Origin of the sequence: Micromonospora sp. CP22, assembly GCF_009712475.1 — a bacterium.
Classification (GTDB): Bacteria; Actinomycetota; Actinomycetes; order Mycobacteriales; family Micromonosporaceae; genus Micromonospora.
On the sequence record NZ_VCJO01000004.1, the window covers coordinates 1 to 115,343 of the forward strand.

At 71.7% G+C, this 115,343-nt stretch carries 105 protein-coding genes, 1 tRNA gene, 2 pseudogenes and 2 riboswitches (1 of these 110 running past the window's edge); of the genes and pseudogenes, 55 read left to right on the forward strand and 53 right to left on the reverse strand.

Annotation, left to right across the window (positions count from 1 at the left end):
- Positions 1–487: 487 nt before the first annotated feature.
- From fdh to FF096_RS08575, 8 genes are all read left to right on the forward strand, one after another.
- Positions 488–3,754 (forward strand): formate dehydrogenase, encoded by a 3,267-nt coding sequence (fdh, locus tag FF096_RS08540; protein ID WP_255456610.1) that lies wholly within the window; start codon positions 488–490, stop codon positions 3,752–3,754.
- Entirely contained in the window at positions 3,754–4,788 is a 1,035-nt protein-coding gene (locus FF096_RS08545) for a 4Fe-4S dicluster domain-containing protein (protein ID WP_155216210.1), read from the forward strand. The genes fdh and FF096_RS08545 overlap by 1 nt, the downstream gene beginning before the upstream one ends.
- Positions 4,785–5,804, forward strand: a complete 1,020-nt coding sequence (gene nrfD, locus FF096_RS08550; protein WP_309222932.1) for an NrfD/PsrC family molybdoenzyme membrane anchor subunit — start codon at positions 4,785–4,787, stop codon at positions 5,802–5,804. Before FF096_RS08545 ends, nrfD begins: the two co-directional genes overlap by 4 nt.
- A gap of 55 nt (positions 5,805–5,859) precedes the next feature.
- Positions 5,860–5,955 (forward strand) — tRNA-Sec (locus FF096_RS08555).
- A 20-nt stretch (positions 5,956–5,975) separates the two neighbouring features.
- Positions 5,976–7,280, forward strand: coding sequence for an L-seryl-tRNA(Sec) selenium transferase (selA, locus tag FF096_RS08560; RefSeq protein WP_155216212.1), 1,305 nt, complete (start codon positions 5,976–5,978; stop codon positions 7,278–7,280).
- Between the two features lie 2 nt (positions 7,281–7,282).
- Positions 7,283–9,037 (forward strand): selenocysteine-specific translation elongation factor, encoded by a 1,755-nt coding sequence (selB, locus tag FF096_RS08565; RefSeq protein ID WP_155216214.1) that lies wholly within the window; start codon positions 7,283–7,285, stop codon positions 9,035–9,037.
- A 45-nt stretch (positions 9,038–9,082) separates the two neighbouring features.
- Positions 9,083–9,280 (forward strand): hypothetical protein, encoded by a 198-nt coding sequence (locus FF096_RS08570; RefSeq protein ID WP_155216216.1) that lies wholly within the window; start codon positions 9,083–9,085, stop codon positions 9,278–9,280.
- A gap of 82 nt (positions 9,281–9,362) precedes the next feature.
- Positions 9,363–9,548: a hypothetical protein gene (locus FF096_RS08575; RefSeq protein ID WP_155216218.1), complete on the forward strand. Its 186-nt coding sequence runs from the start codon at positions 9,363–9,365 to the stop codon at positions 9,546–9,548.
- 6 nt (positions 9,549–9,554) lie between these two features.
- Here FF096_RS08575 and FF096_RS08580 read toward each other — a convergent pair whose 3' ends face one another.
- On the reverse strand, positions 9,555–10,202 hold the full coding sequence (locus FF096_RS08580) for a hypothetical protein (RefSeq protein ID WP_155216220.1): 648 nt from the start codon (positions 10,200–10,202) through the stop codon (positions 9,555–9,557).
- A 128-nt stretch (positions 10,203–10,330) separates the two neighbouring features.
- Between FF096_RS08580 and FF096_RS08585 the strand changes: the two genes are divergently transcribed.
- Positions 10,331–10,531, forward strand: coding sequence for a hypothetical protein (locus FF096_RS08585; protein WP_230462423.1), 201 nt, complete (start codon positions 10,331–10,333; stop codon positions 10,529–10,531).
- Positions 10,532–10,537: 6 nt separating this feature from the next.
- Here the strand turns inward: FF096_RS08585 and FF096_RS08590 are convergent, their stop codons facing one another.
- The gene (locus tag FF096_RS08590) at positions 10,538–11,002 is read right to left on the reverse strand and encodes a hypothetical protein (RefSeq protein WP_309222933.1); all 465 of its coding nucleotides are present in this window, start codon (positions 11,000–11,002) and stop codon (positions 10,538–10,540) included.
- Positions 10,999–11,211, reverse strand: a complete 213-nt coding sequence (locus FF096_RS08595; protein WP_155216222.1) for a phosphatidylethanolamine-binding protein — start codon at positions 11,209–11,211, stop codon at positions 10,999–11,001. The genes FF096_RS08590 and FF096_RS08595 overlap by 4 nt, the downstream gene beginning before the upstream one ends.
- Positions 11,212–11,440: 229 nt before the next feature.
- On the opposite strand from FF096_RS08595, the gene FF096_RS08600 reads away from it, so the two are divergent.
- The 12 genes from FF096_RS08600 to gcvP all read left to right on the forward strand — a co-directional run bounded on the left by FF096_RS08600 (position 11,441) and on the right by gcvP (position 22,315).
- Positions 11,441–11,863, forward strand: coding sequence for an SAM-dependent methyltransferase (locus FF096_RS08600; RefSeq protein WP_155216224.1), 423 nt, complete (start codon positions 11,441–11,443; stop codon positions 11,861–11,863).
- A 262-nt stretch (positions 11,864–12,125) separates the two neighbouring features.
- On the forward strand, positions 12,126–12,791 hold the full coding sequence (locus FF096_RS08605; protein ID WP_155216226.1) for a CDP-alcohol phosphatidyltransferase family protein: 666 nt from the start codon (positions 12,126–12,128) through the stop codon (positions 12,789–12,791).
- Positions 12,788–13,708 carry a DUF881 domain-containing protein gene (locus FF096_RS08610; RefSeq protein WP_155216228.1) on the forward strand — a complete coding sequence of 307 codons (921 nt, stop codon included), beginning with the start codon at positions 12,788–12,790 and terminating at the stop codon, positions 13,706–13,708. Before FF096_RS08605 ends, FF096_RS08610 begins: the two co-directional genes overlap by 4 nt.
- A complete protein-coding gene (locus FF096_RS08615; RefSeq protein WP_093402419.1) occupies positions 13,705–14,037 on the forward strand; it encodes a small basic family protein in 333 nt (110 codons plus the stop codon). Before FF096_RS08610 ends, FF096_RS08615 begins: the two co-directional genes overlap by 4 nt.
- 9 nt (positions 14,038–14,046) lie before the next feature.
- Positions 14,047–14,982 carry a DUF881 domain-containing protein gene (locus FF096_RS08620; protein WP_309222934.1) on the forward strand — a complete coding sequence of 312 codons (936 nt, stop codon included), beginning with the start codon at positions 14,047–14,049 and terminating at the stop codon, positions 14,980–14,982.
- A gap of 55 nt (positions 14,983–15,037) precedes the next feature.
- Positions 15,038–15,418 (forward strand): glycine cleavage system protein GcvH, encoded by a 381-nt coding sequence (gene gcvH / locus FF096_RS08625; RefSeq protein ID WP_309222935.1) that lies wholly within the window; start codon positions 15,038–15,040, stop codon positions 15,416–15,418.
- Positions 15,419–15,636: 218 nt separating this feature from the next.
- Positions 15,637–16,089, forward strand: a complete 453-nt coding sequence (locus tag FF096_RS08630; RefSeq protein WP_093402417.1) for an FHA domain-containing protein — start codon at positions 15,637–15,639, stop codon at positions 16,087–16,089.
- Positions 16,090–16,139: 50 nt separating this feature from the next.
- Positions 16,140–16,844 (forward strand): MerR family transcriptional regulator, encoded by a 705-nt coding sequence (locus FF096_RS08635; RefSeq protein ID WP_155216232.1) that lies wholly within the window; start codon positions 16,140–16,142, stop codon positions 16,842–16,844.
- Positions 16,845–17,017: 173 nt separating this feature from the next.
- A complete protein-coding gene (locus tag FF096_RS08640) occupies positions 17,018–17,482 on the forward strand; it encodes a bifunctional nuclease family protein (RefSeq protein ID WP_309222936.1) in 465 nt (154 codons plus the stop codon).
- A 204-nt stretch (positions 17,483–17,686) separates the two neighbouring features.
- Positions 17,687–18,277, forward strand: coding sequence for a MerR family transcriptional regulator (locus FF096_RS08645; protein WP_155216234.1), 591 nt, complete (start codon positions 17,687–17,689; stop codon positions 18,275–18,277).
- A gap of 127 nt (positions 18,278–18,404) precedes the next feature.
- Entirely contained in the window at positions 18,405–19,265 is an 861-nt protein-coding gene (locus FF096_RS08650; protein ID WP_375335314.1) for an NAD-dependent protein deacetylase, read from the forward strand.
- 54 nt (positions 19,266–19,319) lie between these two features.
- A riboswitch (glycine riboswitch) is annotated at positions 19,320–19,415 on the forward strand.
- A gap of 77 nt (positions 19,416–19,492) precedes the next feature.
- Positions 19,493–22,315 (forward strand): aminomethyl-transferring glycine dehydrogenase, encoded by a 2,823-nt coding sequence (gene gcvP / locus FF096_RS08655; RefSeq protein ID WP_155216236.1) that lies wholly within the window; start codon positions 19,493–19,495, stop codon positions 22,313–22,315.
- A gap of 99 nt (positions 22,316–22,414) precedes the next feature.
- Here the strand turns inward: gcvP and FF096_RS08660 are convergent, their stop codons facing one another.
- Positions 22,415–22,615: a DUF5999 family protein gene (locus FF096_RS08660; RefSeq protein WP_093402410.1), complete on the reverse strand. Its 201-nt coding sequence runs from the start codon at positions 22,613–22,615 to the stop codon at positions 22,415–22,417.
- A gap of 96 nt (positions 22,616–22,711) precedes the next feature.
- On the opposite strand from FF096_RS08660, the gene FF096_RS08665 reads away from it, so the two are divergent.
- Both FF096_RS08665 and def read left to right on the forward strand, forming a co-directional pair.
- On the forward strand, positions 22,712–23,920 hold the full coding sequence (locus tag FF096_RS08665) for a chorismate-binding protein (protein ID WP_309222937.1): 1,209 nt from the start codon (positions 22,712–22,714) through the stop codon (positions 23,918–23,920).
- Positions 23,921–23,973: 53 nt separating this feature from the next.
- Positions 23,974–24,480: a peptide deformylase gene (gene def / locus FF096_RS08670; protein ID WP_155216240.1), complete on the forward strand. Its 507-nt coding sequence runs from the start codon at positions 23,974–23,976 to the stop codon at positions 24,478–24,480.
- On the opposite strand, the gene FF096_RS08675 is transcribed toward def, so the two are convergent.
- The 3 genes from FF096_RS08675 to FF096_RS08685 are packed head-to-tail and all read right to left on the reverse strand — an operon-like array spanning position 24,463 to position 26,669.
- Positions 24,463–25,032 carry a GNAT family N-acetyltransferase gene (locus FF096_RS08675; RefSeq protein WP_155216242.1) on the reverse strand — a complete coding sequence of 190 codons (570 nt, stop codon included), beginning with the start codon at positions 25,030–25,032 and terminating at the stop codon, positions 24,463–24,465. The genes def and FF096_RS08675 overlap by 18 nt on opposite strands.
- Before the next feature lie 47 nt (positions 25,033–25,079).
- Complete coding sequence (locus FF096_RS08680; protein ID WP_155216244.1) at positions 25,080–25,856, reverse strand: GNAT family N-acetyltransferase; 777 nt, start codon at positions 25,854–25,856, stop codon at positions 25,080–25,082.
- A gap of 33 nt (positions 25,857–25,889) precedes the next feature.
- Positions 25,890–26,669, reverse strand: a complete 780-nt coding sequence (locus FF096_RS08685) for a TSUP family transporter (RefSeq protein WP_309222938.1) — start codon at positions 26,667–26,669, stop codon at positions 25,890–25,892.
- 177 nt (positions 26,670–26,846) lie between these two features.
- Here FF096_RS08685 and FF096_RS08690 point away from each other — a divergent pair, with 177 nt between their 5' ends.
- A complete protein-coding gene (locus FF096_RS08690; RefSeq protein WP_309222939.1) occupies positions 26,847–27,626 on the forward strand; it encodes an endonuclease/exonuclease/phosphatase family protein in 780 nt (259 codons plus the stop codon).
- On the opposite strand, the gene FF096_RS08695 is transcribed toward FF096_RS08690, so the two are convergent.
- Positions 27,610–28,473: a bifunctional 5,10-methylenetetrahydrofolate dehydrogenase/5,10-methenyltetrahydrofolate cyclohydrolase gene (locus FF096_RS08695; protein ID WP_155216816.1), complete on the reverse strand. Its 864-nt coding sequence runs from the start codon at positions 28,471–28,473 to the stop codon at positions 27,610–27,612. The genes FF096_RS08690 and FF096_RS08695 overlap by 17 nt on opposite strands.
- Before the next feature lie 23 nt (positions 28,474–28,496).
- A riboswitch (ZMP/ZTP riboswitch) is annotated at positions 28,497–28,582 on the reverse strand.
- A 50-nt stretch (positions 28,583–28,632) separates the two neighbouring features.
- A complete protein-coding gene (locus FF096_RS08700) occupies positions 28,633–29,631 on the reverse strand; it encodes a tyrosine-type recombinase/integrase (protein WP_155216246.1) in 999 nt (332 codons plus the stop codon).
- A 727-nt stretch (positions 29,632–30,358) separates the two neighbouring features.
- Between FF096_RS08700 and FF096_RS08705 the strand changes: the two genes are divergently transcribed.
- Positions 30,359–30,775, forward strand: coding sequence for a hypothetical protein (locus FF096_RS08705; RefSeq protein WP_155216247.1), 417 nt, complete (start codon positions 30,359–30,361; stop codon positions 30,773–30,775).
- A gap of 77 nt (positions 30,776–30,852) precedes the next feature.
- On the opposite strand, the gene FF096_RS08710 is transcribed toward FF096_RS08705, so the two are convergent.
- The gene (locus tag FF096_RS08710) at positions 30,853–32,166 is read right to left on the reverse strand and encodes an FAD-dependent oxidoreductase (protein ID WP_155216249.1); all 1,314 of its coding nucleotides are present in this window, start codon (positions 32,164–32,166) and stop codon (positions 30,853–30,855) included.
- Between the two features lie 74 nt (positions 32,167–32,240).
- Here FF096_RS08710 and FF096_RS08715 point away from each other — a divergent pair, with 74 nt between their 5' ends.
- The gene (locus FF096_RS08715; RefSeq protein WP_155216251.1) at positions 32,241–32,609 is read left to right on the forward strand and encodes a metalloregulator ArsR/SmtB family transcription factor; all 369 of its coding nucleotides are present in this window, start codon (positions 32,241–32,243) and stop codon (positions 32,607–32,609) included.
- A gap of 123 nt (positions 32,610–32,732) precedes the next feature.
- Positions 32,733–33,485 (forward strand): FadR/GntR family transcriptional regulator, encoded by a 753-nt coding sequence (locus tag FF096_RS08720; RefSeq protein ID WP_155216253.1) that lies wholly within the window; start codon positions 32,733–32,735, stop codon positions 33,483–33,485.
- A gap of 7 nt (positions 33,486–33,492) precedes the next feature.
- Here the strand turns inward: FF096_RS08720 and FF096_RS08725 are convergent, their stop codons facing one another.
- The 16 genes from FF096_RS08725 to FF096_RS08800 all read right to left on the reverse strand — a co-directional run bounded on the left by FF096_RS08725 (position 33,493) and on the right by FF096_RS08800 (position 50,961).
- Positions 33,493–34,704, reverse strand: coding sequence for an LLM class flavin-dependent oxidoreductase (locus FF096_RS08725; protein ID WP_155216255.1), 1,212 nt, complete (start codon positions 34,702–34,704; stop codon positions 33,493–33,495).
- The gene (locus FF096_RS08730; protein WP_155216257.1) at positions 34,701–35,435 is read right to left on the reverse strand and encodes an alpha/beta fold hydrolase; all 735 of its coding nucleotides are present in this window, start codon (positions 35,433–35,435) and stop codon (positions 34,701–34,703) included. Before FF096_RS08730 ends, FF096_RS08725 begins: the two co-directional genes overlap by 4 nt.
- A complete protein-coding gene (locus tag FF096_RS08735) occupies positions 35,432–36,274 on the reverse strand; it encodes an alpha/beta fold hydrolase (RefSeq protein ID WP_155216259.1) in 843 nt (280 codons plus the stop codon). The genes FF096_RS08730 and FF096_RS08735 overlap by 4 nt, the downstream gene beginning before the upstream one ends.
- Positions 36,275–36,302: 28 nt before the next feature.
- Positions 36,303–36,818 carry a flavin reductase family protein gene (locus FF096_RS08740; RefSeq protein ID WP_155216261.1) on the reverse strand — a complete coding sequence of 172 codons (516 nt, stop codon included), beginning with the start codon at positions 36,816–36,818 and terminating at the stop codon, positions 36,303–36,305.
- Complete coding sequence (locus FF096_RS08745) at positions 36,815–37,660, reverse strand: FAD:protein FMN transferase (RefSeq protein WP_155216264.1); 846 nt, start codon at positions 37,658–37,660, stop codon at positions 36,815–36,817. The genes FF096_RS08740 and FF096_RS08745 overlap by 4 nt, the downstream gene beginning before the upstream one ends.
- Positions 37,661–37,737: 77 nt before the next feature.
- Positions 37,738–38,604, reverse strand: coding sequence for a CoA ester lyase (locus FF096_RS08750; protein ID WP_309222941.1), 867 nt, complete (start codon positions 38,602–38,604; stop codon positions 37,738–37,740).
- On the reverse strand, positions 38,601–40,067 hold the full coding sequence (locus FF096_RS08755) for a dihydroorotase family protein (RefSeq protein ID WP_155216266.1): 1,467 nt from the start codon (positions 40,065–40,067) through the stop codon (positions 38,601–38,603). The genes FF096_RS08750 and FF096_RS08755 overlap by 4 nt, the downstream gene beginning before the upstream one ends.
- Before the next feature lie 41 nt (positions 40,068–40,108).
- Positions 40,109–41,533, reverse strand: a complete 1,425-nt coding sequence (locus tag FF096_RS08760) for an MmgE/PrpD family protein (protein WP_155216268.1) — start codon at positions 41,531–41,533, stop codon at positions 40,109–40,111.
- Complete coding sequence (locus FF096_RS08765) at positions 41,526–42,377, reverse strand: cyclase family protein (protein WP_155216818.1); 852 nt, start codon at positions 42,375–42,377, stop codon at positions 41,526–41,528. The genes FF096_RS08760 and FF096_RS08765 overlap by 8 nt, the downstream gene beginning before the upstream one ends.
- Positions 42,378–42,416: 39 nt before the next feature.
- Positions 42,417–43,628 (reverse strand): CaiB/BaiF CoA-transferase family protein, encoded by a 1,212-nt coding sequence (locus tag FF096_RS08770; protein WP_155216271.1) that lies wholly within the window; start codon positions 43,626–43,628, stop codon positions 42,417–42,419.
- 86 nt (positions 43,629–43,714) lie between these two features.
- The gene (locus FF096_RS08775; protein WP_155216273.1) at positions 43,715–44,959 is read right to left on the reverse strand and encodes an MFS transporter; all 1,245 of its coding nucleotides are present in this window, start codon (positions 44,957–44,959) and stop codon (positions 43,715–43,717) included.
- The gene (locus FF096_RS08780; RefSeq protein WP_155216275.1) at positions 44,946–46,370 is read right to left on the reverse strand and encodes an aldehyde dehydrogenase family protein; all 1,425 of its coding nucleotides are present in this window, start codon (positions 46,368–46,370) and stop codon (positions 44,946–44,948) included. The genes FF096_RS08775 and FF096_RS08780 overlap by 14 nt, the downstream gene beginning before the upstream one ends.
- Positions 46,363–48,093, reverse strand: a complete 1,731-nt coding sequence (locus tag FF096_RS08785) for a thiamine pyrophosphate-dependent enzyme (RefSeq protein WP_155216277.1) — start codon at positions 48,091–48,093, stop codon at positions 46,363–46,365. The genes FF096_RS08780 and FF096_RS08785 overlap by 8 nt, the downstream gene beginning before the upstream one ends.
- Positions 48,090–49,163 (reverse strand): ABC transporter substrate-binding protein, encoded by a 1,074-nt coding sequence (locus FF096_RS08790; protein WP_155216279.1) that lies wholly within the window; start codon positions 49,161–49,163, stop codon positions 48,090–48,092. The genes FF096_RS08785 and FF096_RS08790 overlap by 4 nt, the downstream gene beginning before the upstream one ends.
- Positions 49,164–49,280: 117 nt before the next feature.
- On the reverse strand, positions 49,281–50,153 hold the full coding sequence (locus tag FF096_RS08795; protein WP_309222942.1) for an ABC transporter permease: 873 nt from the start codon (positions 50,151–50,153) through the stop codon (positions 49,281–49,283).
- Between the two features lie 22 nt (positions 50,154–50,175).
- A complete protein-coding gene (locus FF096_RS08800; RefSeq protein ID WP_155216281.1) occupies positions 50,176–50,961 on the reverse strand; it encodes an ABC transporter ATP-binding protein in 786 nt (261 codons plus the stop codon).
- A 172-nt stretch (positions 50,962–51,133) separates the two neighbouring features.
- Here FF096_RS08800 and FF096_RS08805 point away from each other — a divergent pair, with 172 nt between their 5' ends.
- The gene (locus FF096_RS08805; RefSeq protein WP_155216283.1) at positions 51,134–51,754 is read left to right on the forward strand and encodes a cysteine hydrolase family protein; all 621 of its coding nucleotides are present in this window, start codon (positions 51,134–51,136) and stop codon (positions 51,752–51,754) included.
- Here FF096_RS08805 and FF096_RS08810 read toward each other — a convergent pair.
- From FF096_RS08810 to FF096_RS08825, 4 genes are all read right to left on the reverse strand, one after another.
- Entirely contained in the window at positions 51,685–52,605 is a 921-nt protein-coding gene (locus tag FF096_RS08810; RefSeq protein WP_309222943.1) for an IclR family transcriptional regulator, read from the reverse strand. The genes FF096_RS08805 and FF096_RS08810 overlap by 70 nt on opposite strands.
- Positions 52,606–52,688: 83 nt before the next feature.
- Complete coding sequence (locus tag FF096_RS08815) at positions 52,689–53,888, reverse strand: NAD(P)/FAD-dependent oxidoreductase (protein WP_155216286.1); 1,200 nt, start codon at positions 53,886–53,888, stop codon at positions 52,689–52,691.
- A 2-nt stretch (positions 53,889–53,890) separates the two neighbouring features.
- Entirely contained in the window at positions 53,891–54,679 is a 789-nt protein-coding gene (locus FF096_RS08820) for a hypothetical protein (protein WP_155216288.1), read from the reverse strand.
- Positions 54,680–54,820: 141 nt separating this feature from the next.
- Positions 54,821–55,549, reverse strand: coding sequence for an SDR family NAD(P)-dependent oxidoreductase (locus FF096_RS08825; protein WP_155216290.1), 729 nt, complete (start codon positions 55,547–55,549; stop codon positions 54,821–54,823).
- 143 nt (positions 55,550–55,692) lie between these two features.
- Here FF096_RS08825 and FF096_RS08830 point away from each other — a divergent pair, with 143 nt between their 5' ends.
- Complete coding sequence (locus FF096_RS08830; protein ID WP_155216292.1) at positions 55,693–56,154, forward strand: peroxiredoxin; 462 nt, start codon at positions 55,693–55,695, stop codon at positions 56,152–56,154.
- Between the two features lie 72 nt (positions 56,155–56,226).
- Complete coding sequence (locus FF096_RS08835; protein ID WP_155216294.1) at positions 56,227–56,937, forward strand: hypothetical protein; 711 nt, start codon at positions 56,227–56,229, stop codon at positions 56,935–56,937.
- 40 nt (positions 56,938–56,977) lie between these two features.
- On the opposite strand, the gene eis is transcribed toward FF096_RS08835, so the two are convergent.
- The 4 genes from eis to FF096_RS08855 all read right to left on the reverse strand — a co-directional run bounded on the left by eis (position 56,978) and on the right by FF096_RS08855 (position 61,162).
- Positions 56,978–58,144 (reverse strand): GNAT family N-acetyltransferase, encoded by a 1,167-nt coding sequence (eis, locus tag FF096_RS08840; protein WP_309222944.1) that lies wholly within the window; start codon positions 58,142–58,144, stop codon positions 56,978–56,980.
- A 53-nt stretch (positions 58,145–58,197) separates the two neighbouring features.
- Positions 58,198–58,665 carry an OsmC family protein gene (locus tag FF096_RS08845; RefSeq protein ID WP_155216296.1) on the reverse strand — a complete coding sequence of 156 codons (468 nt, stop codon included), beginning with the start codon at positions 58,663–58,665 and terminating at the stop codon, positions 58,198–58,200.
- A 79-nt stretch (positions 58,666–58,744) separates the two neighbouring features.
- The gene (gene cydB, locus FF096_RS08850) at positions 58,745–59,743 is read right to left on the reverse strand and encodes a cytochrome d ubiquinol oxidase subunit II (RefSeq protein ID WP_309222945.1); all 999 of its coding nucleotides are present in this window, start codon (positions 59,741–59,743) and stop codon (positions 58,745–58,747) included.
- 15 nt (positions 59,744–59,758) lie between these two features.
- Positions 59,759–61,162 carry a cytochrome ubiquinol oxidase subunit I gene (locus FF096_RS08855; protein ID WP_309222946.1) on the reverse strand — a complete coding sequence of 468 codons (1,404 nt, stop codon included), beginning with the start codon at positions 61,160–61,162 and terminating at the stop codon, positions 59,759–59,761.
- 176 nt (positions 61,163–61,338) lie between these two features.
- Here FF096_RS08855 and FF096_RS08860 point away from each other — a divergent pair, with 176 nt between their 5' ends.
- The 8 genes from FF096_RS08860 to FF096_RS08895 all read left to right on the forward strand — a co-directional run bounded on the left by FF096_RS08860 (position 61,339) and on the right by FF096_RS08895 (position 72,880).
- Positions 61,339–62,118 (forward strand): 1-acyl-sn-glycerol-3-phosphate acyltransferase, encoded by a 780-nt coding sequence (locus tag FF096_RS08860; RefSeq protein ID WP_155216298.1) that lies wholly within the window; start codon positions 61,339–61,341, stop codon positions 62,116–62,118.
- Positions 62,119–62,162: 44 nt separating this feature from the next.
- Positions 62,163–62,933 (forward strand): glycerophosphodiester phosphodiesterase, encoded by a 771-nt coding sequence (locus FF096_RS08865; RefSeq protein WP_309222947.1) that lies wholly within the window; start codon positions 62,163–62,165, stop codon positions 62,931–62,933.
- Positions 62,934–62,953: 20 nt separating this feature from the next.
- Positions 62,954–64,348 (forward strand): MFS transporter, encoded by a 1,395-nt coding sequence (locus tag FF096_RS08870; RefSeq protein WP_155216302.1) that lies wholly within the window; start codon positions 62,954–62,956, stop codon positions 64,346–64,348.
- 122 nt (positions 64,349–64,470) lie between these two features.
- A complete protein-coding gene (locus FF096_RS08875; protein ID WP_375335321.1) occupies positions 64,471–65,181 on the forward strand; it encodes a thymidine kinase in 711 nt (236 codons plus the stop codon).
- Between the two features lie 107 nt (positions 65,182–65,288).
- Complete coding sequence (locus FF096_RS08880; RefSeq protein ID WP_196222495.1) at positions 65,289–68,486, forward strand: ABC transporter permease; 3,198 nt, start codon at positions 65,289–65,291, stop codon at positions 68,484–68,486.
- Between the two features lie 49 nt (positions 68,487–68,535).
- Positions 68,536–71,217 (forward strand): ABC transporter permease, encoded by a 2,682-nt coding sequence (locus tag FF096_RS27015; protein ID WP_155216306.1) that lies wholly within the window; start codon positions 68,536–68,538, stop codon positions 71,215–71,217.
- Entirely contained in the window at positions 71,214–72,182 is a 969-nt protein-coding gene (locus tag FF096_RS08890) for an ABC transporter ATP-binding protein (protein ID WP_155216308.1), read from the forward strand. The genes FF096_RS27015 and FF096_RS08890 overlap by 4 nt, the downstream gene beginning before the upstream one ends.
- On the forward strand, positions 72,179–72,880 hold the full coding sequence (locus FF096_RS08895; RefSeq protein WP_309222948.1) for an ABC transporter ATP-binding protein: 702 nt from the start codon (positions 72,179–72,181) through the stop codon (positions 72,878–72,880). Before FF096_RS08890 ends, FF096_RS08895 begins: the two co-directional genes overlap by 4 nt.
- A gap of 6 nt (positions 72,881–72,886) precedes the next feature.
- Here the strand turns inward: FF096_RS08895 and FF096_RS08900 are convergent, their stop codons facing one another.
- Together FF096_RS08900 and FF096_RS08905 are read right to left on the reverse strand one after the other, a co-directional pair.
- On the reverse strand, positions 72,887–73,345 hold the full coding sequence (locus tag FF096_RS08900) for a hypothetical protein (RefSeq protein WP_309222949.1): 459 nt from the start codon (positions 73,343–73,345) through the stop codon (positions 72,887–72,889).
- 100 nt (positions 73,346–73,445) lie between these two features.
- A complete protein-coding gene (locus tag FF096_RS08905; RefSeq protein ID WP_155216312.1) occupies positions 73,446–73,871 on the reverse strand; it encodes an Hsp20/alpha crystallin family protein in 426 nt (141 codons plus the stop codon).
- 160 nt (positions 73,872–74,031) lie between these two features.
- Here FF096_RS08905 and FF096_RS08910 point away from each other — a divergent pair, with 160 nt between their 5' ends.
- Both FF096_RS08910 and FF096_RS08915 read left to right on the forward strand, forming a co-directional pair.
- Positions 74,032–75,564, forward strand: coding sequence for a glycosyltransferase family 39 protein (locus FF096_RS08910; protein ID WP_309222950.1), 1,533 nt, complete (start codon positions 74,032–74,034; stop codon positions 75,562–75,564).
- Between the two features lie 55 nt (positions 75,565–75,619).
- Positions 75,620–76,402 (forward strand): FkbM family methyltransferase, encoded by a 783-nt coding sequence (locus FF096_RS08915; RefSeq protein WP_155216314.1) that lies wholly within the window; start codon positions 75,620–75,622, stop codon positions 76,400–76,402.
- A 5-nt stretch (positions 76,403–76,407) separates the two neighbouring features.
- Here the strand turns inward: FF096_RS08915 and FF096_RS08920 are convergent, their stop codons facing one another.
- Positions 76,408–77,406 (reverse strand): tyrosine-type recombinase/integrase, encoded by a 999-nt coding sequence (locus FF096_RS08920; RefSeq protein WP_155216316.1) that lies wholly within the window; start codon positions 77,404–77,406, stop codon positions 76,408–76,410.
- Positions 77,407–77,510: 104 nt separating this feature from the next.
- Between FF096_RS08920 and FF096_RS08925 the strand changes: the two genes are divergently transcribed.
- The gene (locus FF096_RS08925; protein ID WP_309222951.1) at positions 77,511–77,972 is read left to right on the forward strand and encodes an HNH endonuclease; all 462 of its coding nucleotides are present in this window, start codon (positions 77,511–77,513) and stop codon (positions 77,970–77,972) included.
- Positions 77,973–78,011: 39 nt separating this feature from the next.
- Here FF096_RS08925 and FF096_RS08930 read toward each other — a convergent pair whose 3' ends face one another.
- The 4 genes from FF096_RS08930 to FF096_RS08945 all read right to left on the reverse strand — a co-directional run bounded on the left by FF096_RS08930 (position 78,012) and on the right by FF096_RS08945 (position 84,039).
- Entirely contained in the window at positions 78,012–78,752 is a 741-nt protein-coding gene (locus FF096_RS08930; RefSeq protein ID WP_155216318.1) for a VOC family protein, read from the reverse strand.
- Positions 78,753–79,117: 365 nt separating this feature from the next.
- Positions 79,118–80,167 (reverse strand): S66 peptidase family protein, encoded by a 1,050-nt coding sequence (locus tag FF096_RS08935; RefSeq protein WP_155216320.1) that lies wholly within the window; start codon positions 80,165–80,167, stop codon positions 79,118–79,120.
- Between the two features lie 134 nt (positions 80,168–80,301).
- Positions 80,302–83,100: a BTAD domain-containing putative transcriptional regulator gene (locus FF096_RS08940; RefSeq protein ID WP_155216322.1), complete on the reverse strand. Its 2,799-nt coding sequence runs from the start codon at positions 83,098–83,100 to the stop codon at positions 80,302–80,304.
- A 417-nt stretch (positions 83,101–83,517) separates the two neighbouring features.
- Entirely contained in the window at positions 83,518–84,039 is a 522-nt protein-coding gene (locus FF096_RS08945) for a DUF1992 domain-containing protein (RefSeq protein WP_309222952.1), read from the reverse strand.
- 63 nt (positions 84,040–84,102) lie between these two features.
- Here FF096_RS08945 and FF096_RS08950 point away from each other — a divergent pair, with 63 nt between their 5' ends.
- Positions 84,103–84,753 carry a LysE family translocator gene (locus FF096_RS08950; RefSeq protein WP_155216324.1) on the forward strand — a complete coding sequence of 217 codons (651 nt, stop codon included), beginning with the start codon at positions 84,103–84,105 and terminating at the stop codon, positions 84,751–84,753.
- Positions 84,754–84,780: 27 nt separating this feature from the next.
- Here FF096_RS08950 and FF096_RS08955 read toward each other — a convergent pair whose 3' ends face one another.
- A complete protein-coding gene (locus tag FF096_RS08955; RefSeq protein WP_155216837.1) occupies positions 84,781–86,793 on the reverse strand; it encodes a beta-galactosidase in 2,013 nt (670 codons plus the stop codon).
- A gap of 164 nt (positions 86,794–86,957) precedes the next feature.
- Between FF096_RS08955 and FF096_RS08960 the strand changes: the two genes are divergently transcribed.
- A complete protein-coding gene (locus tag FF096_RS08960; RefSeq protein WP_155216326.1) occupies positions 86,958–89,306 on the forward strand; it encodes a TIM-barrel domain-containing protein in 2,349 nt (782 codons plus the stop codon).
- A 67-nt stretch (positions 89,307–89,373) separates the two neighbouring features.
- Here FF096_RS08960 and FF096_RS08965 read toward each other — a convergent pair whose 3' ends face one another.
- Genes FF096_RS08965 through FF096_RS08975 form a run of 3 tightly spaced genes read right to left on the reverse strand, consistent with a single transcriptional unit; the run spans position 89,374 to position 93,069 of the window.
- Complete coding sequence (locus FF096_RS08965) at positions 89,374–90,357, reverse strand: carbohydrate ABC transporter permease (RefSeq protein ID WP_155216328.1); 984 nt, start codon at positions 90,355–90,357, stop codon at positions 89,374–89,376.
- Complete coding sequence (locus FF096_RS08970) at positions 90,354–91,361, reverse strand: sugar ABC transporter permease (protein ID WP_155216330.1); 1,008 nt, start codon at positions 91,359–91,361, stop codon at positions 90,354–90,356. Before FF096_RS08970 ends, FF096_RS08965 begins: the two co-directional genes overlap by 4 nt.
- Before the next feature lie 40 nt (positions 91,362–91,401).
- A complete protein-coding gene (locus FF096_RS08975; RefSeq protein WP_309222953.1) occupies positions 91,402–93,069 on the reverse strand; it encodes an extracellular solute-binding protein in 1,668 nt (555 codons plus the stop codon).
- Positions 93,070–93,265: 196 nt separating this feature from the next.
- Here FF096_RS08975 and FF096_RS08980 point away from each other — a divergent pair, with 196 nt between their 5' ends.
- The 10 genes and pseudogenes from FF096_RS08980 (at position 93,266) to FF096_RS09025 (ending at position 104,175) form a co-directional block, all read left to right on the forward strand.
- Positions 93,266–94,483 carry an ROK family transcriptional regulator gene (locus FF096_RS08980; protein WP_309222954.1) on the forward strand — a complete coding sequence of 406 codons (1,218 nt, stop codon included), beginning with the start codon at positions 93,266–93,268 and terminating at the stop codon, positions 94,481–94,483.
- Positions 94,484–94,739: 256 nt separating this feature from the next.
- On the forward strand, positions 94,740–97,190 hold the full coding sequence (locus FF096_RS08985) for a glycoside hydrolase family 3 C-terminal domain-containing protein (protein ID WP_155216334.1): 2,451 nt from the start codon (positions 94,740–94,742) through the stop codon (positions 97,188–97,190).
- On the forward strand, positions 97,187–98,245 hold the full coding sequence (locus FF096_RS08990) for a LacI family DNA-binding transcriptional regulator (RefSeq protein WP_309222955.1): 1,059 nt from the start codon (positions 97,187–97,189) through the stop codon (positions 98,243–98,245). The genes FF096_RS08985 and FF096_RS08990 overlap by 4 nt, the downstream gene beginning before the upstream one ends.
- Positions 98,246–98,324: 79 nt before the next feature.
- Complete coding sequence (locus FF096_RS08995) at positions 98,325–99,482, forward strand: hypothetical protein (protein WP_155216335.1); 1,158 nt, start codon at positions 98,325–98,327, stop codon at positions 99,480–99,482.
- A 43-nt stretch (positions 99,483–99,525) separates the two neighbouring features.
- Positions 99,526–99,666 (forward strand): annotated as a pseudogene (locus tag FF096_RS09000) (pyridoxamine 5'-phosphate oxidase family protein); the annotation flags it as partial.
- A 394-nt stretch (positions 99,667–100,060) separates the two neighbouring features.
- Entirely contained in the window at positions 100,061–100,813 is a 753-nt protein-coding gene (locus FF096_RS09005) for a recombinase family protein (RefSeq protein WP_375335315.1), read from the forward strand.
- 345 nt (positions 100,814–101,158) lie between these two features.
- Positions 101,159–101,518: a hypothetical protein gene (locus FF096_RS09010; RefSeq protein WP_230462425.1), complete on the forward strand. Its 360-nt coding sequence runs from the start codon at positions 101,159–101,161 to the stop codon at positions 101,516–101,518.
- 25 nt (positions 101,519–101,543) lie between these two features.
- The gene (locus FF096_RS09015; protein WP_155216339.1) at positions 101,544–102,299 is read left to right on the forward strand and encodes an ATP-binding cassette domain-containing protein; all 756 of its coding nucleotides are present in this window, start codon (positions 101,544–101,546) and stop codon (positions 102,297–102,299) included.
- Positions 102,296–103,558 (forward strand): hypothetical protein, encoded by a 1,263-nt coding sequence (locus FF096_RS09020; RefSeq protein ID WP_155216341.1) that lies wholly within the window; start codon positions 102,296–102,298, stop codon positions 103,556–103,558. The genes FF096_RS09015 and FF096_RS09020 overlap by 4 nt, the downstream gene beginning before the upstream one ends.
- Positions 103,555–104,175, forward strand: coding sequence for a hypothetical protein (locus FF096_RS09025; RefSeq protein WP_155216343.1), 621 nt, complete (start codon positions 103,555–103,557; stop codon positions 104,173–104,175). Before FF096_RS09020 ends, FF096_RS09025 begins: the two co-directional genes overlap by 4 nt.
- Positions 104,176–104,266: 91 nt before the next feature.
- Here FF096_RS09025 and FF096_RS09030 read toward each other — a convergent pair.
- A pseudogene (locus FF096_RS09030) lies at positions 104,267–107,289 on the reverse strand (Tn3 family transposase).
- 69 nt (positions 107,290–107,358) lie between these two features.
- On the opposite strand from FF096_RS09030, the gene FF096_RS09035 reads away from it, so the two are divergent.
- Together FF096_RS09035 and FF096_RS09040 are read left to right on the forward strand one after the other, a co-directional pair.
- Positions 107,359–107,880: a pyridoxamine 5'-phosphate oxidase family protein gene (locus tag FF096_RS09035; RefSeq protein WP_230462427.1), complete on the forward strand. Its 522-nt coding sequence runs from the start codon at positions 107,359–107,361 to the stop codon at positions 107,878–107,880.
- A gap of 266 nt (positions 107,881–108,146) precedes the next feature.
- Positions 108,147–108,488 (forward strand): RNA polymerase-binding protein RbpA, encoded by a 342-nt coding sequence (locus FF096_RS09040; protein WP_046564157.1) that lies wholly within the window; start codon positions 108,147–108,149, stop codon positions 108,486–108,488.
- A gap of 60 nt (positions 108,489–108,548) precedes the next feature.
- On the opposite strand, the gene FF096_RS09045 is transcribed toward FF096_RS09040, so the two are convergent.
- The 7 genes from FF096_RS09045 to FF096_RS09075 all read right to left on the reverse strand — a co-directional run.
- Complete coding sequence (locus tag FF096_RS09045; RefSeq protein WP_155216345.1) at positions 108,549–109,076, reverse strand: FxsA family protein; 528 nt, start codon at positions 109,074–109,076, stop codon at positions 108,549–108,551.
- A gap of 88 nt (positions 109,077–109,164) precedes the next feature.
- On the reverse strand, positions 109,165–109,974 hold the full coding sequence (locus tag FF096_RS09050) for a polyprenol monophosphomannose synthase (RefSeq protein WP_309222956.1): 810 nt from the start codon (positions 109,972–109,974) through the stop codon (positions 109,165–109,167).
- 40 nt (positions 109,975–110,014) lie between these two features.
- Positions 110,015–111,607 (reverse strand): apolipoprotein N-acyltransferase, encoded by a 1,593-nt coding sequence (gene lnt / locus FF096_RS09055; RefSeq protein WP_375335322.1) that lies wholly within the window; start codon positions 111,605–111,607, stop codon positions 110,015–110,017.
- 559 nt (positions 111,608–112,166) lie between these two features.
- On the reverse strand, positions 112,167–113,498 hold the full coding sequence (locus tag FF096_RS09060) for a glutamate mutase L (protein WP_309222957.1): 1,332 nt from the start codon (positions 113,496–113,498) through the stop codon (positions 112,167–112,169).
- On the reverse strand, positions 113,495–113,887 hold the full coding sequence (locus tag FF096_RS09065) for a hotdog domain-containing protein (protein ID WP_155216347.1): 393 nt from the start codon (positions 113,885–113,887) through the stop codon (positions 113,495–113,497). The genes FF096_RS09060 and FF096_RS09065 overlap by 4 nt, the downstream gene beginning before the upstream one ends.
- A complete protein-coding gene (locus FF096_RS09070; RefSeq protein WP_309222958.1) occupies positions 113,884–114,639 on the reverse strand; it encodes an OAM dimerization domain-containing protein in 756 nt (251 codons plus the stop codon). The genes FF096_RS09065 and FF096_RS09070 overlap by 4 nt, the downstream gene beginning before the upstream one ends.
- Positions 114,636–115,343, reverse strand: partial view of a lysine 5,6-aminomutase subunit alpha TIM-barrel domain-containing protein gene (locus tag FF096_RS09075; protein WP_309222959.1) — the 3' portion only. The gene runs 852 nt beyond the window's last position; the window shows 708 of its 1,560 coding nt (coding positions 853–1,560); its start codon lies beyond the right edge, outside the window; the stop codon is at positions 114,636–114,638. The genes FF096_RS09070 and FF096_RS09075 overlap by 4 nt, the downstream gene beginning before the upstream one ends.

Consider the following 115,343-nt stretch of genomic DNA (forward strand, 5'->3'; position numbering starts at 1 on the left):
TGCAGGTGTCGGCCTACCCGGACCACTACGCCCAGTGGGAACAGCAGGCCGCCGACCTGGTCGCCGAGCACTGGAACGCCTGATCCCTGCTCTGAACAATCGAAGACTTTCCTCGACAGGGGGAACAAACCGCTGGCCGGCACCCGACCCAGGGTGCCGGCCAGCGGCATACCCACCCGGCCGCGACTGTGGCGGCGATCACGACAGGGGTAGGAAGAAGCGAAGCGGGTAACCTGTTGACTCGGGTGTCGGTGTGATCCAGTGTCCCCGGGCCTCACCTAAATTGCCTTCGCGGAATACCGTTCGGCTGGAGCCGCGTCGCGCCACTCGCCGAGAGGCGACCTGCACACCGGCACCCTCGCCGCCCCCGGCCCGATCTCGGGCCGGGGGCGGCGTCATGTGCGGTTCCGGTAGGCGGGTCGCCGATCCCGGCGCGCTGTCCTAAGGTCGACATCGGGAGGTGTCGAGCGTGGGACTGCGGGACGTGATGCTGGGCTGGCCGGTCTACCGGCAACTCACCGGCACCGACCCGCTGGGCCGGGGCGCGGCGGCACGCTCGACCCGCAGTGCCGAGCTGACCCCCCGCACGGAGGACGCCGACCGGGTCGCCAGGTCCGTCTGCCCCTACTGTGCGGTCGGCTGCGGGCAGCGGGTCTTCGTCACCGACGGCCAGGTCACGCAGATCGAGGGCGACCCGGACAGCCCCATCTCGCGAGGGCGGCTCTGCCCAAAGGGCGCCGCCAGTCGGAGCCTGGTCACCAGCCCGCTGCGGCAGACCAAGGTCCGCTACCGGCGGCCGTACGGCACCGAGTGGGAGGACCTGGACCTCGACACCGCGCTCGACATGATCGCCGACCGGGTGCTCGCCGCCCGGGACGAGACGTGGGAGGACGTCGATGCCGAGGGTCGGCCCCTGAACCGCACGCTGGGGATCGCCAGCCTGGGCGGGGCCACCCTGGACAACGAGGAGAACTACCTCATCAAGAAGCTGTTCACCGCGATGGGGGCGCTTCAGATCGAGAACCAGGCCCGTATTTGACACTCCGCCACCGTCCCCGGTCTGGGGGCCAGCTTCGGTCGCGGTGGCGCGACGGACTTTCAGCAGGACGTGGCGAACGCCGACGTCATCGTCATCCAGGGCTCCAACATGGCCGAGGCTCATCCGGTGGGCTTCCAGTGGGTGATGGAGGCGAAACGGCGCGGGGCCAAGGTCTTCCACATCGATCCGCGCTTCACGCGTACCAGCGCGGTCGCTGACGCGCACCTGCCGATCCGGGCGGGCACCGACATCGCGTTGCTGGGCGCGGTGGTGAACTACATCCTCACCAACGAGTTGGACTTCCGGGAGTACGTGCTGGCGTACACCAACGCCGCGACCATCATCAGCGAGGACTTCGTCGACGCCGAGGAGAGCGACGGGTTCTTCTCCGGTTTCGACCCGGCCACCGCCAGCTACGTGCAGGACAGTTGGCAGTACGCGGGCCACGAGCGGGACTCCGGCGGTGGCTCCACGGTCGAGGAGCGCGACGCTGCGGCCGGGCTGCGGCACGAGTCGCACGGCGCTCCGATCGACGGCCATCCGCTGCGGGACGAGACGCTGCGGCATCCGCGTTGCGTGTACCAGATCCTCAAGCGGCACTTCGCCCGCTACACGCCGGAGATGGTGGAACGCGTCTGCGGCGTGCCGCAGGAGAAGTTCCTGGAGCTGGCGCGCGCCTGGACGGAGAACTCCGGGCGGGAACGGACCGGCTGCCTGATCTACTCGGTCGGGTGGACCCAGCACACCGTCGGGGTGCAGTACATCCGCACCGGGGCGATCATCCAACTGCTGCTGGGCAACATGGGTCGCCCCGGCGGTGGGGTGATGGCGTTGCGCGGGCACGCCAGCATCCAGGGCTCCACCGACATTCCGACCCTGTTCAACCTGCTGCCCGGCTATCTGCCGATGCCGCACCACGCCAAGCATCCCGACTTCGACGCCTGGGTGGACCGCATCCGGCATCCCGGCCAGAAGGGGTTCTGGGGCGACGCCCGCGCCTACGCCGCCAGCCTGCTGAAGGCGTACTGGGGTGACGCGGCGACCGAGGAGAACGACTTCTGCTACGGCCACCTACCCCGGATGACCGGCGACCACGGCACCTACCAGCAGGTGCTGAACATGATCGACGGCAAGGTGAAGGGTTACTTCCTGCTCGGGCAGAACCCGGCGGTCGGTTCGGCGCATGGCCGGGCCCAGCGGTTGGGCATGGCCAACCTCGACTGGCTGGTGGTACGCGACCTCTTCATGATCGAAAGTGCGACGTTCTGGCAGCGTGGCCCCGAGGTCGCCACCGGGGAGATCCTGCCGCAGGAGTGCGCCACCGAGGTGTTCTTCCTGCCGGCCGCCTCCCACGTGGAGAAGGAGGGCACGTTCACCCAGACCCAGCGGTTGGTGCAGTGGCGGGAGAAGGCCGTGGAGCCGCCCGGCGACGCCCGCTCCGAGCTGTGGTTCTTCTACCACCTGGGGCGCCGGCTGCGGGAGAAGCTGGCCGGCTCGACCCGCCCACGTGACCGCGCGTTGCTGGATCTGACCTGGGACTATCCCACGCACGGCCGACACGCCGAGCCGGATGCCGAGGCGGTGCTGCGGGAGATCAACGGGTTCGACACGACCAGCGGTGCCCCGTTGTCGACGTTCACCCAGGCCCGCGACGACGGCACGACCGCGATCGGTTGCTGGATCTACACCGGGGTGTACGCCGACGGGGTGAACCAGGCGGCCCGCCGTCGGCCCGGTCACGAGCAGGACTGGGTCGCCGCCGAGTGGGGCTGGGCCTGGCCGGCGAACCGGCGGATGCTCTACAACCGGGCCTCCGCCGACCCGCAGGGCCGCCCGTGGAGTGAGCGCAAACGCTACGTCTGGTGGGACGCCGAGGCCGGCCGGTGGACCGGTCACGACGTGCCGGACTTCGAGGTGACGAAACCGCCGTCGTACCGGCCACCGGAGGGTGCCACCGGTCCGGCCGCGCTGGCCGGGGACGACCCGTTCATCATGCAGGCAGACGGCAAGGGCTGGCTGTACGCGCCCAGCGGGGTGTTGGACGGCCCGCTGCCGACGCACTACGAGCCGGCCGAGTCGCCGGTGCGTAACCCGCTCTACGGGCAGCAGGCCAACCCGACCCGCAAGATGTACGCCGACCCGGTGAACTCGACGAATCCGAGCCCGCCGCAGCAGCACGACCAGGTCTTCCCGTACGTGTTCACGGTCAGCCGGCTCACCGAGCACCACACCGCGGGCGCGATGAGCCGCACCGTCGCGCCGTTGGCGGAGTTGCAGCCGGAGATGTTCGTGGAGGTATCCCCGGACCTGGCGGCGCTGGCCGGGTTGACCCACCTCGGGTGGGCGCACCTGATCAGCGCCCGCGCGGCGATCGAGGCCCGGGTGCTGGTCACCGATCGGCTGGTGCCGCTGACGGTGGACGGTCGGGTGATCCACCAGGTGTGGTTGCCGTACCACTTCGGCTTCGAGGGGCTGGTCACCGGGGACTCGGCCAACGACCTGTTCGGCATCACCCTGGACCCGAACGTCCTGATCCAGGAGAGCAAGGTCGGCACCTGTGACGTGCGGCCGGGGCGTCGGCCCACCGGCGCGGCGCTGCGTGATCTCGTGCAGGATTACCGCACCCGGGCCGGCATCGTGCCGGGTGTCCTGCCGCCGGCGGTCACCCCCGGCGTGCCGGTCGAGTCCACCGGCGACGCAGAGAGGAACAGCTGATGGTCGATTCGCGCGGCCGGCCCGCCGTCCCCGCGCCGTCGACGGCCGGGGCGGCTGATCCGGCGACCGCCGCCGGCTGGGTCGACGCGCCGCCGAGGATGGGTTTCTTCACCGACACCAGCGTCTGCATCGGCTGTAAGGCGTGCGAGGTCGCCTGCAAGGAGTGGAACGGGGTGCCTACCTCCGGGCTGGACCTGCTCGGCATGTCCTACGACAACACCGGCGCGTTGACGGCGAACTCCTGGCGGCACGTCGCCTTCGTCGAACAGCACCGCCCCGCCGGTGACGGCTCGTCCCCGGTCGCGGAACACCCGACCGGCACGTCCTGCGCCGCCGGCACCACCACGGCGACCGGCACCGAGCCGGGCCTGCTGCCCGGTCGCCCGGACGCCGCCCGGGCGCCCGAGTTCCTCGGCATGCCGGCGGCCGGGCCACCCGGGCGCACCGGCAGCGCCGAGGGGCGCGGTGACTTCCGCTGGCTGATGATGTCGGACGTGTGTAAGCACTGCACCCGGGCCGGTTGCCTCGACGTCTGCCCGACCGGGGCGCTGTTCCGCACCGAGTTCGGCACCGTGGTGGTGCAGGAGGACATCTGCAACGGCTGCGGTTACTGCGTGTCGGCCTGCCCGTACGGGGTGATCGACCGGCGGGTCGGGGACGGGCGGGCGTGGAAGTGCACGCTCTGCTACGACCGGATCGGCGCCGGGCTGACCCCGGCGTGCGCCCAGGCGTGCCCGACCGAGTCCATCCAGTACGGCCCCCTCGACGAGCTGCGGGAACGGGCCGCCGCGCGGGTCGACACGTTGCGGGCGCGGGGGGAGTCGCAGGCCCGGCTCTACGGCCACGACCCGAACGACGGTGTCGGCGGTGACGGCGCGTTCTTCCTGCTGCTCGACGAGCCGGAGGTGTACGGCCTGCCACCGGATCCGCAGGTCACCACCACGGATCTGCCGGCGATGTGGCGGCGGGCGGGGCTGGCCGCGTTGGCCATGACGGCGGCGGCGGTCGGTGCGTTCCTCGGCGGTCGGCGGTGAACCCGGACCGGGCGGCCGTCGGGGACCGGTTCCGCCGTTTCCGAGCCGGGCGTCGCGGCGGTGAGGAACTGGCCGTGCCACCGGCGGAGTTCACCTCCTACTACGGCCGACCGATCCTGAAGCCGCCGGTGTGGACCTGGGAGATCGCCGCCTACCTGTTCACCGGTGGGGTGGCCGCCGGTTCGTCGTTGCTGGCGGCGGGCGGGCAGGTCACCGGGCGGCCCCGGGTCCGCCGTGCCGGGCGGGTCGCCGCGCTGGCCGCGATCACCGCCAGCGCCGGGCTGCTGGTCAAGGACCTGGGGCGGCCGGAGCGGTTCCACCACATGTTGCGGGTGGCGAAACCGACCTCGCCGATGTCGATGGGCACCTGGGTCCTCACCGCGTACGGTCCGGCCGCCGGGTTGGCCGCGGTGGCCGAGGCGGCGTCGCTGCTGCCCACTAGGGGCCCGCTCGGGCTGGCCCGCCGGGTGTTGCCGCCGACGGGGCGGGCCGCCGGGCTGACCGCCGCGGCGCTCGCACCGGCCCTGGGCACGTACACGGCGGTGCTGCTGGCCGACACCGCCGTGCCCTCCTGGCACGAGGCGTACGCCGACCTGCCGTTCGTCTTCGCGGGCAGCGCGTTGGCCAGCGGCGCGGGAGTCGGCCTGCTCGCCGTGCCGGCGGCCGAGGCGGGACCGGCGCGGCGGATGGCGGTGGCCGGTGCCGGGCTGGAACTGTTCGGCGCGCACCGGTTGGAGAACCGCCTCGGCCTGCTGAGCGAGCCCTACCGGAGTGGTCGGGCCGGTGCTCTGCTGCGGGCCGGGCGGGCACTGACCGTCGCCGGGGTGGCCGGGGCGGTGCTGGGTCGGCGGAGCCGACTGGTGTCGGCGCTCTCCGGTGCCGCGTTGCTGGCCGCGTCGGTCGCGACCCGCTTCGGTGTCTTCCAGGCCGGGGTCGCCTCGGCCCGCGATCCGAAGTACACGGTGGTGCCGCAGCGGGAACGCCTCGACCGGCGGGCGGCCGAGTCCGACCGGTAGCCGGGGTGTCGGCTCGGCCGCACACCCGCCGCCCGACTGTGATCCAATGGCCGGTGGAGGCGTTCAGGCGGCTGGTGCCCCTCCCGGTCTTCAAAACCGGTGTGGTCCGGGATCCGGGCCAGGCGGGTTCGATTCCCGTCCGTCTCCGCCAGGCTACGAGGAGATGACCTGATGAGCGACGGCGGCGCGGACCCGCGACGCCGGGTGCCGCGTACCGACGTGCTGTTGGCCGAGCCGCCGCTGGTCGCGGCCGCCGCCGCCGTCGGCCGTGACCGGGTGCGCAGCGCGGTACGCCAGGCCCAGGAACGGGCCCGTCGGGGTGAGATCGACCCCGCCGAGGTACGCGACGCCGCGTTGGCCGCGTTGCCGTCGCCGGTGCCCCGGGTCGTGCTCAACGCCACCGGGGTGGTGCTGCACACCAACCTGGGGCGGGCCGCACTCTCCCCGGCGGCGCTGGCCGCGGTGACCGCCGCCGCCGGGTACACCGACGTCGAGTTGGATCTGGGCACCGGGCGGCGGGCCCGCCGTGGGCGTGACGCGTTGGATGCCCTGGCCGCCGCCGTACCGGACGCCGAGGCGGTGCACGTGGTCAACAACGGGGCCGCCGCGCTGGTGCTGGCGGCCACCGCGCTCGCCGCCGACGCGGAGATCGTGGTCAGTCGGGGCGAGTTGGTGGAGATCGGTGACGGGTTCCGGCTGCCCGATCTGCTCACCAGCACCGGTGCCCGGCTGCGGGAGGTCGGCACCACCAACCGGACCACCCTCGCCGACTACGCCGCGGCGGTCGGGCCGCGTACCGGCTTCGTGTTGAAGGTGCACCCGTCCAACTTCCGGGTCACCGGCTTCACCTCGGCGGTGCCGGTGCGGCGGCTGGCCGGGCTCGGTGTGCCGGTCGTCGCCGACATCGGTTCCGGGCTGCTGGCTCCCGATCCGCTGCTGCCGGACGAACCGGATGCCGCCAGCACGCTGCGGGCCGGGGCGGCGCTGGTCACCGCCAGCGGCGACAAGCTGCTCGGTGGCCCGCAGGCCGGGCTGCTGCTCGGCACCGCCGACCTGGTCCAGCGGCTGCGCCGACACCCGCTCGCGCGGGCGCTGCGGGTGGACAAGCTGACCCTGGCCGCCCTGGCGGGGACGCTCGCTGATCCGGCCACGCCCACCCGCCGGGCGTTGCACGCCGACGGGGCGGTGCTGCGCGAGCGGACCGAACGGCTGCGGGAGGCGCTGACCGCCGACGGCCGCAAGGTCGAGGTGGTGCCGTCCGTGGCGGTGGTCGGTGGTGGCGGCGCGCCCGGGGTCGAGCTGGACTCGTGGGCGTTGAGCCTGCCCGAACGGTACGCGGGTCCGCTGCGCGTCGGTGACCCGCCGGTGCTGGGGCGGGTGGTTCGGGGCCGGCTGCTGCTCGACCTGCGTTGCGTGCCGGAACAAGCCGACGATCTCGTACGCCTCGCGGTGCTGGCCGTGCCGGAGGACGACTGACCATGCTGGTGGTGGCCACGGCCGGGCACGTCGACCACGGCAAGTCCACGCTGGTGCGGGCGCTGACCGGGATGGAACCGGACCGCTGGGCGGAGGAACACCGCCGGGGCATGACCATCGACCTCGGGTTCGCCTGGACGGCGCTGCCGTCAGGTCGTACCGTCGCGTTCGTCGACGTGCCCGGGCACGAGCGGTTCGTGTCGAACATGCTGGCCGGGGTGGGCCCGGTCCCGGCCGCGGTCATGGTGGTGGCGGCCGACGCGGGCTGGATGCCGCAGTCGGCCGAGCATCTCGCCGCCCTGGACGCGCTCGGCGTCGGGTACGGCCTGCTGGTGGTGACCCGCGCGGACCTGGCTGATCCGGCGGAGGCCCTGGCCGAGGCGCGCGCGGAGCTGGCGGCGACCCCGCTGCGTGACGTGGAGGCGGTGACGGTCAGCGCCGTCACCGGCGCGGGCCTGCCGCAGTTGCGGGCCGCGTTGGACCGGTTGGCCGACCGGATGCCCGCCCCGGCGCCAGACGGCGCGGTCCGGTTCTGGATCGACAGGTGTTTCACGGTCCGGGGCAGCGGCACCGTGGTCACCGGCACCCTCGGTGCCGGTCGGCTGCGGGTCGGCGACGAACTGGAGCTGGCCGGCAGCGACGAGCCGGTGCGGATCCGGGGCCTGCACCGGCTCGGTGTCGGGTGCGGCGAGGCGGTGCCGGTGGCCCGGGTGGCGGTGAACCTGCGCGGTGTGGCCCGGGAGCGGATCGGTCGTGGTGACGCCCTGCTCACCCCCGGCCGGTTCCGTGTCACCGACGTGGTCGACGTGCGACTGACCGGGGTGCCGGTGGCCGAGCTGCCGCTGACGTTGACGCTGCACATCGGTTCGGCCGCGGTGCCGGTGCGGGTCCGCCCACTGGGCGCGGACACCGCCCGGCTCCGGCTGGGCCGGGCGTTACCGCTGCTGGTGGGGGACCGGGCGGTGCTGCGCGATCCGGGCCGCCGCTACGTCGCCGGTGGGGTGACCGTGCTGGACGTGGTGCCGCCGCCGCTGACCCGTCGGGGCGCCGCTGCGGCCCGGGCGGCGGTGCTGGCCACCCTGGACGGTCGCCCCGACGCCGCCGGTGAGCTGCGCCGTCGAGGGTTGGCCCGGGTCACCGACCTGGTCACGGCGGGCGTGCCGGTGACGGTCGACCCGGTGGCCGGGGAGTGGCTGGCCGACCCGCACCACTGGCAGCGGCTCGGCGACCGGCTCACCCGCGCCGTCACCGAGTACGCCCGCACGAATCCGCTGGCGGCGGGCGCTCCGGTCGAGCACCTGCGCCGCCAGCTGGACCTGCCCGACCGGGCCCTGGTCGAGGCCCTGGTCCGACCACCGTTGCGGCTGGTCGCCGGTCGGGTCGTGGCCCCCGGCACGGCGGCGTTGCCCGAGCCGGTGGCCCGCGCGCTGGCCCTGGTGAGTGAGGACTTCGCGGCGCATCCGTTCCGTGCCCCCGACGCCGACCGGCTCGCGGCCGTCGGGCTCGGCACCCGCGAGATCGGTGCGGCGGTGCGGGCCGGGGCGTTGCTGCGGCTGACCGGGAACGTGGTGCTGCTGCCGGGCGCGCCGCAGCAGGCGGTGCGGGTGCTGACCGGGCTGCCGCAGCCGTTCACGCTCAGTGCCGCCCGGCAGGCGTTGGACACCACCCGCCGGGTGGCGGTGCCGCTGTTGGAACTGCTGGACCAGCGCGGACTCACCCGTCGCCTACCCGACGACGCGCGGGTGGTGGTGGATTGAGCACATCGCCGCCCGGCGGCCACGCCGGGCACCTACCGTGACGGCATGGATCCCTCCGCGATCTGGCGGGACCGGCAGCACAGGTGGCGGATCGAGGCGTACCGTGCGCCGGATCTGCGGTTCGCCGTCTACGCGACCAACGGCACCACCGAGTCCGCGCCGTTGTGGCTGTTCGGCATGGCGGCGCTGGCCCGGTGGCTGATGAGTCACAAGATCTCCCTCGACGACCTGGAAGTCGACTGAGCGGGCGGCTGAGGTCACCCGATCGAGGGGACGCGGACCGGTAACCGCGGGCCGGCACCGTCGCCGTCCGTACGGTGCCCCTGTGAAGGACCGAGGTACCCGGAAGGTGGTGGCGGCGCTGGCCGGCCTCGCCGTGATCTACTTCGGCACCACCGGCCGTTCCGCGGAGGAGGGGCGCGGCCTCTCCGGCGGGCTGGTGGTGTTGGCGCTGCTGGCGGCGCTGCTGGTGTGGCACCTGACCAAACCCGGTGGTGACGCGGCGAAGTGACCACCCTCAGCGGGCGGCCACGGCACGGCTGATCTGCCCGGCCGACTCCTCGCCGAGGGCGACCCGGACCAGCGTGGAGGCGAGTCGGCCGAAGTCGGCGTCGTCGACGAGTTCGGCCAGCCGGTCCGTCGTGGTGGGCAGCCCGAGTCGCCGCGCGCCGGCCACCGCCCGCTGGTCGACGTACGGGCGCACGTCCGGCCAGACCTGCTGCACCTCCCGCAGGAAGATGTCCGCGCCGGTCGGTCCGATCCCGGGGAACGCGGTGAGCAGCCGACGCAGCTGACCCGGATCGCCGTCCGCCTCCCGGTGCAGCCGACGCAGGTCGCCGTGCCAGCGGTCCAGGCAGAGTCGGGCACCGGAGCCGAGCATCGTCGCGGTCCGCTCGTCGTAGCGGCGGTAGTGGCCACGCCCCAACGCGTCGACCCGTTCCTGCCAGCTCGCCGCCTCCATGGCCTGCGGGGTACGCAGCCCGGCCGCGAAGAGTTCCCGGGCCGCCGCCACGGCCACCGACGCGCGGATCCGGGTGCTGAGCAGGGTGGCCAGCACCAGCAACTGGTACAGCGGAGCCGGTCGGTCGGCCAGCGTGATGCCGGCCTCCTCGGCGTACGTGCGGCGGGTCAGCAGGGTCCGCGCCAGCGTCCGTTGGTCACCCATCCTCGGGGAGTACCCAGCAGCGGCCCGGATAGCCCTCGCCGTGGGTGACTCGGAATGCCGGCGACGGCGGCGGGTAAGCCGCAGGTTGAGCGCGGTGTCGTGCCGCGTACCGGCGAAGGGAGAGGACTGTGACGAACCCGCAGCAGCAGGAGTTCCGGCGCAACGCCCTCGGCGGGACCAGCCAGGACAACAAGGGCCCCGATCCGGCGGGCCATCCCGGCCACCGTGGCTCGTCGCGGGGCGACGCCGGGCGTCCGGTGCCGCACGGGCAGGTGTCACCGTACGGTCCCAGCGGTCGACCGGTGGCCGAGGACGACAGCGACTCCTGACCGGCCCTAATCCGGCTGCCGCAGCCAGTTCCAGGTGGCTGCGGCAGCCAACCCGTAGGCGAGGTGCGGGACGATGTCGGCGATCCAGTCGGCGCGCCGCCAGGTGCGCGGGTCGGTGACCCCGAGCAGGGTCAGCGACCCGTCCGCCAGGGTCATCAGACCGCCACCGAGCAGCATCGAAGCCCGCAGCACCGGCTGTCGGCGGCCTCGGGCCAGCAGCGCGAAACCGACCGTGGCCGCAGCGCCGAGCCCGTAGCCCATCAGGGCGCCCAGGCCGGAGCGTCGGTTGTCCGCCTGCTCCGGTGGCCCCAGGGACACGTGGCCGACCTGGGCCAGTCTTCCGGCGCTGCGCTCCGGTGTCTGGCTGGCCGGCCTGGCCCGAGCCGTCATGTCCAGATAGGTGACCACGTTCAGCGCGGTCGTGCCGACGGCCCCGGCGATGAGGCCGTCGGCCAGGTCGGCCGCCCTCACTTCGGATCTCCGGGCTCGCGGTTGCCCTTCGGGCCGTAGGTGCGGTCGCCCCGCACGATGCCGCGTCGGCCCTGTTCCTCCTGCAGAATCCGGTTGGCCGCGTCGTCGGCCTTCTGGTCCGGTGTGCGTCGGCCCGAGCCGTCGATGGCGTTGCGCAGGCGGGCGCGTTGCTTGTCGTAGGCGTTACTGCCGGGGCGAGGTCCTGGCATCGTGGTCTCCTCCTGGTCGTCGCCGGTGGCGTCGGTACCCCTCCTGGTGTTCGCCGGTGGCGTCGGTACCCGTCTTTGGTCATCACCGGTGGCGTACGCGGCCCGTCTACCCGCCTGGACCGCCGTCAACCGCGCCGACCGGTCACCGGCCGCCGTGACCGGCGGGGTGATACCGCCCAGCCGGTCCCATCGCTACCCTTTCGGAGAGCGCCTGGGAGGAACGTCGCCGATGGTGGAGCCTGAGCAGCCGAGTACCGCCCGGATGATCGACTTCTGGCTCGGCGGGGCGCACCACCATCCGGTGGACGTGGCCGCCGCCCACGCCTTCGAGCAGGCGTACGGCCCGTGCGCTCCGGTCTTCCGGGAGCTGCGCGCCTTTCTCGGCCGTGCCGTACGCGCGATCGCCGCCACCGGGGTGGACGGGTTCCTGGTGTTCGGCGCCGGGGTGCCGACGATGGGCAACGTGCACGAGGTGGCGATGATGGGCCCGACGTTTCGGATGCGACCGCCCGCCGCGTTCGCCCCGTTGCTCGGTCGGTGGACGCCCACCCCGGACGGGATCGTGCCGGTGACCCACTGGCGGCCCGAGGGCGAGCCGACGCAGGTGCCGGACGCCTTCCACGGTGCGGTGGCGGTGCGTTCGGCCGGGTGAGCACGGAGCCCCTTCAACCGACCCAACCCCACACCATTATCCTAGGATGCCCTACACGTGGTGACGCCCGTCACAGACGCACTGACCGACATCCGCCACGAGCCCGCTGGGCAGCGAAAGCACGAAAGCGACCCGTTATAGTGGCAGCGCGTTCGACCCGGCCCGTGATCATCGACGATGGACGACGGGTCAGGGGATCGCTCCCGCAGGGGAGCACAGGGGGTGCCGGCGTCAGCCGGCTGGACAACGCGTACGACGCCACATGGCGGATGGGGGCTGCGGCGCCCGAGCGCGTCGCGGAGGAGGTTCGGTGTCGGGTCGGGCGGAGCAACCGCAGGCCCGTGCGGGTGACGGCCGGGTGCTCACCTGGCCGAACCTGATCAGCTTCCTCCGTCTACTCGGTGTCCCGCTCTTCCTCTACCTGCTCCTGGTGGCCCGTGCCGACGTCGCCGCGATCGTGGTGTTGACCGTCGGTGGCACCAGCGACTGGGTGGACGGCTGGATCGCCCGGCGGCTGGGACAGGTCAGTCGGCTGGGCGAGTTGCTCGACCCCCTCGCCGACCGGCTCTACATCCTCGCCACCCTCGTCGCGTTCACCGCCCGTGAGGTGGTGCCCTGGCAGTTCACCGCCGCGCTGCTGGCCCGGGAACTGCTGCTGCTGGGCTCGCTCGGGGTGCTGCGACGGCACGGATACGGGCCGCCGCCGGTGCACTACGTCGGCAAGACGGCGACCTTCCTGCTGTTGGCCGCCTTCCCGATCCTGTTGCTGGCCACGGTGGTGCCGTCGGCAACGGCGGTGGCCGGCGCGATGGGCTGGGCGCTGGCCTGGTGGGGGCTGGCGCTCTACTGGGTCGCCGGCGCGCTGTACGTGGTCCAGGCCCGGCAGCTGGTGCAAGCGGTGCGCGGTCGGCAAGGAGCGGCGGCATGAGCGACGATCCCGGTCAGGGCCGGCGCGTGGGGCGTGGCTTCACCCCGGACTTCCTCACCGAGCTGTTCAGCAATCCGTTGGATCCGGGTTATGCCGACGCGGCGGCCCGGCGGGCGAAGACCGGCCAGCCGGCCCGCTCCGGCTGGTCGGTGGGGCCGGTCGGCCTGGTGGTCATCGTGCTGCTCGGCTTCCTGTTCGCGGTGGCCTATCGGCAGACGGTGGCCGAGGAGCCGGGGCGGGCGCAGGCCCGGTCGGGGCTGGTGGCGCAGATCAAGCAGCGGCAGGGTGAGACCGACGCCTTGTCGGCGCGGGCCGACGAGTTGCGCGAGGAGGTCAACCGGCAGCGGGAGGCCGCGTTGGGTGGTTCCCGCGCGGCCCGGTTGCGGGAGTTGGAGGCGAGCACCGGGCTGGGGCGGGTGCACGGTGACGGTGTGGTGGTGGAGTTGGCGGACGGCCCGGGTGGGCAGGGTTCGCTCAACGGTGGTGATGTCGGCCCGGCGCAGGTGATCTACCTCGATCTGCAGAGCGTGGCCAACGATCTGTGGGGTGCCGGTGCGGAGGCGATCGCGATCAACGGGCAGCGGTTGACGTCGACGTCGACGATCCGGTCCGCGGGTAAGGCGATCCTGGTGGATTTCCGTCCGGTGACCGGGCCGTACGAGGTGGCCGCGATCGGGCCGCGTGGGATGCGCAAGCGCTACGAGTCGAGCTACAGCGCGTTGACGATGCGGAAGGTGGCGAAGGTGAACGGGTTGTCGTTCGCGGTGCGTGACGCCGATGACCTCACCCTGCCTGCTGCTCCGGAGCCGCGGCTACGCTACGCGGAAGCCGCGGTGAGTCCGAGTGTGTCGCCGTCGGGCGGTGGTGAGTCGTCCGGCTCGGGTACGTCCCCCAGTCCCTCCGGAGGTGGTCGATGATCGCGGTGCTGGCCCTGTTGGCCGGGGTGCTGCTCGGGCTGTGGCTGGATCCCACGGTGCCGGCGGCGTTGCAGCCGTATCTGCCGATCGCGGTGGTGGCCGCGTTGGACGCGGTGTTCGGTGGGGTCCGGGCGAAGCTGGACCGCATCTTCGACGACAAGCAGTTCGTGGTGTCGTTCATCTCGAACGTGCTGGTCGCCGCGCTGATCGTGTATCTGGGTGACCAGTTGGGGGTGGGCGGTCAGTTGTCCACCGGTGTGGTGGTCGTGTTGGGTGTTCGCATCTTCGGGAACGTGGCGGCGATCCGTCGGCACCTGTTCCGGGCGTAGGTTTGTGCCGTGAGTGACGAGCACACGCAGACGGGTACGGGTTGGCCGCAGCCGGCGGGTCCGGCGCGGCCGGACGGCCCTGCGGGGGAGCCGGATCCTCGTCCGGACGCGCCTGATCCGGACGAGTTGAGTCCGTTGTCGCCGCAGGGGAGTCCGCCGGGTCCGGACGAGGACGAGGCTGCGTCGGGGGAGCCCGCTGAGGGGGTCGCCGCGGTGGCGCAGCCGGCGGCGACGGTGTCGCCGTGGCGGCGGCTCAGTTCGGCCACGGTGATGATCGGCGTGCTGCTGGGTCTGTTGGGTTTCACCCTGGTGGTGCAGTTGAAGACGACGTCGACGGATTCGTCGTTGACGGCGGCGCGGCAGGAGGACCTGGTCCGGATCCTGTATGACCTGGAGGCGCGGGAGATCCGGTTGCGGCAGGACATCGCGGCGCTGGAGGAGAGCCAGCGGCAGTTGCGTTCGGGTGAGCAGGGGCGTCAGGCGGCGTTGGAGGAGGCGACCCGGCGGGCGGACGAGTTGGGGATCCTGGCGGGGACGTTGCCGGCGCGTGGTCCGGGTTTGACGGTGCGGTTCGAGGCGGGTGCGGCGAAGCCGATCTCGGCGATGCGGGTGCTGGACGCGGTGCAGGAGTTGCGGGGTGCCGGGGCCGAGGCGATGCAGATCTCCGGTGGTGATCGGGCGACGGTGCGGATCGTGGCGTCGACGTACTTCCTGGACGGGGAGAACGGGTCGTTGGTGGTGGACGGGCGGCGGTTGACGGGTCCGTACACGATCACGGTGTTGGGTGATCCGGCGACGATGCGTACGGCGCTGAACATTCCTGGTGGGGTGGTCGCGTCGGTGGCCGGCGACGGCGGTAACGTGATCGTTGAGGATCGTGAGGTTGCCGAGGTCTCGGCGCTGCACAAGCCCCGCCCGCTGGAACATGCCCGTCCGGTCTCCTGAAGGTCGGTGGGCCGGCACCGGTCGTCCGGTGTCGCGATGGATGAGGACGCTGCTGGTGATTCCTGAGGACCTGCGTTACACCGCCGAGCATGAGTGGGTGGCCGCTGCGGACGGTGGGGCCGTCCGGGTGGGGGTGACCCATTTCGCGCAGGATGCTCTCGGCGACATCGTGTATGTGCAGTTGCCGGAGGTGGGTGCGACGGTGGCGGCCGGTGAGTCGTTGGGTGAGATCGAGTCGACCAAGAGTGTGTCGGAGCTCTACGCCCCGGTGGCGGGTACGGTGTCGGCGCGCAATGAGGCGCTGGTCGACACCCCTGAGGTGATCAATGGTGATCCGTACGGGGCGGGTTGGTTGGTGGAGCTCACCGTGTCGGATCCGGCGGCGGTGGACGGGTTGTTGAGTGCGGACGCGTACCGCGAGTTGACCGAGAGCTGATCGTTTTGCTGTGTGGGCGTGGCGGTGTCTGCCGCGCGTCCGGTTGCCCTGCTTTTCGGCGCTGGCTAGGCTCGCCCAGTCGACCGAGAACCCATTAGTTGAGCGTCGCGGACAGCCTTCAGGGGCACGGAGAGCCAGCCGCCGGGTGGATGAGAGCCCGGCGGCCAGACCCGCCGTCTCCCGACGCCGACCGAAACAGATTCCGTGAGGTGGTCCCCATGACTCGCCCAGGCGACGAGTTCCCCCCGCTCGACGTCACGTCGACGCTCAATCTCGGTTCGCTCGAGGAAGCGCTGGAGGGCCCGGACACCGATGTGGTGCCGAGCCGGATGTCTGGTTCGCTGCCGCCGGGGATGGCGCTGCTGGTGGTCCGGCGGGGGCCGAACGCGGGTGCCCGGTTCCTGTTGGATCATGATGTGACGACCAGTGGGCGGCATCCGGACAGTGACATCTTCCTTGATGATGTGACGGTGTCGCGGCGGCACGCGGAGTTCCACCGGGATGGTGGGACGTTCACGGTGCGGGACGTGGGCAGTTTGAACGGCACGTACGTGAACCGGGAGCGGGTCGAGGCGGCGACGTTGAGCAACGGTGACGAGGTGCAGATCGGCAAGTTCCGGGTGGTGTTCATCGCCGGTCCGCGCCCGGAGGGTGAGGCCGGCCGGGGGTGAACGAGCCTGCGGCCTCCAGGCCGTCCGGGGCGGGTGGCGCCCAGCCGTTGATGAGTATCGGCGAGGTGCTGGCTCAGCTGCGGGCGGATTTTCCCGACGTGACGATTTCGAAGTTGCGGTTTCTCGAGGCCGAGGGCCTGGTGGAGCCGCAACGTACGGCGGCGGGTTACCGGAAGTACAGCTGGGATGATGTGGCGCGGTTGCGGTTTGTGCTGACCGCGCAGCGGGACCAGTATCTGCCGTTGCGGGTGATCCGGGAGCAGTTGGCGCGGTGGGACGCCGATGACGGTGCGGCGCCGGAGTGGTCGCGGCCGGCGTTGGTGGCGGTGGGGCCCGATGGTGAGGTGCCGGGTCGTGACGCGGTGTCGTCGGGTGAGTCGGCGCAGGTCCGGTTGGATCGCACCGAGCTGGTGGCGCGCAGCGGGTTGGACGAGTCGACGTTGGGCGAGTTGGAGCGGCTCGGGTTGGTGGTGTCGGATCCGCCGGGGTGGTATGACGGCGATGCGTTGATCATCGCGCGGGCGGTGGCGGGTCTGGCGGCGTACGGGTTCCAGCCGCGTCATCTGCGGGGTTACCGGACGGCGGCGGATCGTGAGGTCGGCTTGTTCGAGCAGTTGGTGGCGCCGTTGGCGCGGCAGAGTGATCCGGCGGCGCGGGCGCGGGCGGCGGAGACGGCGCGGGAGTTGGTGGCGTTGTCGCAGCAGTTGCACGCGGCGTTGGTGCGGGTGGGTTTGCGCTCGACGTTGGGGCGGTGAGGTGCGGTTGCGTGCTGATCGGCGTCGTGGTGAGTGGCGTAGGCTTGCGGGGGTAACCCCTCTTCTGGCGCGGGCGTGGGTGCGTGTAGCGCGTGAGACGGCCGTGTCGCGGTCCGTGTACCGTGCAGAGAAGGGCGCGGTGCGGCGTAGGTGACAACGACACGGAGGCGGCGGTGCGCGAGCTGAGCGTGGTCGGGGTTCGGGTGGAGTTGCCGAGCAACCAGCCGATCGTCCTGCTCAGGGAGGTCGAGGGTGACCGCTATCTGCCGATTTGGATCGGCGCGGTCGAGGCGACGGCGATCGCTTACGAGCAGCAGGGTGTCAAGCCGGCGCGTCCGTTGACCCATGATCTTCTGCGGGATGTGTTGTCGGCCTTGAAGGCGCCGTTGCAGGCGGTGGAGATCACCGAGTTGAAGGAGAACGTGTTCTTCGCTGATCTGTTGATCGGCGATGGGGTGCGGGTCTCGGCTCGGCCGAGTGATTCGATCGCTTTGGCGTTGCGGGTTGGTGCGCCGATTCGTTGTGCGGAGCAGGTCCTCAGTGAGGCGGGGATCGTGATTCCCGACGAGCAGGAGGACGAGGTGGAGAAGTTCCGGGAGTTCTTGGAGCAGGTGCGCCCGGAGGATTTCGCCGGCTGAGTGCCGGCTGTGCCGGTGTCGGTGGTGTTTCTGCCGCCGCGCGGGCGGTGACTGTCGGTGATGGTGACGGTCATCGCTGTCGTTGCGCGGCGTGTCGCGACGGTTTCTCCGTGGTAACTCCTGGCGGTCGCTATAGGGTTGCCGTGTCGAGGGGTGCGCGTTCCGGAAACGGGGTGTCACCGCACGGACGGGGAGGTTGTCCGGATGTACGAGCCGCGAAATTCCGATGCGGTGTCGGGTGAGCCGGGTGGGATGCCCGGGTCGGCAACTGACAGTGACGGTGCGGTGGGGTACCGGGGTGTGACGGCCTGCCACGCGGTGGGGATCAGCTACCGCCAGTTGGATTACTGGGCGCGTACGTCGCTGGTGGTGCCGAGTGTGCGTGACGCGTCGGGTTCCGGTACGCAGCGGTTGTACTCGTTTCGCGACCTGGTGGTGTTGAAGGTGGTGAAGCGGCTGCTGGACGCCGGGGTGTCGTTGCAGAACATCCGGAAGGCGATCGAGGCGTTGCGGTCGCGTGGGGTGGACGATCTGGCCGGCATCACGTTGATCTCCGATGGGACGACGGTGTACGAGTGTCGTTCGCCGGAGGAGGTGGTCGACCTGTTGCAGGGCGGCCAGGGGGTGTTCGGCATCGCGATCGGTGGCGCGTTCAAGGAGATCCAGGGTTCGTTGTCGCATCTTCCGGCGGAGCCGGCGGCGGTGTCGGCCGAGCAGGGGTCGCCGGAGGTTGTCGAGGGTGGCGCGGTGGCCGACGAGTTGGCGGCGCGGCGGGCCCGGCGGCGGGCGGGTTGAGCTGTTCCACTGTGGCGCTCCGGTGAGGTCACGCGTCCGTTGAGGTGCCCCGGCACCCGCCGGTGGTGGGGTGGGTCACCGCCAAGGGCGGTCGTCGTCGACGGTGGGGCTGGGGCACGATGGGTGGGTGCAGGAGCTGGTCGAGCCGTTGGCGGGCCTGGTGGCCGCCGGTGAGGTGGTGGTCCTCAGCGGCGCCGGGTTGTCCACCGAGTCGGGCATTCCCGACTATCGCGGGCCGAGTGGGGTCGCTCGCCGGCACACGCCGATGACGTACCAGATGTTCGTGGCGGACCCGGTGGCGCGTCGACGCTACTGGGCGCGTAGTCATCTGGGGTGGCGGTTGATCGCTCGGGCGACGCCCAACTCGGGGCATCACGCGGTGGCGCGCCTGCAGCAGGCGGGGCTGGTCAGCGGGATCATCACGCAGAACGTCGACGGGTTGCACTCGGCTGCGGGTAGCCGGGCGGTGACGGAGCTGCACGGGCGGCTCGACGTGGTGGTGTGCCTGGGGTGTGGGGGTCGCACGTCTCGGGCGGAGTTGGACGGGCGGCTGCGGGCGGCCAATCCCGGGTTCGGTGGGCAGGCGGTCGCGGTCAACCCGGACGGTGACGTGGCGTTGGCGGAGGAGCAGGTCGCGGCGTTCCGTACGGTCGACTGCCTGGCTTGCGGCGGGTTACTCAAGCCCGATGTGGTGTTCTTCGGTGAGACGGTGCCGGCGGCGCGGGTGCAGTCGTGCTTCGCGATGGTGGAGCGGGCCCGGTTGCTGCTGGTGTTGGGGTCGTCGTTGACGGTGATGTCGGGGCGTCGGTTCGTGGTGCGGGCGGCGCGGCGGGGCCTGCCGGTGGTGATCGTCAACCAGGGGCCGACGCGTGGTGACGGGTACGCGTGTCTGCGGGTGGACGCTCCGTTGGGGCGGCTGTTGCCGGCGGTGGCCGACCGGCTACTCGGTGCCCTCGCGCCGGTGGTGTCGCCCGCTGTGCGCGGGTGACCAGGGGCTTCGCTGCGGGGCGTCGGGGCCGCTGGTAGCGTTGATCGTGCCGGTAACACCGACGTGGGAGAGACCGTCTGGCAGTACGGGCGGCGCCGAAGGGGCAAATCCTCCCCGGAACCTCTCAGGCAGAAGGACCGCGTCGGGTCAGGCACTGTGGAGCGCCCGTGGGGTGTGACAGAGGGGGAGGGCCGACCTGTCGACCCCCGCCTGTCGCTGGAGCGCCCATGAGCACAGAGCAGTTCGCTGACCGTCACATCGGTCCCGGCCCGGACGACGAGCGCCGCATGTTGGACGCCGTCGGGTACGCCTCGATCGACGAGTTGATGGATGCGGCGATCCCTGAGGTGATCCGCTGGCACGGCCGGTTGGATCTGCCGCCGCCGGCTTCCGAGCAGGAGGCGTTGGCGCAGCTGCGGGCGTTGGCGGGCCGTAACACGGTGGCCGTGTCGATGATCGGGTTGGGGTATTACGGCACGTACACGCCGGCGGTGATCCGTCGCAACGTGTTGGAGAACCCGGCCTGGTACACGGCGTACACGCCGTATCAGCCGGAGATCAGCCAGGGGCGGCTGGAGGCGTTGCTGAACTTCCAGACGATGGTGTCCGACCTGACCGGGTTGGGCACCGCGAACGCGTCGATGCTGGATGAGGCCACCGCGGCGGCGGAGGCGATGACGTTGGCGCGGCGGGCGTCGAAGACCGGCAGCCGGGTGTACGTGGTCGACGCGGACACGCTGCCGCAGACCATCGCGGTGATCGCCGGGCGGGCTGAGCCGCTGGGTGTCGAGGTGCGGGTGCTCGACGTGGATGTGGAGCCGTTGCCGGCGGAGTTCTTCGGTCTGCACCTGCAGTATCCGGGGGCGAGTGGGGCGGTGCGTGACCATGCGCCGCTGGTCGAGGCCGCCCACGCGGTGGGTGCGCAGGTGACGGTGGCGGCGGATCTGCTGGCGTTGACGTTGTTGCGGCCGCCGGGGGAGATCGGCGCGGACATCGCGGTCGGCACCACCCAACGGTTCGGGGTGCCGATGGGCTTCGGTGGGCCGCACGCCGGTTATCTGGCGGTGCGGGCGGGGTTGGAGCGGATGTTGCCGGGCCGGCTGGTCGGGGTGTCCCGGGATGCCGACGGCGCCCCGGCGTACCGGTTGGCGTTGCAGACCCGTGAGCAGCACATCCGGCGGGAGCGGGCGACCAGCAACATCTGCACCGCGCAGGTGTTGCTGGCGGTGATGGCCGGCATGTACGCCGTCTACCACGGCCCGGACGGGCTGCGGGAGATCGCGGCGCGTACCCACCGGTCGGCGGCCCGGTTGGCGGCCGGGTTGCGCGCCGGTGGGGTCGAGGTCGCCGATGTGGCGTTCTTCGACACGGTGGTGGCGCGGGTGCCGGGGCGGGCCGAGCGGGTGGTGGCGCAGGCGCGTCAGCGTGGGGTGAACCTGCGGCTGGTCGACGCCGACCGGGTGGGGGTGTCCTGCGACGAGACGACCACGGCGGAGCATCTGGCGGCGGTGTGGGCGGCGTTCGGGGTCGACGGGGTCGACGGTGAGGTGCCCGAGGGGTTGCCGGCGGGGTTGGCCCGCACCGGTGACTTCCTGACCCATCCGGTGTTCCGTACGCACCGGTCGGAGACGGCGATGCTGCGGTACCTGCGTCGTCTGGCGGACTTCGACTACGCCCTGGACCGGGGCATGATCCCGTTGGGGTCGTGCACGATGAAGCTGAACGCCACCGCGGAGATGGAGCCGGTGAGCTGGCCGGAGTTCGCGCACATCCATCCGTTGGCTCCGGCGGAGCAGACCGTCGGCTACCGGGAGTTGGTCGCCGAGTTGGAGGGGTGGCTGGCGGAGGTCACCGGCTACGACGCGGTGAGTGTGCAACCCAACGCGGGGTCGCAGGGGGAGTTGGCGGGGCTGTTGGCGATCCGTGCCTGGCATCGCAGTCGGGGTGAGCGGCATCGGGACGTGTGTCTGATTCCGTCGTCGGCGCATGGCACCAACGCGGCCAGCGCGGTGATGGCCGGGATGCGGGTGGTGGTGGTCGGCTGTGACGCCGACGGCAACGTCGACCTGGTGGACCTGGACGCGAAGATCGACGCGCATCGGGACTCCCTGGCGGCGATCATGGTGACGTATCCGTCGACGCACGGGGTGTACGAGACGGGTATCGCGTCGTTGTGCGCGAAGGTGCACGACGCGGGTGGGCAGGTGTATGTCGACGGGGCGAACCTCAACGCGTTGGTGGGGTTCGCCCGGCCGGGCCGGTTCGGGGCGGACGTGTCGCATCTGAACCTGCACAAGACGTTCTGCATTCCGCACGGTGGTGGCGGGCCGGGGGTGGGTCCGGTGGCGGTGCGGGCGCATCTGGCGCCGTTCCTGCCGGGTGATCCGGCTGGGGTGCCGGTCGAGGGGCGGCCGGCGATCGCGGCGGCCCGGTACGGGTCGGCGGGGATCCTGCCGATTCCGTGGGCGTATCTGCGGATGATGGGTGCCGACGGGTTGGCTCGGGCGACCGGGGTGGCGGTGTTGGCGGCGAACTATGTGGCGGCGCGGCTGCGGGATCACTTCCCGGTGCTGTATGCGGGCAACAAGGGTCTCGTCGCGCACGAGTGCATCCTGGATCTGCGGCCGTTGACGAAGGCGACCGGGGTGAGTGTCGACGATGTGGCCAAGCGGCTCATCGACTACGGGTTCCACGCGCCGACGATGTCGTTCCCGGTGGCGGGGACGTTGATGGTGGAGCCGACGGAGAGTGAGGACCTGGCCGAGTTGGACCGGTTCTGCGATGCGATGATCGCGATCCGGGCGGAGATCGACATGGTGGGTTCCGGCCAGTGGCCGGCCGGGGACAATCCGCTGCGCAACGCGCCGCACACGGCGGCGATGGTCGGCGGTGACGACTGGTCGCACCCGTATCCGAGGTCGGTGGGTGGGTGGCCGGCCGGGGTGAACCGGGTGGGGAAGTACTGGCCGCCGGTGCGCCGGGTCGACGGCGGGTACGGCGACCGGAACCTGGTCTGCTCGTGCCCGTCACCGCAGGCGTACGAGAGCTGACCGGGGTCGGTACCGCGCCGACCTGGTCGCGGCGGCCTCCGTCGGGGAGGTTAGCCTGGGTCGGCGCGGGAAGACGTCGTGACGGATCGTGATGTCGGGTCAGGCGGCGAGTGCGTGTCGGGCGGGGCCTCGGTGCGGTGCGATGCTGCTGCCGTCGGGCAGCAGTTCGCCGGTGTCCTCGAAGACGATGACTCCGTTGCAGAGCAGGCTCCAGCCCTGTTCACGGAAGCAGGCGATGACCCTGGCGGCTTCCCGGTCGGTCGCTTCGGCGGAGGGGCAGGTGGGTTGGTGCTGGCACATCGGGTTCTCCGGACTGTGGGGGCACTGTGTCATGGTTCACATGACCAGTGACGCACAGTACCAAGCGGAAGCGCGCCGCATCGACCAGTTGTCCGCGTGGTGCGTGGGAAATCCGCTGAACGGATGAGCATGAACCGCCCAGACGTCGTGGAAGCGCTCCCACGGATGGTTGTCGATCCACCCGGCGTTCCCGCCGCATGCCGTGGCCGACTCACCGAACACGCCCGCTGGCAGTGGCGCCCCGCCGACGGCGGCGACCCCGCCACACACGTCGAACAGTTCCTCGCCGACCACGGCCTGCACCCGACGGACCAGAGCCGCCCCGCACGCCCCCACCCCCACGGCATCTGCGGGGCCGCCCTCTACGTCTCCGCCGCCGCCGGAGCCGTCCTCGCCGGCGGCGCACCCGGCGCACCCAACCCCGCCGACCTGCCCGAGGTCGCCGTCGTCGTCTACGAACACACCGACCCACCCACCCACCACCGGCTGCCACCACCACCCTGGTGGCACGGCCCCTGGACCGAGAGCTGGAGCCCCCGCCAACACGCCGAGGCCGTCACCGCGATCCGCCGAGCCATCGGCCACGGCGACGTCTACCAGGTCAACCTCGTCGGACACGCCAGCGCCCCCTACACCGGCGACCCGCTGCCCGCCCTGACCCGCCTCGGCCACCTACCCGGAGCCCGCTACGGCGGCGTGCTCACCGGACCCGGCTGGGCCATCGGCTGCGCCAGCCCCGAAACCCTCATCGAACTACGCCACCGCACCCTCACCACCCGCCCCATCAAAGGCACCCGCCCCGCCACCACCGCCGGCCGCGTCGACCTGCTCACCTCCGCCAAGGAACGCGCCGAACACATCATGATCGTCGACCTGGAACGCAACGACCTGGCCCGCGTCGCCCGCACCGGCAGCGTCCGCGTCGACGACCTGTTCGCCGTACGCCGCTGGTGTGACCTGTGGCAGGCCGAATCCACCATCCGCGCCGACATCGCCGACGGACTCGGCCTGGCCGACCTGCTACGCGCCGTGTGCCCCGGCGGCTCGGTCACCGGCGCACCCAAACTGGCCGCCCTGGACCACATCGCCGCCCTGGAACCCGTCGGCCGAGGCGCCGGCATGGGCGCCCTCGGCTGGGTCGGCCCCGACCACCTCGACCTCGGCCTGACCATCCGCACCGCCGCCGTCGACGGCACCGCCGTGCACGTGTGGGCCGGCGGCGGCATCACCTGGGACAGCGACCCGGACGCCGAAGTCGCCGAAGCCGCCGCCAAGACCACCCCGGTACGCGCCGCCCTCACCTGAGCACACACCGCCGGTCCCGCACCCGACACCGTCGACCCGATAGCCTTGCCGACATGACCATGCGGGACATCCGAATCATCGGCGACCCGGTGCTACGCACCCCCAGCGAAGCGGTCACCAGCTTCGACGCGGAACTGCGTACGCTGGTCACCGACCTGATGGACACCCTGCTCGGCGCACCCGGCCGCGCCGGGGTCGCCGCCCCCCAGATCGGCGTCAACGTCCAGGTCTTCGTCTACGACGCCGACGGCCACCGCGGCCACATGGTCAACCCCACGCTCGAACTGTCCGACGAACTCCAGGACGACGACGAGGGCTGCCTGTCCATCCCCGGCCTCTACTTCCCGACCCCCCGCGCCCTGCACGCCACCGCCCACGGCTTCGACCAACACGGCGAACCGTTGACCATCGCCGGCAGCGGCTTCCTCGCCCGCGCCCTGCAACACGAGACCGACCACCTGCACGGCCGGCTCTACGTCGACGCCCTGCGAGGCGAGGTCCGCCGCCGCGCCCTGCGGGAGATCCGCGCCGGACGCTTCGACTCACCCCGCCGCCGCTGACTCCTCCCACTGCTGCCGGGTGATCTCGTACTCCACCTCACCGTGCTCCATGCCGGGCAGCGGATCCGGCCACGACTGGTGGAAGGTCCGCACATGGCGCATCCCCACCGCCGCCATCGTCGCCCGCGACGCCACGTTCACCGCCATCGTCTCCGCGAAGATCCGCCCCAGCCCCAGGTCGACGAAACCGTGCCGGATCAACTCCCGGGCCCCCTCGCTGCCCAACCCACGCCGCCACCACTTACGCGCCAACCGGTAACCCAACTCGGCCTGACCCTCCACCGGCCCCTGGTCGGCACGCCGCGGCGGCTCCAACAACCACCAGCCGACGAACTCACCATCGACCAGACCAGCCCAGAACCCCAACCCCGGCGCCTGCTCGGCCAACGCCAACCGTCGCCGATGCGACCGGCGAACCTGCTCAGCCGAACACACCGGCCCCAGAAAACGCATCACCTCCGGGTCCGCGTCCAACGCGATCTCACCGTCCAGGTGCTCATCCGCCAACGGCACCAGCGAAAGCCGGGCGGTCCGCAACGTCGCCTGAGTCATCCGCGCATTCTGCCCACCACCGCCGCGCCGACGCGACCGAAAAACCGTCACCCGCCGACCGCGCTCAGGTCGAACTCCTCGTAGTCGGCGACCCGAAGGAAACCCAACCGCTCATACAGCCGCACCGCCGCGACATTGTCCGCCTTCACGTTCAACGTCACATGCTCCACCTCGGACCGCAGCAACCCACACAGCCGCGCCACCGCCGCCGCGGCCAACCCCCGCCCACGCCACGCCGGATGCGTCGTCACATTCCCCAACGCCGCCACCCGATAGGTGGGGGAGTACACATGCACCCCCGCCACCGCCACCAACCCGCCACCGGCCCACACACCCACATACCGGCCCGTGTCGACCATCCGGGCGTCGAACCAGTTACCCGGATACGCCACCTCGTACAGCTCACGCAACGCCGGCAGATGCGCCCGACCGAGCACCTCCCCGGCGGCCTCCACCGCCGCCAACCGGTCCGCACGCGTCAACGCCATCTTCAGATGCACCCCCGCCGACGCCACCCGGAACACGCCCGCCAACGCGGCGTCCAACCCGGGGGACAGATGCGCCCACAACCGCGCCGGCAACACCGGCGCCACCTCACCCAACAGCGCGGCCACCTCGGCGAGACCCTCCGGCCCCGCCAACGCCACCAACGTCGGTGGCCGCGCCCCGTGATACAGCAACGCCACCGCATCACCCCGACGAAACCACGAGGTGTACGGCCAGAAGAACTCGTCCAGATCACCCAACTCGTAGGCGTGCAACTGCGGATCCTTGCCCAGCAGCCCCGCCAACACGCTGCGATCGTGTTCCGCGCGTACCAGCATCCGTCGATCGTCACACGATCGACCAGCCCACCCTCAACCGGCCAGCCACTGGTCGTAGCCGAGCCTCGCCACCAACGCCACCACCACCAGCAGCAGCACCACCCGCACGAACCCGGCACCACGACGCACCGCCATCCGCGCCCCCACCATCGCCCCCGCGATGTTGCACACCGCCATCGCCGCGCCCAACAGCCACCACACATGCCCGTTCACCGCGAACACCACCAACGCGCCCGCGTTCGTACCCGCGTTGACCACCTTCGCCATCGCCGAACCGTGCAGGAAATCCGCCCCCACCAGCGCGGTGAACGCCAACACCAGGAACGTGCCCGTACCCGGACCGATCAACCCGTCGTAGGCGGCGATACCCACCCCGGCCACCAGCACCGCCACCGCCACCCGCCCCCGGGTCCGCCGATGCGGCACCGCCAACACCCCCAGGCTCGGCCGCAGCACCACGAACAGCGCCACCGACACCAACACCACCAGCAGCACCGGCCGGTACGCCGCCGGAGGCACCGCCCCGGCCAGCGCCGCACCCGCCCCCGCACACACCACCGCCAACGCCGCCGCCGGACCCGCCACCGGCCAGTCGATCTTCGTACGGCGGGCGAACGTCACCGCCGCCGTCGACGTACCAGCGATCGCCGCCAACTTGTTCGTACCCAACGCAGTCGCCGGCGGCATCCCCGGGGCCGCCACCAGCAACGCCGGCAACAGCAGCAACCCACCACCACCCACCACCGCGTCCACCCACCCCGCCAGGGCGGCCACCGTCAGCAGGGTCACCACGGTCGTCGGCTCCAACTCCACGACCAGGCATTCTTCCCACCAGCGACCCGCCCACGCCGACAGCTGTGGCCAGCCTCACCGGCCCCGACGACGCCGCACCCAGACCCCCACCCCGGCCACCGCCACGAACACCAGCATCGAACAGCACAACACCCGCAGCATCGGGCAACCCTCCCACAACGTGGCTAAGGTGACAGCGTGCGCCTGGCCACGTTCAACCTCCTGCACGGCCGATCCCTCACCGACGGCCTGGTCGACCCGGCCCGGCTCACCGCCGCGGTAGGCGCCCTCGACGCCGACATCCTCGCCCTTCAAGAAGTCGACCGCGACCAGTCCCGCAGCGGCAACCTCGACCAGACCGCCATCGCCGCCCAAGCCCTCGACGCACCCGAACACCGATTCGCCGCCGCCGTCGTCGGCACCCCCGGCGAAGTGTTCCGCCCCCTCACCCACGACGACGACGGCCACGGCGAACCCTGCTACGGCGTCGGACTGATCTCCCGCCACCCGGTCACCAGCTGGCAGGTCACCCGACTACACCCCGCCCCGGTACGCTCCCCGGTCTACGTGCCCGGCCCCGGCGGCGGCCTCATCCTGCTCCGCGACGAACCCCGCGTCGTCCTCGCCGCCGTCCTGAACACCCCCCACGGCCAGGTGACCGTCGCCGCCACCCACCTGTCCTTCGTCGCCGGCTGGAACGTCCGCCAACTCCGCCAGGTCATCCGCGCCCTACGCGCCCTGCCCGCCCCACGCATCCTGCTCGGCGACCTCAACCTGCCCGCCTGGGCCACCCGGGCCGTCTCCGGCTGGCACCCACTGGCCCGCCGACCGACCTACCCGGCCGCCCAACCCCGCGTCCAACTCGACCACATCCTCGCCGACCGACACGGCCTCGCCGCCCTGCCCGCCGTCACCGCCGTCGCCACCCCACCGTCGACCATCTCCGACCACCGGCCCCTGGTCATCGACCTCGGCTAGACCGGGCAGCCCGCAACGCGTTGCGGAACAACATCGCCACCGTCACCGGCCCCACCCCACCGACCCTCGGCGTGACCGCCCCCGCCACCCGCGCCACCGACTCGTCCACATCCGGCAACAACCGCCGCCCCGCGTACCGCACCCCACCACCGATCACCACCGCGCCCGGCCGCACATGCTCCGGCCGTACGATGCCCGGCACCCCGGCCGCCGCCACCAGGATCTCCGCCCGACGCGTGTAACGCGGCCAATCCGCCACCCCGGTGTGCACCACCGTCACCGCCGCATTGGCCGTCGCCCGCTTCTGCGCCAGCAACATCGCCAACGGCCGCCCCAACGTCGCCCCACGCCCCAGGATCACCACCTCACGGCCGGCCACCGGCACCCCGTGGTAGGCCAACAACTCCTCGATCGCCGCCGGAGTGCACGGCAGCGGCCCCGGCAACCCCAACGCCAGCCGCCCCATGTTCACCGGATGCATCCCGTCCACATCCGAATCCGGATCGATGGTCTGCAACGCCCGGTCATAGTCCAGACCAGCGGGGACCGGATACTGCAACAACACCCCGTGCACCCCCGGATCGGTGTTGAAGTCGGCCAGCACCGCGTGCACGTCAGCCTGCGACGCCGACACCGGCAACCGCACGTGCGGCGACGCGAAACCCAGCTCCGCCGCCTGCCGCTGCTTGATCCGGATGTAGCCGGCACTGGCCTCGTCGTCACCCACCAGCACCGTCGCCAACGTCGGAGTCACCCCGACCGCCCGCAACTCGGCCACACCCTCGGCCACCTCGGCCAGAATCGCCTCCGCCACCGGGACACCCGGCAACAACCGCGCACTCGTCATCGTCGACATGGCTCACCTCGCCCGTGGCGGGCCCAGGCGGACGACCCTCCACGACGAAGCTTCCCGATGGTCGATCCCATCCCCGATGCCGCCAGTCGCGTCACGGACAGCCTGCCACACCGCCGCCCGGCAAGCGACACACCAGAAACCCGCGCCCGCTCAATTCCGTGCCGACAGCAGCCCGGCCAACGCCCGGTACGTACGGTTGGCCCGCACCGCCTCCCGCTGCTGCCCCGACGTCACCTCGATGTACGTCTGCGACGACGCCAACGACGCGTGCCCCAACAGCCGCATGATCTCCGCCGCCCCGGCGCCGTCCTCGGCCAACCGAGTCGCGAACGTGTGCCGCAGCGCGTGCAGCCGCGCCCCACGCGGCACCCGGTCAGCGATCCCGGCCCGCCGATAACAGGACTCCACCAGATACTGCAGACCACCCCGGCGCAGCGGCTCACCGCGACGATCCACCAGCAGCGGCGACACCGGCCGCACCGTACGCGAACCGAACCGGCGGGCCCGACTGTCCAGATAGCTCGCCAGCACCGCGTCCAGATCCGGCTCGACCGGCAACACCCGGGGACGCCCACCCTTACCGGTCACCTCCAGCCGCCGCTCACCGGGCCGACCACCCAGCGACCCGACCCGCAACGCCAACAACTCCGACAGGCGCAACCCCGCGCACAGCGCCAACGCCAACACCGCGACGTCCCGCTCCGGCCACGGATCCCGCTGCCGACCCTCGGCTCGCGCGGCCGAGGCGAGCAGGTGCTCCGGGGTGTCCTCGCCCCGCAACGGCTTGGGCGTCGGCAGGGGAGTGCGGGGACGCCCCACCGCCGGCATCGGATTGCCGGGCACCACCTGCTCGGCGACCAGGAACGAGAAGAAACCGTTCCAGGTGGACCAGGCCCGACCGACGGAGCTGGCCGCCCTACCGGCGGCGAACCGGGCGAACGCCGCCCGCATCAGCCTGGGGGACAGGGCGGTGACCGGCAGGTCGGCGAGGGACAGGGGAGGGGAGGACAGCTCGGCGGCGAGCGCGGCGAGCGCGGTCAGGTCCCGCCGGTAGGCCGCCTGGGTGTGGGGGGACGGCTTGCGGGTCGCGCGAGCCGTCAGGAACTCCTCAATCAGGACGGCCACCGAATCGTCCTTTTTGTCATGCATAAGGGATATTATGCATGAATTTCGCGTTCGATGCCCGGTGGGAGGGGAGCGGTTCGGCGACTCGTTCGAGAGCACTGGCCCGGAGGCGGTGCTCGCCGAGCGTGCACCGCTCGGCTGGTCGTCACCGGCGCGCAGACCGGCGCACGCATCCGGACGACCCCGCACGGCGCGTTCGTCCATGGCTACGACGCCACTGGTCGGTGACGCACGGAAGGCCTGATCGCCAACGGTGCGCCGCCGACCCGGGTCATCGCCCACGCCGACCGGGAACTTCCAGAGCGCGCCCGGCCGTGCCGGGACGGTTGACACCAGCGAGGTCACCGACCGCCCGCGAGCGGGTCCCCGAGCGGTCGGGGCAGGGCTCAATCCGGTTAACTTGACATAATGCACATTATCGAATCTTCGTGATCCCGGCTGGAAGTCCTGGTCGAGCTGGTGCTGTCGGGCTGGTGCTGTCGGCACTTACGCGAGCCGTGGGCCGCTTTGGACCTGTCTCCCCACGCCCGCAACGGGCGGTGGATCGAGCCGCCCACGCGCAGAACTCCGTGCGCGGTCGGGTCGGCGGAGGTGCCCGATCCGCCGTGCGTACATCATGATGAACGACGCCGATCCTCTGACCTCAGGAGCCGTCGCATGGCTGAGACCTGTCTACGGCGGTGGCGGCAATCTACGGCGGTGGCGGCATTTGCCAGGACGAGATGCGTGCCAGCAGGCAGGGAACTGACCGGTGGGCAAGATCGATAAAAAGCGGAAACTATTCGGCGAATGCGTGGAAGAGTACTACCGCTTCTTGTTGAGTGAACCGGGATTCACTGGCCCGGAAGTGACGGAGGACGCGATCTTCTTCCACTCCCCTGGGTTGTCCGTCGAAATCCTGCAGGGCAGACACTTCAAAGAGGTGAACACGATGGTATGCGGCACCGTGGCGGGGCTGAGCCTCCGCGCACGGGTCACCTGCCTGTATGTGAGCAGCGGAGTCGGGCCGGCGCAGGACGTGTCGACCGGAGCGCTGACCAATCATGCCTTGCAGAAATCTCTCCGCTCCCAGGCCGAGGCATTACGGCGGGTGCTTCCGTACCTCACCGGAAGCAGCAGGGACGAGATGCTGCGCGACTGTCACGGGAATCTTCTACCTCAGCGGTAAGTTCGCCGTCTCAGCAACAAACCCCGGTTCTGTTGGCTGCGGAGGTTCTGCACAGCACTGCGTGCTCTCGGCTTGGTCTAGCCGCAGCAGCCACCGGTCGCCTCCACCGGGGTCGGTTCGCAGCAGCTGTCGGTGGTGCCGGTGGGGTTGCTGCTGCAGACCCCGGTGGCGGGCAGGTCGAGCTGGACGTCGCGGGCGGCCTCCCAGTCTCCGGCGAGGGCGGCGACGACGGAGCGGACCTGCTCGTACCCGGTGGCCATCAGGAAGGTCGGTGCGCGGCCGTAGCTCTTCATGCCGACGGCGTAGTAGCCGATCTCCGGGTGGGCGAGTTCGTCGACGCCGTGTGGTGGCACGGTGCCGCAGGAGTGCTCGTTCGGATCGATCAGCGGTGCGAGGGCGCGGGTGGCGCCCAGGATCGGATCGAGGTCCAGTCGCAGCTCGGTGGTGATCGAGTGGTCGGGGCGGAATCCGGTGGCGGCGACGACCCGGTCCACCACGATCGACTCCTCCCCGCCGTCGACGTGCCGGACGAGGACGGCGATCTTGCCGTGCGCCGGGTGGAGCGCGTGCACGGAGAAGCCGGTGAGCAGGCGGATCCGACCGGCGTCCACGTGCTCGCGGAGTCGGGTGCCGAGCGCGCCACGGGCGGGTAGGGCGTCGGCGTCGCCGCCGCCGTAGGTGCGGGTCGGGCTGGCCGAGCGGATCGCCCAGGTCACCTTGGTGTCCGGTGCCGTGGTGGCCAGCTCGGTCAGGGCGAGCAGGGTGTTCGCGGCCGAGTGGCCGGCGCCCACGACCAGGGTGTGTTGGTCGGCGAACCGGTCGCGGTCGGTGTCGAGCACGTCCGGTAGGGCGTGGTCGAGGTGCGCGCCGAGGTCCTTCTCTCCTCGTGCGGGCAGGCCGCAGGCGCCGAGGACGTTGGGGGTGCCCCAGGTGCCGGAGGCGTCGATGACGGCTCGGGCGAGCAGGTCTTCGCCGTCGGTGAGGCGGATCAGGAACGGTGTGTGCTCGCGGCCGGCGGTGCGGAGCCGGTCCATGCCGAGGCGGCTGATGGCCGTGACCCGGGCGCCGTAGCGCAGGTGGGGTTTGAGCTGCGGCAGTTCCGCGAGGGGCTGGAGGTAGTCGGTGGCCAGTTGCGTGCCGGTGGGCAGGGTGTCCTCGGCGGGGATGATCCAGCCGGCGTCGTCGAGTAGTCGGCGTGCGGCGGGGTCGATGTTGTAGCGCCATGGTGAGAACAGGCGTACGTGTCCCCACTGTCGTACGGCCGCGCCGGCGGTGTGCCCGGCTTCCAGGACGAGGAAGGGCAGCCCACGTTCGTGTAGGTGGGCGGCGGCGGCCAGGCCGACCGGACCTGCGCCGATCACCACGATGGGCGACGTTTCGGGGGTGCTCATCGAAAACTCCTCTGTCTTGATGTGTATCGAATCAGAGGCTTGCACATTGTTTAGAGGAACGTCAACCTAGAGGCATGTCGAATCAAGAGGTGCCTTTCGACGCCGCCGCGCCGTGCTGTCCCCCGCTGGTTCAGCGCCGGGTCTCGGGCGAGACGGCTGCGGCGCTCGCTCCTGCGTTCAAGGCCCTCGGTGATCCGGTGCGGCTGCGCCTGATGTCGATGATCGCTTCCGCCGAGGGTGGGGAGGTGTGCGTGTGTGATCTGACGCCGGAGTTCGACCTGACCGGGCCGACGATCTCGCATCACCTCAAGACGCTGCGCGAGGCGGGTCTGGTGGATGCGCAACGGCGGGGCACCTGGGTCTACTACCGGGCGCGCCGGGAGGTCCTGCGTCAGCTCGCCGGCTTGCTGTCGGTGGAGTCGGTTCCCGTCTCGCGGGTCTGACGCCGTGCGGTGTCGACCACTCCCCTCCCCTCGGCCGTCGCAGCGGCGGCCGCCGAGGGACCGGTAGCGGGCGCTTCGATCGCGTACCGGCTGGTCAAGATCGTGACACCGTAGGATCGGGTCATGCCCGATCAGCAGCCGGTTCCGCGGTTCCGTCAGCGTGCGGCGAAGATGAGTGAGCTGGTGGCGCGGCAGATCCTGGCGGACATCGTCGAGCAGGGCTTGTCGGCGGGCGCGGCGTTGCCGACCGAGGCGCAGATGGTGCAGGGGTACGGGGTCAGTCGCGGCACGTTGCGGGAGGCGTTGCGCATCCTGGAGACCAGCGGTCTGGTGCGGGTACGGCCGGGTCGTGGTGGTGGGCCGGTGGTGGGGTCGGTGGACCCGCACACGTTCGGTCGGACGATGGCGTTGTTCATGCAGCTGGGGCGGACCAGGTTCGGTGAGCTGGTCGAGGCGCGCGTGATCATGGAGCCGTTGATGGCCCGGTTGGCGGCCGAGCGGCGCGACGCGGGGCGGCTGCGGGAGCTGGCGGAGTCGATGCGGGAGCACCGCAGCCTGGAGGAACGTGACGAGGCCAGTTATCTGGCGGTGATGCAGCGGTTCCACGGGGTGCTGGCGGGGTTGTCGGGCAACGGGGTGTTGGACCTGTTCGGGCGGGCGTTGAAGGAGATCTACACCGAGCGGGTGGTGGCCGCGGAGCGGCGGCCGGAACGGTGGGAGGAGGTGCGGCGGGAGCACGAGGCGGTGGCGGCGGCGATCGTGGCCGGTGACGGGGCTGAGGCGGAACGGTTGATGCGGGAGCACATGGTGGCGTTGGCGGCTCATCTGGAGCGGGACTACGCCGGTGTGCAGGACGAGGTGGTGGGTTGGTGGTGAGCCCCGGTCAGGACAGGGCGCTGGAGAGTACGGCGCGCACCGGGGTGTGGTCGCGGTCGACGCGCCAGGTGGTGTCCTGGTCGCGCCAGTCGGTGCCGAGGGGGGTGACGGCGGGCATGACCTCGCGGGCGAACAGGGTGAGGTGGTCGCGTACCTCGTTGCTGGTCATGTCACCGGCGTGGTTCATCAGGATGAGGTGTCCGGCGCCGGTGTGTTCGTAGAGGCGGCGGATCTGTGCGGTGACCTGGTCGGGGGTGCCGACGAGCAGGATGCCCGCGTCGATGAGGTCCTCGTAGCTCATGCGGCGTACGGCGCCGAGGCGGCCCTGGAGGGCGGCGACGGCGGAGGCGGGTGGGAAGTAGCCGGGTGGGCTGGCCGCGCCGAGGCGGAGTCGGCCGGGCTTGAGGTAGTACATGAGTTTGCGGCCGATGTCGCGGGCCTGTTGTTCGGTGGGTGCGACGTGGCACAGGGCCATGTAGGCGAACCGGTCGGGTCCGGGTTCGGGGTGTCCGGCGGCGGTGGCGGTGCGGCGGTAGAGCCGGAACGAGGTGGCGGTGTCGTCGTAGGTGCCGAGCAGGTTGCACAGGGTGTAGCCGTGTCGGGCGGTCCATTCGACCAGGCGGGTGGAGGTGCCGCTGATCCAGATGGGTGGGTGGGGTCGCTGGTAGGGGCGCGGCCAGACGCTGACGTAGCGGTAGTGGTAGTGGGTGCCTTCCCAGGAGAAGACGTCGTCGCGGGTCCAGGCCTGGGTGATGAGGTCGTGTGCCTCGATGAACATGTCCATGTTGTGGACGGGGTTCTGGTTGGAGGGGAAGGTCTCCCCCTGGACTCCTCGGACGAAGCCGCAGTCGATGCGTCCGCCGCTGACGGCGTCGAGGTAGGCGATCTCCTCGGCGACGCGGATGGGGCTTTCCCGGTGCGGTAGTGGGGTGCCGAGGACGAGTACCCGGCCGCGGCGGGTGCGGTGCACCACGGAGGCGGCGCTGAGGGTGGCGGAGACCTGGAGGGTGGAGGCGGACTGGTGGTGTTCGTTGACCATCAGGTCGAAGCCGAGTTCGTCGGCGAGTTCGTACTCGTCGAGGTAGCGCTGGTAGAGCTGGTGGCCGAGGACCGGGTCGTAGTAGCGGTTGGGCATGAAGTATTTGAGTCCCCGGTGGGCGTGTTCGGCCTCGGGGGGCACGAAGGGGTACGGCATCTCGGTGAAGTGGTAGAGCCTCATCGGGTCTCTCCCTTCAGGAAGGACCGGACCAGCCGGTGGAATTCGTCGGGGCGTTCCAGGTAGGGGTAGTGCCCGGTGTGTGGCAGTTCGACGTAGCGGGCGGCCGGGAGCAGGTCGGCCAGGGCGGCGCTGTGTCGGGGTGGGACGAGGCGGTTGTGGCTGCCGGCGATGACGAGGGTGGGGATGGTGATGAGGTGGAGCCATCGGCGCAGGCGGGGGTCGTGCAGGAAGGGTTTCCAGGCGTATCGGGCCAGGGCGGCCCGGTCGGCGAAGGCGCGTTCGTAGTCGCTGTCGGGCAGGCCGGCGGGGTAGCCGGGCATCCGTAGGTCGTGGCAGGTGGTGGGGTCGGCCCAGCCGAGTTCGACGATTTCGGTGGGGTCGAGGAGCAGGATGTCGGCGAAGTCGGGTTCGGTGGGGCCGGAGAGTTTGACGCCGTACGGGGAGACGAGGGTCAGGGTGGTGAAGCGGTGGGGTGCGCGTACCGCCATCTCCAGGGCGATCCAGCCGCCGAAGCCGGCTCCGGCGAGGTGGCGTGGGGTGTCGTCGGTGGTGGTGAGGTAGTGCTGGGCGAGGTCGCCGACGCTGTCCCATGCGGTGGCGGCTTCGTCGAGGTCGGTGCCGAAGCCGGGGTGGCGGGGCACGTCGACGTGGAGGTCGTGGGCGAGTGGGCGCAGCGCGCCGACGGGTCCGGGTAGGACGTCGGCGTCGTGGAGGAACAGCAGGCTGTTCATGGTGTGGTCCGGGTGGTGAGGAAGGTGAGCAGCAGGTCGGTGAGGGTGTCGGGTTGGTCGAGGTTGGGGGCGTGTCGGGCGTTCATGCGGTGGCTGTGGATGTGGGGTGCGAGGTCGTCGAAGTGGTGGCTCCAGCCGGGTTGGAGCAGGTCGTCGCGGGTGCCTTCGACGACGTGTACGGGGATCGGGCTGTGGCGGAGCGGGGCGGGCCAGGTGTCGTCGCTGGTGGGGGCGGCCATGGTGGGGTGGCGTAGCCGGGCCGCCAGGCAGGCGGTGACGTGGCCGGGTTTGCGGGTGTTGGCGTAGCGGGCGCGGATGGTGTCGTCGAGGCCGGGATAGTCGTCGACCATGGTGGTGACGAGGCGGCGCATGTCTTCTTCGGTGCCGTCGTAGCGGCCGAGTTCGGTGATGCCTTTCTCGGTGCGCCATGGGCCGCCGGTGCCGCAGATGCTCACGACGGTGCGGGCGGGCAGGGCGGGGGTGGTGGTCGCCACGGCTCGTAGCAGCAGTGATCCGCCGAAGGACTGGCCGATGAAGTGTGCGGTGTCGACGCCGACGGCTGCGCAGAACGCGGCGAGGTGGGTGGTGCGGAAGGCGTACGGGGATCGGTCGAGGTAGACGGCCTTGTCGGTGTCGCCGTAGCCGAGCAGGTCGGGGGCGAGGACCCGGTGGTGTCGGGCGAGCAGCGGCATGACGTGTGCCCAGCTGCTGATGGCGTCGCCGCCGAAGGCGCCGTCGTGGACGAGGACGATGGTGCCTCGGGGGGTGTGGGGTGGGGTGCTTTCCCAGTAGCGGGTGGTGAAGCCGCCGGCGTTGACGGTGTGTGGGCGTGGGTCCATGTCCGGGCTGCCTCCTGGGTGGGGGGCGTCAGTGGTCGTGGGGGTGGAAGGTGCCGTAGCGGCCGTTGAGGTAGAGCAGGGGTGGCGCGTCGGGTTGGGCGCGGGCGTGGAGGACCTCGCCGCAGAGGATCCAGTGGTCGCCGCCGGGGTGTACGGCGGTGGTGCGGCATTCGAGGACGGCGGTGGTGCCGGTGGCGAGGGTGGGTACGCGGGTGTGGCCGGGTACGACGGCGGCGGCGAGGTCGTCGAGGTGTCGGTTGCGGCCGGCGAAGGCTCGTGCCCATCCGGCGCGGTCGGCGGCGAGGTAGTTGATGCTGAAGTGGCCGGCCTTCTGGGCCAGTGGTGCGAGGTTGGTCTTGTGGTCGACGGCGAGCATGGCCATGGGTGGGCTGCCGGACAGTGAGGTGGCGGAGGTGCAGGTGAGGCCGGTGATGCCGGCTGGTCCGCCGGGTACGAGCAGGACCGCCACGGCGGCGGGGACCTGTCGGTAGGCGGCGCGGAAGCGGGCGGTTTCGACCAGGCGGTCGGTGCCGGTGTGGGTCATCGGGGTGTCCCGGTCAGCCAGAGGTGGTGGACGTCGGTGCGGGTGGCGAGTCGGTCGGCTGCTGGTTGGCCGCCGACGACGATGGCGGTGGCGATCCAGTCGGCGCTGGTGCCGGTGCGGGCCAGGACGGTGGCCTGGGTGATGTCGGAGGTGGCGGGGTGTCCGGTGCGGGGGTCGATGAGGTGGTGGCAGTCGGTGCCCCAGCGTCGTTTGCCGGTGCCGCTGGTGGCGACGCCGCCGTCGCGTACCAGCAGGGTGTGGCCGTCGGGTAGGCCGATGGGCCAGCCGTCGCCGTGGGGGCCGGGGCCGCGGCAGGCCACGTCTCCCCCGATGCTGGCGGCGGAGTTGGGTCCGAGCCAGGTGGTCACGTCGTCGGCCCAGCGTCCTTTGGCGAGGGCGCCGAGGTCGATGTGGTGTCCGGGGGCGAGTCGGGCGGCGTGCGGGCGCAGCCGCAGCACGGTGTGCAGTGGTGGCACCGGTGCCGGTGGAGCGGTCGTCGGTGGGGTGGGTGGGGTGCCGGTGGCCCAGGAGTGGGTGTAGCCGGCGGCGCGTAGCCGGGGCAGGACCGCCACGTTGACCAGGTCGTCGCTGGCGGTGGCCACGTCGAGGGCGTGGCGGAGCAGGGCGTGCAGGTCGGTGGAGATGTCGTGCCAGCGGCCAGCGGCGGCGTTGAGGCGGGACAGTTCGCTGTCGGGGCGGAAGCGGGAGAAGCGTCGGTCCAGGTCGGCCAGTCGGCGTTCCACCTCGGCGAACGGTGTGCGGGGTGGTCCGTGGCTGGCGAGGGTCACCTCGCAGGTGAAGACCTGGCAGGTGTGGCGGTGCAGGGTGGCGGCGACGGTCATGGGTACCTCCCTTCACCACCAGCACTAACATGCTAAACATTATCATGTTTAGCGGTGGGAGGGCACCGCCTGGCTGGTCAGCCGTCCACGGCGGCCCGGTCGAGGATCTCCCGGGCGCTGCGCGCGACCGCCGCGTCGATGAACCGGCCGTCGCCGGTGACCGCCACACCGGAACCGTGCCGTTCGGCGTCGGCCAGCCGGTCGACGACGTCGCGGGCGGCGGCCACCTCCTCGTCGGTCGGCGCGAACACCCGGTTGACCACCGGCACCTGGGCGGGGTGGATCGCGGTGCGGCCTCGGAAGCCCTGCCGCAGCAACAGGCGGCTGGTCTGCTCCAGCCGGTCCGGGTCGCGCAGGGTCGTCTCGGTCGGGCCGACCGGTGGGGCGAGACCGGCGGCGGCCGCGGCGAGCACCACACGGGATCGCAGCGGCCACAGTTCGGCCTTGTCCGGTCCGGGTTGCAGGCGCAGTTCGGCGGCCAGGTCGGCCTCGCCCAGGCCGAGGCGCACCACCCGGCCGGCGGCGGCCACGGCGTCGGCGCGCCACACCCCGCCGGCGGTCTCCAGCAGGGCGAACACCACCAGCGCACCGGCCGGTAGCCGGTGGGCGCGTTCGGCGTCGCCGAGCAGGCGGTCCACCCGCGCCAGCAGGTCGACGTCGGCCTTGGGTACCACCACGCCGGTCAGGTGCGCGCCGGCCACCGCGGTGATGTCGACGTCCGGGGTGTCGGCGTTGACGCGTACCCACCATTGGCAGCCGGTGGGCGCGTCGGCGAGGAACGTGGCGACGGTGTCCCGGGCGGCGGGCTTGTTCGCCGCCGCGACCGCGTCCTCCAGGTCGAGGATGCAGGCGTCGGCGCCGCGGCTCGCCGCCCGGGCAAGTTTGTCCGGCTGGTCCCCCGGCACGTAGAGGTAGCTGCGGGCGGCCGTGACGGAGGCGGTCACGGGCGCGTCGGGCGGGACAGGTACCGGCCGCGTGGCTGGCCGACGACGGTGCCGTCGCGCAGGATCTGCTCGCCGCGCAGGAACGTGTCGGTGACCCGGGCGGTCAGCTCCATGCCCTCGAACGGCGTGTACTCCTGGGTCGAGAGCGAATCGTCGGCGCGTACCGTCCAGGTGTGGTCGTCCTCGACCAGGCAGAAGTCGGCGTCCAGGCCCTCGGCGATGGCGCCCTTGGTGGCCAGGCCGAAGCGGCGGGCCGGTGCCCACGAGGTCAGCTCGGCGACCCGGGCGTAGGACAGGCCACGTTTGGCGCCCTCGCTGATCAGGCCGGGCAGCAGGTACTCGGCGCCGCCGAAGCCGGACTTGGCGACGAAGATGTCGTCGGCGGGGTCGCCGAACTTGACCTCGGCGCGGCAGCAGGCGTGGTCGCTGACGACCCAGTCGAGTTGGCCGTCGAGCAGGTGGGCCCAGAGCGCCTCGACGTCCTCGCGGGGGCGCAACGGCGGGTTGACCTTGCCGCCGAGGCCGTAGGCGGTGTCGATGTCGGCCAGCAGGTGGCCGATGGTGACCTCGCGGCGGAAGTCGACGTGCGGGAACGCCCGGGCCATGCGGATCGCCGCGTCGACGGCCTTGGCCGAGGACAGGTGCAGCAGGTTGATGGTGGGCAGGCCGGTCTCGTGCGCCAGGTAGGCGGCGATGCTGACCGCCAGCCCTTCGGAGTGTGGTGGGCGGGAGGCGCTGTAGGCGGCCAGGCCGGTCAGCGAGCCGTCCTGTTCGACCATCCGGGTGTACGCAGACATGATCTCCGCGGTCTCGCAGTGCAGCGACAGGGAGATCTGGTCGGCCAGTTCGGGGAACTGTTCGCGGGCGGCCTGCACGCCGCGCATGACGAACTCGAAGTGCGCGTAGTCGTAGCGGGCGTCGGGCGGGATCATCAGGAAGGAGCTCTGGTCGCTGGAGCGTCCGTGCAGGCCGTGGCCACCGTAGAACATGAAGATCTTGAACGAGGTGATGCCGTGTTCGCGGACCAGGTCGGGGATCTCGTCGATGTGCTCGGTGGTCATCGGCGCCACGTGGAAGGCGTAGTCGACGTAGGAGCTCTGGTCGGTGGCGGCAAGTACCTCGGGGAAGAACTCGCCGTAGGGTCCGCCCCGGTTGAGGTAGTACTGGCCGGTGCGGATGTAGTTGATGGCGGAGGTGACACCGCCCTGCGCGCAGGCGCGGCTCTCGGTGCTGGTGTCCTCGGCGAGCGGGTGGTAGATGCCCCAGTGCTGGTGGGCGTCGACGACGCCGGGGAAGGCGAGCTTGCCGCCGCCGTCGACGACGGTGGTCGCGTCGGTGGCGGGGATGTTCGGGGCGAGCCGGGCCACCCGGCCGTCGCGTACGCCGATGTCCAGCGTCGACGGCTCCGCCTGGTCGTGTCGCACCACGCGGACGTTGCGCACTACGAGATCGAAGGGTTGCATGATGGGCTCCTGAGGTCGGCGGGCGACGGGTCGTGGGCGGGTCAGTCGGTGGCGGTCCGCAGTCGGGTCAACGGGCGCATCAGGTCGGCCACGTCGGTGACGTCGGCGAGGCCGAGGACCGCGGCGACCGTCTCGTCGGCGGTGTGCGGGTCGAGGCGACCGGCGACGTTGTCGCGGAACTTCATCGCCAGTTCCGCGTCGGACAGGGGTCGTTGCGGGCTACCACGGTTGGTCAGGACCTCTTCGCGCCAGGTCCGGCCGTCGTCGGTGCGTACCGACACCACGGCCGGGAACTGGTAGGGGAAGATCTTGTTGCACTCGTCGTCGGGGACCACGTCCACCCGGGCCATCAGGGCCCGGCGTGCCGGGTCGCGGGCCAACTCGTCGGTGAAGTCGCCCAGGCCGAGGCCCAGTCCACCGCCGCCGAGCAGCCCGGCGACCACCGCGTACGGGCCGCTGAACTGGGCCTGGTAGCCGGTTTCCGGGGTGCGTTTGGTGTCGATGGGCTGTCCGATGGTGCGGATCACCGCGGCGGGTACCCGCAGTTCGATGTGGTCGATCCGGTCGACCGGCACGCCCTGCGCGCGCAGCGCCAGACCGGCGTCGATGGCGGCGTGGGTGAAGTGGTTGGCCGGGTACGGCTTGAAGAAGATGTCCGGCACCGTCCACCGTCGACCGAGGCCGTCGGTGACCTGGTCGTGGTCGGCCTCGCCGCGCAGGAAGGCGGTGAAGAAGCCGAACCGGCCCTCCAGCACGGTCGGTGGCCCGGTGAAGCCGCGCCGCACCAGGTCGGCGGCGGTGACGGCGCTGTGCGCGGCCCAGCCGCAGTGCAGCCGTTTGACGGTGCCGCCGGTGCGGTTGGCCTCGATCACCCCGGCGGCCATCGAGGCGGTCACGCCGAGCACGTCGCGCAGGCCGTCGGCGTCCAGGCCGGTCAGCATCCCGGCGGCCACGGCGGCGCCCATCGCCCCGCAGATGGAGGTGGCGTGCTGGCCGTGTTCGAAGAACACCGAGTTGTTCAGCGTCGGGTCGTAGCCGGCCATGCCCAGCCGGACGGTGACCTCGATGCCGACCGCGACGGCGGTGGTGAGCGCGACGCCGTCGGCGCCGGCGGCCTGCGCGGCGGCCAGGGCGGCCGGCACCACCGCGGCGCTGGGGTGCAGCACCGAGGGCAGGTGGGTGTCGTCGTAGTCGAGGGAGTGGGCCAGCACGCCGTTGCCGAACGCGGCCTGCGCCGCGGGCACCGCGTCGGGCAGCCCGACGACGTAAGCCTGGGCGCGTCCACCCTGGTCGGCGACGTGGGCCAGGGCCGCCTGGCTGGTCGGTAGCCGGTGCGCGGCGACGCACAGGCCGAGGATGTCCAGGACCCGCTGGCGCACGCTGGTGGCGACCGGGTCGGGCAGGGCCTCGGTGCGGGCGTGGTCGGCGAACGCGGCGAGCTGTTCGGCGAGGGTCGGTTCACTCATCGACGACCACCGCCAGCGGGCGTACCGGCGAGCCGGTGGCCCCGAAGATGGCCAGCGGCGAGAGCACGAACAGGAACTCGTGCACTGCGGCGGCGGCCAGTTCCTCCAGCGCCATCGTCTCGATGATGTAGACGCCGCGTTCGACCAGCAGCACCCGGTGTGCGGGCAGGACGCTGTGTCCGGCGCCGGGACGCAGGCACTCGAAGGCGATGGTGTCCGCCCCGGCGGCGTGGACCCGCTGGTCGGCCAGCCAGGTGGCGCCGGCCTCACCGACGCCGGGTACGCCGGTGTGGTGCCCGACGAAGCGGGTGCGGTCCGGGTCGTCGAAGTGGCGTCCCCAGCCGCTGCGGATCAGCGCCACGTCGCCCGGGTTCAGCGGGGTGCCCTGCCGGTCGACGGTGCGGGTCAGGTCCTGCGGGGTGATCTCGTAGCCCGCCGGGCAGCCGTCGGGGGTGCCGAGGGCGGCCGGCACGTCGAGCAGCACTCCACGGCGCACCATCGGGGCGATGGTGTGGGCGCCCAGTTCGGTGAAGCGTCCACCGCGTCCGGCGGCGGCGGCGTCGGAGCCGTCGTGGAGGCGACCGTCGTGGGAGACGTGGGAGAAGGCGTCGATGTGGGTGCCGACGTGGGTGCCCATGGTGATGATGTCGTTGGCGGCGGAGCCGCCGTCGGCGCGGACCGCGTCGCCGTGCCGACGCGGCAGGGCGTGCCAGAACGGCGGATGGTTCGGCGACTGGGGCATGCCGATGCTCAGCCGGCGACCCAGGTCGTACACCCGGGTTCCGGCGGAGAGGGCGGCCAGCAGCGTCTGCGTCCGGCTCGTCGGGCTGGTGGTGGTGTTCATGGTGGTCACGGCATTCCTTACCTTTGGTGGTGCGGGCCGTCAGGCCACGATCTCCCGGGAGCGCAGGTCGGCGACGGTGGTGGGGGTGCAGCCGAGTTCGTTGACGAGGAGATCGTCGGTGTCGGCGCCGAGGGCCCGGCCGGTGAAGCGGATCCGACCGGGGTTCTCGGACATCCGCCACAGGACGTTGTGCATCAGGACCCGACCGAGGTCGGGGTCGGGGACGTCGACGAGCATCTCGGCGGCGCGGACGTGTTCGTCGGTGACGATGTCGCGGGCGTCGTAGACGGGGGCGACGGCGGCGCCGGCGGCGTCGAAGGCCCGGATGACCTCCTCGCGGGTGCGTTCGGCGATCCACCCGCCGACGTAGGAGTCGAGCAGGTCGGCGTGTTCGGCACGCTCGCGTCCGGAGGCGAACCACGGTTCGTCGACGACCTCGGGATGTCCGACGAGACGCAGCACCCGTTCGGCGATGGACTGGGCGCTGGTGGAGATGGCCACCCAGGAGCCGTCGCGGGTGCGGTAGGTGTTGCGGGGGGCGTTGTTGGTGGAACGGTTGCCGTGGCGGTGGCCGATCACGCCGAGCTGGTCGTAGACGGTGGGTCCGGGACCGACCGCCATCATGATCGGTTCGAGCAGGCTGAGGTCGACGACCTGTCCCTTGCCGCCGTTCTTCTCGCGGGCCCACAGCGCGACCATGGTGGCCGAGGAGGCGGCGATGCCGCAGATGCTGTCGGCCAGGCCGAACGCCGGCAGGGTCGGAGGGCCGTTCTCGTCGCCGGTGAGGTGGGCGAAGCCGCTCATCGCCTCGGCGAGGGTGCCGAAGCCGGGCCGGTGCGCGTAGGGGCCCTGTTGGCCGAAGCCGGAGATGCGGACGATCACCAGCGCCGGGTTGATCTCCAGGAGCTTGTCGGGGCCGATCCCCCACCGTTCCAGGGTGCCGGGGCGGAAGTTCTCCACCAGCACGTCGGCGGTGGCGGCCAGACGGCACAGCAGGTCGGCGCCTTCCGGTGTGGACAGCTTGAGACCGAGCGTGCGCTTGTTGCGGGAGATCTCCTTCCACCACAGCGGTACGCCGTCCTTGGCGTGGCCGTGTCCGCGCATGCTGTCCCCGGCGACGGGGTGTTCGACCTTGATGACGTCGGCACCGAAGTCGCCGAGGATCTGGCAGCACAGCGGGCCGGCCAGGATCGTCGAGGCGTCGATGACGCGCAGGCCGGTCAGCGGTCCGTCGTGCACGGGAGCCCCCATTCATTTCGTTCGCATCATGCGAACGGTGTTTCGCTCAGCAGAATAGTTTGTTCTCTGGTGCGAGGTCAACGCAGGTACGCAGACCGTCACCTGCCCATCCGCGCGGCCCGTCGACCGCGCAGCACCAGCGCGGCGGCCACCGAGGCCACCACCGCCACGAGCGCGCCGGTCCGCGCGGAGAAGGCGTCACCCAGCCAGCCGTGCAGGATCGCCGCCGCCGGACGGATGCCCAGGAAACACATCGACCACAGCGCCATCACCCGGCCCCGCACCGCGTCGGCCAGGCCCTGCTGCATGGTGGCGTTGACGTCGCTGACCGCCAGCAGGTAACCCGCCCCGCCGACGGCGATGCCCACCGTGGCCACCACCGGCCCCGGACTGGCCGCCAACACCGCCATCCCGACGCCGAGCGCGGCCACCCCGACCGCGCCGGTACGACCACTGCCCATCAGCCGCCGCAACCTGCCGACCCAACCGGCGACCAACGCCGACCCGAGCCCGAAACAGGTGATGAAGATGCCCACCATCAGCTCACCGCCGCCGAAACCCTCGGCGAACAACGGCGACAGGGTGTTGATCGGCTCCATCGCCAACCCGATCAGCGCCACCGCCACCAGACAGCGCACCAGCACCGGACGGTGCCGGACGTAGGCGACGCCGCCGAGCACCCCCAGTCGGCCCCGCCGACCGTCCGCGGGCCGGGTGCGGGGCAGCCGCACACCCGCCAACGCCAGCGCGAACACCAGGAAACTGGCGGCGTTGACGGCGAACGCGGCACCGGCGCCGGCCACCGCGTACGTGGCCGCCCCGGCCACCGGACCGATCGCGCGGGACAGGTTGAACGTCAGCGAGTGCAACGCGATGGCCTGCGGCACGTCGGCGCGTCCGACGATGTTCGGCACCAACGCCTGGGCCGCCGGACCGGTGACCGCCTGACCCACACCGGACAGTCCCACGAACGTCAGCAGCAGCGGCGCGTTGAGCGTGTCCAGCAACGCCAGGACCGCGAGCACCGCGGCGGCGGTCCCACCCACCGTCTGCCCGACGATGATCAGCAACCGTCGGTCGACCCGGTCGGCCACCGCCCCGATCACCGGAGCCAGCACCAACTGCATCGCGAACTGCAACGCGGTGACCAGCCCCACCATGAAGGCGGAGCGGGTCAACGCGAAGATGGTCAGGATCGCCGCGACGTTCTGGAACCAGGTGCCGGTGTTGGAGGCCAGCGACCCGAAGAAGTACGGGCCGAAACGGCGGTCCCGCAGCAACGCGAGCGCACCGCGACCGGCCTCCTCGACCGGCGTGTCGGGCGGGCGGTCAGCCTGCCGCACCCGCACCACCCAGGCCGTACCCCTGCGGCGTGCCGGCGGCCAGCGACGTCCACACCGACTTCGGACGCAGGTACAGGCGGGCCGCCTCGGTGCCGTTCTCCCGCCCGTACCCGGACAGACCCACCCCACCGAAGGGCACCAGATCCGACAACACCCGGTACGTGTTGATCCACACCGTGCCGGCGCGTACCTGCCCGGCGAAACGGTGTGCCCGGGCGATGTCGGCGGTCCACACCCCGGCGGCGAGCCCGAAGTCGGTGTCGTCGGCCAGCCGCAGCGCCTCGGCGTCGTCGCGGAACGACGACACCGCCAACACCGGGCCGAAGACCTCCTCCCGCAGCAGCCGCGCCTGCGCGTCCAACCGGTCGAACACCGTCGGCGGCACGTAGAAGCCGTCCCGCAGCCGCTCGTCGTCCGGCAGGGCGGCCTGCGCGACCAGCCGACCGGCGTCCCGGGACTCGGCGATGAACTGCGCCGTCTTGTCCCGCTGCGCCGAGGTGATCTGCGGACCCAGGTCGGTGTCCTGGTCGAACGGGTCACCCACACGCAACCGGCGTACCCGCTCCGCCACCCGGTCCAGGACCTCGTCGTAGACCGACTCGTGCACCACCAGCCGGGAACCGGCGATGCACATCTGGCCGCAGGAGGCGAAGACACCCAGCACCACCGCGTCGACCGCCCGGTCCAGGTCGGCGTCGCCGAAGACGACCTGCGGCGACTTGCCCCCCAACTCCAGGGCGACCGGGGTCAGGTGCTCCGCCGCCGCGCGGGCGATCGCCTTGCCGGTGTCGTGGTGACCGGTGAACACGATCAGGTCCACGTCCGGATGCGACACCAGCGCCGCGCCGGTCTCCCGGCCGCCCGGCAACACCCGCACCAGATCCTCGGGTACGCCCGCGGCGGCCAGCAGCCCGGCCAGCCGCAGCGCGGTCAGCGGGGTCTCCTCCGCCGGCTTGAGCAGGCAGGCGTTGCCGAAGGCGAGCGCCGGAGCGATCTTCTTGGCGGCGAAGAAGAACGGCACGTTCCACGGGATGACCCCGGCCACCACACCGTGCGGCTCCGGCACCGTGTAGGTGTGGTAGTCGGCGCTGACCGGGATCGTCTCACCGCGTACCTGCTCGGCCCAGCCGGCGTAGTAGCGGAAGCTGCCGGCCGCCCGACGCACCTCCCGCCGGGTGTCGCTGAGGATCTTGCCGGTGTTGCGGGTCTCGATCTCGGCCAGTTCCTCCACGGCGGCCTCGATGAGGTCGGCGACCGCGTGCAGGATCCGGCCGCGTTCACCGCCGGTGCGGCGGGCCCAGGCCGGTTGGGCGGAGCGCGCCGCGCGGACCGCGGCGTGCACCTCCTCCGGCGTGGCCGGTGCCACCCGGGCCAACACCCGGGCGTCGATCGGGGAGACGACCTCAGCCATCACTCGTCCCTTCGTCGGTGGCCGGGGTGCGCGCCCGGCGGCCCGGGTCCATCGACCCGGTGAGGTGTTCGGGTACCCAGACGTCCAGCACGGCCGGTACCCGGTCGCGCTGGACCGCGGTGCGGGCCCGGTCCAGGGCGGCGGACAGGTCGGCGGCGCGTACCACCCGCTCGCCGTAGCAGCCCTGCGCGCGGGCGTGCGCGGCGAAGTCCGGCGACGGGGTGAGGTGGCCGCCGATCACCGTGGGCTCGGCGACGGCCAGCCCGTCCGGATAGTGCGCCGCCAGGGTGGTGGTGCCGGTGCGGTAGCCACCGTTGTTCACCACGACGGTGACCACCGGCGCGTCGTGCTGCTGCTGCAACCACAGGCACGAGTCCGGTGAGCCGAACAGGTAGGAGCCGTCGCCGGTCACCGCGACCGCGTGCGCGCCACCGGCGGCCATACTGGCGCCGGTGGCCGCCGCGACCGACCAGCCGAGGCTGGAGCCACCCTTCTCGAACAGGGTGCCCGGCTTCGTGCGACGCACCGCCGTGGTGTCGAACACCTCCCAGGTGAGCAGATCGTCGGGGTGCAGGTGCGCGTCCAGCGCCGCCGCGATCAGCGCGGGGGTGGGCACACCGCCGGCCGGTGCCGGGCCGGCGGTGTGCCGTCTGTCGCCGACCCCCGGTGGCCGCTGCCGACGCTGCCGGACCGCGTCGGCGTCACCGGAGCCGACCTCGCCCAGCAGCGCCTCCAGGAACATCGCCGGGTCGGCGGTGGTGCGGGCGTCGGCCCGCAACTCGTACAGCGGGACCCGGCTCTCGATCGGGTCGGGGCCGACCCAGCCGATCCACGCCTCGTCGCTCGGCTTCTCCACGGCCGGCATCCACGGCACCGGATGGTCGAGCACGACGACGACGTCGTACTGGTCCAGCGGCGCCGTGGCGTGCCACGGGTTGTCGTCGGGCAGGTTCACCCGGTAGCGGGAGGCGCGTACCTCCACGCCCAGGGTGTCGGCGAGTTCGGCGAGCAGCTGCACCGCGCGGGGGTTCACGCCGACCCGGTCGGTGACCACGACCGGTCGCCGGGCGGTCCGCAGGCGGCGGGCCACCTCGCTGACCACGCCCGGGTCACCCGGGCCGAGGGTCGGCACCCCGAGCGCCTGCGCGCTGGGCACCCGGTCGCGGCCGGGCACCGGGTGACGACCCACCTCCTCGGGCATCGCCAGGTAGACGGGGCCACACCGGGGGGCCAGGGCGACCTGCAGGCCGCGCGCCACGACCAGACCGGCGTCGTCGAGCGCGGACAGCTTGTAGTCCCACTTGACGTACTGGCGCACGATCGCGCCCTGGTCCCAGCGTTGCTGTTTCCAGAACACCGGTGAGGTGCGCGACTGCTCACGGGTCGGCGGATACCCCGACATGATCATGATGGGGTGGTCGCCCCACATCGCGTTGTGGATCGCGCCGCCGTGGTGCAGCAGTCCGAGGTCGGCGTGGGCGGCGGTCATGGACGGTCCACCCGAGACCATGGTCTCGCCCATCGCCGCGGTCAACGCGACGTGCTCGTGTGGGCAGGTGACGATCTCCGGGGTCGGCTCGCCCTTGTGCCGGGCCTGGGCGTTGGCCTCCTGGAAGGAGGTCAGCTCGGAGCCGCTGGTGAACCAGAGCCGCCGTACGCCGCTGGCCGAGGCCGCCGCCAGGATCGCGGCGGCCCCACCCACGGCGGCCGGGTCGGCCGTCACAGCTCCCTCGCGCGGGCGAGGTAGTCCGGGTAGATCAGCTTCTCGATCGGCGCGGCGGAGTTGACCAGCTTGGCCTTGACCAGGCTCTCCTGACCGGACAGCCAGGTCTGCTCGTTCATCTGCAGGGCGTTCTCCGGGCCGGCGGCGAGCCAGCTCTCCACCAGCAGCGGCAGCTCGGCACGAGCCTGCTCCGGGTCCGCCTCCGGGTTGTACTTACGCAGGTCGTCGATGACCTGACCCCAGTTCTCCTCCTTGCTGGCGTAGTCGATGGCCTTGAGCACCCCGGCGAGGAAGCGCACCGGCATGTCACTGTCCGACTCGACCATCTTGAGGCTGGTGTTGTACGAGTCCGAGGGCATCGGGGCGTACTCGTCGGTGCTGAAGAAGACGACCTCGCCGATCTCCTTCTGGATGGTGGCCCGGTCGGTGTTCACGCAGACCCAGGCGTCGACCTCGCCCCGGCGCGCCAACTCGTACGCGGCGGTGCCGACGCCGGTGACCGGCCGCTTCACCGACTTGGGGTCGATGCCCGCGTTGATCAGCATGACGTCGAGCAGGTTCTCGGTGGCGCCGCCGGTGGAGACGATGCCGCAGGTGCGTCCGGCGAGCTGGGCCGGGTTACGGATCGGGTCGTCGGGCAGCGACACCACCTCGAACTGCGACTTCTGCCGCACGCTGGCGATGCTGACGAACGGGGCGTCCTCGTTGGCCACCGCGATGATCGCGTTGATGCCGTTGGCGCGGGTGAGGTCGGCCGAGCCGCCGAGCACCGCCTGGATGGCGGTGGCGGTGCCCTGCCCGCCCTTGATGTCGAGGTTGAGGCCGTGCTCGGCGAAGAAGCCGCGCTCCTTGGCGACCATCGTCTCCACGAAGCTCAACGTCATGCCGGAGGCGGTCATGTACGAGCCGGAGAGGCTGCCGTCGGCGTTGACCTGGTCGTCGTCGCTGCCGCAGCCGCTGAGCATCAGGGTCATGCCGCCGGCGCTGGGCAGCAGCAGACCCGCGGTGGCACCGAGCCGGAGCAGTGAGCGCCGGGAGACCGGCGCGCCGTTGGAGGGGTTACGTGTCACGGAAGACTCCCGGGGGTGAGTAACGGACGGATGAGGGCAAGGAGGGGTCCGCCAGTGCCGCGACGCGGCACCGACCAGGTCGTGTGTGGGGTTGTGGCAGGGAGGCCGGGCCGCCCGTCAGGGTCGGCGGCGCGGCTGCACGGATTCGTGCCAGGGGATCAGCAACCGGCGGGCGCCGGTGACGATGCTGTAGAGGGTGAACCCGAACAACGCCATGATGAGGATGGCGCCGAACAGCTTGTCGACCTGGAGGTTGTTCTGCAGGTTGACCGCGTAGCGGCCGAGGCCCTGGTCGCCGCCGAGGTACTCACCGACGATCGCGCCGATGGTCGCCTGGACGACCGCCAGTTCCATGCCGGCGAGGATGAACGGCATCGTGTACGGCAGGTCGGCCCGCCAGAACCGTTCCCACCGGGACGCCTTGAGCGTCGTCATCAGGTCGTGCATGGAGCCCGGCACCGAGCGGACGCCGAACGAGGTGTTGATCAGCAGGGGGAAGAAGGCCAGCAGCGCGGCGATGACCACCTTGGACGAGGGGCCGAAGCCGAGCCAGAGGATGAACAGCGGTACCAGGGCGACCTTCGGCACCACCTGGGTGCCGACGATGAACGGTCGGACGATCCGGTCGAACAGCGGCGACTTGCCGATCATCAGACCGAGCCCGACGCCCAGCACGATCGCCAGCGCCAGACCCATCATGACCTCGTAGAAGGTCGTCCAGATGTGGGTCTGCCAGACGAACGGGTCGGTGATCTGCGCGGCGAACGCCTTGAACACCGCCTCCGGTGGCGGCAGCACGAACCGGGACAGATCGGTGACCTCGACGTAGATCTTCCACGCCACGAGGAACAACGCGATCAGCAGAGGGCTGGTGTAGAAGGACAGCCAGCGGTTGTTGCGGAGTCGCTGCGACCAGGTCGGTGGCGGGGGCCGCAGCAGCTCGTCGGTGGATGGTGTCGACGCCGGGCGGCGCTCTTTAGTGGCAGTCACTGTGCGGCACCTCGAGGTACGGTCAGGCCGAGACGGCGGATCGGTTGTCGGTGTCCTGCACCGCGCCGATCTGGCGACGCAGCTCGGCGGCGAGATGGCGGAACTCGGCGGACTCGGTCATGTCGACGGTGCGCGGCCGGGGCAGCGTCACCTCGGTGATGGAGTGGATGTGGCCGGGCTTGGTCCCCAGCATCACGATGCGGTCGGCGAGGAAGACCGCCTCGGAGACGGAGTGGGTCACGAAGACGACCGTCTTGCGGTTCTCCAGCCAGATGCGTTGCAGCTCGGCGTTCATCATGTCGCGGGTCTGCGCGTCGAGCGCGCCGAACGGTTCGTCCATGAGCAACACCTGCGGGTCGTGCGCCAACGCCCGGGCGATGGAGACCCGCTGACGCATACCGCCGGACAGTTGGTGCGGGTACTTGCCCTCGGTCTCCGGCAGGCCGACCAGTTCGAGCATCTCGCGGACCCGCTCGGTGCGTTCCCGGCGGGGTACGCCGGCCATCTCCAGCGGCAGGGCCACGTTGGCGGCGGTGGACCGCCAGGGCATCAGGGTGGCCTCCTGGAAGACGAACCCCAGGGGGCGGTCGCCGTTGTTGCCGTGGTCCAGGCTCACCCGACCGACGGTGGGGCTCTCCAGCTGGCCGATGATGCGCAGCAGGGTGGTCTTTCCGCAGCCGGAGGGTCCGAGCAGCACGACGAACTCACCGTCGGCGATGTCGAGCGAGACATCGCTCAGCGCGAGCATCGACTGCCCGCCGGCGCCGGCGAAGACCTTGCTGACGCCCTCCACTTTGATCGCACTCATGGGCTACCCCTGTCACCGACCGGCCCGCGTTAACCGCGAGATTGTTCGCTTGTGCAGTACGCCGTTCTGTTGGTGCGAACGTAAGCTATGGTCTCCGGCAAGGTCAATGGCCTGTAGGACCCGACTTCATATCATCGATTAGGATCAATCCCCCAATTCGGGAGGAAACGTCATGAACTATCCACCGAAGCGGACTGCGGTGCTGGTCATCGACATGCAGAACGACTTCTGCTCCCCGGCTGGAGCGATGGCGGCGCTCGGTGCCGACGTCGAGGTCAACGCCGCCCTGGCCCGCCGGCTACCAGGCTTCCTCGACCCGGCCAGGGCCGCCGGTTGCCTCATCGTCTGGGTCCGACAGGCCGCCCACGGCCAGCTCGTCTCACCGGCCCGGCGGGCCCGCGCCGAGGCGATGGGCCGCAGCCCGCTCAGCGTGTGCGCGGCGGGCTCCTGGGGGGCCGAACTCGCCGACGGGCTGCGTCCCGCGCCGGGCGACTGCCACCTGGAGAAGACGCGCTACAGCGCCTTCGTCGGCACACCCCTGCACAACATGTTGCGGGCACACGAACGCGACCACGTGGTGGTGGTCGGCACGGCGGCCAACGTCTGCGTCGACTCGACCGTACGCGAGGCGTACATGGCCGACCTGGCCGTCACCCTGCCGACGGACATGCTCGGCTGGACCCGCCCCGACCTGGCCGAGCCGGCGATCCGCAACCTCGGTTTCTACTTCTGCGAGGCCACGACCTCGACCGCGCTCCTGTCGGCCTGGTCGGCCGTCGAGGCGGTGGGCTGACGGCGGGCACCGCGACGGCGCACCGGTGGCACGGTCTCCGCCGGTGCGCCGTCGCCCTGTCCCACGGCGGGCTGGTAGCCCAGCTCGGCGCTGACCTGACGGGCCGCGTCGGCCACCAGTTCGCCGTACTCGGCCAGCAACCGTGACGAGAAGCGGTCCTGCGGGCCGCACAGCGACAACGACCCGTAGACCTCGCCGGAGGCGAGCCGGATGGCCGCCGCCACGCTCGCCGCTCCCGCCTGCCGCTCCCCCCGGCTGACCGCGTAGCCCTGCCGACGCACCGTGCGCAGGTCCTCCCAGAGCCGCTCGATCGAGGTGATGGTCGCCGGCGTCACCGACACCAACTCGTGCGTGTTCAGGTACTCGGCCACCTCGGCGTCGGGCAGCGCCGCCAGGATCGCCTTGGACGACGAGCCGGCGACCAGGGAGTGCCGGGAGCCGAGCGTGACCGACATCCGGATCTCGTGCGGGGAGAGCACCTGGTCGGTGTAGACGCGCACCCAACCCTGCCGCATCGACAGCGTCGCCGTCTCACCGGTGATCTCCACCAGCCGTCGCATGTGCCGGTTGGTGGTGGCCTGCACGTCGACGGCGCGCAGCGCGGCCAGGCCCGCGGCCAGCGCGCCCGGCCCCAGCCGGTACCGCCGGGTGCCCTCGTCGAAGGTGACGAACTGGTTGGCGGTCAGCTCCTTGAGGATGCGGTGGGCCACCGCCTTGGGCAGGCTCAGGTCCCGCGCGACGGTGGACACACCGACCATCTCCGGGCTGCGTTCGGCGAGCAGGTCGATCACGGCGAGCGCGCGTCCCAGGCCGCTCGCGGTGTAACGGTGGCCGTCCGTTGGCTCACTCACCGGCACCGCTGACTCCATTCGACCGTGACCTCTCGTGCGTGCCGTCGGGCGGCACTTCGCGGGTGGGCACCGGCATGCGTCGCCTAGTGCTGGATCCCGAGCATACTGACCCGCCGCAGGTACGCACGGGCCTGCTCGGCGTCCTCGGCGACGGCTCGCAACCGCAGCAACCGTTCCCGGCGTCCGGCCAGGTCCACCGCGTCCGCCGAGGTGCGGTTCTCGGTGGTGGCCGGCTGGACGAAGCGCTCGGCGATCGAACGCCGCCGTTGCGCGTACGCGGTGGTCGCGGTGTCCTGGTCGGACTCGGCCAACGCGGCGGCCACGGCCATCGCGTCGTGGATGCCGGAGTTCAGTCCCATGCCGCCGGTGGTGCTGCTCAGGTGGGCGGCGTCGCCGGCCAGCAGGACCCGACCGATCCGGAAGGAGTCGGCCAACCGCTGGTGGCTGCGGTACATCTGGTGCTGGTGCAGCGGCAGTAGCCCCTCCGGCGGGGTCGGTGACTTCAGCAGCAGCTCCACGGCGGCCAGGAAGTCCGGGTGGATGCCGGTCGGTGGTTCATCGTCGACCCCGGTGGTGGTGGACAGCGCGGCCCGCCAGATGTCCGGGGTGCGGATCAGCGAGAACCGGCCACGGGGGCCGGACCAGTAGCCGACCTCGCCCAGATCGGGCACCGCCTCCTCGAACCGGAACGGCGTGGCCACCACCAGGCTCAGCGACGGGTACGTGAAGCCGGGGAACGGCACGTCGAGCAGCTTGCGGGCGATGCTGTGCGCCCCGTCGGCGGCCACCGCCCACCGGCACGCCACGCTCCGCCGCTCACCGTCGACGGCCACCTCCAGCTCGACCCGGGTGTCGTCCTGGCGCAGCCCGACCACCTCGTGCCCGAACCGCAGGTCCACGTTCGGCGTCTCGGCGACCGCGCGACGCAACTGCCGGACCAGCTTGTACTGCTCGTACTGGCAGCGGAACGGGTAGCGGGTCTCCCCCTCCAGCAGGTCGTAGGAGAAACACGCCGACTCGGTCAGCTCCAGGTCGCGGTAGTCCAGTCGGCGGACCCGGACGGCCTCCTTGAGCACCGGCGCGGCCAGGTCCAGTTCGTCGAGCAGTTCGAGCGTCGGCGGGTGCACGGTCGAGCCGCGCCACTCCGAGCGCACCTCGTCGTGGCCCTGTTCCAGGACGACCACGGGGATGTCGTGTCGGGCCAGCGCGAGGGCGGTCACCATACCCACCGGGCCGCCGCCGAGGACGACGACCGGTGCCTCCACCGAATGGCTTGGCGGCACGTTCACTCCTTCCCGCCGGCGGGACCGCCGGCGATCTGCGTCGTGGCGGGTTCGGCCACGGTGGCGGCCAGGTGCCGCAGCGCCGGGCTCGGCGACTGCGCCGCCAGGTGTGCGGCCCCGGCGGTGTGCAGCAACTGCCAGGCACCGGCCAGGTTCGAGGAGAGCACCGGCACGGACGCCTGGGGCACCACCTGGTCGAGCACGTCGAGGCTCGGTGCGCCGGTGCCGGTCAGCAGGACCGCGTGGCCGTCGGCGGCGCTCGCGTCGAGCGCGGCCAGGACGCGCTGCACGGTGTCGCCGACGGTGGTCGAGGTGAGGTCGTAGATGGCGCCGGTGCCGGGTACGGCCACCACCTCGGTGACCGTACGGCCGGTCGTCCGCCAGAACGCCGCCGCCTGTTCGGTGAGCCAGTCCGGGTACGGCGAGACCAGCGTCAGCGACCGTACGGCGAGCCGGTCGAGCACCTGCCCGACGGCGGTCGCGGCGCCGAAGACCGGGCTGCCGAGCTGGTCGGCGGCGCTGCGGTCGAGGTGTTCGGCGTCGTGGTGCCGGGGCCGGTAGTAGCAGCCGGTGCAGGCGACGTAGGTGGCGTGCAGGCCCAGCCCGCGTAGTGTGGCGGCGGTTTCCGCGAGCAGGTCGCCGTACCGGTCCAGGCGGTGCGCGAGTGACCCGTCGACGACCGGCAGGCGGGCCACGTGGTAGCGCATCCGGGGTGGCAGCAGGCGACGCAGTTCGGGCTCGACGGTCGGATTGGCCGGCGGGACGATGACGCCCAGAGCGGTATCGGTCACGACACCCCCATCAATTGTTCGACTGAGCCGTACGCCGTTCGACGTACTGGAACGATAGGGGGTTTGGTGGGACGTGGTCAACCCAGCCGACGGGCGGGTCCGCGCACGTCAGTGGGGATGTCAGGAAGCGGAGCGGGCGGTTCAGAGACCGCCGCCGACGCGCAACACCGCGCCGGTGGTGTAGGAGGCGTCCGGACCGAGCAGCCAGGCCACGGCGGCGGCCACCTCGTCCGGTTCCCCGGGACGGCCCAGCGGAATCCGGCCGGCGGCCCGCTCGGGCCGGTCCGGCTGCCCGGACAGGGCGTGGATGTCGGTCCGGATGATGCCCGGGGCCACCCCGTTGACCCGGATGCCACGCGGGGCCAGTTCCTTGGCCAGGCCCACGGTGAGCGCATCGGTGCCCGCCTTGACCGCGGCGTAGTGGACGTACTCGCCGGGACCACCGAGGGTGGCCGCGACCGAGGAGATGTTGACGATGGCGCCGCCTGAGGTCAACCTGCGGGCGGCCTGCTGGGCGCAGAGCAGGTAACCGACCAGGTTGACGTCGACCACCTCGCGCAGGTCGTCCAGCCGCAGCTCGGTGATCGGGCCGATCGGGCTGGTGACGCCGGCGTTGTTGACCAGGCCGGTGAGGGGGCCGAGTTCCTCGGCGGCGTCGAACAGGGCGGCGACCTGATCGGGGTCGCGGGTGTCGGCGGGCACCGCGACGGCGCGTACCCCGGTGGCGTGCAGCTCGGCCACGACGGCGTCGGCGGCGGCGTGGTCGCGGCGATAGCCCAGGACGAGCTGGTGACCCGCGTGGGCCAGCCGCCGCGCGGCGGCCGCGCCGATGCCGCGCCCGCCGCCGGTGATGACGGTGACCGGTGCCATCGACCATCCCCCTGCCCCGTGTCGGTGTCGCGGACGCTACCGGGGTCGCCGACGGCGACGGAAGCCGAGTGTGGGCGAGGACACGGCCGCCGACCGGGCGTGGCATACGCTGCCTGATCGAGGGTGTCGATGAAGGAGCGGGCATGGCGGGTGTTGGTGTCGGGGACCTGGTCGAGGACTTCGAGTTGCCGGACGAGACGGGACGACCACGGCGGCTGACGGAGTTCCTGGCGAACGGGCCGGTGGTGCTGTTCTTCTACCCGGCCGCGATGACGCGGGGATGTACTGCGGAGAGCTGCCACTTCCGGGACCTGGCGGCGGAGTTCGCGTCCGTCGGGGCACAGCGGGTCGGCATCAGCCGGGACTCGGTACAGCGCCAGGCGGAGTTCTCCCGGCAGCACGGGTTCGACTACCCGCTGCTGTCCGATCCGGACGGTGCGGTGGCGGACCGGTTCGGCGTGCGGCGGCGGCTGCCACTGGGGCCGTTGAGCACGCGGCGGATGACGTTCGTGATCGGCACCGACCGGCGGGTCGTCGAGGTGGTGCGCAGCGAGCTGAACATGAACGAGCACGCCGACCGGGCGTTGCGGGCGTTGGGGGGCTGATCTTCGGGTTGTCGCCGGCGGCTGGTATCAAAGCAGGCGGCTGAACACGTGTACGAGAAATGGGGTAGGGCGATGGGTGCCGCTGGTCAGGGACTGTCCGAGGACGAGGTACGCGGCATCCGGGAGGCGTTGGCCGCCGGGCGTAAGCCGAAGGTGGTGTTCACGGCGTCGGCCGGTCAGATCGCCGGTCAGCTGGGCCAGGTCGTGGAGCTGACCGATCCGGCCACCTCCGACGAGTTCGTGGTGGTGCGGTTCGGGCGCGACGAGTTGCCCTTCTCCCCCGCCGACGTGGCGATCGCGCCCAAGGGCGCGGGTCGTCGACCGGCGGAGTCGAAAGTGGAGTCGGCCCCGACCGAGCCGCAGGTGGCGGAGCCGGAGTTCGTGTTGGACCGGGTGCCGCAGCCTCGGCCGCAGGAGCAACCGAGTCGGGAGGAACCGAAGGTGGAGACGGTGGAGCCGAAGGCGGAGGTGAAGCCCGCGCGGCGGGCGGTCAAGGCGGCGAAGCCGAAGGGGCCGGCGGGACTGACGGTCACGTTGGCCTACGCCGACGGCGAGTGGACCGTGGCCGCGCAGCAGGGTGGCAAGGTGTTGGCCAAGCCGTACGTGCTCAAGCCGGCCGAGGCGCTGCGGATGGTGGCGCTGGTCGACGTGCCGGGGGTGCACGAGGCGGTGGAGCAGATCCTGGCCGCCGAGCGGTCCGAGGCCGAGCGCCAGGCGGAGAAGTTGCGGGCCGAGCTGGCGGAGATCGAGGCTCGGCTGGCGGAGTTGCGCGAAGCGGGCTGACCCGGTGCCGTGGCCCGACCGCGCGTCACCGCCGTCGTGGTCAGAAGTAGTCGATCAGGTGGGCGGTGGGTCCGGCGGCGAGCAGGTCCAGCGCGCTCGGGTCGGGTGTGCGGTGGTGCAGCAGCCCGGTTTCGGCCAGCGCGCGGGCGGTGGCGGTGCCGGTGTAGAGGCGGGCGAAGCCGCGTACGGTCAGGTGCAGGTCGGCCTCGGCGGTGCTGCGGCGCAGGTCGGCGTGGCCGTCGGCGACGGTGAGCTGCCAGGTGCCGGTGTTCCAGTCGGCGAGGTCGTCGGTGAGGGCGAAGGTGACCTCGCCACGGGTGTGCGCGGGCCAGCCACGCGCCGGTACGGCCCGGACGATGTCGACCGGCCGGTGCATCCAGGCGTGGCGTTCGTGTTCGCGGGTGCGTTCCAACGGCAGGTGGGTGCTGACCGCGTCGCCGGGCAGCAGGGTCAGCCGCAGGGTCGGGGCGACGCTGTACCAGCTGGCGAGGACGCCGACGAGCGCTCGGGCGGCAGCGGCGGTGGTGGCGAGGATGTCCTCGACGGTGAGCACCGCGTCCGGTCCGTAGCCTTGTCCCCGGTTCCAACCGGCGTAACCGACCAGGTGACCGTCGTGTTCGACGAGGGTGAGCCCGTCGTACGGCAGCTTGTCGGTGACGGTGAACCGGCGCTGGGTGCGGGTGAGCAGGCCGTTGCGGTGACAGGCGACGCGTCGGTACAGCTCGGTGGTGGCGGGCAGGTCGGCGGGGGTGCCCGCGCGTACGGTCAGCTGCGGGTCGCGTCGCTGTCGGGGCAGGCCCGCGGTGGGCAGGTCGAGGGTGCGCAGCTGACCGGTGACCTCCCAACCACAGGCGCGGTAGGGGGCGGTGGTGGTGGGAAACAGCGCACTGACCGCGGCGCCCCGGTCGCGGGCGCCGCGAAGCAGGGCGGTCAGCAGCGTACGGCCGACGCCGGTGCCGCGCGCCTCGGCGGCGACCGCGACTCCGGCAACGTCCGCGGCGGGTACCACGCGTCCGCTCCACCACTGCTCGTCGTGCAGGTCGACGGCCTTGCCGACGAGGTGTCCCGCCGGGTCGAAGGCCCCGTAGGCGGTGCGGCCGGTGGTGGCCGGTGGTGGGGGCGGTTGCGGGTCGTAGCCGAAGGCGAGCCGGCCGAGCTGCCAGGCGTCGTCCAGATCGTCGGGGGTGAGTTCACGTACGTCGGGCACCGGCCGACGATAGCGGCCGTGGTACTGCTGTCCACCGAGTTTGATCGCGTGGGTCAGGTGGTGGTGACGGGGTCGTGGCGGACCGGGAAGTTCACCGAGTTGGCGATGAAGCAGGTGTGGTGGGCGTCGTCGTGCAACGCGGTGGCGATGTCCACGCTGGCCGGGTCGGCGACGGTGACCTGGGGCCGCAGCATCACCTCGGTGAAGTGCCCGTTCCCGGTGTGGTCGGTGGTCATGGTGCCGGTGGCGTGGTCGACGTAGTCGGTGACGACCACGCCCTTGTCCGCACACAGGTGCAGGTAGGCGAGCATGTGGCACTGGGACAGCGAGGCCAGCAGGAGCTGCTCAGGGTTCCAGCGGGTCGGGTCACCGCGGAAGGTGGGATCGGAGCTGCCCTGGATCGTCGGTCGGCCGTCGGTGGTGACGTCGTGCTCGCGACGGTAGTCGCGGTAGCCGCTGGTGCCGGTGCCGAGGTTGCCGGTCCAGGTCACGGTGGTGGCGTAGTGGTGCTCGCGGGCCATGGTCACTCTTTCGGTTCGTCGGGTCGATCGGACATGACGTCGATTCGTGTCAGCCGGGGATGATCTTACGTGCGAGCGGTCAGTTCCGTGGGATGTGCGCGACGCCGATGCGCTTGCGGAACACCCAGTACGTCCAACCCTGGTAGGCCAACACGATCGGGGTGAAGAACACCGCCACCCAGGTCATGATCGTGAGGGTGTACGGGGTGGACGCGGCGTTGGTGGCGGTGAGCGTGCCGGCCGGGTCCAACGTGGAGGGCAGCACGTTCGGGAACAGCGCGGCGAACAGCGTCGCCACGGCCAGGCCGATCGCGGCGGCGGTGCCGGTGAACGCCCAGCCCTCCCGGCGTACCGTGGCGGCCGCGAGAGCGCCGAGCAGGGCGAGCGCGGCACCGACGGCGAGCACGACGGCGGCCGTGCTGGATCGGATGTTCAACGTCCAGGCCAGGAAGCCGACCGCCAGTGCCGCGGCGAGCACGCCCAGTCGGACGGCGAGCGCGGCGGCCCGGCCGCGGATGTCGCCGACGGTCTTGAGGGCGACGAAGACGGCCCCGTGGGTGGCGAACAGCGCCGCGGTGGTCGCGCCACCGAGCAGGGCGTACGGGCTCAGCAGGTCGAGCAGTCCGCCGACGTACTCGTGCTCGGCGTCCAGGGGCACGCCGCGCAGGATGTTGGCGAACGCGACACCCCACAGGATCGCCGGGATCAGGGAGCCGACCACGATGGCGGTGTCCCAGCGCCGTTTCCAGGACGCCTCGGGTCGCTTGTGGCGGTACTCGAAGGCGACACCCCGGGCGATCAGGGCCAGCAGGATGAGCAGCAGGGGCAGGTAGAAACCGGAGAAGAGGGTGGCGTACCACTCGGGGAAGGCGGCGAACATGGCGCCACCGGCGGTGATCAGCCAGACCTCGTTGCCGTCCCAGACCGGCCCGATGGTGTTGATCATCACGCGGCGTTCCCGGTCGTCGCGGCCGAGCACGGGCAGCAGCATGCCGACGCCGAAGTCGAAGCCCTCGAGGATGAAGTAGCCGGTGAACAGCACGGCGACGAGGAGAAACCAGATGGTGGTCAGTTCCACGGGATGCTCCGCAGGTCAGTAGGCGAAGGCGAGCGGGCGCTCGGCGTCGTCGGGTTCGGACGATGGCGTGACGTCGGGTACGCCGGCCTTGGCGTAGCGGATCAGCAGCTTCACCTCGATGACGGCCAGCACCGCGTAGATGAGGGTGAAGGCGGTGAACGAGGTGAGGACCTCGGTGAGCGAGACGCTGCGGGACACGCCGTCGCGGGTGAGCATCTCGCCGAAGACGATCCAGGGTTGCCGGCCCATCTCGGTGAAGATCCAGCCGAAGGAGTTGGCCAGCAACGGCAGGACTGGCATGGCCAGGCCGGCGCGGAGCAACCACCTGCTGCGGGGGGTGCGGCCCTTGCGTTGGCTCCAGAGCACCAGCAGGGCGATGGCGGCGGCGGCCAGCCCGAATCCGATCATGAATCGGAAGCTCCAGTAGGTGACCGGGATGATCGGGGTGTAGCTGCCGGGGCCGTACTGCGCGCTGTAGAGGGCCTGGAGGTCGTTGATGCCGTGCACCGTGCCGTTGGGGTCGCCGGTGCCCAGGTAGGACAGCAGGTACGGGATCTTGATGGCGAACAGTTCGCGGCTGCCGTCGAGGCTGCCGATGGTCAGCACGGAGAACGACGCGGGACTCTCGGTGGAGTAGAGGCCCTCGGCGGCGGCCATCTTCATCGGCTGCACCTGCGTCATGATCTTGCCCTGGATGTCGCCGGTGATGACCACGACCACGGCGGAGATCAGCACGACCCAGGAGCCGAAGCGGGCGGCGAAGCGGTAGGCGGGGGTGTCGGCGCCGTCGCGGTTGCGGATCAGGTGCCACAGGGCGACCGCCACCAGCAGCGAACCGGCGACCAGGAAGGCACCGGCGATGGTGTGCGGGAAGGTGATCAGGGCGACCTTGTTGGTCAGCACGGCGACGAAGTCGGTCAGTTCCGCCCGGCCGGTCTCCGGGTTGTAGCGGTAGCCGACCGGGTTCTGCATGAACGAGTTCGCGGCGAGGATGAAGTACGCCGACAGGTTGGTGCCGATGGCGGCGGCCCAGATGCTGGCCAGGTGCAGGCGGGCGGGCAGCCGGTCCCACCCGAAGATCCACAGGCCGATGAAGGTGGATTCGAGGAAGAACGCGACCAGGGCCTCGATGGCCAGGGGTGCGCCGAAGATGTCCCCGACGAAGCGGGAGTAGTCGCTCCAGTTCATGCCGAACTGGAACTCCTGCACGATGCCGGTGACCACGCCCATGGCGAAGTTGATCAGGAAGAGCTTGCCGTAGAACTTGGTGAGCTTGAGGTATTTCTCGTCCCCGGTGCGGTGCCAGAGTGTCTGGAGGATGGCGACCAGGACGGACAGTCCGATGGTCAGCGGGACGAAGAGAAAGTGGTAGACGGTGGTGACACCGAACTGCCAGCGGGCGACGTCCAACGCGTCCACCTGCGACCCCCAGCTAGTCGTACTACACGGCGTAGTAAATACTACAGCCCGTCGTACGTGGGCGGGCAGGGGCAGGCGGCCCGAACCGGCCCGGGACCAATGACCCTGCTCACCTCTGCCGTACGGCCCGCCCTGGCCACCGAGGTCCGCACCCGCCGTGCGACTATGTCCCGCTGATGGAAGCAGCCCACCCCTCCTGGCGTCCGCCGCTGATCTGGCGCGTCGCACTGCTGCTGGCCCGCGTCGTCGTCGGGATGCTGGCCCGCCTTGAGGTCACCGGCGACATCCCGGCCCGGCTGCGTGGCGGGCCGCTGATCCTGGCCGCCAACCACATCAGCCCGTTCGACCCGATCGCGCTCGCCGCGGCGTGCCGCGCCCGCCGGTTGGCACCCAGGATCATGGCCACCGGCGGGCTGTTCCGCGCCCCGCTGATCGGTACGGCGATGCGCAGCGCCGGGCACATCCGGGTCGACCGGGGCACCAGCGGCGTGCACCGGGCCCTGGATGACGCCGCCGCCGCGGTGGCCGTCGGCGCGCCGATCCTGGTCTATCCGGAGGGCCGCATCGGTCTGGACCCGGGCATGTGGCCCGAACGCGGCAAGACCGGCACCGCCCGGCTGGCCCTGGCCAGCGGCGCGCCCGTCATCCCGGTCGCCCAGTGGGGCTCACACGAGGTGCTGCCCTACGGTGCCCCGAAGGGGATGCTGCGCGGCATCGCCAGCGCCCTGGTGCGCCGGCCCACCGTGCGGGTGCACTTCGGTGACCCGGTGGACCTGGCCGAGGTGTCCCCCGCCGCGCCCGGCGCGGCCCGGCTGGCCACCGACCGGATCATCGACGCGCTCACCGACACCCTCGTCCCGCTGCGCCTGGACGAACCCGACCGGCCCCACCACGTCGACCCGAGTCGGCCGGTCGACACCCGACGCGCGCACCGACGCCGATCCGCCACCGACTGACCTCAGGTCGCCTACCGCCACCGGGGCCGGGCATACTGCGCCGCGTGCCCACCACCACGCACCCCTACCTCGACGCGCCCGCCCCGCTGGCCTTCGCGCATCGCGGCGGCGCGGCCGACGGCGACGAGAACACCGCGGCGGCCTTCGCCCGGGCGGTCGAGTTGGGCTACCGGTACATCGAGACGGACGTGCACGGCACCCGTGACGGGGTGGCCGTGGTGTTCCACGACGACACCCTGGAGCGGCTCACCGGGCAGCGTGGCCGGGTGGACGCGATGCGTTGGGCGGACCTGGCGACGGTACGCGTCGGCGGCTCCGCCGTGGTGCCCCGCCTGGACGAGGTGCTCGGCGCGTGGCCGCAGGTGCGGTTCAACATCGACGTCAAGTCCGACCGGGGCGTGACGCCCACGGTGACCACGGTCGATCGGCTCGACGCCGCCGAGCGGGTGCTGCTGGCCTCGTTCAGCGACGCCCGGCTGACCAGGCTGCGGGCGTTGACCGGCGGGCGGGTCGCCACCGGTCTCGGCATGCGCGGCGTGGCCCGGCTGCGGTGGGCCTCGTGGACCGGTCGGCCGCTGCGGCTGCCGCCGTCGGTGGTGGCCGCGCAGGTGCCGGTGCGCTACGGCCGGGTGCCGGTGGTGGACCGTCGGCTGCTGCGCACGGCCCACCGGCTCGGTCTCCAGGTGCACGTATGGACGATCGACGAACCCACCGAGATGCACGAGTTACTTGATCTTGGAGTTGATGGCATCATGACCGACCACGTCGGCGTGCTGCGCGACGTCTACCGCAGCCGCGGCCACTGGGCCGCCTGAACACCTGGGCGGAGGACCCCATGGCCGAGACGGTCACCCCGGCGTCGCAGGACATCCCACCACCGCGAAGCACCCGACGCGAACGCACCGGCTGGTACTTCTACGACTGGGCCAACTCGGCCTTCCAGACCACCGTCATCACGGTCTTCCTCGGACCGTTCCTGACCAGCGTCGCGGAGGTGGCCGCCGGGTGTGAACTCGGCGCGGACGAGTGCGTCGGGTACGTGTACCCGCTGGGCATCAAGGTCGCCGCCGGCTCCTACTACCCGTACCTGATCTCCCTGTCGGTGCTGCTGACGGTCTTCGTGCTGCCGGTGATCGGCGCGATCGCCGACCGGTCACTGCACAAGAAGCGGCTCCTGGCCGCCACCGCGTTCACCGGTGCCGCCGCGACCATCGGGATGCTCTTCGTCACCGGGGACCGGTACCTGCTCGGCGGCGCGTTGTTCATGATCGCCAATATCAGCTTCGGCGCGGCGATCGTGGTGTACAACTCGTTCCTGCCGCAACTGGGCGGACCGGACGAGCGCGACGCGATATCCAGCCGGGGCTGGGCGTTGGGCTACCTGGGCGGCGGTCTGCTGCTGGCGTTGAACCTCGTCGCGGTGCAGTCGTTCGGCGACGGCACCGCCGAACGCACCCTGGATCTGGCCCGCTGGTCCATCGTCTCGGCCGGGCTGTGGTGGGCGGCGTTCACGCTGGTGCCGCTGCGCTGGCTGCGGGAGCACCCGACCGCCGCCGCGTTGGCCGCCGGCGGCGGGGGCAACGTGCTCACCGACGGGTTCCGGCAGCTCGGTCGCACCCTGCGGGAGATCAAGGCGTACCCGTTGACGCTGTTCTTCCTGCTGGCGTTCCTGGTCTACAACGACGGCATCCAGACCGTCATCACCCTGGCCAGCCAGTACGGCACCGAGGAACTGCGGCTGGGCCAGAGCACCCTGATCGTGACGATCCTGCTGGTGCAGTTCCTGGCCTTCGGCGGCGCGCTGGGGCTCGGTGCCCTGGCCGGGCGGATCGGGGCCTGGAAGACGGTCCTGCTCAGCCTGGTGCTGTGGACCGCCGTGATCGTCGCGGCGTTCCGGCTGCCGGCCGAGGCGCCGCTGCCGTTCATGGCGCTCGGCGCGGCCATCGGTCTGGTCCTGGGCGGCAGTCAGGCGCTGAGCAGGTCACTGTTCAGCCAGCTGATCCCGGCCGGCAAGGAGGGCGAGTACTACGGCTTCTACGAGATCAGCGACAAGGGCACCAGTTGGCTCGGCCCGTTGGCGTTCGGGCTGGTGTTCCAGCTCACCAACTCCTACCGGGTCGGCCTGGTATCCCTGTTGATCTTCTTCGTGGTCGGTTTCCTGCTGCTGCTGGCGGTGCCGATGCGCCGGGCCATCATCGCCGCCGGCAACACCCCACCCCGGGTGCTCTGAGCCGCCTGGCCCGCCGTCGCCGATGCGATGATCGACACCAGCGGCGGGCCAGCCGCGCGTACGGCGGGCACCCCGCACTAGGCTGCCGGTCCGTGACGACCGACGATGCCGTACCGACCTGCCTGGCCCGCACGCCGCTGCCCGGTGAGGGCGACAACCCGGCCGGGTGTGTCGCCGCCCGGGGCGTGGACGGGCGACCGGCGCACGCCGCCGCGCTGAGGTTCTACTGGGGGCCGATGGACTGCGGCAAGTCCACGATGGCGCTGCAGATGAACTACAACCACGCCCGGCAGGGACGCCGGGGACTGGTCACCACCCGCATCGACCGGTCCCTCGGCCCGCAGGTGACCACCCGCATCGGGCTGGCCCACGAGGCCATCGAGGTGACCGACTCGCTGGACCTGCGCACGCTGGTACGCGACGCGTGGGCCGACGGGGTACGCGTGGACTACCTGATCTGTGACGAGGCCAGCTTCTACGCGGTCGAGCACGTCGAGCAGATGGCCGACCTGGTCGACAGCTACGACGTCGACGTGTACGCCTTCGGCCTGGCCACCGACTTCCGCTCCAACCTGTTCCCGGCGGCGCAGCGGCTGTTCGAACTCGCCGACTCGGTGGCCCGGATCCAGGTCGAGGTGCTCTGCTGGTGCGGCCGGGAGGGTCTGCTCAACGCCCGCGTCGCCGACGGGCGGGTGGCCCGGGAGGGCGAACAGGTCGTCATCGGCGACACCGTCGACACCGCCGACGTGCGCTACCAGGTGCTCTGCCGGCGGCACCACCGTGCCGGTGACCTCGGCCCGCGCGGTGCCACGCCCCGCACCCGCCCCGAATAACGAAACGATCACCACGCGAACCATTCCCCGGCGCCGCCCCCTTCTGATGCATGACGGAAGCAGACAGGGGCCGCGCCGGCCCGCACATCAGCGGGGGTACTGGACGAATGAGGTTCGTGTTGCGGCGTGCCCGCGCCACGAAGGGCCTGCTGCTGGCGGCCACGGGAGTTGCGCTGGTGGCCACCGTGGCGCTCACCGGCCTGGCGGCGTACAACCGGGACGTCGTCGACTCCGGCACCCGCAACGTGCTGGCCACGGCCACCGCCGAGGAACGGTCGATCCTGGTCCGCGCCTCCGCCGGACGCACCGAGCAGGCGCTGCGGGAACGCGACGGCGCGTTGCGGGAGCGGGTCGCGGCCGACCTGGCCGGTCTGCCGGCTCGGGTCAGCACCGCCGGGTACGCGGCCGGGCGGCAGCTGCGTGGTGACACCGGCGACGCCGTCGCCGACCGCAGTGGAGCCACCTACGCGTCGGTGATGTTCCTCGACGACCTGCCCGAGCATGCCCGGCTGGTCTCCGGCACGTGGCCGAGCGCCGGGGCCCGTCCGGTGCAGACCGCGATCGCCGAGGTGGCGGCGGTGACCCTGCGGGTGGGCGTCGGTGACCGCATCCCGATCACCGACGGCCTCAGCGGCACGGTCACCGAGGTCGTCGTGACGGGCGTGTTCGCCCCCGTCGACCCGGATGCCGCGTACTGGCGGCTGGCGCCGGAGACGACCGTCGGTTCGCTGCCGCAGGCGGCCACCTACGGTCCGATGACGGTGTCCCGCGACGACTTCGTCACCCACTTCCTGGCCAACTCCTCCGCGGGCTGGCTGGTCGAACCCGACCTGGCCGGGGTCGGCCCGAACGCCCTGGACCGGCTCGCCGACGCCGCCGACCGGATCACCACCAGCACCCCGGCCGAGGCCGGGCTCGGCGAGTCCGCGGTGGCCAGCAGTGATCTGGTCGCCCTGGTGCACCGCCTGCAACAGGCCACCCTGGTCGGCCGCTCCGCCCTGGTGACCCCGATGCTGCTGGTGGTGGTGCTCGGCGGGTACGCGCTGCTGCTCGTGGCGATCCTGCTCACCGAGCACCGGCGGGGCGAGACCGCGCTGCTGCGGGCGCGGGGCGCGGCCCGCTGGCAGCTTGCCGGGCTGACCGCCCGGGAGGCCACCCTGGTCGTCCTACCGGCCGTGCTGCTGGCCCCGCCGCTCGTCCTGGCGTTGCTGGGGCTGGCCGACCGGGTGCCCGGACTCGCCGCCGTGTCGTTCCGCCCGACGCCCTCGGGCGACCCGCTGGTGTGGCTGGTGACCGGGCTCGCCGCCGCTGGCTGCGCCGTGGCGATGATCGGCCCGAGCCTGCGCCGGGGCGACAGTTACGTCGCCGAGCTGGCCAGCCGATCCCGCCCGAGCCGGCGCGGTCTGGTGCAGCGCGCCGGGGTGGACATCCTGCTGGTCGGCCTGGCCCTGCTGGGCTGGTACCAGCTCAGCAGGTACTCCTCGCCGCTGTCGCGCTCTCGGGGCGGCGAGTTGGGCGTCGACCCGCTGCTGGCCGCCGCGCCGACGATCGGTGTGCTGGCCGGCGCGGTCCTCGCGTTGCGGCTGCTGCCGCCGCTGGTCCGGCTGGCGGAACGCTGGCTGGACCGCAGGCCGTGGACCGGCGTCCTGCTCGGCACCTGGCAGGCCGGTCGACGCCCGCACGCCGGCCCGGTGCTGCTGCTCGCCCTCGCCGTGGCGGTCGGCACCCTCGCCTGGTCGCTCGCCGGGACGTCACAACGGTCCCTCGACGACCAGGCCGCCCACCGGGTCGGCGCCGACCTGCGCCTGACCGAGGTCAAGGGCAGCGCCCCCGACGACCGCGCCGACCAACTCGCCGACCTGCCGGGAGCCGGATCGGTGCTGCCGGTCTGGCGGGAGCCGGTGCGGCTCGGCTCCGGCGTGGAACCGGCCACCATGCTGGCGATGGACGCCGAGGCCGCGACCTCGGTGCTGCGGCTGCGTCCCGACCTGGCCGGTGGTTCCACCGACCGGCTGCTCGGCGGCCTCGCCGCCGCGCGGGCGCAGGCACCGCAGACCCTGCTGCCGGTGGGCACCCGGCGACTGACCGGCCAGCTGCGTACCCGCAGCGACGTCGACAACGGCACGCGCATCCGCCACGACGTGGTGCTCGCCGACGCCCGTGGGGAATACCACCGGCTGACCTTGGGCACCACCGGTTGGGACGGCGAGCCGCTGCGGTTCTCCGTCGAGCTGCCGGCCGGCGACGAGCCGTGGCGGCTGGCCGGTTTCACCACCGACACCTTCGCCGGCCCCCGGCTGAGCCTCGACTGGCGGCTGTCGAACCTGCGGGCCAGCCCGGACTCGACCACCGGCACCCCGGTGGAGTTGGCCGGCCCGTGGCAGCTGGTCGACCGGGCGGGCACCGCCGCCGCGTCGACGGTTTCCGGCACCACCCTGGCCGGACGCTACGAACGGGACGTGTCGGTGGGCTGGCAGGTCCGGGACATCCCCATGCAGCTGGCCGTCACCACGGCGGCCGGCACCGAGCGGGTACCGGTGGTCGCCACGGGTGCGGCGCTGGACCTGCTGCACGTCGACGTCGGGGCGCAGACCCGACTGTTCCTGGGTGGCGGCGAGGTCGACGTCGTCGTGGTGGACCGGGTGGCGGGTCTGCCCGGCGATGTGGCCGACGCCGCGTTGCTGGTCGACCTGCCGTCGTTGCGGGACCGACTGTTCCACGAGCGGGGCATCGTCCGCGCGCCCCAGGAGTGGTGGGTCGCCGCCCGGCCCGGTGCGGCGGCACAGGTGGCCACCGCCGCCGCCGCGCTCGGTGAGCTGGCCGTGCTGGATCGTCAGGACGTCGCCGACGAGTTGGCTCGCGACCCGTTCGGCGTGGGTGCCCGAGGCGCGCTCTTCGTCGCCGCTGTCGCCGCCGTGCTGTTGGCCGCGGTGGGTGTGGCCGTGGACGTCAGCGCTACGGCCCGACGGCGGGCCCGGGAACTGGCGGTGCTGCACACCCTCGGCGCGGGGCACCGCCTGGTGGCCCGGTCGCTGCTGGCCGAGCAGTCGTTCCTGGCCGGCATGGGTGTGCTGGTGGGGCTGGCGGTGGGGGTCGCCGTGGCGGCGACGATGGCCCCGCTGGTGATCCTGACCGCCTCGGCGGACCGCCCCGACCCCCCACCGTTGCTCAGCGTCGACTGGCCGCCGGTGCTGGGTACCGGCATCGGGCTGCTGGCGCTGGCCCTGGCGTTCAGCGCCGCCGTGTCGGTCAGCGTGCGGCGACGGCTCACCGCCGCGCACCTGCGCGCCGGGGAGGACCAGTGACCGTGAGCAGCGCACCGCGTCCCGCAGTCGCGAACGAAAGGCCGATCCAGTGACCGCGAGGCGGATCAGGGCGTACGCCGGGCAGGCGGTCCTGCTGGCGGTGTTGGGACTGGTGGCGGCGCTGCTGCTGACCGCCGCTCCCCGGCTGACCGGCGAGTACGCCGACCGGGGGTTGCGCGCGGACGTGGCCGGTCTGCCGCACCTGGTTCGTGACGTGTCGTTGGCGGTGGAGCGGCCCGCACCGGCCGCGACCGGGCAGGCCGACCTGGACCGGTATGCCGCCGAGTTGCCGTCGCCGCTGCCGAACCTGGTGGACCGTCGCTGGTACGCGGCGTCGTTGGACGAGGAACACCTGATCGCCGTCGGCGACGCCCCGCCGATGGACGGCGGGGCGCGCAAGATGTTCGGGCTGCGGGCCCAGACCGGTGTCGAGGAGGCGGCCGAACTGACCGCCGGGCGGTGGCCGGGCACCCGTCCGGGCGGGCCGGCGGAGGTGGTCGTCTCCACGGCGGTGGCCGAGACGCTGTCGTTGCGCGTCGGGCAGCGGCTCTCCTTCGCCGGGCGGGACGGGCAGGCGGGCGCAAAGGTCGTCGGGGTGTTCACGCCACGTGACGTCGCCGACCCGGTCTGGGACGACCTGGGGTACGCCCTGGAGCCGGTGACCCCGGCGCTGGACGGTGAGCCGTACGTGGTGGCCGGGGTGACCGACTGGGTCGGTGTGGACGTCGTGGCCGCCGGTACCGGGGTGTCCACGGTCAGCGGCTGGCGGTACCGCCTCGACGAGCGGCGGCTGGAGTCGGCGACGCTGGAGTCGGTGACGGCGGCGGTGGCCGAGGCGCGCCGCATGTCGTGGGGATCGGGAGCGACCGTGCAGACGTCGCTGGACGGCGCGTTGTCGCGCTTCGCCGACCAGTTGCACGCCGTGCAGGCCCTGCTCGCGGTGGTGCAGGCGGGTCTGGTCGCCAGCCTGTTGGGGCTGATCCTGTTGGCCGCCCGGTTGACGGTGCTGCGGCGGCGTGACGAGTTCGCGTTGCTGCGGGCCCGGGGTGCCGCGTTGACCGCCATCGGGTCGCGGACCCTGGCCGAGTCGGCGCCTGTGCAGCCGCTGGCGGTGCTGGTCGGTTGGTTCGTCGGGACCAGGGTGCCCGGCCCTGAGGGGACGTTCCCGTGGCCGGTGCTGGTGGTGGCGGTGTTGACCACCGTGGTGGTGCCGGTGCTGGCGATGCACTCGCAGCGGCGGGTCGGGGTGGTCGGTGGGCGCGCCGACGTCGCCTGGCGACGCCCGTCGGTGCGGCGGCTGACCGTCGAGGCGGGTGTGCTGGTGGTGGCCGGGATCGGGGTGGTGCTGTTGCGCCGCCGTGGCCTCGATCCGGGCGCCGGTGTCGACGCGTACCTCAGTTCGGTGCCGGTGCTGGTCGCGGTGGCCGCCGCGGTGGTGGCGGTACGACTGCTGCCGTGGCCGCTGCGGCTGGCCGGTCGGCTGGCGGCGCGGGCCCGGGGTGTGTCGCTGTTCCTCGGGGTGGCCCGCGCCGGGCGCGGCGCGCCGGTGGCGTTGGGGCCGCTGGCGGTGTTGATCGTCGCGGTCAGCACCGGGGTCTTCGGCGGGGTGGTCACCACGGCCGTCGACGCGGCCCGGGACCGGGCGACCACGTTGACGGTGCCGGCGGATGCCTGGCTGACCGGGTACACCTTCTCCCCTGACGCGGAGCACGCGTTGGCCCGCACGCCCGGGGTGACGGCGCTGGCCCGGGTGTGGGTGGACTCGAACCGGCGGCTGGTGGCGGACGCCGCGACGCCGTCGCGGCAGCTCGGCACGGCGCGGGTGCTGGTGGTGGACGCCCCCGCCTTCGCCGAGGTGGTGGCGCGCAGTGGCGTCGACGTGGACGTGCCCGCCGCGCTGACCTCGGCCGCCCGGGGCGACGGGCCGGTGCCGGCGGTGGTGTCCCCGGCGGTGGCCGACGGGCTCGGCGACCGGGCCGCCGTCGACGTGCAGAGCAGGTGGTACGAGTTCCGGGTGGCCGGGGTGACCGACACCTTCCCCGGGGTGGGGGTCGGCACCGAACGGTTCGTGGTGCTGCCCTGGCAGGCGCTGCCCGAGTACGAGCACACACCGATCATCCCGAACCGGTATCTGGTCGCCGGTGACGACATCGACGCCGCGCACCTGCTGGAGGTGGCCGACGAGGCCCAGCGGCAGCGGCAGTCCGAGGTGCTCGGCGTGCCGGTGACACGCACGCAGCTGCCGGCGTCGTTGCAGACCTGGCGGGCCTACCGCGGGGAACTGGACCGGTCCGGGGCCAACGACGTGCTGACGCTGGCGTTCACCGCCGGTGCCGCCGGGGGCAGCGCGCTGGCCGTCCTCGCGGTCGGCTTCGCGGTGGCCGCCGATGCCGGCGGTCGAGGTCGGATGCTGTCCCGGTTGCGCACCCTGGGCCTGTCGGCCGGGCGGGGCCGCCGGTTGCTGGTGTACGAGTTGGTGCCGTTGGTGCTGGTCGCGGCGGTGACCGGGGCGGCGGTGGGTGCGGCCCTGCCCCGGATCCTCGGATCCGCTCTGGGGTTGTCGGCGTTCGCCCCCGGGGTGCCGATCCGCGAGCACCTGGATCCGCTGGTCCTGGCCTCGGTCCTGGGGCTGGTGGTGGTGGGCCTGGCGGCCGGGTTGGCGGTGGAGAGCCTGATGAACCGACGGATGCGCCTCGGTGATGCGCTGCGTCTGGGAGAGGAGAACTCATGACCGTGGTGCCGGATGTTCCGGACCTGGCGACGTTGCAGCGGCGTGCCGCGGAACGGGCCGCCGCCCGTGCCGGTGGCGCCGATCGGCTGCGTGGGCACATCGTCTGCGACGGACTGGTGCGGATCTTCACCAGCGAGGGTGTGGAGGTCGTCGCGTTGCAGGGCCTCGACCTGGTGGTGGACCGTGGTGAGCTGCTGGCCATCGTGGGTGCGTCCGGTTCCGGCAAGTCGACGGTGTTGAACATCCTGTCCGGGTTGGACACGCCGACCGCGGGCATCGCCCGGGTGGCCGGCTACGACCTGCTGACCATGTCGGCGGCCAAACGGCTGCGGTACCGGCGACACACCGTCGGGTTCGTGTGGCAGCAGACCGCACGCAACCTGCTGCCGTACCTGACCGCCCGGGAGAACGTGGAGCTGCCGATGCGGCTGGCGCGCCGTGGTCGCCGGTCAGCGCGGCAGCGGGCGGCGGAGCTGCTGGAGATGGTCGGCGTCGCGTACTGCGCGGACCGTCGGCCGGGGCAGATGAGCGGTGGCGAGCAGCAACGCTGCGCCGTCGCGGTGGCGGTGGCCAACGACCCGGAGGTGCTCTTCGCCGACGAGCCGACCGGGGAGTTGGACGAGGCGACGGCCGGGGAGGTCTTCGGCGCGCTGCGCACCATCAACGCGGAGTTGGGCGTGACCGTGGTGGTGGTGACCCACGACCCGCAGGTCGCCTCCCAGGTGCGGCGTACGGTCGCGATCCGCGACGGCCGCACCGCCTCCGAGGTGCACCGCACCGCGCGGGTGGGCGCCGACGGCGTCGAGGAACTGATCACCGAGGAGTACGCGGTGCTGGACCGGGCCGGGCGGATGCAGCTGCCGACGAGCTTCGTCGACGCGTTGGCCCTGCGGGACCGGGTGAGGCTGACCTTGGAGCCGGATCACGTGCAGGTCCGCTCCGGCGAGGAGAGGGGTGCGCGGTGAGCGAGCAGGATCTGGTCCGGGTGGAGGGGCTCAGCCGTGACTACGGCGGTGGCGATCGGGTGGTCCGCGCGCTACGGGACGTGTCGTTCCGCGCCGGGCGGGGTGAGCTGGTCGCGGTGCGGGGCCGTTCCGGGGCGGGCAAGACCACTTTGCTGAACCTCGTCGGTGGCCTGGACCGGCCCACCGCCGGCCGGGTGTGGGTGGCCGGTCAGGAGGTCACCTCGGCCGGCGAGCGGGAGCTGCTGCGGCTGCGCCGGGACACCATCGGGTTCGTGTTCCAGTCGTTCGGGCTGATCCCGATCCTGTCCGCGGCGGAGAACGTGGGCGTGCCGATGCGGCTGGCGAAGGTCCCGGCCGCGCAGCGCGACGAGCGGGTGGCGGTGTTGTTGGAACTGGTCGGGCTGGGTGGACAGGCAGCGCAGCGCCCCTACGAGATGTCCGGCGGGCAGCAGCAGCGGGTGGCGATCGCCCGGGCGCTGGCCAACGACCCGGCGTTGCTGATCGCCGACGAGCCGACCGGCCAGTTGGACTCGGAGACCGGCCGCGCGGTGATGGACCTGTTGCGGGCCCTGGTGCACGCCCGGGGGATGACCGCCCTGGTCGCCACGCACGACCCGACGTTGGTGGAGATGGCCGACCGGGTGGTGGTGCTGCGTGACGGTCGGCTGGTCGAGGCGGCCGAGCCGGTCCCGGTGTGACCGGTTTCAGTACGGGTCGCCGCAGACCCGCCAGCCGCCGTCCTCCCGCACCACCAGCAGGTCACGTTGTTCGGTGCTGCCGGTGTCGCGGGTCAGCAGGACGGTGACCTTGCCGTGTGGTCGGCCGGCGCGGGTGGCCACCGACACGTCCACGATCTCGTAGTCGCGCACCACCGGCGGGGTGCGTACCCAGCTGGTGAAGCCGAGTTCGCTCCATCGGGTCCGGGCGTCGGCGCAGAGCCGCTCGTACGCGCTGTCGGTGTCGCCGGTGGTGACCTCGCGCAGGAACCCCTCGGCGGTCTCCCGGACCGGGGCGGCGGCCTGGGTGACCAGTTGCAGGTTCCAGGCGCCCAGCCCGGCCACCCCGACGCAGCACAGTGCCACGCCGACTCCGACGACGGCGAGGCCGGTCCGCATCGGATGTCGTCGCCGGGCTGGTCTGCTCCACGGTTGCGCAGCGCCCACACCATCCGACGGTAGAGAATCGGTCGCCGTGGCGGGCGGAAAGTGGGCGTGGCCGGTGGGACCGCGCCGTGTCCCGTCCGGCCACGCCGGGTGCTGCTCGTCAGGCCCTGATCTCCTTGCGGCCGTTGCCGTTCGCGCTGATGGCGATCCGGCGGGGCTTGGCGCGCTCGGCCACGGGGATGCGCAGCGTCAACACGCCGTTGTCATAGCCGGCTTCGAGCCTGTCGGTGTCGAGGGTGTCGCCGAGGAAGAGCTGGCGGCTGAAGACGCCCATCGGACGCTCGGCGGCGACCAGCTCGACGTTGTCGTCGACGGGGCGGCGACGTTCGGCGCGGACGGTCAGCACGTTGCGCTGGACCGTGCAGTCGATGCTCTCCGGGTCGACTCCGGGCAGGTCGAAGGCGGCGTAGAAGTAGTCGCCGTCGCGGTAGGCGTCCATGTGCATGACGGCGGGACGGCTGGTGCTGCCGAAGAACTGCTCGGCGAGCCGATCGATCTCACGGAACGGGTCGGTACGCATCAGCATCGGGGTGCCTCCTCGGTTCTCCTGGCCGAAGGTCCTTAGTTGAGTCCGGTTGACTCAACTTCCACTTCCTTATTAGCTCGCTCCGTATCGACCGTCAAGTCGGCGAGGCCGCCCCCGTCGGGGGACCACCGATCGGGCGTTCACGGGTGACAATGAAACGGTGACGACGGCCACGCCGCAGGTCCGAACCGGTACGACAGACCGGCCGCCGGTTCCCGCGCCCGGCCCGCCGAGCATCGGTCCGTGGCTGGTCGCCGGGGCGGTCGCCCTGGTCCTGCTGGTCCTCTCCCCCCGGTACGGCTACCACCGCGACGAGCTGTACTTCCTGCTCGCCGGCCGGCACCTCGACTGGGGGTACGTCGACCAGGGTCCGCTGGTGCCGGTGCTGGCCCGCCTCGCCGACACCCTCGCCCCCGGCAGCCTGCTCGCCCTCCGGACCCCATCGGCGCTGCTGGCCGCCGGTGCGGTGCTGCTGGTGGCCGCGATCGCCCGGCAGTTCGGCGCGGACCGGGGCACCCAGACCTTCGCCGCCCTGCTCGCTGCCACGTCCGGCATCGTGCTGGCGCCCGGCCACCTGCTCAGCACCACCACCGTCGACGTGGTGATCTGGCTGGCCGCCGCGCTGTGCACGGTGCGACTGCTGCGGGGCGGCAACGGCCGTTGGGCCCTCGCCGTCGCGCTGCTGCTCGGCGTCGGCATGTTCAACAAGCTGCTACCCGCGCTGCTCGCCGTGGGGCTGGTCGCCGGGCTGACGGTGGCCGGGCCACGGCGGCTGCTGCGTGACCGGTGGGTGCTGACCGCTGCCGCGCTGTTCGGGCTGCTCGCCGCCGCGAGCCTGAGCTGGCAGGCGGCCAACGGTTTTCCCCAACTGGACGTCGCCGCGGCGATCTCCGACGGGGACAGCTCCTACAGTGGTCGGCTCGACGCCCTGCTGCTGCAATTCGTGATCATCAGCCCGTTCGTGGTGCCGATCTGGCTGACCGGCCTGGTGGTGCTGCTGCGTCGGCCCGGCTGGCGTGGCCACCGGGCGCTCGGCTGGGCCTGGCTGGTGGTGACCGGCATCGTGCTGCTCGTCGGGGGCAAGGGCTACTACGACGCCCCGCTGCTGCTGGTGCTCACCGCCGCCGGTGCGGTCGTCGCGGTCGGTTGGGCGGCACGCGGTCGCCTACGTCGCGCCCTGCTGGCGGCGGTCGTCGCGCTCACCGCCGCCAGCAACGCGGTGCTGCTGCTGCCGGTGCTGCCTCCCGACGGGCTGCCCGACTTCGTCGTGGCGATCAACTACGACGCCGGGGAGACCATCGGTTGGCCGGCGTTCACCGATTCGCTCGCCGCCGTGCACCGGGCACTGCCGGAGCCCGAGCGGGACCGGGCGGTCATCCTCACCGGCAACTACGGGGAGGCGGGCGCGGTCGCCCGCTTCGGTGCGCGGCGCGGGCTGCCGGCCGCGTACTCCGGGCACAACAGCATGGCCGACTTCGGTCGGCCGCCGGACGACGCCGACGTGGTGATCGCCGTCGGGTTCGCACGGCCGGACCGGTTGCGGTCCTGGTTCACTGACGTCACCCTCGCCGGTCGGGTGGACCTGGGGGTGACGGTGGACAACGACGAGAACGGCGGGCCGATCTGGGTGTGCCGGGGACTGCGGCGTCCGTGGGCCGACATCTGGGACACCGAGGTACGTCACACCGGGTGAACGGCAGCCACGCGGACCGCCACGACGCGCACGTCGGGCGGGTTAGGGTGCTGCGATGGGTACCCTTTCCGCCGCGGTCGAGGCGCTCAAGACAGACCCGCGCACCGCCTCGCTGCGCCGTTCGTTGGAGGTCTACTACGGCAACCCGGACCGGGACGCGGCGATGGACTCCTTCTACTCCCGCTTCGTCCACCCCGGCGACCTGGTCTTCGACATCGGCTCACACGTGGGCGACCACATCGGCAGCTTCCGGCGGCTCGGCGCCCGGGTCGTCGCCGTCGAACCGCAACCGCTGTGCCTGCGGGCGTTACGGGCCATCTACGCCGACGACGACGAGGTGACGCTGGTCGAGGCGGCCTGCGGAGCCGCACCCGGCCGGATCGGTTTCCTGGTCAACTCGGCCAACCCCACCGTCTCCACCGCCTCCACCGACTTCGTGAGCGCCGCCGCCGGTGCGGGCGGTTGGGAGGACCAGGTCTGGGACGGTCAGATCGAGGTACCCGTGACCACCGTCGACACGCTGATCGCCGAGCACGGCACACCGGCCTTCGTCAAGATCGACGTGGAGGGTTTCGAGGACGCCGTGCTCGCTGGTCTGAGCCACCCGCTGCCCGCCCTGTCGTTCGAGTTCACCACGATCGGGCGGGCGGTCGCGTTGCGGTGCCTGGACCGGCTCACCACGCTCGGCTTCGGCGGGTTCGACGTGGCCCTCGGCGACGACAAGGCGTTGACCCTCGGGCGGTGGGTCGACGCTGGGGAGATGGCCGCGCACCTGCTCGCGTTGCCGCACGAGGCCAACTCCGGCGACGTGTACTGCGTCTCGACGACCAGCGGCTGACGGGGTCAGCCGCGACGGCGGGCCCGGGCCGCCCAGATGGCGTACGCCGGATCCCGGTCCAGGTTGTGCCGGTCCCGGTCGTAGCGGCGGGTGGTACGCGGGTCGGCGTGCCCCATCGCGTCCTGCACGTCCTCCAACGGCACCCCCTCGGCGCGGGCGGTGGTGGCGAAGGCGTGCCGCAGAGAGTGGGGGGACAGCCGCGACCAGGCCGGAATCCCCGCACTGCGGGCGAGCCGTCGGACCAGCCGGAACACCGAGTGCCGGTCGAGCCGGGCACCGCTGGCGGTGACCAGCAGCGGACCGGTCAACTGACTCACCTCGACCCCCTGCGCGGCGGCCCGCTCGGCAAGGTACGCGTCGACGGCGTACGCCGTGCCCGGGGTCAGTGCCCGGCGACGGGGCCGGCCGCCCTTGCCGACGAACCGCACACTGCGGTGCCCCCGCTCGGCGCCCAGGTCCTCCAGGTTGAGCGAGACCAACTCGCCCACCCGCAGTCCCAGGTCGGCGAGGAGGGCGACGGCGGCGCGGTTACGGGCGGCGGTCGGGCCGGTCTCGGCCTCGGCGACCGCGAGCAGCGCATCCACCTCGTCCGGGGTCAGCCCGACGGTGACCGAGTGGTCCCGATCCACGCGCGGCCGGTCGGCCCCGGAGACCGGGTTGGACTCGACCGCCCGCAGCTTGACCAGGAAGTCGTACCAGCTCGACAGCGCGGACAGTTTCCGGGCCACGGTCGCCGGGGTCAGTGGACGGCCGGTCCGGGCGGCCAGGCTGCTCTCCAGGGCTCGCCCGTACTCGTTGACGTGCAGGAAGTTCGCGCGCAGCGGATCCAGCCGACGGGCCTCGCACCAGACCAGCCAGCCGGCGACGTCGCGGCGGTACGCGTCACGGGTGTGCTCGCTCAACCGCCGGTTACGCAACCACGCGTCGGTGACGGCCATCGGCCCGTCTGGCAGGGCCGGATAGGCCGATGGGCGTTGCTGCACCACAGTGTTGGACCCACGCATGCGAAAAATGCTCTCAGCCCCGTTGTGGGTTGACGATCAGGCGCGCCGACATTTCATGATCGGCAAATCGTGCAGCTGGGATTCCCGGCCCTTACCCTGACTCTGTGCTGTCTGAGGTCAACGGTCTGTCCCGACGATTCACCGAGGAGACCCTCCGGGCGTACCTGCTCAGTCGCGCGACCCGCAGCGACACCGGATGCCTGATCGTGCGCGGCTACGGCGCCCGGCGCGGCGTGCACCAGAAGCTCGCGGGTCGGGCGTGGGCGCACATCGCGGCGTACGCGGTCTTCGTCGGCGGCTACGACCCGACCCTGGAGGTCCACCACGACTGCGCGGTGCCGGACTGCATCGAGCCGACCCACCTGCGCCAGCTCAGCCACGCGGACAGCGCTCGGCGGCGGGCCCAACGCCAACACTGCCGCAACGGGCACGAACGGGAGATCGACCCCGCCACGGGTCGCCTGCGGCGGGTCTGCCGCAGCTGCAACCGGTTGGCGCAGAAACGCTGGCGTGAGCGCCAGGCGGCACAGGTCGCCGAAGCCCGAGCGGCGTACGGTCGCGGGTAGCCGACGTACACCGCTCGGGCATCAGGTCGCGGGCTGGGGTCAGCCCGGGGAGAGGACGCAGAGTTCGTTGCCCTCCGGGTCGGCGAGACACTTCCACGACACGTCGTCGCCCTGGCCGACGTCGATGACGGTGGCGCCGAGCGCCGTCAGCCGGGCCACCTCCGCCGCCTGGTCGTCACCGGCGTACGGCTTCAGGTCTAGGTGGGCCCGGCTCCACCAGGTCCGCTCCCCCGACGTCCGGAGGAACTCCAGGTACGGCCCGACGCCCGCGGCCGACCGCAGCCGGGCGTGGTCGTCGGTCACCTCGTGCACGATCCAGTCGGTCGCCTCGCCCCAGAACCGGGCCATGGCGCGCGGATCCGCGCAGTCGACCACCACCGTGGCTATCGGCCCGGTGTCCCGGTAGATCTCCCGAGGTTCCAGCACGCAGAACACGTTGCCCTCCGGGTCGGCCAGCACCGTCCACGGCACGTCACCCTGGCCGATGTCGGCATGGGTGGCACCGAGGGAGAGCAGGTGGGCGACCAGCTCCGCCTGATGGGCCTCGGAGGTGGTGGCGAGATCGAGGTGTACGCGGTAACGCACCGTCTCCGGATCCGGGACGCGGACCACGTCGATGCAGACCGCGGTCGGGTCCGGCCAGGAGAATCCCACCGGTTCGATGTTGGTCACCCCGGGCCCCTCGCTGGAGACGCCCCAGCCGAGCGCATCTGCCCAGAACTGGCCGAGGGCCGCGTCGTCCCGAGCCTTGTAGTTCACCTGAACAAGCCGCAATGCCATCCGACAACCTTACGGATCGAGGCGTCGACCCGGTGGCCCGCACGCTTGGGGCCCGCCACATCTTTGATCGTGATGCGGTTGGGACTCACGGCCGTCTGGGCGCAGGTGGCCCGGTCGGGCTGGTGTCCGGCAGGCGATGACAACAGCCTGAGTGCTTACGCACCTTAACTGACATTATGATGCATGGTCGATTTGCCGGTTTTCTGCACTCCAATTATCGGATTGCTGTAAACGATAATCCGATAATTGGAGTGCAAGGCGTCACGGTTCGTCGGTGAGCTGCGCTGAGCTGTTCAGGGCGTCAGCGGGAAGCGGCGGCATGCCACGGTGCTCCGGGTGGCGTGCCGCCGAGCGCCCGCTCGGGTCTATCGGTAGTCGGCGACGATTCGGCGATCGCGGCCGTCGACGGTGATGGACCCGCCATGGGGCAGGATCCACTGCGGTCGGGTGTGTCCGAAGGGAACGCCGACACAGATCACGGCCTGCGGGTTGTAGCGGGTCACCACCTCGACGACCGTGTCGCGCTGCTGCTCGCGCAGTCGGGCCCGCTCGGCGGCTGACGGCTGGCTGGTGAGGTTCGAAGCCGGTGGGCGTGCGACCAGGACCGCGTCGACCGCAGCGAGGATCCCCCGTTCGCCGAGGGCACGGACGATCCGTCCGATGTCGCGGGCGGGACGCAGTTCCTCGGAGGTCTCGATGATCAGCACCCCGCCGTCCAGCACGTCCGGGGCGAACGGGAAACGCCCGGCGGTCAGGATCCACTCGATGACTTCGAGGCAACCACCCCAGGTCGCACCGGTCACCGAGCGGGACGGTCCGTGCCAGGTCCACGGCTCAGTCGGCTCCCGCTCGCCGAAGTGCCGCAGTGCTCGCGGGTCGGCCCAGTCGACCCCGATGTCCTCGGATTCACCCGGGTCCGTGATCTCCAGGCGCTCACCGGTCAGGAGAGCCGCCCGCAACGACCGCGCGTGGACGTCGTCCACGGCGGGGCCGGGACCGAGGTGAACCTGTGACGATCCGCCGTAGAAGCTGGTGATCCCGAGCCCCCACAGCCAGTGGTGCAGGTTGGTGTTGTCGCTGGTGCCGAGGAAGGGTTTCGGGTCGGCGCGGGCGAGCTCGGCATCCAGGTGAGGGATGACCGTGATCTGGTCGTCCCCTCCGATGACCGCGAGGATGCCACGGACACTGGGGTCCGCGAAGGCGGCGTTGATGTCGGCTGCCCGCGCTTGCGGTGTCGCACCCACCTGCCGGGTGGTCGGGTACTCGACCGGTAGCAGGCCGGTGACCTCGGTGAGGCGTCGCATGGCCTGCTCATGGATCGCCGGGTAGGCGCCCGCCGCAGCGAACGACGGCGAGACGACCGCGACGCGATCTCCTGGACGGGCCTTGCGGGGATGGACCAGATCACGCCTCATACGGAGATCCAACAGCGACGACCGCCCGGCTGCATCCGGTTTCCGCGCGCAGCGGGTGGGTCGATCCGCGTCGCACGCCCCGTGCAGCAGGGCAGACCACGAGCCCGGATGCGCCGCAGATGGCGGGCCGCTCGTCACCTTCCGGCGGCGTGGACGGCGGCGAGTTTCTCCCGCAACTGATCGGCCTCGGTGTGTTGTAGCTCGGTGAGGATCTGCAACGCCTGCCGCCAGCAACGCTCGGCGGCCTCCGGCTCGCCGAGAGCCTGGTGGGTGTCCCCCAGGTGGTTCAGCGCCTCCGCCTCGTTGTAGCGGTGGCCGAGTTCCCGGCTGAGGGTCAGCGAACGCTGATAGCAACGCGCCGCCCGCTGGTACTCACCGAGATGGTGATGGGCGTAGCCGAGGGTGTCCCAGCTGTTCGCCTCGCCGGTGCGATCGGCCAGCCGCCGCTGCACGGTGACCGCCTGCTCGCAGTAACGGATCGCCTCCGCGTACTCGCCGAGGATGACGTGGTCCCAGCCCAGCGCGTTGAGCGCCCGAGCCTGCCCCGCCTCGTGCCCACTGTCCCGAAAGAGTTGCAGCGCCCGCTCGTCGTGGCGCAACGCGGCGGCCTGGTCCCCTTCCTTCTCGCTGATCCAACTGAGCCCCAGCAGCGTGTGCGCCTGGCCGACCCGGTCGGCGAGGTCGTCCAACAGCACCAGCGCCGCCTCCAGGTGAGCCCGCGCCGTCGCGAAGCGGCCGGTCTCCGAGTAGGCCGGCAGGATGTCGCGGTGCGCCTGGGCCATCGCCGCCCAGTCGCCGCGACGCTCCGCGGCGGCCAACGCGTGACTCTGTACGGTGATCAGGTCGGCCCAGCAGCCCCGCCGGCCCATGAACGTGCTCATCGCCCACGCCACCTGCCACGCGTGCTGCTCGAAGCCGCTCCTCGCGGCGAGCCCCACCACCTGGACGAGCACCGGCAGCTCGGTGGTGAACCAGGCCATCGCCTCGGTGTTGTCCGTGGGATCCTCCGGCGCCACCCCTGGCTGTGGCGGCGGTGTCGCGATCGGATCCCGCAGCGGAGACAGGCACCGGTCGGCCCGGACGGCACTGTGCAGGTAGTGGTCCACGATCCGGTGCAGGGCGGCCCGGCGCTCCGCCGCGGGCTGCGACTCGACCATCTCCGCCGCGTACGCCCGCAGCAGGTCGTGGCAGGTGTACCGGCCCGGCACCCGCTGCACCAGTAACTGGAACCGGACGAGGTCGCTGAGGATCGGACGCACCTGTCGCTCGGGCAGCGCCGCCAGGCTGGCCGCCGCCGGTGCGGAGATGTCCGGTCCCGGATGCAGCCCGAGCAGACGGAACAGCCGCGCCGCCGGCGCGCCGAGCGCCCGGTACGACCAGGAGAAGACCGCTCGCAGGTCGGTGGCGGGGTCGCCGCCGCTGGCGAAGCCGTCGAGGCTGCCCTGGACCTCGGCGAGTTCCCGGTCGAGGACGGCGAGCGGGAAGTCGGGACGCGCCGCCGCTCGGGCCGCCGCGACCGCCAACGCCAGCGGCAGCCCGGAGCAGCGCTCGATGATGCCGTCCACCGAGGCCGGTTCGGCCGCCAGCCGACACTCGGTCAGCCGCCGGGCCAGCAGCTCGCGTGACTCGGCGGCGGTGAGCAGGTCGACGGAGATCTGGCTGGCGCCCTCGACCGCCACCAGGCCGGACAGCTGTTGGCGGCTGGTCACCACCACCGCGCATCCCGGGGCACCGGGCAGCAGTGGGCGTACCTGCTCGGCATCCCGGGCGTTGTCGAGCACGATCAGCATCCGCCGACCGGAGACCAGGCTGCGGTACCGGCCGACCAACGCGTCCAGCTCCGTCGGCATCGACGCCGGTGGCACACCGAGAGCGTCGAGGAAGCCGCGCAGCGCCACCGGCGGTGGCATCACCTCCGCCGAGGGTTCGAAGCCCCGCAGGTTGACATACAGCTGCCCATCGGGGAAACGGTCCAGGTTGTCGTGGGCCCACCGCAGCACCAGCCAGGTCTTGCCGATCCCACCCATTCCCCCGACCACGCAGACGGCGACACCGCCGTCGTTCGCCAGCTGCCGGTCGAGGGCGGCGGTCAGCGTCGCCAGCTCATGCGTACGACCGGCGAACATCGCCGGTCGGGGCGGCAGCTGCTGCGGGACCACCGCCGTGCCGACCGCTCGTGCCCGCGACGATGCGGCGAACTCGGGGTCGCCGTGGAGGATCCGCAGATGTAGTTCCTGTAGGTCTGGACTGGGATCGACGCCCAGCGCCTCGGCCAGGCTGTGCCGCATCCGCTGGTAGTGGTCGAGCGCCTCGGCCTGCCGCCCGGAACGGGACAGCGCCAGCATGAGCTGACCGGCGAGACGCTCGTCCAACGGATGCTCGACGACCTCGCGCGACAACTCCGCCACCAACGTCGCATGCTGACCATGCCGTAGCGCGACGTCGGTCCGGTCCCGCTCCGCCGCCCGTCGACGCTGCTGCAGGGCGGTACGCAGGTTGTGGAACCACGGCGTGTCCAGCGGCGCGAACGGCTCCCCGCGCCACAGACCGATCGCCTCGTCGAAGAGGTCGAGGGCGGTCCCGTCGTCGGCGCTTCGCCGAGCCCGGTCGATTAGCTTCTCGAAGCGGTGCAGGTCCACCGTCATCGGATCCACCGCCAGCAGGTAGCCGCTGCGCTGTCGGTCGATGCGGACGTCGGGGAACCCGGCGAGACAGCGGCGTAGCCGCGACAGGTAACTGTAGAGCGAACTGTGTGCCCGCTGCGGTGGCCGGTCCGGCCACACCCGCTCAAGTAACTGGTCAACGTGGACGACCCGGTTCGCCTCGACCAGCAGCACCGCCAGCACGCAGCGCTGCCGGGCGTGACCGATGTCGACCGGGTTGCCGTCGGCGAGTGCCACGACCTCGCCAAGCAGCCTGAACTCCACGGACATGAGCCCCCACTGTCGCACCTGCCACCCCACCGGCGGATTCAAGTTTTCCACAGGAAGTGTTCAAGGGGTGTCCGCTAGTGACCACACCCGAGCAGCCGCTCGCGTGACCCGGCCACCACCGGTACGCCGCTCGGGCGGCTGCCAGCACCGCTGATCTGCGGATTCAAGAGGTTCGCAAGATTCGCGCAGGGCCTCACCCGGATGGTGGGTGGTGACCGGCGGTGCGGCGTTCGCCCAACTGGCACCGCGGCGAACGCCACCGCGGGTCCAGGGCCGGCGTGTGATCGCCTGACGGGGGCCCTGAAAGCGTCGGCGGGGAAAGGGGTGTCCCCGCCGACGCTTCGCCCGACGGCCGGTGTCGCCCGCGCGACCCGGGCCGGGCTCGGCGAGGCGTCGGCGACCGGCGACGTCGTCCCGTCACGTGGTGCGGCGGCGGAACCAGAAGCGCCGTCGCGACGGCGCCGGTGCAGGGGCGGGCGCCGGTGGGGTGGCGGCTCGGCGGTCGTCTCGCCAGCGCCGCACCACCGCGTCGGCGTCGGCCGGGCGTACCGCGACCTGCGGGCCGGACGGGTTACGCAGCCAGGCCAGCACCTCCGCGTTGAGCTCGGCCACGACCGCGCGTACGGCCTGCTCGGTCGGTAGGTCCCGGACCTCGTCGGCGAGGTGCTCGATGCGGCGACGCAGCAGCAGCGGAGTGGGCAGCAACAGGTCGGTCGGCACCTGTTCGCGCTCCAGGAAACTCTTGATCCACCAGGACTCGTCGTACGGCAGGCCCCGCCCGGCGATCGGCTTGCCCGCACCGGGCAGGTTGTCGAACTCGCCGCGCTCCTGAGCCGACCTGATCTGCGCCTCGACCGACGCCTCCCACCGCAGCTCCACCGTCGCCACCTCCCCGGTCAACCGTAACGTGACCACCGTCTCCCGACGACGCAGCGTCACGGGAACGTCCGGCCTTCCCGTCGCACTAGGCTCAGCCGCAGAAACAGGACGGGGGTCAAGAGCATGGTGAGTACGGCGGGTGTTGTCGGAATCGCATTGGTTGCCCTGGGGCTGGTGCTGACGCCGGGGCCGAACATGGTCTACCTGGTGTCCCGCTCGGTGACCCAGGGTCGGCGGGCCGGGTTGATCTCGCTGCTCGGCGTCGCCGCCGGGTTCGCGGTCTACCTGGTGGCGGCGGTGGCGGGCATCGCCACACTGTTCGGGGTGGTGCCGGCGTTGTACACGGCGGTCAAGCTGGCCGGCGCGGCGTACCTGCTGTGGCTGGCGTGGCAGGCGTTGCGCCCGGGTGGGCAGTCGCCGTTCGCCCCGGTGCCGCTGCCGCCGGATCCGGCCCGGCGACTGTTCACCATGGGGATGGTCACCAACCTGCTCAATCCGAAGATCGCCATCCTGTACGTGTCGTTGCTGCCGCAGTTCATCGATCCGGCGCGCGGCAACGTGGCCGTCCAGAGCCTGCTGCTGGGGCTGACCCAGATCACCGTGGCGTTGACGGTGAACGCGCTGATCGTGCTGACCGCCGGTGGTATCGCTGGTTTCCTCAGCCGACGGCCGCTGTGGCTGCGTGTCCAGCGGATGGTGATGGGTACGGTGCTGGCGGCGCTGGCGGTACGCATCGCCGCCGACCGTTCGCGCGCCGCCGTCGCCACCGGCTGAGCCAGCCGGGGCCGGTAGGTCGTCGGGTCAGTCCGCGCTCTCGCGGAGCACCGCGACACCGCCGGGCGGCAGGGTCACCGCGTCCTCGGCCGGGGTGGCGTGGAGCAGCTCCCAGCCTCGTGCCGGTACGCGCTGCTCACGGTCGGTGTGGTTGAGCAGGAACAGCCAGCTCGTGTCGCCGTGGCGGCGGCGGACCGCCTCGACGCCCTCGGGTGCGCCGGGGCAGACCGGCTCGACACCTGCCGCGCGGGCGGCGGTGTCGAGCAGCCGGCGGTGGCTGGTGTCGTCGAGGCGGGTGGACAGGTACCAGGCGACGCCGTCGCCGACCTGGTGCCGGGTGACGGCGGGCATCGCGTCGAGTACGCCTCCGGCGTAGGACAGGACGGGATCGGCACCGGTCAGGTGCAGCGTCTCGGACCAGATCCGCCCGGTGCCGCCGTCGTCGAGCCGGACGTGGTCGTCGGCGGCGAGGGGGTGGAACTCCTCGGCGTAGACCCCGAGCAGGTCCCGCAGCGCGCCGGGGTAGCCGCCGAGGCGTACCCGGGCGTGTTCGTCGGCGACGCCGCTGAGGAAGGTGGCCAGCAGGTGACCTCCGGCGTGGACGTACCCGCGCAACCAGTCGGCGGTGGCGTCGTCGATCAGGTAGAGGGCGGGCAGGATCAGCAGCCGGTACCCGTCGAGGGGGTCGCCCGGGGTCACGGTGTCGCAGCCGTAGCCGGCTCGCCAGAGCAGACGGTGCGCGGTGGCGAGTTCGTCGTGGTGGTCCGGCAGGGTCGACGGTAGGCCCGGATGCCGCAGCGCCCAGCCGCTGGCCGCGTCGGCCACGAGCGCCACGGTCGCCTCGACGTCACCTCGGACCTCGGTGAGCCGGCGCAGCGCGGCACCGAGTGTGACGGCCTCCCGGAACACCCGACTCTGTGGGCCGGCGTGCGGCACCAGGGCGGAGTGGAAGCGCTCCGCGCCGCCGGCCGGTGCCCGCCACTGGAAGAACAGCGCGCCGTGCGAGCCACGGGCGACGTGGGCGAGGCTGTGCCGCAGCATCCGCCCCGGTTCCTTGGTGTGCATCCGTCCGGCGGTGTGGATCTGGTTGGGTGCGCTCTCCATCAGCAGCCAGGTCGACGCGCCCGGCGGGGTGGGTCGGCGGTGGGCGGCGGCGTGGCGGGCCCAGCCACGGGCCAGGTCACCGACGAGGGCGGTCTGTTCCTCGGCCCCGCCGTCCACAGCGGACGGGTAGTGGTCGACGGCGACCAGGTCGACCTCGGTGGCCCAGCGGGCGTGGTCGACCGGTACCCAGTCGCCGAGCACGTAGTTGGTGGTGATCGCGAGCGCCGGGTTCGCCGTGCGCAGCAGGTCGCGCTGCTCGGTGTACGCGGCGAGCAGGGTGTCCGACCAGAAGCGCCGGAAGTCGAGCAGTTGACCGGGGTTGGGCAGGTACTGGGTGGCCCGGGGGGTGCTGATCTGCGCCCAGTCGGAGTAGTGCTGGCTCCAGAAGCTGGTGACCCAGGCGTCGTTGACGGCGGCCAGGTCCCCGTGGCGGTCGGCCAACCATCGGCGGAAGGCGCGGGCGGCGTGCTCGCAGTGGCAGGTGGTGCCGTACTCGTTGTGCACGTGCCAGCCGGCCAGCGCCGGGTGCTGGGCGTACCGGTCGGCCAGGGCGGCGGTGATGCGCCGCGCGGCCTCCCGGTAGGCGGGGGTGGCGGCGCAGTAGGTGTCCCGGCTGCCGTGGTGCAGGCGAACCCCGTCGGCGGTGACCGGCAGCGCACCCGGATGGGCCAGGGAGAACCACGGCGGCGGTGACGCGGTGGGGGTGGCCAGGGCGACTCGGACACCGGCGCCGTGCAGCAGGTCGAGCACCTGGTCGAGCCAGTCGAAGGTGTAGCGGCCGGGCGCCGGTTCGAGTCGGGACCAGGCGAAGACCCCCACGGTGACGAGGTTGACACCGGCCTGACGCATCAGCGCGACGTCCTCGGACCAGACCTGCGCCGACCACTGCTCGGGGTTGTAGTCACCGCCGTAGCACAGCGGGCCGTCGATCCACATCAGCACCACCAGCCCGCTGTTAGTTGGGGATCCATCCAAACTATGGATCATCCCTGCGCATGTCAACCGCCCGACATACGGCCACATCAACGATCATCGTTGACAGTTCGTTGGGTAATTAAAGAAACTGGCGGCACCGCCGCTAACCCCGTCGAGGAGAGCTGATGCCGTACCGCCCGCCGTTGGTGCCCTACGAGACCTTCGTCGCCGACCCACCCGATCTGCCGGTGCGTGCTCCCGGCGAGAGCGGTCCGGCCGTGGTGAGCCGGGCCGAGGTCGCCGGCACCGACGCGTACGGCGCGACCGTCAAGGCGGTGCTGGCCGACGGGGTGACGGCGGTGGTCCGCGTCGACGCGGCCGGCGACGGCGTGATCCGGGTACGCCTGGCCGAGGACCCCCAGGCCCGCAGCCGGTCGGCCCGACTGATGCCGTTGGTGCACCCCGGCACCCACCCGGCCACCGTCGCCGTCGAGGACCAGCGGATCCGCGTCGACGCCGGAGCGGTGATCGCCGAGATCCGCCTCGATCCGTGGCACATCCGGTTCCTACGTCCCGACGGCTCGCTGCTGGTGGAGCAGGATCCGGGCACGGTCGACATCAGCGGCCGGCAGCGCACCCTGCCGTTCGGGCACTCCACCACCGACGGTGTCCGCGTCGCCTGGCACGAGAGTTTCCTCGCCCCCGGCGACGAACGTTTCGTCGGCTTCGGCGAGAAGTTCACCCCACTGGACAAGCGCGGCCAGCGGGCCCTGATGTGGAACTTCGACGCCTTCGGCAGCGAATCCGACCGGTCGCACAAGAACGTCCCGTTCTACCTGTCCAACCGTGGCTACGGAGTCCTGGTCGACAGCGGGATGCCGGTGCAGTTCGACGTCTGCCAGTCCACCCACAGCGCGGTGCAGATCCTCGTCCCCGACGACCTGCTCGACTACTACGTGCTGGCCGGACCGACCCCCGCCGAGGTGCTCGACCGGCTGCACCGGTTGACCGGCAAGCCGTACCTGCCGCCGCGCTGGGCCTTCGGCACCTGGGTCTCCTCGGGTTTCTACCCGGACAGTCAGGAACGGGTGCTGGAGCGGGCCCGGCGCATCCGGGAACGCGACATTCCGTGCGACGTGCTGCACCTGGACTGCTACTGGCAGGTCGCCGGCAGCTGGTCGGACCTGCGCTGGGACGCCGAGGCGTTCCCCGACCCGGCCGGGATGCTGCGGACCCTGACCGAGCAGGGCTTCCGGGTCTGCCTCTGGATGAACCCCTACCTGATGACGGGCAGCCCCCTGTACGCCGAGGCCGACGCGGCCGGGTACTTCCTGCGCCGCGCCGACGGCAGCACCTACGTCGCCGACGTGTGGCACGGCAGCTACCCCGCCTCGGCCATCGTGGACCTGACCAACCCGGAGGCGGTCGACTGGTTCACCGGGCTGCTACGGCCTCTGCTGCGGCAGGGGGTGGCGGTGTTCAAGACCGACTTCGCCGAGGGGGTGCCCGCCGACGCGGTGGCCCACAACGGGATGACCGGCGTCGAGCTGCACAACGTCTACGCCCTGCTGTTCAACGACGTGGTCGCCGGGGTCACCGAGGAGGTGGCCGGTCACCGGGCGGTGTGGGCACGCTCGTCGTATCTGGGTGGGCAGCGGCACAGCGCGCAGTGGAGTGGCGACGTCAACGCCACCTGGCCGGCGTTGGCCAGCACGCTGCGGGGCGGCCTGTCGCACGGACTGTCGGGGGTGCCGTTCTGGAGCCACGACACCGGCGGCTTCCACGGCACTCCCGAGCCCGACCTCTACGTACGCTGGTCGCAGTTCGGGGCGCTGTCGCCGCTGGTGCGGCTGCACGGCACCACCAGCCGACTGCCGTGGGACTTCCCGGCCGAGGCGGAACGACTCGCGGTGGCCGCCCTGCGGCTGCGTTACCGGCTGATGCCGTACCTCTGGTCGGCGGCGGTGCAGGCGGCCCGCACCGGCGTACCGATGATGCGGGCCCTGCTCGTCGACACGCCGCAGGATCCGACGGCCTGGACCACCGAGTTGCAGTACCGCCTCGGCTCGGATCTGCTGGTCGCGCCGATCATCGACGCGTCCGGGGAGCGGGACGTGTACCTGCCCGTCGGCGACGACTGGTTCGACGCCGCCACCGGTGAGCTGCATCCGGGCGGCCGACACCTACGGGTGCGGTCGCCGCTGGAGCGGCTGCCGTTGTACGTTCGTCGGGGCGCGCTGTTGCCGCTGGTCGAGCCCGGGGCCACCGTCGGCGACGGGCCCTTCCCACCGGTGACCCTGGTCAGTTGGGGCGCGGTGGACGGACGTACGGTGGTGCACGACGTGGACGCAGACACGATCATCGAGGCAGTCCGCGACGGCGACGAGTTGCGGATCCAGACCCGGGGCCCAGTGCTGGTGGGGCAGCTGGCGCTCGCGGGGGTCGGCGATGCCGACCGACCGGCCCGGTCACTGCTCAACGGTGCGGCGGTGACCGTCGTGCCCTTCACGGGGTTCTTCCCCGCGCAGGGTTGACCGTCCGCGCGACGCCCGACTGGACGGAGTCGGGCGTCGCGCGGACGGGGCCGCCCCACGCGATGGGTCAGCCCTTCACCGCTCCGGTGATCACGCCCTTGGTGAAGTGACGCTGCACGAACGGGTAGATGATCACGGCCGGGATGACCGTCACCACCACCACCGCCATCTTGACCGCGAGCGTCGGCGGGTACGCGGTCACCCCGGGCAGGTTCACCGTCGCGCCGGAGACGTTCGGTGACTGCCCGGCGAGGATGTAGCTCTGCAACACCCGCTGGATCGGGAACTTGTCGTTGGAGTCGATGTAGAGCACCGCGTTGAAGTACACGTTCCAGTAGCCGACCGCGTAGAAGAGCCCGACCACGGCGATCACCGCCTTGGACAGCGGCAGCACGATCCGGGTGAGGATCCGCAGCTCCCCCGCGCCGTCGATGCGGGCGCTGTCGAGCAGTTCGGACGGCACGTTCATGAAGAACGCGCGGATCACCACCAGGTTGAACACGCTGATCGCGCTGGGCAGGATCAGCGACCAGATGCTGTCCTTCAGGCCCAGCCCGGTCACCACCAGGTAGCTCGGCACCAGTCCGGGGAAGATCAGGAACGTCAGCAGGAAGTAGAACAGCAGGCCACGGTGGGCCACCGAGCCCGGCCGGGACAGCCCGTACGCGGCCAGCACGGTGAGCACCAGGCTGACCGTGGTGCCGACCACGGTGACCAGGGTGCTGATCCACACCGCCCGGGTCACGTCGCCGCCGCTGAAGATGGTGATGTACGCCGACGGGTCGAACTCCCGGGGGATCATCACCATGCCGCCCGCGTCGTCGATGGTGCCTCGGGAGGCGAGGCTGGTGACCAGCACCGCCCAGAGCGGCACCAGCACCGCCGCGACCAGCAGGGTGAGCACGATCCCCTTGCCGATGGTCAGGGGTGTCGACGGGCTGCCCGCCCATATCGGCCGATCGGGGTGGCGACGTCGACGCGGTGGCGCGGGTGGCCCCGCCGTGGTCGGTGCCGTGGGCACCGGTCCGGCGCCACTGAGTTGAGCGGTCATGATTTCGAGTACACCCCCTGTTCGCCGAGCCGGTGCGCGACCTTGTTCGCGGTGAGGATCAGCGCCAGCCCGACCGCCGCCTTGAACAGGCCCGCCGCCGCGCCGAGCCCCCACTGCTGGGTGCTGATCGCCTGGTAGTAGACGAAGGTGTCGAGCACCTCGGCGGCCTCCCGGCCGACCGCCTCCCGTTGCAGGATGAACTGCTCGAAGCCGACCGACAGCGCGTCACCGAGCCGCATGATGAGCAGCAGCACGATCACCGGCCGCAGTCCGGGCAGGGTGATGTGCCACAGCCGACGCCACCGGCCCGCGCCGTCGGCCGCCGCCGCCTCGTACAGGTTCTGGTCGATCGCGGACAGCGCGGCCAGGAAGACGATGGCGCCCCAGCCGAGGTCCTTCCACACCGCCTCGGCGGTGACCAGCACGATGAAGGTGTCCGGGTTGGTCATGATGTTCCACGGCTCGTAGCCGGCCTGGCGCATCTCCTGGGCCAGCAGCCCGGCTCCGCCGAGCATCTGCACGAAGAACGTCACCACCAGCACCCAGCTGAAGAAGTGCGGCAGGTAGACCACGCTCTGCACGAAACCGCGCACCCGCCCGGAGACGACGCTGTTGAGCAGGATCGCCAACATGATCGGCAGCGGGAAGAAGAACACCAGCTGGAACGCGGTGATGCTCAGGGTGTTGCGTACCGCGTCCCAGAACAGTGGGTCGCGGAAGAGCGCCTCGAAGTTGCCGAAGCCGATCCACTCGCTGTTGAGGAACGCCTCGAGGGGGTTGTCACCGACGAACGGGTTGTAGTCCTGGAAGGCGATGATGTTGCCGAGCGTCGGCAGGTAGTGGAAGACCAGCAGCAGCGCCGCCGCCGGCGCGGCCATCGCCAGCAGCGGCCAGTCGCGGCGCAGCCGGGACCGCAGGCTGCGCCGGCGACCCCGCCGGGGACGCCGCGGCGACGGCGTACGCCCGGCGGGTGGTCGGGTGTCGACGGTGTCGGTGGCGCTCATGCCGGCTCCCGGTCGGTCGGCGGCACGTCTACCTGCTCATTCATCGGCCGTTGTCGGCGAGCGCCTTCTCGTGGAACGCGCGGCCCTCCTCGCCGCCGGTGTCGAGGAACTCCTTGCGTACCTGGGCCAGGTCGCTGACCGGGCGACGACCGCGCAGGATGTCGCGGAGCTTGTCGTCGGTCGGCTGGATGATCTTCGACCAGTTCGCCGGCAGTTCCAGCTTGATCCCGGCGAACAGGTCCTTCTCCATCTGGTCGATGTGCTTGCGGTAGTAGCCCAGGTAGTCCTGCACGAAGTTGGGGGTGTCGCCGCTGCGCACCTTGACCGGCACCCGGCCGCCGATGTGGGTGTACTGCGCGCCCAGCTCGGCGCGTCCCCGCTCGGTCAGCGTCGGCGTGCCGTCGGCGCCCCGGGTGAAGTGCTGTCCCTCCACGCCGTACTCGCGTAGTTCGAACTCGCGGCTGCCGAACGGGGCGGCGCACCAGTTGAGCACCCGCAGCACCTCGTCGACCCGCTCGGCGGACAGGTCCTTCTTCAGGAAGGTGTAGAAGACCGGCTTCTCGCTGCCCCAGATGACCGGCTGGGCGCCCTGCGCGCCGAAGACCGGCAGCGGCTGCATGTTGAAGGTGGGCAGTTCCTTGGACCGTTCGCTCTGCATGCCCTGCCAGGCGCCGAGCCCGTCCCGGTACATCAGGATCTTCCCGGAGTTGAACAGCTGCTTCTCGTCGGCGCCCTTGCTGGCCACCGTGTCCGGGTGCACCAGGCCCTCGGCGAACAGCCGGGCGGTGAACTCCAACGCCGCCTCGAACGCCGGATCCTCGAACTTGTGCTCCAGGCCGCCGTCGGGCTTCTTGCGCCAGGTCTGGTGGCAGCCGAAGTACTGCTGGACCATCTCGAAGACGCTGCCGAAGGCCCACACGCCCTTGGCCGGGTCGGTGGCCTTCTTGCCGAACTCGTACAGCTCCTCGGGGCTGGTGGGGGCGGCCATCCCGGCGGCGTCGAGCAGGTCCTTGCGGTAGAACATGGCCCACGCGAACGGGCCGTCGGTGGGGAACGGCACGGCGTAGAGCCGCCCACCCCAGACCGAGTACTCCCAGGCGCCGGTGGGCAGCGCCGCCAGGTACGGGTACTTCGCCGCGTTGTCGCCCTGGAGGTGGTCGGTCAGGTCGGTGAACAGCGCCTTGACCGCGTCGGAGAACCGGGCGACCTTGTCCACCTCCCAGTTCGGCGCGGACAGCAGCTCCGGCACGTCGCGGGCGCCGAGCATGGCGTTGAGTTTGTCGGCGTAGGTCAGGCCGTCCTGCAGGCTCGGGTTGACCTCCACGCCGAGTTTGCCGTTGACCGCGCTCAGGTAGGAGTTGCGTCCCAGCGGCGGCGGGGTCGGGCCCCACCACGGGCTCATCGTCTGGATCGGCGGGCCGCCCCGGCCGGGCTGCTCGGTGATCGCGTCGACCAGCTCGGTCGGATAGCTCAGGTAGCCGTCCGGGATCGGGCCCTCGCCTGGGATGTCCGGCTTGAGCAGTTCGGCCCGCTGGTAGGTGGGCAGCACCGCCTTGATGGCGTCGGCGCTGGTGGCGCTGCCCTGGCTGCCGGCTTCCTTGCTGCAACCGGCCAGGGCGCCGCCGCCCATGGTCGCGGCCGCGCCGAGGCCGAGCAGCCGCAGCATGGTCCGTCGGTCGGTGGATGCGCTCGGCAGGGAAGGCTTCACGGCGCACTCCCTTCGTCATCGGTATCGGTTTGCGGAGCCGGAGGCTCAGGCTAGGATTAGTTGGGGTTCTAGCCGAACAAACTAATCGACGGCTATCCGTCCCACAAGACAGGCGGGCGGCCTGGTCAGTCCCGCCAGCGCGGTACGCGAAGATGGACGCGCGCCGCGCGACACCGGCGCAGGGAGCGGGCAGAACGTGATCAGCATCCACAACGAACCGCAGCCGAGCGACCTCGGTGACGTACGCGTCGCCAACCGGGCGGTGGTGCTGCGGCACGTACGTCTGCACTCCCCCTGCTCCCGCGCGGACATCGCGGCCCGGACCGGGCTGAACAAGGCCACCGTCTCCAGCCTGGTGACCGAGCTGATCGACCAACGGCTGCTCCGCGAGACCGGGCTCACCGAGAACCGGGTCGGTCGACCCGCCACCATGCTGGTGCTCGACGGTGAGCCGTACGCCGCCCTGGGCCTTCAGATCGGCGCCGACGAACTGGTGGCCGTCGCCGTCGACCTCGGCGGCAACCGGCTGCTCACCTGGCGGCGGGCCTTCGCCGCCACCACCGTCTCCCCCACCGAGACGCTGCGCGCCCTGGCCGCGCTCGCCCGGCGGGCCGTCGGCCGGGTCACCGCCCAGGGGCGCACCGTGCTGGGTCTCACCGTCGGCGTGCCGGGGCTGGTCGACCCCTCCGGCGCGGTGCCGCTGGCCAGCGCCCTGGGTTGGCGGGACGTGCCGGTCGCGGCGCAGCTACGGACCATCCTGCGGGAGCCGGAGTTCACCGTCGCCGTCGACAGTGTCGCCAACCTCGCCGTCCTCGCCGAGCAGCGCCACGGTGGCCACGCGGGCAGCTCGGACCTGGTGCACCTGACCGGTGGGCTCACCGTCGGCGCCGGCATCATCGCCGCCGGGCGACTGCTGCGCGGCGGTCGCGGCTTCGCCGGGGAGATCGCGCACCTGCCGCTCGACCCGGCCGGGCCGTCCTGCGCCTGCGGCCACCACGGCTGCCTGTCCGCCCTGGTCGGGCTACCCGCCGTGGTACGTCGACTGCTGCCCGACGCGGAGGCCGACGGCCCGGTCACCGACTACCTGCCGGAGCTGACCCGGATCGTGGCGCTCGCCCGTCAGGACGACCCGGTCGTGTGCGGCGGCCTGGCCGAGATCGGCCGCCACCTCGGCCGGGGCGTCGCCGTCCTGGCCGACCTGCTCAACCCGGAGACGGTCGTGCTCGGCGACCACTTCGCCGCGCTGGCGCCGTGGCTGCTGCCGGCCGCCCGGTCGGAGTTGGCCGCCCGGGCCCACGCCCCGGGCGCGGGCGGCTGCCGCCTGGAGGCCTCCACCCTGGACACCGCCGGCGCCCTCGGCGGCGCCACCGCCGCCCTGGCCACCGTCGAGGCCGGACGCCTGCCCGCCGGCTGACCGGCGGACACCCGCTGCGGTCGATGCCCGCTCGGCCGGTCGGAGTCTTGACCCGACCCGCCGCGAGTGCCAACCTCGACGTGAGCCGCTCCACACGGGCACCTGGGGCGGCTTGATTTCCACGGTTTGTCGAAGCGCTTCGCCAGCGTCCGGGCCGACGACCGTCACCCCACCACGACCTGTGAGGCCGCCCGGCCATCCGCCGTCGAAGCGCTTCGACCCCCGGCGCGCGCCGGGCACGGGAAGGCGAACCACCATGACCGACCGCACCACCACCACCGCCATCCGGGAGCGGGTCGACGACCTGCTCACCCGACTCACCCTGCCCGAGAAGATCGGGCTGCTGCACCAGTGGCAGGCACCCGTCCCCCGCCTCGGCCTGCCCGGCTTCCGCACCGGCACCGAGGCGCTGCACGGCGTCGCCTGGCTCGGCGCGGCCACCGTCTTCCCCCAGGCCATCGGCCTGGCCAGCAGTTGGAACCCCGACCTGATCCGCGCCGTCGGCGCCGCCGTCGGCGACGAGGTACGCGCCAAACACCAGGCCGACCCGCACCAGGTCGGCCTCAACGTGTGGGCACCGGTGGTCAACCCGCTGCGCGACCCACGCTGGGGACGCAACGAGGAAGGCTGGTCGGAGGATCCGTGGCTGACCGGGCGGCTCGCCACCGCCTACGCCCAGGGGCTCCGCGGTGAGCACCCCGAACGGCTGCGGACCGCCCCCACGGTCAAACACTTCCTCGGCTACAACAACGAGACCGACCGGGCCACCACCTCCAGCAACCTGCCACCCCGGGTGCTGCACGAGTACGAACTACCGGCGTTCCGCGCCCCCATCGCCGCCGACGCGGCGGTCGCCGCGATGGCCTCGTACAACCTGGTCGACGGGGTGCCGGCACACCTGAGCCCACTGATCGACGACGAACTGCGCCGGTGGGCGCCCGGCGAGGTGCTGGTCGTCGGCGACGCGGGCGCGGTCAGCAACATCGCCGGAGTGCAGGGCCACCTGCCCGACGACGTCAGCGGATTCGCCGCCGCGCTGCGTGCCGGCATCGACAGCTTCACCGAGCACGACGCCGACAGCGCCCCCACCCGCCGATACCTGACCGAAGCCCTGGACCGGGGGCTGATCACCGAGGCGGACGTGGACCGGGCGGTCCGGCGGGCGCTCACCATCCGGTTGCGGCTCGGTGACCTGGACCCACCACACACCGACCCGTACGCCACCGTCGGCCCAGAGGTGATCAACTGCGCGGCGCACCAGAACCTGGCCCGGGAAGCCGCCCGACAGTCGATCGTGCTGCTGAGCAACCAAGGGTTGCTGCCACTGCCGTCCGACCTGCGCGTCGCCGTGCTCGGCCCGCTCGCCGACATCGTGCACACCGACTGGTACAGCGGCACCCTGCCGTACGCGGTCAGCGTCAGTGACGGGTTGGCGCAGCGGCTGCCGCAGGTCACCAGCCACCCCGGCACCGACCGGATCGGGTTGCGGGTGGGCGACCGGCACGTGGGCTGCCCCGACGACGCCGACGGTGGGCCACTTCGTGTCGGGGAGGCAGTCGCCTGCTTCGACGTGTTCGACTGGGGTCGGGACACGGTGGCGTTGCGGGCCGCCGGCAACGGCCGCCACGTCGGCGTCGACGACGACGGCACACTGGTCAACGACCGGCCCGGCCCCGGCGGCTGGGTGGTCCGGGAGACCTTCCAGTTCGACCCGCTGCCCGACGGCACCGTGTTGCTGCGTCACCTGGCCACCGACCGGTACGTCACCGTCGACGACGACGGCCTGCTGCGCGTCGACGGCGACGACCGGCAGGCCGGCACCCCCTTCGACATCGACGTGGTCGTCGACGGCGCGGCACGGGCCGCCGAACTGGCCGCCGCCGCCGACGTGGCGGTGGTGACGCTGGGCAACCACCCGATGGTCAACGGTCGGGAGACCGAGGACCGGCTCGACCTGTCCCTGCCGGCCCGGCAGGAGGCGATGCTGCGCGCCGTGCACGCCGCCAACCCGCGCACCGTGCTGGTGGTCACCAGCAGCTACCCGTACGCCATCGGGTGGGCGCGGGAGCACCTGCCGGCGGTGCTCTGGTCCTCCCACGGCGGGCAGGAACACGGCCACGCCCTGGCCGAGGTGCTGCTCGGCGACGCCGAGCCCGGCGGCCGGCTCACCCAGACCTGGTACGCCGACGCCGCCGAACTGCCGGACCTGCTCGACTACGACGTGATCGGCGCGGACTCCACCTACCTGTACTACCGGGGCGAACCGTTGTACCCGTTCGGGCACGGACTGTCCTACGCCGACTTCGACTACCGCGACCTACGGCTGAACGCCACATCGGTGAGTGTCGGCGAGGATGTCGAGGTGAGTGTGGACGTCGTCAACACCGGTGACCGCCCCGGCGTGGAGGTGGTGCAGCTCTACACCCGACAGCGGCGTTCCCGGGTCAAACAGCCGCTGCGGCAACTGCGCGACGCTACCCGGGTCGTCCTCGCCGCCGGTGAACGGCGCACCGTCACGCTGCGGCTGCGCAGCGCCGAGCTGGGCTGGTGGGACGCCGAGCGGGGCCGCACCGTGGTGGAGGAGGCCACCCACACCGTGCTGGTCGGGCGTTCCGCGACCGACATCCGGCTGGTCGGCGCCCTCGCCGTACGCGGTGAGTCACCGGCCCACCCGAGCCAGCCGCACGCGGTGAGCGGGGTCCGGTGAGCGGGCGGGGCCGGGTGCCGTCCGGTCAACCCACCATCTCCGACGTGGCCCGGCACGCCGGTGTCGCGGTGAGCACCGTGTCGTACGTGCTCAGCGGCAAACGGGCCATCTCCGAGGTGACCCGCAACCGGGTGCTGGCCAGCGTCCGGCTGCTCGGCTACCACCCCAACGCGGGTGCGCGGGCCCTGGCCAGCCGACGCGCCAACGTGATCGCGTTGGTGCTGCCGCTGCGCTCGGGCATCCAGGTGCCGGTGGTGATGCAGTTCGCCACGGCGGTGGTGACCTCCGCCCGCAGCCACGACCACGACGTGCTGCTGCTGACCTCCGACGAGGGCCCGCAGGGGTTGCACCGCATCGCCGCCGGTGCCCTGGTCGACGGGGTGCTGGTGATGGACGTGGAACTGCACGACGTGCGGGTGCCGCTGCTGCGGCAGCTCGGCCGCCCCAGCGTGCTGATCGGGGTGCCCGCCGACACCGACGGACTGACCTGCGTGGACCTGGACTTCCACCGCGCCGGCCAGGTGTGCGTGGAGCACCTGGCGAGCCTCGGTCACCGCCGTATCGCGCTGCTCGGCGCGCCGCAAGCCGTCTACGACCGGGGCACCGGTTTCGCCCACCGCACCCGCGCGGGCGTGGTGGAGGCGGCGACCCGACACGGGGTCGAGGCGGTGACGCTGCCCTGCGAGGAGAACGCCGCCGAGGTGCACCGCCGGGTGGTGGAGCTGTTCGACCGGCAGCCGGAGCTGTCCGCCCTGGTGGTGCAGAACGAGGCCGCGGTGGGCCCGGTGCAGGCGGCGCTGGCCGCGCTGGGTCGACGCGTGCCGGATGACGTGTCGGTGGTGGCCGTCTGCCCCGACCAGTTCGCCGAGCACGCCAACCCGCGCCTGACCTCCGTGCCGGTGCCCGCCGAGGAGATCGGCCGGCAGGCCGTGTCGCTGCTCATGCGGAAGGTACGCGACGAGGCGACCCCGCAGGTGACGTTGTTGGAACCTCAGCTGACCGTGCGCGACAGCACCGCCCCGGCGGTGCTCGACGATCGGACGGCGGCCCGCTGACCGGATGCGCCGGGTTCTCCGGTGGCCCTGCGGTGACCTCGTCGCCGTCGCCGACAGGGCCCACTAGACTGCCGCCTCGATGGACGCCGAGTCGATTTCCGCCCCCGAGACGCGGCCGTGCGCCCACTGTGGGCGTGACGTGCCGCAGCGGGCCGGTGCGGGCCGCCCGTTCCGGTACTGCCGGGACAACGACGGCGCCTGCCAGCGGGCCTCCCGCAACAGCCGGATGCGTCACCGCAACGCCCCGGGCCTGCCCGGTCAGGTGGCGCGCACCTGGGAGGCCGTGGATCGGCTCGACCAGATCGTGGCGACGCTGACCGAGGCGTTGCACGCCGAGTTGTCCCCGGCCGGGGTGCAGCGGCAGCTGTCGCAGCTACGCGCGGAGGCCGCCGGGGAGGTCGCGGCGGCGCAGGCCGAACGCGACGAGGCGGTGCGGGCCGCCGAGGACGCCGTGGCGCAGGCCGAACGGCAGCGCCGGCGCTGCGAGGCGGCGACCGTCGAGCGGGACGCCGCTCGTGTCGAGGTCACCCGGGCGGGCGCGCAGGTGACCGCCGCCGAGCAGCGGGCGCAGGACGCCGAGACGGCCCGGGACGAGGCGCTGCGGGAGGCGGCGGCGGCGCAGGCGTTGCGGTCGCAGGCCGAGGCCGACCGGGACGCCGCCCGCAGTCAGTTGGCCGCGCTGCGCGCCGACCTGGCCGCCGAGCAGCGCCGCAGCGGCGAGGTGGCCGCGGATCGTGACGCCGCACGCGTCGACGCCGAGCGGGCCGCCGACGCCGCAGCGGCGGCGCTGGCCGAGGTCGAGCGGCTGCGGGGTGAGCTGGCGCAGGCGCGGGCCGACGCCGACGCCGCCCGCGTCGACGCCGAGAAGGCCCGCGCGGAAGCCGACCAGGCCCGGGTGGACGCTGAACGGTCCCGGGCGGACACGGCCTCGGCGCGCGTCGAGGCCGAGCGGGCGGAGCAGGCACGTCGGCTGGCCGAGGCCGACCGGGACCGGGCGCGGGCGCAGGCCCACCAGGCCGGGGAGCAGCAGGCCGCCGTCACCGCCCGCGCGGACCGGTTGGACGACGAGTTGGCCGGCGTACGCGCAACGCTCGGCGCCGCGCAGCGCCAGGTGACCGAGCTGACCGTACGCCTGCGTGCCGTCGAGGCCGACCGCGACGACGCCCGTGAGCAGGTGGCGCAGCTCGCCGCGAAGGTCGCCGACCTGGCCACCGCCCTGACCCACTCCACCCCCTGACCAGGACCTCGCGAACCTCGGGTGGGTGGGCGAGGATGGGGGTATGGGGATGACGTATGAGCGCATCGATGGGCGGCTACGGGAGTTCATCGAGGCGCAGCCGATGTTCTTCACCGCGACCGCGCCATTGGCCGGTGACGGCACGGTCAACCTCTCACCCAAGGGCCCAGCCGTAGCTTTCAGCGAAAAATCAACGCTAAGAAGTTGATCTAGGCGAGTGGGGCGGCGTGGCCCTCTGCGGACCGCCGACCCCAACGCAGCATGTGGCCGGCACCCACCCCCCGGGTGCCGGCCACATGCTGCGCGTCGTTGACGGTGGTGCGGCAGAGGTGGCACCGGGCCGTCGACGCGCGACCCCTTCGCCTTGTGCATCGATCGGGCGTGGTGGTGAGTGACGGTCCGGCGTCGGCGAATGCGAATGCGGGCAGGACTTGGCGCAGGGGTGTCCGAGAATCGACCGTTTCCCGAACAAGATCAAAAAGTAGATCGGCGATCGGTCAGGGCTGTCCAACAAACCTGTCCAGAAACCGGGCGTGTCCAAGAATCCGCCGCAGCGTTTGTTGGGCACCATGGATGGCATGACCACCCCCACGCCCGTTCCGGTGGACCTTCTCGCGCCCGCTCCGCTTGCCGGGGTGCTCGTCGGCTACGGCCGGGTGTCGACCCGCGAGCAGAACCTCGCCCGCCAGGAGGCCGCGCTGACTGCGGCCGGCTGCGCGCGCTGCTTCTTCGACAAGGCCTCGGGCAAGAACGCCGACCGGCCGGAGCTGGCCCGGATGTTCGACTACGCCCGGCCCGGTGATGCCCTGACCGTGGTGTCGCTGGATCGGCTCGGCCGGTCCCTGGAGGACCTGATCGGCATCGTGGGTCGACTCAAGCGCCAGGGGGTGGGGTTCCTGTCGCTGCACGAGAAGCTGGACACCACCACCGCCGGCGGCATGTTCGTCTTCCACGTCTTCGCCGCCCTGGCCGAGTTCATCCGCACGATCATCGTGGCCAACACCAACGAGGGCCTGGCCGCCGCCCGCGCCCGCGGCCAGCGCTTGGGCCGGCCACCGGCGATGACCCCGGAGAAGCTCGCCTACGCCCGCCAATTGCTCACCGAGCCGGACCGGTCCATCAGCGCCATCGCCAAGCTCGTCGGCGTCTCGCGCAGCACCATATACAAGGCACTGCCCGAACTGCTGCCACCGCAGTTAGCGCAGCCGCGCCTCGCCGCCCAGATCGCCGCCCTGCCCGACGACACCCGGCCCGCGCCCGACCTCGCCCTGTACGATCCTCTGCTCAGCACCTCTCCGCGTGGCCGAGGCGGGCCCCACGCTGGGCAGTGAGCGCTGAGAAGCCGCGGCGGTCGGCTGTCATGATCGGCACGTTCTTGCCCAGGGGACGTGAGATTGCCGGGTGGCGGCGTCACTGCGTCGACATGCCCCTGCAAGGGAAATTGGCGCACATAGACGCATGAGTCGGAGATACTCTCTTCGTCTTTAATTCTCGTGCGTCTCCAGGCAGGGAGCGGACCTCCAAGTCATGCAAATGGCAGACAGCGAATCGTCAGCCATTGACGGCGGCGACTGACAGTGCTTGGGTGAATTCGACTAGTCATCATCACGGCCATGCGCATGTGCCATCCGTAGCGAGGATCGGAGAATCGCATGAGGCGATCGACGGCGGCCGTGATGACGGTCGCCCTCGGGCTGTCCACTATCGCGGTGGCCAGTCCGGCATGGGCGAACCCGTCGGGCTGCTCCCAGGGCAACCCGGTGATTTCCCAGAGCGGCGGCTACATGACTGCCTACAACGACGCGTACTGCTCCACGTCCGCGACCCGCACCTTCCGCATCGAGATCAAGAGGAACGTGAGCGTTCTGCCCGACCCGGTGGTGTCCAGTTACGACGACCACTACACGGGCACCGTCTACTACGCTGAGACCAGCAGCTGCGACGGCGGACGGACCGCGAACTACTACGGTCGTTCATTTTTCACCTCTCACCCGACCTATGAGGACACCGGCAACCTTCAGGTGACCACGTGCTGATCCTGACGCATTCGGGGGGCCCGCGATGGATGACCCAGTCATCGGACACGGACTGGCGCAGCGGTACGGGAAGCGGAATGTGTTTCGCAATCTCGACGTCGTGGTTCCGTGCGGGGTGACGGTTCTGTTGGGCCCGAACGGGGCCGGGAAGACGACACTGCTGCACACCATCGTGGGTCTCAAGCGTCCGGTGGCGGGGAACCTTCACGTTCTCGGTCGTGATGTGCTGCGCCGCGGCGGTCTTCGGGCCGTCGCGGCGCGAATCGGTTTCCTGCCACAGACGGTGTCACACTACCCCGGCTACACCGTCCGGGATTTCGTCGGCTACGCCGCTTGGCTTAAGGGCGTACCGGAGCGAGACATCGGCGTGAAGGTGGACCGGGCGCTGCGGTTGATGAATCTGTCCGGGCGGGCCGCCTCACGCATGGGCAGCTTGTCAGGCGGGCTGCTGCGCCGGGCCGGTATCGCGCAGGCGATCGTGCACGAGCCGGCGCTGCTCATTCTCGACGAGCCGGCGGCCGGTCTCGATCCTCAGCAGCGCATCGAGCTGCGTCGTGTCCTGCGGAAGGTTGCCGACACGGCCGCCGTGCTGGTCAGTACGCACGTGGTGGACGACGCCCAGCACGTCGCGGACACCCTGATCGTGCTCAACGAGGGTTCGGTGGTGTTCACCGGGACGGTGGCCGGGCTGGAAGGCCTTGCCAGGACAGGAACGGACGGGGACAGCGATCTGGAGCGCGGCTATCTGGCCGCGCTGCGGCAGCCGGCGGTGCGCGCGTGACCCCGGTCCGCATCGAGCTGCGCCGAGGGCCGGGCTTGTGGAGCCTGCCTGTCCTGGTAGGGATCGGCGTGTTCATGGCCCGCGCCCAGATGAGCGCGGACAATGTCTGGTCGTACGCCACCGGCGCGGTGACGAGCGCCCCGGTGCTGATGGCTCCGCTGGCCGTGGGTGTTGCCGCCTGGGCGGGAGGCCGCTCGCAGCGCCGCGCCGCACGCCACGCCTGGCTGCTGGCGGGCCGCGATCCGGCGCAGGCGCCGCTGGTCGAGGCCGGCGTGCTGGCGGCATGCGCCACCGTGGCCTACGCCCTGGTCGCGATGGTGACGCTGGTGCCCACGGCGGCGACCGCGACGTGGGGTGGCCCGTTCTGGTGGTGGCTGGCCTCGGCCGGGGTCGGCTTCACCGCCGCCATCTGTGTCGCCTACGGCGTGGGCGTGCTGCTGCCAGGTCGGTTCACCCCGTTCATCGCCGCGCTGGTCACTTACCTGGCCACCACCTGGAACCTCGGGCAGTACGGCACCTGGTACGCGATGTTCCCGTTCACCGTCGAGCTGATCCCACCGTTCAGCGCACCGCATGCTCCGACCATGCGCGGCCAGATGCTGTGGTTCACCGGCCTGGCGCTGCTGGCCCTGGCCCTGGCCGCCGTCAAGGTGCGCTCCTCGGCCCGAGTGGTGATCCCGGCAGTCGGGGCGTCCCTGGCCTTGGCCGTCAGCGGCGCCGCGATCGTCATCGGCGAGAACGGCCGCTACGTCGACGTGAACCGCCACATCGTCTGGTCCTGCTCCGGCAGCTCACCCCAGGTGTGCATCCATCCCGCTTTCGCCAACAGCTTCTCGCCGATCAGTCAGCGGGCGCAGGCGATCACCCAGCGCCTAGCCGCCACACCATTCGCCATTAGCCGGGTGGAACAGCGCCCCCGAGGCGTGGGCGGCCTACCCACACCAGGCGCGATCGCCTACGCCCTCGACGCCCCCACCGTCGAGCACTACGACCGCGCGAGCCTCGACATCGCCATCGCCGCCCTCGGCGTCGACTCATGCGCCCACGGGCCTCGACGGGACAACACCGCTCACGCCATGGCGCAACTCGTCGTGGCGTGGGCCGTCGGCGACGACAACCTGTTCACACCACGCACCCCCGACCAGCAGCAGGCCAAAGTGAACTTCCTCAGTCTGCCCCTGAGAAACCAGCAGCAGTGGCTCACCGCCCACGCCGGCGCCGTGCGTACCTGCTCCCTGGCCCCGCAGTCGTTCACATGATCGGCCCCCGACTACTCCTGAAGTCCCGACGAGCGGCGCCCCTGCTGCTGGCCCTCATCACCGTCGCAGTCGTCGCCCGCGAGCTCGCAGGCCAACACCTGTTCATCGGCGCCAGCGAGCCGATCCCGCTACCCTGGGCCGCCGTTCTGCCCGCGATCACCGCCTACCTCACCACCGCCGCAGCGTGGTCGGCGCTGCCGATGCAGGAACACCTCGCCGTGCGCCGCGTCGACCTGTACGACCTGCTCTACCTGGCCGCGGCCGTCCTCATCGGCGCCGCATTGGTCGCCTGGGCAGCCCAGCCGCTCACCGGCACCATCACCGAACCCGGCGCGCTACGCAACTACCTGGGCCTGCTCGGCTACTCCCTGCTCGGAGCCGCCGCCTTCCGCCTCAGCATGGGCTGGATGGTCCCGATCACGGCCTTCGGCATCGGTTTGGTCGTCGCGGGCACCGGCACCGACCTTCCGCCGCTGGACTGGCCAGCCCGCAGCGACACAGACCCGGCATCCTGGGCCGTCAGCACCGCGCTCCTGCTCACCGGACTGGCAGCCTTCGCCAGCCCCACGCGCCGACGCGCCTCAGCGTTGCATGCGGCGCGCGTCGAACTCGAGTAGAGGATCCGGTCGAGACCTCAACCGTCGACGTTGCCCGCCCGCGCAGTATGACCGCAACCCCCGCCGGCAACGGCGGCTACCCGGGGCCGGCTCAGGCGAACTCCGCCGGACCGGGTAGGCGCAGCGGCCGGTAGCCGTCGGCGTCGAGCTGGGCGAGTTCGCCGTCGATGTCCACGGAGTGGGTGCCGTAGAAGTGCACATTGGCGTGATGGGTGGGCCAGATGTGGGCGAGGACCTCGTCGTCGACCTGGCGGCCGCCGGTGCGCAGCGCGCCGACGGCGAGGCCGTGGTATTCGGTGACCAGCAGACGATGGCGTTGGTGGCCAGGGTCAGGCACCACATCTGCTCGGTCTGCTGCTCGTGGTGCCGGCGGCGGATCGCCCCCTCCCCGGCGTAGGCCAGGGAGCGGCGCAGGGCGTGCAGGTTTTCGCCCTTGTTCAACTGCCGGGCGATCCTGCGCCGGTAGGTCTCGTCAGCCAAGTACCGGGCCGCGTACACGGTGCGGCGCAGCGCCCCGTACTCCTTGATCGCCGAGGTGAGGGCGTTCTGCTGCCGCTTCGACGAGCACAGCTTCCCGACCACCAGGGCGGCGGTGGCATGCCCGCCCTGCACCGAGGCGGCGACCCGCAGCAGGTCGTCCCACATGCTGACGATGAGGTCGGTGTTCAGCCGGCGGGTCAGCAGCGGGCCCGACCGCGGATACCGGGCCAGGACGTCGGCCTTCGCGCCCGTGCGGTAGAGGGTGATCTTCCCCAGGTCGCGGATGCGCGGCGAGAGCTGCTTGCCGACCAGGTCGAACAGGGCGAAGTTGGCCAGGGTGGCGCCGTGGGTGTCGGTGGCGTGCTCGAACGTCGGCAGGTCCGTGGCGTTGCCCAGCAGCCCGTCCAGGACGTAGTGCGACTCCGGGGCGGTGGCCACGATGACCTTCGTGTCGAACGTCGAATGCTGATCGGAGACGTGGGTGTAGGTCGACACGCCCTGCCCGCGGGCGAAATACCGCGACAGGTGCCGCGCGGTGATGGACTTGCCCTTCACGGGAAACCGCTGCCCGTCGGATGACGACAGCGCCCCCGACCCGAACGCCCGGGTCAACGGCAGCCGGTGATGGTAGTTCACCACCGCGGCGTTGGCCGCCTCCAGAGTCTCGGGTCGGAAGTACCACTCGGCGGTCCACGCGAGGACGTCGTACGGTACGCCGCAGGACTCGGCCATCGCGGACAGGCCCATGTTGGTGGCCTCGGCGATGATCACATACAGCAGGTTGCGCTTGAGCTCCGCCGGCCGGTTCACCTTCCCGCCCGCGTGCACCAGATGGTCGGTGAACCCGGTCCGCGCGTCGACCTCCACCAGCACCGACGCGAGAGGTAGGTGGGGCAGCATCGCGGCCAGCTCGGCGCGTAGCGCGTCGGCTTCGGCCGGTACGTCCTCGGCCGTCAACGGCGGGATGATCAGCTCCCCGTCGTCGGTGAGCCGCACCTCGCCCGGATCGCCCTTGGCCAGCTGGGTCTCCAGGTCGGCCAGGGCGGTATGCAGCTCCTCGTCGGCCTGTGCGAGGGCGTCGGCGGCGGGGGCCGGCTTGCCGACCAGGTGGCAGAACTCGGTGCGCTGCGGCGCCCACGCCTCAGCGGTCAGCAGGAACGACGCCGGGTCGGCGTACCGCCGCGACCCTGGCACGAACACATCACCGGAGCGCAGCCCATCGCGCAGGCCAATCAGCACCGCGATCTCCCAGTAGTGCCGATACTCGGTCACGTTCCCGGCCTCCGCCGCAGCGGCCAGGTACCCGGCCCACCTCGTGGGCACGAACCCCACCGGCGCCCCGGCCGGCACCTTCCGGGTCCCGGTCGCGTACAACTCCGCCAGCACCGCCACCGCCTGCAAGAGCTGCTCGGTGCCCGGCCCGCCGGCAAACCGCACCGCCGCCAGCACAGCCGGGGCGAACTGGCGCAGGTAGGTCATCGAGGCGTGCATCATCGCCAAATGCCCGTGATCACGCGGCAGCCGCTCACGCCGCTCGGTCCAGGCCGCGCGCATCCGCTCCATCCCGATCCGGCCGCGCAGCAGCCCACCGATCTGCTCATCACCCACTCCTGGGTCGAGCACGATGGTCAGGATTTCGTCGAGCAGGGCCTGCCGGTTCTCCCCACCCTTAGCGCGCTCCGCCAGGGCCTCGACGACCTTCTGCCGCGCGGCCGACTCACGTCCGGAGACGGCCTGGTCGAACAGAAGCAACGTCTCATCGAGGACATCAACGGCGGACTGGGCGAGCAGGGTCAACAGGATCGGATACCGCCGCTCCGGCTCGCGGCGCTGCAACGCCTGCCCGGTCAGCCGCCGCCCCACGCCCGCCAGGAACCGGCGACGCTCGGTCGGCAGCATCGACAAGTCCAGGGTGTGCGCGTCCAGGCGGCGCAGGTAGGCCAGCTTCTCCAACTCCGCCTTCACCGCCATCGGACTCGACGACGTCGGCCCCACCCCCAACCAGGCGAGAGGGGTGCGCCCGAGGTAGGCGTCGGGCACCAGCAGCAGGTCCAGCTCCGCCCGGCGACGGTCGGTCAGCAGATGCGCCACCCGCGTCCACGTCTCCGCCCGCGCCCGGGCCCGCGCCGTGGCCACGTGCTCCAGCAGGTGCACCACACCGGGCCGCACCACTCGCGACGAGATCAGATACTCACAGGCCAGCCGGAACAGCAGCTTCGGCGAGTCGTGCTCCATCGCCCGCGCGAACAGGAACTCGTCCAGGTCCTTCCACTCGGCGGTGTCCATCGCCCGCCACCCGCAGTACGCCACCACCTGCCGCAGATGATCCGTGCGGGTCTGCTCCCGCTCCCCGTAGCCGCGCAACTCGCCCATCGGCACACCCAGCCGCTGCGACAACCGGCCCACCACCGCCGCCGGCGCCGAGACCACCTCGTCCGGCACGAACCCCAACCACGGCAGCGTGCACAACTGCACCGCCGCGCCCAGCACGTTGCGGCCGGTCCGGAACTTCCGCAGGAACGCCTCGTCCGGGCCGGTCACCGTGAAGTAGCGGATCAACTCAGCCCGCGTGACCTCCGGGAACCCCCGAAGCCGCGCCAGCTCCTCCTCGGAGAACACATCCCGAGTCGCCACCCACCACCGCCCGCACAGCGACCGTCACCGAACGGACGGCACGCTACGGGTCACCCACCACGAAGATCAATGGACCTTAGCGTTGGTTTTTCGCTGGAAGCTACGGACAGGCCCAAGGGGCTGCGCGGCAGCCTCACGGTGCTCGACGAGCAGACGGTGGCCTATCTGGACTTCGCCGGCGGCAACGCCGAGACCATCGCCCACCTGCGGGAGAACGGCCGTATCACGCTGATGTGGTGCGCCTTCACCGGCCCGCCCACCATCGTGCGGGTGCACGGCCGGGGCGAGCCGGTGTTCCGTGACGACCCCCGCTTTCCCGACCTGCTGGCACGCTTCACCGACATCGACACCACCCAGCACGGCCTCCGGGCGATCATCGTGGTGCACGCCCGGCTGATCCGCGACACCTGCGGGTTCGCGGTGCCGCTGATGACCTACGACGGTGACCGGGACCTGCACGCCCGCCGGTTCGGCCGGGAGGACGACGCGTCGCTGGACACCTACTTCGCCGGCAAGGACGACATCGCCACCAGCATCGACGGCCTGCCCGGGCTGCCGTTGCCGCTGCCGCCGACACCCCGAACCGGCTGACCGTGCCGCGACACCTTCGGCTACGACGCGGCGCGTCTGCCGTCGCGTCCCCGCCACCTGGCCCGCGCCGGTTACCATTCCCGCTGGCGGCGACGGTCCGCTGAGACGACCCGGCTGGGACGACCCCGCCGGGCGTACGTCATGGCCGGTTACCCTTGACTGCGCACCCGGGTCTGCGGGCGTCGAGGCGTGGCCGTGGGAATGGCCCGACGGAGACGGACCGTTACACCGATAGGACCTGCACCACCGAAGAGGGGAAGTCGATCATGGGCGAGCGTATGCTGCGCGGTAGCCGGCTGGGCGCGGTCAGCTACGAGTCCGACCGCAACACGGAGCTCGCGCCGCGGCAGACCCGCGAGTACCTGTGCGCCAAGGGTCACCAGTTCGAGGTGCCGTTCGCCGTCGACGCCGAGGTGCCGACCACCTGGGAATGCAAGTTCGACGGCAGCGTGGCCCGACTCGTCGACGGCAGTGAGCCGGAGCAGAAGAAGGCCAAGCCGCCGCGCACCCACTGGGACATGCTGCTGGAGCGGCGTTCGATCGCCGAACTGGAGGACATCCTCGCCGAGCGGCTGCAGGAGGTCCGCACCCGTCGCGGTCGTGCCTGACGGCGAAACGTCGACGGTGCCCCCGGGAATTCCCCGGGGGCACCGTCGTGTCCGGCCGCGTCAGCGCGGCTCCACGATCTCACCCTCGATGGCTTCCCCCTCGACGGCCGTGCCGGGCGTCGGCGACGTCGTGGGCTGCGACGGTGGCGGCTGCTGCGGCCCACCCCGATACACCCGCACCCGGCGTGGCCCGAACAGGTCACCGGCGGTCATCGACGACACCCGCCGCTCGGCGGCCCGCTGCACCCCACCACGGATCAACCCGCGCACCGGCGGCACCAGCAACAACAACCCCACCACACTGCTGACCAGGCCCGGGGTCGCCAGCAGCAGCGCGCCGAGCAGCCCCACCAGCCCGTCGGTCACCTGCCGACCGGGGGGCCGACCCGCCTGGGCCGCCTGCTGGAAACCGCGCCACGCCCGCACACCCTCCCGGCGCAGCAGCACCAGGCCCAGCAGCGAAGCCGCGAAGACCAGCAGCATCGCCGTACCGAACCCGAACGCCCGACCCACCGCCACGAAAACGGCGATCTCCACGGCCGTGGACACCAGCAGAGCCAACGGTACGAACCTCAGTGCTCGGCGCATATCACCCCATCCGCCTCACGGCGCCTCGTCGTCGCGGCGCGCCCGGCGGCGCAGCCGTCTGGTCTGTCCAGCATGACACGCCGCCCGCTCAGGGCCACCGCGCCTGCCCGGCGGTGACCCCGTGCAGTCCCCGCCGCACCGCGGTGCGCCGGTCACGCAACGCCCAACCGGTGATCCGCCACAACGCCTCCACGACGATCAGCGGGCTCATCTTGCTGGCGCCGCGTTCCCGTTCGGCGAAGGTGATCGGCACCTCCACGATCCGCGCCCCCGCCCGGTGCGCCAGCCGCGACAACTCCACCTGAAACGAGTACCCCTGCGAACACACCGAATCCAGGTCCAGGGCGTCCAACACCCCGGCCCGGTAGACCCGGTAGCCGCCGGTGGCGTCGGCGACCGGCATCCCCAACGCCAACCGCGCGTACAGGTTGCCGCACCGCGACAGCAGCAGCCGCCGCAGCGGCCAGTTGACCACCCGGGCACCCCGGGTCCACCGCGAGCCGATCACCACGTCGGCGTCGCGGGCCGCCGCCAGCAACGCCGGCAGGTCCTCCGGGGCGTGTGAGCCGTCGGCGTCCATCTCCACCACCGCGTCGAACCCACGCCGCCGCGCCCACGCGAACCCGGCCAGATACGCCGCGCCGAGTCCCTGCTTGCCCTGCCGGTGCAGCACGTGCACCCGCTGGTCGGTGCGGGCGATGCCCTCGGCGATCTCGCCGGTGCCGTCGGGGCTGTTGTCGTCGGCGATGAGGATGTCCACCTGCGGTGCGGCCCGGCGGACCCGCCGCACGATCGCGGTGACGTTGTCGGCCTCGTTGTAGGTGGGGATGACCACCAGCACCCGACCCACGCCGGGCACCCCGGTCGTCACCGGCCGGATGTCCGTTCCGTGCCTCACCGCTGCCCCCTCACCCCGGGTGGGCGGCCACCGGTGCGGTTCAGCCGTCCCGCCGGCGCCGCAGCACCGCCGCGCCGGCCAGCGCGGCCACCGCCAGCCCGGCCAGCACCACCTCCGGCAGCACCCCGACCCGGGTGGCCAGCGTGCGTCCCTCGGTCAGCTGAAGCTGCCGCACCACGACCGCGCGGGTATTGAACCCGGTGGCGTCGCTTACCCGCCCGTCCGGGGCGACGAACCCGGACACTCCGACCGTGGAGGCCATCAACGCGGCACGGCCGTGCTCGACCGCCCGCAGCCGCACCATGGCCAACTGCTGGCGGGCCTCCGCCTCGTCGAAGGTGGCGTTGTTGGTCTGCACCACCAACAGCTGCGCCCCACCGACGACGGTGTCGCGGACCAGCCCGTCGTAGGCGACCTCGAAACAGATCACGTCGCCGAGCACCACCGGCCCGCTGTGCACCACCCCCGCCTCGGTGCCGGCCACGAAGTCGGCCCGCACCCGGTCGACCTGGTCGCTGACCATCCGGGCGATGCGACGCAGCGGCACATACTCGGCGAACGGCACCGGATGACGTTTGATGTACAGCTGCTCCAGGTCGGGGCCGCTGCCGGGCCGCCACAGCAGTCCCGCGTTGCGCACCTGCCCCTGTTGCGGCCCGAACAGCACCGCACCCACCAGGATCGGCACCCCGACCGCGTCCGCGGCGGCGGAGATCCGGGCCCCGGCCGAGGCGTTGCGCAGCGGGTCGATGTCGCTGGAGTTCTCCGGCCACACCACCAGATCCGGTCGGGGTCGGGCACCGGCGGCCACCTCGGCGGCCAGGGCGATGGTGGCGTCGACGTGGTTGTCGAGCACGGCCTGCCGCTGCGCGTTGAAGTCCAACCCGAGCCGTGGCACGTTGCCCTGCACGATCGCCACCGTCACGCTCGTCGCGTCGCGGGTCGTCGCCACCGGCACCAGCAGCCCACCGGCGAGCAGCAGCACCACCGTCGCCGCGCACCCGGCGGCGGGCACCCACCACCCCCGGCCGTCGACTCGACGGGCCCGCGCCGCCCACCAGACACCGGTGACCAGCAGCCCACCGGCCACCGCCACCGCGAACGTCACCAGCGGCGCACCGCCCACCGCGGCCAGCCGCAGCAGCGGCGACTCGTCCTGACCGAACGCCAACCGCCCCCACGGGAACCCGCCGAACGGTGTCCGGTCACGCAACGCCTCCTGCCCCACCCACAACACACCGGTCACCGCCGGCCACCCCGCCGGGAACCGGTCGACCAGCGGCGACACCCACGCCGTGGCCGCACCCAGCAGCGCCACATACGCCGCCTGCAACAGCGACAGCAGCACCCACGGCAGGTAGCCGGTGTGCAGGTTCGTCCAGGCCAGCATCGGCGCGAACAGGGTCAGACCGGCTAAAAAACCCAACCCGGCACCGGCCCGCAGCCGCCGCCGGTGCGTCGCCGCGGCCAGCAGGGCCACCCCGACCGGTGCCAGCGGCCACCACCCGTACGGCGGGAAGGCCAGCAGCAGCGCCAGCCCGGCGGCCACCGCCATGACCACCGCCACCGGCAGGCGCACCGGCCCGGCCACCGGCACGGGCGTCGGCGGGTGGGATCCGGCGGCACGGTCCACGGTCGTCACGGGCGGGTCGGACGCGATCACGCGCCGAAGGCTACCCGCTGACGCTGATCGTCAGCGGGTGCGGGGCGACCCGACGGATGCTCGACGCACCGCGTCCGCATCGGCCCCTCCCGCCGCCGCTGCGTCGGTCAGTGGCGATGGTCACCCACGAAGTCGGGGCGCGGCATACGCCGCGCCCCGATGCTCCCAGGCCCCTCCCGGCCGGTGCGGCGGAATGTGACACGCCGACCTTCGGACCGACCGGACGATGACTGGCTGTCTCCGCCTGGCCGTTGTCTACTGGCCGTGCACCCCATCCTGCCCGTACACCGGTAACCGCGGCCGGTTCGCGCCGCCCCGCCGACCCCCGCCCGCTGGACCTGGCCGCCGCGACTGACGATGCACCGTGTCGCTCGGCCAGCGGACGAAGGGACGAAGCGAACAACAGCCGCTTCCCGTGGTAGGACTCAAAGACGGTACGTGGCCCACCCCCGGGCTTGTCAACCCACCCCCGACGAGTCGTCGCACCGCCCTCGGCGTGTCGCTCCCGACCGGCCACCGTCCACCCTGCTCACCCCAGCAACGGCCGCACCAGCGCCCGCGCCGCCACCGGATGCTCCTCGGCGAGCAACCCCGCAGCGGCCAACACATAGTCGGTGTCCACCACCGGCCGGGCCGCCCGAGGCAACGCCCACCCACCGGCATGATCGGTCAACACCGCCGCCAACACCCCCGCCGCGTCGCCGCCCGGGGCATGCCGCAACACCCCACCGGAACCGACCAGCAGCCGCACGTCCCGCAGATCCCGACCGGCCCGCTCACCGGTGCCCACCCCACGGGCATGCCGACGCAACGCCACCGTCGCCGCCAACGCCGCCAACTGTGCGTCGACCGCCCGCCCGGCGGCGTCGACCGGCAACAACCCCGGATCGGCGGCCCGCACCGCCGCGTCCACCGCCAACGCGTCACCATCGGCCGCCGAGACCAGACGTTCCTCCACAGCCGCCCGCACCACCCCCGGCGCGCTCCACCGCACCCCCAGATCCCCCTCCACCGTCCGGGCCCGCCACAACTCCCCGGCCACCTCCCGGCCCGGCCCGCTGGCCCGCTCGTCCGGGGTGAGCACCGAGTACACGTCCGTGGTCGCCCCACCCACGTCGACCACCGCCAGGTCACCACCGGCCACGTCGGCGAGCACCTCCACCCCCGACAGCACCGCATCCGGCGTCGCCGCCCGCACCAGCCGCGCGAACCGGCCACCCCGCGACAACCCCTTACCGCCGATGACATGCCGCAGGAACACCTGCCGGATCGCCGCCCGCGCCGACTCCGGCGCCAACACCCCGATGCGGGGCAACACGTTGTCCGCCACCGTCACCGGCACCCCGGCCGCGGCCAACAACCCGCCCAACTCGTCCCGCACGTCGACGTTGCCCGCCAACACCACCGGCACCCGCCACCGTGCCCGCGCCAGCCGCGTCGCGTTGTGCGTCAACGTGTCCGCGTCCCCACCATCGGTGCCACCCACCAGCAACACCACGTCCGGGCGGGCCGCCCGCAACGCCGTCAACTCGGCCCGACCCAGCCGCCCCGCCGCCACATGCACCACGTCGGCCCCCGCCGACAGACCCACCCGGCGACCCGCCTGCGCCGTCACCAACGGCTCGTAACCGATCACCGCCAGCCGCAACCCACCCCCGGCCGACGAACACACCAACCACGGCACCTCACCCGAGGTCACCCCCGCGCAGGCCGCACCCACCGCCGCGGCCAGCCCATACCACACATCCGAGCCCACCGTGGTGGGCGCCGCCGCCGCCGACACCAACCCACCACCGTCAAGGTCGACCACCGCGACCTTCGTGTACGTCGAACCGACGTCGGCGCAGACCGCGACACTCACGCCGCAGCGGGCACGACCACCGTGCCGGTCGCCGTCACCGCCACCAACGGCTCCGCCAACACCTCCGCCGCAGACTCACCCCGATCCGGCCGACCCCGACACACCACCCGCGCCTCGAAGTCGATGGTGCGGCTCCGGCTACCCACCCGCGTCACCGTCGCCACCACCTCCAACACGTCACCGGCCCTCATCGGCGCCCGGAACTGCACATCCGAATACGACGCGAACAACCCCTCATCACCGTCGGTGCGGATACACACCTCGGTGGCCACATCCCCGAACAGACCCAACGCGTACGCCCCGTCCACCAGGTTGCCCGCATAGTGCGCGTACGCGTACGGCACATACCGCCGATGCGTCACCGTCACACCCAACCGCGGATCCGTCATGCCACCCTCGCCTCCCTGCCCGTGATCAACGCATGGACCAGGTACGACGCCACCTCACCCGGAGTCGTCCCCCGACCGAAGATCCGATCCACCCCCAGCTCGGCGGCCTGCGACTCGTCGAACCGCGGCCCACCCACCACCAGCAACGGCCGCCGACCCGCCGGCATCGCCTCCCGGAACGCCGCCGACATCTCCCGCGTGTTGTGCACATGCGCGTCCCGCTGCGTCACCACCTGCGACACCAACACCGCGTCGGCGCGCGCCACCCGCGCCGCCTCCACCAACTCCGGCACACTCACCTGCGCACCCAGGTTCGTCACCGACAACTCCCGGTAGTACTCCAGACCCTTCTCCCCCGCGATGCCCTTCACATTGAGGATCGCGTCGATGCCGACAGTGTGCGCGTCCGTGCCGATACACGCCCCCACCACCGACAACTTGCGCCGCAACCGCCGCTTGACGATCGCGTTGACCTCCTTGGCGCTCAGCAACGGAAAATCCCGCTCCACCACCCGCACCGCCGACAGGTCCACCAGATGGTTCACCCGCCCGTACACCACGAAGAACGTGAACCCGTCACCGATCGGCTTCGCGTGCACCACCATCGCCGGGTCGATACCCATCTTGTTGGCCAACTGCGCCGCCGCACCCTCGGCCCGCTTGTCATGCGGCACCGGCAACGTGAACGACACCTGCACCATGCCGTCACCCGTGGTGTCCCCGTACGGCCGCACGACACCGCCACCACTCACGACGACTGCTCCAGAATCTCCGTCGCCGGGTTGTAGTAACCCGGCTCATGCCGCGCCACCCCGTCCAGACCCTTACCCCGATCCGCCGGCCGCCTCATGATCCCGAACGTGCCCTCGGCGATCGCCGTCAACAACGACTGCTCACCGATGCGCTCCAACAACTCCACCGCCTCGGACAACACCCGGTTCGCCCGCTGCTGCACGAACCCGCCCGGCACCGGCCGGAAATCCTCCGCCATCCCGCCCGCCGCACCCAACACGTACCGCACGTTCTGCAACGCGATGTCCCGGTCCGACAACCACGGCGTCACCACCGCCTCCGTCATCATCCCCACCAGCAGAATCCCCTGCCCGGTCAGCGCACCCACCAGGTTGAAGAAACCATCCAGCAGATTCCCCCGGAACACGTCACCGGTCATGTGCTTCGTCGGCGGCATCCACTTCAACGGCGCATCCGGGAACAACTCCCGCGCCAACAACGCGTGCGCCAACTCCAACCGCAACGACTCCGGCACATCCGGGTTGATCTCGAAGGCGTGCCCCAACCCCAACTGCCAGTCCGCCAACCCCGCCTCATGCCCGAAGTACTCGTTGAGCAACTGCGACACCGTCACCGTGTGCGCCTCGTCCACCGCGTCCGCAGTGGTCAGATAGTTGTCCTCACCGGTGTTGATGATGATCCCCGCCCGGGCGTGCACCTGCCG

Coding starts and splice junctions, on each gene's coding strand:
- FF096_RS08545 (WP_155216210.1), top strand. CDS start 3,754: ATGGTCGATTCGCGCGGCCGGCCCGCCGTCCCCGCGCCGTCGACGGCC.
- selA (WP_155216212.1), top strand. CDS start 5,976: ATGAGCGACGGCGGCGCGGACCCGCGACGCCGGGTGCCGCGTACCGAC.
- selB (WP_155216214.1), top strand. CDS start 7,283: ATGCTGGTGGTGGCCACGGCCGGGCACGTCGACCACGGCAAGTCCACG.
- FF096_RS08570 (WP_155216216.1), top strand. CDS start 9,083: ATGGATCCCTCCGCGATCTGGCGGGACCGGCAGCACAGGTGGCGGATC.
- FF096_RS08580 (WP_155216220.1), bottom strand. CDS start 10,202: ATGGGTGACCAACGGACGCTGGCGCGGACCCTGCTGACCCGCCGCACG.
- FF096_RS08595 (WP_155216222.1), bottom strand. CDS start 11,211: ATGCCAGGACCTCGCCCCGGCAGTAACGCCTACGACAAGCAACGCGCC.
- FF096_RS08600 (WP_155216224.1), top strand. CDS start 11,441: ATGGTGGAGCCTGAGCAGCCGAGTACCGCCCGGATGATCGACTTCTGG.
- FF096_RS08605 (WP_155216226.1), top strand. CDS start 12,126: ATGGCGGATGGGGGCTGCGGCGCCCGAGCGCGTCGCGGAGGAGGTTCG.
- FF096_RS08610 (WP_155216228.1), top strand. CDS start 12,788: ATGAGCGACGATCCCGGTCAGGGCCGGCGCGTGGGGCGTGGCTTCACC.
- FF096_RS08615 (WP_093402419.1), top strand. CDS start 13,705: ATGATCGCGGTGCTGGCCCTGTTGGCCGGGGTGCTGCTCGGGCTGTGG.
- FF096_RS08630 (WP_093402417.1), top strand. CDS start 15,637: ATGACTCGCCCAGGCGACGAGTTCCCCCCGCTCGACGTCACGTCGACG.
- FF096_RS08635 (WP_155216232.1), top strand. CDS start 16,140: ATGAGTATCGGCGAGGTGCTGGCTCAGCTGCGGGCGGATTTTCCCGAC.
- FF096_RS08645 (WP_155216234.1), top strand. CDS start 17,687: ATGTACGAGCCGCGAAATTCCGATGCGGTGTCGGGTGAGCCGGGTGGG.
- gcvP (WP_155216236.1), top strand. CDS start 19,493: ATGAGCACAGAGCAGTTCGCTGACCGTCACATCGGTCCCGGCCCGGAC.
- FF096_RS08660 (WP_093402410.1), bottom strand. CDS start 22,615: ATGTGCCAGCACCAACCCACCTGCCCCTCCGCCGAAGCGACCGACCGG.
- def (WP_155216240.1), top strand. CDS start 23,974: ATGACCATGCGGGACATCCGAATCATCGGCGACCCGGTGCTACGCACC.
- FF096_RS08675 (WP_155216242.1), bottom strand. CDS start 25,032: ATGACTCAGGCGACGTTGCGGACCGCCCGGCTTTCGCTGGTGCCGTTG.
- FF096_RS08680 (WP_155216244.1), bottom strand. CDS start 25,856: ATGCTGGTACGCGCGGAACACGATCGCAGCGTGTTGGCGGGGCTGCTG.
- FF096_RS08695 (WP_155216816.1), bottom strand. CDS start 28,473: ATGACGAGTGCGCGGTTGTTGCCGGGTGTCCCGGTGGCGGAGGCGATT.
- FF096_RS08700 (WP_155216246.1), bottom strand. CDS start 29,631: ATGCATGACAAAAAGGACGATTCGGTGGCCGTCCTGATTGAGGAGTTC.
- FF096_RS08710 (WP_155216249.1), bottom strand. CDS start 32,166: ATGAGCACCCCCGAAACGTCGCCCATCGTGGTGATCGGCGCAGGTCCG.
- FF096_RS08715 (WP_155216251.1), top strand. CDS start 32,241: ATGTCGAATCAAGAGGTGCCTTTCGACGCCGCCGCGCCGTGCTGTCCC.
- FF096_RS08720 (WP_155216253.1), top strand. CDS start 32,733: ATGCCCGATCAGCAGCCGGTTCCGCGGTTCCGTCAGCGTGCGGCGAAG.
- FF096_RS08725 (WP_155216255.1), bottom strand. CDS start 34,704: ATGAGGCTCTACCACTTCACCGAGATGCCGTACCCCTTCGTGCCCCCC.
- FF096_RS08730 (WP_155216257.1), bottom strand. CDS start 35,435: ATGAACAGCCTGCTGTTCCTCCACGACGCCGACGTCCTACCCGGACCC.
- FF096_RS08735 (WP_155216259.1), bottom strand. CDS start 36,274: ATGGACCCACGCCCACACACCGTCAACGCCGGCGGCTTCACCACCCGC.
- FF096_RS08740 (WP_155216261.1), bottom strand. CDS start 36,818: ATGACCCACACCGGCACCGACCGCCTGGTCGAAACCGCCCGCTTCCGC.
- FF096_RS08745 (WP_155216264.1), bottom strand. CDS start 37,660: ATGACCGTCGCCGCCACCCTGCACCGCCACACCTGCCAGGTCTTCACC.
- FF096_RS08755 (WP_155216266.1), bottom strand. CDS start 40,067: ATGCAACCCTTCGATCTCGTAGTGCGCAACGTCCGCGTGGTGCGACAC.
- FF096_RS08760 (WP_155216268.1), bottom strand. CDS start 41,533: ATGAGTGAACCGACCCTCGCCGAACAGCTCGCCGCGTTCGCCGACCAC.
- FF096_RS08765 (WP_155216818.1), bottom strand. CDS start 42,377: ATGAACACCACCACCAGCCCGACGAGCCGGACGCAGACGCTGCTGGCC.
- FF096_RS08770 (WP_155216271.1), bottom strand. CDS start 43,628: ATGGGGGCTCCCGTGCACGACGGACCGCTGACCGGCCTGCGCGTCATC.
- FF096_RS08780 (WP_155216275.1), bottom strand. CDS start 46,370: ATGGCTGAGGTCGTCTCCCCGATCGACGCCCGGGTGTTGGCCCGGGTG.
- FF096_RS08800 (WP_155216281.1), bottom strand. CDS start 50,961: ATGAGTGCGATCAAAGTGGAGGGCGTCAGCAAGGTCTTCGCCGGCGCC.
- FF096_RS08805 (WP_155216283.1), top strand. CDS start 51,134: ATGAACTATCCACCGAAGCGGACTGCGGTGCTGGTCATCGACATGCAG.
- FF096_RS08825 (WP_155216290.1), bottom strand. CDS start 55,549: ATGGCACCGGTCACCGTCATCACCGGCGGCGGGCGCGGCATCGGCGCG.
- FF096_RS08830 (WP_155216292.1), top strand. CDS start 55,693: ATGGCGGGTGTTGGTGTCGGGGACCTGGTCGAGGACTTCGAGTTGCCG.
- FF096_RS08835 (WP_155216294.1), top strand. CDS start 56,227: ATGGGTGCCGCTGGTCAGGGACTGTCCGAGGACGAGGTACGCGGCATC.
- FF096_RS08845 (WP_155216296.1), bottom strand. CDS start 58,665: ATGGCCCGCGAGCACCACTACGCCACCACCGTGACCTGGACCGGCAAC.
- FF096_RS08860 (WP_155216298.1), top strand. CDS start 61,339: ATGGAAGCAGCCCACCCCTCCTGGCGTCCGCCGCTGATCTGGCGCGTC.
- FF096_RS08870 (WP_155216302.1), top strand. CDS start 62,954: ATGGCCGAGACGGTCACCCCGGCGTCGCAGGACATCCCACCACCGCGA.
- FF096_RS08880 (WP_196222495.1), top strand. CDS start 65,289: ATGAGGTTCGTGTTGCGGCGTGCCCGCGCCACGAAGGGCCTGCTGCTG.
- FF096_RS08890 (WP_155216308.1), top strand. CDS start 71,214: ATGACCGTGGTGCCGGATGTTCCGGACCTGGCGACGTTGCAGCGGCGT.
- FF096_RS08905 (WP_155216312.1), bottom strand. CDS start 73,871: ATGCTGATGCGTACCGACCCGTTCCGTGAGATCGATCGGCTCGCCGAG.
- FF096_RS08915 (WP_155216314.1), top strand. CDS start 75,620: ATGGGTACCCTTTCCGCCGCGGTCGAGGCGCTCAAGACAGACCCGCGC.
- FF096_RS08920 (WP_155216316.1), bottom strand. CDS start 77,406: ATGCGTGGGTCCAACACTGTGGTGCAGCAACGCCCATCGGCCTATCCG.
- FF096_RS08930 (WP_155216318.1), bottom strand. CDS start 78,752: ATGGCATTGCGGCTTGTTCAGGTGAACTACAAGGCTCGGGACGACGCG.
- FF096_RS08935 (WP_155216320.1), bottom strand. CDS start 80,167: ATGAGGCGTGATCTGGTCCATCCCCGCAAGGCCCGTCCAGGAGATCGC.
- FF096_RS08940 (WP_155216322.1), bottom strand. CDS start 83,100: ATGTCCGTGGAGTTCAGGCTGCTTGGCGAGGTCGTGGCACTCGCCGAC.
- FF096_RS08950 (WP_155216324.1), top strand. CDS start 84,103: ATGGTGAGTACGGCGGGTGTTGTCGGAATCGCATTGGTTGCCCTGGGG.
- FF096_RS08955 (WP_155216837.1), bottom strand. CDS start 86,793: ATGTGGATCGACGGCCCGCTGTGCTACGGCGGTGACTACAACCCCGAG.
- FF096_RS08960 (WP_155216326.1), top strand. CDS start 86,958: ATGCCGTACCGCCCGCCGTTGGTGCCCTACGAGACCTTCGTCGCCGAC.
- FF096_RS08965 (WP_155216328.1), bottom strand. CDS start 90,357: ATGACCGCTCAACTCAGTGGCGCCGGACCGGTGCCCACGGCACCGACC.
- FF096_RS08970 (WP_155216330.1), bottom strand. CDS start 91,361: ATGAGCGCCACCGACACCGTCGACACCCGACCACCCGCCGGGCGTACG.
- FF096_RS08985 (WP_155216334.1), top strand. CDS start 94,740: ATGACCGACCGCACCACCACCACCGCCATCCGGGAGCGGGTCGACGAC.
- FF096_RS08995 (WP_155216335.1), top strand. CDS start 98,325: ATGGACGCCGAGTCGATTTCCGCCCCCGAGACGCGGCCGTGCGCCCAC.
- FF096_RS09005 (WP_375335315.1), top strand. CDS start 100,061: ATGACCACCCCCACGCCCGTTCCGGTGGACCTTCTCGCGCCCGCTCCG.
- FF096_RS09010 (WP_230462425.1), top strand. CDS start 101,159: ATGACGGTCGCCCTCGGGCTGTCCACTATCGCGGTGGCCAGTCCGGCA.
- FF096_RS09015 (WP_155216339.1), top strand. CDS start 101,544: ATGGATGACCCAGTCATCGGACACGGACTGGCGCAGCGGTACGGGAAG.
- FF096_RS09025 (WP_155216343.1), top strand. CDS start 103,555: ATGATCGGCCCCCGACTACTCCTGAAGTCCCGACGAGCGGCGCCCCTG.
- FF096_RS09035 (WP_230462427.1), top strand. CDS start 107,359: ATGGACCTTAGCGTTGGTTTTTCGCTGGAAGCTACGGACAGGCCCAAG.
- FF096_RS09040 (WP_046564157.1), top strand. CDS start 108,147: ATGGGCGAGCGTATGCTGCGCGGTAGCCGGCTGGGCGCGGTCAGCTAC.
- FF096_RS09045 (WP_155216345.1), bottom strand. CDS start 109,076: ATGCGCCGAGCACTGAGGTTCGTACCGTTGGCTCTGCTGGTGTCCACG.
- FF096_RS09065 (WP_155216347.1), bottom strand. CDS start 113,887: ATGACGGATCCGCGGTTGGGTGTGACGGTGACGCATCGGCGGTATGTG.